This is a genomic window from Pseudoalteromonas sp. OFAV1 (assembly GCF_021532595.1).
Classification (GTDB): Bacteria; Pseudomonadota; Gammaproteobacteria; order Enterobacterales; family Alteromonadaceae; genus Pseudoalteromonas; species Pseudoalteromonas lipolytica_C.
Window position 1 is genome coordinate 1 of record NZ_JAKGBG010000017.1, and the last position, 88,113, is coordinate 88,113.

General features: G+C 41.5%; 83 protein-coding genes, 17 tRNA genes and 1 pseudogene. 56 read left to right on the forward strand and 45 right to left on the reverse strand.

Annotated elements, in window-relative coordinates:
* Nucleotides 1–146 precede the first annotated feature (146 nt).
* From L1267_RS11235 to lolB, 16 genes are all read right to left on the reverse strand, one after another.
* Nucleotides 147–221: transfer RNA gene (locus tag L1267_RS11235), tRNA-Gln, on the reverse strand.
* A 38-nt stretch (nt 222–259) separates the two neighbouring features.
* Nucleotides 260–344: transfer RNA gene (locus tag L1267_RS11240), tRNA-Leu, on the reverse strand.
* A 147-nt stretch (nt 345–491) separates the two neighbouring features.
* Nucleotides 492–566: transfer RNA gene (locus tag L1267_RS11245), tRNA-Gln, on the reverse strand.
* A gap of 40 nt (nt 567–606) precedes the next feature.
* Nucleotides 607–691 (reverse strand) — tRNA-Leu (locus tag L1267_RS11250).
* A gap of 71 nt (nt 692–762) precedes the next feature.
* Nucleotides 763–837, reverse strand: a tRNA-Gln gene (locus L1267_RS11255).
* 40 nt (nt 838–877) lie between these two features.
* Nucleotides 878–962, reverse strand: a tRNA-Leu gene (locus L1267_RS11260).
* A gap of 87 nt (nt 963–1,049) precedes the next feature.
* Nucleotides 1,050–1,126 (reverse strand) — tRNA-Met (locus L1267_RS11265).
* 4 nt (nt 1,127–1,130) lie between these two features.
* Nucleotides 1,131–1,205, reverse strand: a tRNA-Gln gene (locus tag L1267_RS11270).
* Nucleotides 1,206–1,241: 36 nt separating this feature from the next.
* A tRNA-Leu gene (locus L1267_RS11275) sits at nt 1,242–1,326 on the reverse strand.
* Nucleotides 1,327–1,469: 143 nt separating this feature from the next.
* Nucleotides 1,470–1,546: transfer RNA gene (locus L1267_RS11280), tRNA-Met, on the reverse strand.
* A 638-nt stretch (nt 1,547–2,184) separates the two neighbouring features.
* Complete coding sequence (ychF, locus tag L1267_RS11285; protein ID WP_135924135.1) at nt 2,185–3,276, reverse strand: redox-regulated ATPase YchF; 1,092 nt, start codon at nt 3,274–3,276, stop codon at nt 2,185–2,187.
* A gap of 34 nt (nt 3,277–3,310) precedes the next feature.
* On the reverse strand, nt 3,311–3,895 hold the full coding sequence (gene pth, locus L1267_RS11290) for an aminoacyl-tRNA hydrolase (RefSeq protein WP_135924136.1): 585 nt from the start codon (nt 3,893–3,895) through the stop codon (nt 3,311–3,313).
* 19 nt (nt 3,896–3,914) lie between these two features.
* Nucleotides 3,915–4,526: a 50S ribosomal protein L25/general stress protein Ctc gene (locus tag L1267_RS11295; protein ID WP_135924137.1), complete on the reverse strand. Its 612-nt coding sequence runs from the start codon at nt 4,524–4,526 to the stop codon at nt 3,915–3,917.
* Nucleotides 4,527–4,677: 151 nt separating this feature from the next.
* A complete protein-coding gene (locus tag L1267_RS11300; RefSeq protein WP_135924138.1) occupies nt 4,678–5,625 on the reverse strand; it encodes a ribose-phosphate pyrophosphokinase in 948 nt (315 codons plus the stop codon).
* A 79-nt stretch (nt 5,626–5,704) separates the two neighbouring features.
* Entirely contained in the window at nt 5,705–6,571 is an 867-nt protein-coding gene (gene ispE / locus L1267_RS11305) for a 4-(cytidine 5'-diphospho)-2-C-methyl-D-erythritol kinase (RefSeq protein ID WP_199525832.1), read from the reverse strand.
* Between the two features lie 2 nt (nt 6,572–6,573).
* Nucleotides 6,574–7,161, reverse strand: coding sequence for a lipoprotein insertase outer membrane protein LolB (gene lolB, locus L1267_RS11310; protein WP_199525830.1), 588 nt, complete (start codon nt 7,159–7,161; stop codon nt 6,574–6,576).
* Nucleotides 7,162–7,244: 83 nt separating this feature from the next.
* On the opposite strand from lolB, the gene hemA reads away from it, so the two are divergent.
* From hemA to rlmM, 12 genes are all read left to right on the forward strand, one after another.
* Complete coding sequence (hemA, locus tag L1267_RS11315; RefSeq protein ID WP_171040414.1) at nt 7,245–8,501, forward strand: glutamyl-tRNA reductase; 1,257 nt, start codon at nt 7,245–7,247, stop codon at nt 8,499–8,501.
* Nucleotides 8,502–8,508: 7 nt separating this feature from the next.
* Nucleotides 8,509–9,594, forward strand: a complete 1,086-nt coding sequence (gene prfA / locus L1267_RS11320; protein WP_135924142.1) for a peptide chain release factor 1 — start codon at nt 8,509–8,511, stop codon at nt 9,592–9,594.
* 2 nt (nt 9,595–9,596) lie between these two features.
* Complete coding sequence (prmC, locus tag L1267_RS11325) at nt 9,597–10,439, forward strand: peptide chain release factor N(5)-glutamine methyltransferase (RefSeq protein WP_235382894.1); 843 nt, start codon at nt 9,597–9,599, stop codon at nt 10,437–10,439.
* A 45-nt stretch (nt 10,440–10,484) separates the two neighbouring features.
* Nucleotides 10,485–12,023: a DUF3369 domain-containing protein gene (locus L1267_RS11330; protein ID WP_135924144.1), complete on the forward strand. Its 1,539-nt coding sequence runs from the start codon at nt 10,485–10,487 to the stop codon at nt 12,021–12,023.
* 21 nt (nt 12,024–12,044) lie between these two features.
* Nucleotides 12,045–12,419, forward strand: coding sequence for a SirB2 family protein (locus L1267_RS11335; RefSeq protein WP_135924145.1), 375 nt, complete (start codon nt 12,045–12,047; stop codon nt 12,417–12,419).
* A gap of 131 nt (nt 12,420–12,550) precedes the next feature.
* Nucleotides 12,551–13,378, forward strand: coding sequence for a tetratricopeptide repeat protein (locus L1267_RS11340; RefSeq protein ID WP_135924146.1), 828 nt, complete (start codon nt 12,551–12,553; stop codon nt 13,376–13,378).
* Nucleotides 13,379–13,393: 15 nt separating this feature from the next.
* On the forward strand, nt 13,394–14,647 hold the full coding sequence (locus tag L1267_RS11345) for a DUF819 family protein (RefSeq protein WP_135924147.1): 1,254 nt from the start codon (nt 13,394–13,396) through the stop codon (nt 14,645–14,647).
* A 9-nt stretch (nt 14,648–14,656) separates the two neighbouring features.
* Nucleotides 14,657–15,511, forward strand: a complete 855-nt coding sequence (gene kdsA / locus L1267_RS11350; RefSeq protein WP_235382895.1) for a 3-deoxy-8-phosphooctulonate synthase — start codon at nt 14,657–14,659, stop codon at nt 15,509–15,511.
* A gap of 103 nt (nt 15,512–15,614) precedes the next feature.
* The gene (locus L1267_RS11355; protein WP_063706073.1) at nt 15,615–16,511 is read left to right on the forward strand and encodes a transcriptional regulator GcvA; all 897 of its coding nucleotides are present in this window, start codon (nt 15,615–15,617) and stop codon (nt 16,509–16,511) included.
* Between the two features lies 1 nt (nt 16,512).
* Nucleotides 16,513–17,154: an alpha/beta family hydrolase gene (locus tag L1267_RS11360; RefSeq protein WP_235382896.1), complete on the forward strand. Its 642-nt coding sequence runs from the start codon at nt 16,513–16,515 to the stop codon at nt 17,152–17,154.
* Nucleotides 17,151–17,519 carry a DUF423 domain-containing protein gene (locus tag L1267_RS11365; RefSeq protein WP_168246725.1) on the forward strand — a complete coding sequence of 123 codons (369 nt, stop codon included), beginning with the start codon at nt 17,151–17,153 and terminating at the stop codon, nt 17,517–17,519. The genes L1267_RS11360 and L1267_RS11365 overlap by 4 nt, the downstream gene beginning before the upstream one ends.
* A 9-nt stretch (nt 17,520–17,528) precedes the next feature.
* Nucleotides 17,529–18,614, forward strand: a complete 1,086-nt coding sequence (gene rlmM / locus L1267_RS11370) for a 23S rRNA (cytidine(2498)-2'-O)-methyltransferase RlmM (RefSeq protein ID WP_135924149.1) — start codon at nt 17,529–17,531, stop codon at nt 18,612–18,614.
* Nucleotides 18,615–18,692: 78 nt separating this feature from the next.
* Here rlmM and cysZ read toward each other — a convergent pair whose 3' ends face one another.
* Nucleotides 18,693–19,403 carry a sulfate transporter CysZ gene (gene cysZ, locus L1267_RS11375; RefSeq protein ID WP_199525844.1) on the reverse strand — a complete coding sequence of 237 codons (711 nt, stop codon included), beginning with the start codon at nt 19,401–19,403 and terminating at the stop codon, nt 18,693–18,695.
* Between the two features lie 510 nt (nt 19,404–19,913).
* On the opposite strand from cysZ, the gene L1267_RS11380 reads away from it, so the two are divergent.
* The 4 genes from L1267_RS11380 (at nt 19,914) to speB (ending at nt 23,907) form a co-directional block, all read left to right on the forward strand.
* Nucleotides 19,914–20,375: a GNAT family N-acetyltransferase gene (locus tag L1267_RS11380; RefSeq protein WP_135924151.1), complete on the forward strand. Its 462-nt coding sequence runs from the start codon at nt 19,914–19,916 to the stop codon at nt 20,373–20,375.
* A 67-nt stretch (nt 20,376–20,442) separates the two neighbouring features.
* Nucleotides 20,443–20,883, forward strand: coding sequence for a hypothetical protein (locus tag L1267_RS11385; RefSeq protein WP_138557641.1), 441 nt, complete (start codon nt 20,443–20,445; stop codon nt 20,881–20,883).
* 183 nt (nt 20,884–21,066) lie between these two features.
* Nucleotides 21,067–22,980, forward strand: coding sequence for a biosynthetic arginine decarboxylase (speA, locus tag L1267_RS11390; RefSeq protein ID WP_130151368.1), 1,914 nt, complete (start codon nt 21,067–21,069; stop codon nt 22,978–22,980).
* A 3-nt stretch (nt 22,981–22,983) separates the two neighbouring features.
* Nucleotides 22,984–23,907, forward strand: a complete 924-nt coding sequence (gene speB / locus L1267_RS11395) for an agmatinase (RefSeq protein ID WP_063706052.1) — start codon at nt 22,984–22,986, stop codon at nt 23,905–23,907.
* 59 nt (nt 23,908–23,966) lie between these two features.
* Here the strand turns inward: speB and L1267_RS11400 are convergent, their stop codons facing one another.
* Both L1267_RS11400 and gloB read right to left on the reverse strand, forming a co-directional pair.
* The gene (locus L1267_RS11400) at nt 23,967–25,547 is read right to left on the reverse strand and encodes a LysM peptidoglycan-binding domain-containing protein (protein ID WP_135924154.1); all 1,581 of its coding nucleotides are present in this window, start codon (nt 25,545–25,547) and stop codon (nt 23,967–23,969) included.
* Between the two features lie 146 nt (nt 25,548–25,693).
* Nucleotides 25,694–26,467, reverse strand: a complete 774-nt coding sequence (gene gloB, locus L1267_RS11405; RefSeq protein ID WP_235382897.1) for a hydroxyacylglutathione hydrolase — start codon at nt 26,465–26,467, stop codon at nt 25,694–25,696.
* A gap of 53 nt (nt 26,468–26,520) precedes the next feature.
* On the opposite strand from gloB, the gene L1267_RS11410 reads away from it, so the two are divergent.
* Nucleotides 26,521–27,279, forward strand: coding sequence for a class I SAM-dependent methyltransferase (locus L1267_RS11410; RefSeq protein WP_235382898.1), 759 nt, complete (start codon nt 26,521–26,523; stop codon nt 27,277–27,279).
* Here the strand turns inward: L1267_RS11410 and L1267_RS11415 are convergent.
* On the reverse strand, nt 27,250–28,113 hold the full coding sequence (locus L1267_RS11415; protein WP_135924157.1) for an MBL fold metallo-hydrolase: 864 nt from the start codon (nt 28,111–28,113) through the stop codon (nt 27,250–27,252). The two genes, L1267_RS11410 and L1267_RS11415, sit on opposite strands and share 30 nt — an antisense overlap.
* Nucleotides 28,114–28,203: 90 nt before the next feature.
* Nucleotides 28,204–28,671, reverse strand: a complete 468-nt coding sequence (gene rnhA, locus L1267_RS11420) for a ribonuclease HI (RefSeq protein WP_054561796.1) — start codon at nt 28,669–28,671, stop codon at nt 28,204–28,206.
* A 68-nt stretch (nt 28,672–28,739) separates the two neighbouring features.
* Here rnhA and dnaQ point away from each other — a divergent pair, with 68 nt between their 5' ends.
* From dnaQ to L1267_RS11470, 10 genes are all read left to right on the forward strand, one after another.
* Nucleotides 28,740–29,450 (forward strand): DNA polymerase III subunit epsilon, encoded by a 711-nt coding sequence (gene dnaQ / locus L1267_RS11425; protein WP_135924158.1) that lies wholly within the window; start codon nt 28,740–28,742, stop codon nt 29,448–29,450.
* A gap of 45 nt (nt 29,451–29,495) precedes the next feature.
* Nucleotides 29,496–30,833, forward strand: a complete 1,338-nt coding sequence (locus tag L1267_RS11430) for a TIGR03503 family protein (RefSeq protein ID WP_235382929.1) — start codon at nt 29,496–29,498, stop codon at nt 30,831–30,833.
* A 98-nt stretch (nt 30,834–30,931) separates the two neighbouring features.
* Nucleotides 30,932–31,008: transfer RNA gene (locus L1267_RS11435), tRNA-Asp, on the forward strand.
* A gap of 27 nt (nt 31,009–31,035) precedes the next feature.
* Nucleotides 31,036–31,112 (forward strand) — tRNA-Asp (locus tag L1267_RS11440).
* Nucleotides 31,113–31,153: 41 nt separating this feature from the next.
* Nucleotides 31,154–31,230: transfer RNA gene (locus tag L1267_RS11445), tRNA-Asp, on the forward strand.
* A gap of 31 nt (nt 31,231–31,261) precedes the next feature.
* Nucleotides 31,262–31,338: transfer RNA gene (locus L1267_RS11450), tRNA-Asp, on the forward strand.
* Nucleotides 31,339–31,375: 37 nt separating this feature from the next.
* Nucleotides 31,376–31,452 (forward strand) — tRNA-Asp (locus L1267_RS11455).
* Between the two features lie 31 nt (nt 31,453–31,483).
* Nucleotides 31,484–31,560: transfer RNA gene (locus L1267_RS11460), tRNA-Asp, on the forward strand.
* A gap of 50 nt (nt 31,561–31,610) precedes the next feature.
* Nucleotides 31,611–31,687: transfer RNA gene (locus tag L1267_RS11465), tRNA-Asp, on the forward strand.
* Nucleotides 31,688–31,924: 237 nt separating this feature from the next.
* A complete protein-coding gene (locus tag L1267_RS11470; RefSeq protein ID WP_235382899.1) occupies nt 31,925–32,644 on the forward strand; it encodes a helix-turn-helix domain-containing protein in 720 nt (239 codons plus the stop codon).
* Nucleotides 32,645–32,667: 23 nt separating this feature from the next.
* On the opposite strand, the gene L1267_RS11475 is transcribed toward L1267_RS11470, so the two are convergent.
* Nucleotides 32,668–33,132, reverse strand: coding sequence for a sel1 repeat family protein (locus tag L1267_RS11475; protein WP_054551621.1), 465 nt, complete (start codon nt 33,130–33,132; stop codon nt 32,668–32,670).
* Nucleotides 33,133–33,253: 121 nt separating this feature from the next.
* On the opposite strand from L1267_RS11475, the gene L1267_RS11480 reads away from it, so the two are divergent.
* Nucleotides 33,254–34,546, forward strand: a complete 1,293-nt coding sequence (locus tag L1267_RS11480) for an NCS2 family permease (protein WP_168246726.1) — start codon at nt 33,254–33,256, stop codon at nt 34,544–34,546.
* Nucleotides 34,547–34,584: 38 nt separating this feature from the next.
* On the opposite strand, the gene L1267_RS11485 is transcribed toward L1267_RS11480, so the two are convergent.
* A complete protein-coding gene (locus L1267_RS11485) occupies nt 34,585–35,343 on the reverse strand; it encodes a hypothetical protein (RefSeq protein ID WP_135924162.1) in 759 nt (252 codons plus the stop codon).
* A gap of 298 nt (nt 35,344–35,641) precedes the next feature.
* On the opposite strand from L1267_RS11485, the gene cysB reads away from it, so the two are divergent.
* Entirely contained in the window at nt 35,642–36,619 is a 978-nt protein-coding gene (gene cysB, locus L1267_RS11490; RefSeq protein WP_135924163.1) for an HTH-type transcriptional regulator CysB, read from the forward strand.
* Between the two features lie 55 nt (nt 36,620–36,674).
* Here the strand turns inward: cysB and L1267_RS11495 are convergent, their stop codons facing one another.
* The 3 genes from L1267_RS11495 to pabB all read right to left on the reverse strand — a co-directional run bounded on the left by L1267_RS11495 (nt 36,675) and on the right by pabB (nt 40,144).
* Nucleotides 36,675–38,051 (reverse strand): L-serine ammonia-lyase, encoded by a 1,377-nt coding sequence (locus L1267_RS11495; RefSeq protein ID WP_135924164.1) that lies wholly within the window; start codon nt 38,049–38,051, stop codon nt 36,675–36,677.
* A gap of 153 nt (nt 38,052–38,204) precedes the next feature.
* Entirely contained in the window at nt 38,205–38,783 is a 579-nt protein-coding gene (locus L1267_RS11500; protein WP_138556782.1) for an NUDIX hydrolase, read from the reverse strand.
* Between the two features lie 17 nt (nt 38,784–38,800).
* A complete protein-coding gene (gene pabB, locus L1267_RS11505; protein ID WP_235382900.1) occupies nt 38,801–40,144 on the reverse strand; it encodes an aminodeoxychorismate synthase component I in 1,344 nt (447 codons plus the stop codon).
* 181 nt (nt 40,145–40,325) lie between these two features.
* Between pabB and L1267_RS11510 the strand changes: the two genes are divergently transcribed.
* The 6 genes from L1267_RS11510 to L1267_RS11535 all read left to right on the forward strand — a co-directional run bounded on the left by L1267_RS11510 (nt 40,326) and on the right by L1267_RS11535 (nt 51,350).
* A complete protein-coding gene (locus L1267_RS11510) occupies nt 40,326–41,852 on the forward strand; it encodes a fumarate hydratase (RefSeq protein WP_062570698.1) in 1,527 nt (508 codons plus the stop codon).
* Between the two features lie 404 nt (nt 41,853–42,256).
* Complete coding sequence (locus L1267_RS11515) at nt 42,257–43,297, forward strand: Leu/Phe/Val dehydrogenase (RefSeq protein WP_135924167.1); 1,041 nt, start codon at nt 42,257–42,259, stop codon at nt 43,295–43,297.
* Between the two features lie 127 nt (nt 43,298–43,424).
* Complete coding sequence (locus L1267_RS11520; protein ID WP_268842610.1) at nt 43,425–44,081, forward strand: CatA-like O-acetyltransferase; 657 nt, start codon at nt 43,425–43,427, stop codon at nt 44,079–44,081.
* 163 nt (nt 44,082–44,244) lie between these two features.
* Nucleotides 44,245–47,145, forward strand: coding sequence for a ligand-binding sensor domain-containing diguanylate cyclase (locus tag L1267_RS11525; protein ID WP_235382901.1), 2,901 nt, complete (start codon nt 44,245–44,247; stop codon nt 47,143–47,145).
* Between the two features lie 88 nt (nt 47,146–47,233).
* Nucleotides 47,234–48,058 (forward strand): M90 family metallopeptidase, encoded by an 825-nt coding sequence (locus L1267_RS11530; RefSeq protein ID WP_235382902.1) that lies wholly within the window; start codon nt 47,234–47,236, stop codon nt 48,056–48,058.
* Between the two features lie 106 nt (nt 48,059–48,164).
* A complete protein-coding gene (locus L1267_RS11535; protein ID WP_235382903.1) occupies nt 48,165–51,350 on the forward strand; it encodes an amidohydrolase family protein in 3,186 nt (1,061 codons plus the stop codon).
* 54 nt (nt 51,351–51,404) lie between these two features.
* Here L1267_RS11535 and L1267_RS11540 read toward each other — a convergent pair whose 3' ends face one another.
* A complete protein-coding gene (locus tag L1267_RS11540; RefSeq protein WP_235382904.1) occupies nt 51,405–51,947 on the reverse strand; it encodes a TetR/AcrR family transcriptional regulator in 543 nt (180 codons plus the stop codon).
* Nucleotides 51,948–52,046: 99 nt separating this feature from the next.
* On the opposite strand from L1267_RS11540, the gene L1267_RS11545 reads away from it, so the two are divergent.
* Nucleotides 52,047–52,523, forward strand: coding sequence for an HPP family protein (locus L1267_RS11545; RefSeq protein ID WP_235382905.1), 477 nt, complete (start codon nt 52,047–52,049; stop codon nt 52,521–52,523).
* A gap of 30 nt (nt 52,524–52,553) precedes the next feature.
* On the opposite strand, the gene L1267_RS11550 is transcribed toward L1267_RS11545, so the two are convergent.
* Nucleotides 52,554–52,931 carry a hypothetical protein gene (locus tag L1267_RS11550; protein WP_063706001.1) on the reverse strand — a complete coding sequence of 126 codons (378 nt, stop codon included), beginning with the start codon at nt 52,929–52,931 and terminating at the stop codon, nt 52,554–52,556.
* A 150-nt stretch (nt 52,932–53,081) separates the two neighbouring features.
* Here L1267_RS11550 and L1267_RS11555 point away from each other — a divergent pair, with 150 nt between their 5' ends.
* Nucleotides 53,082–53,834: a Nif3-like dinuclear metal center hexameric protein gene (locus L1267_RS11555; protein ID WP_138556787.1), complete on the forward strand. Its 753-nt coding sequence runs from the start codon at nt 53,082–53,084 to the stop codon at nt 53,832–53,834.
* Nucleotides 53,835–53,840: 6 nt separating this feature from the next.
* Here the strand turns inward: L1267_RS11555 and L1267_RS11560 are convergent, their stop codons facing one another.
* The gene (locus tag L1267_RS11560) at nt 53,841–54,605 is read right to left on the reverse strand and encodes a YdcF family protein (RefSeq protein WP_135924174.1); all 765 of its coding nucleotides are present in this window, start codon (nt 54,603–54,605) and stop codon (nt 53,841–53,843) included.
* A 55-nt stretch (nt 54,606–54,660) separates the two neighbouring features.
* Entirely contained in the window at nt 54,661–55,548 is an 888-nt protein-coding gene (locus L1267_RS11565; RefSeq protein WP_054551603.1) for a LysR substrate-binding domain-containing protein, read from the reverse strand.
* Between the two features lie 352 nt (nt 55,549–55,900).
* On the opposite strand from L1267_RS11565, the gene L1267_RS11570 reads away from it, so the two are divergent.
* Together L1267_RS11570 and L1267_RS11575 are read left to right on the forward strand one after the other, a co-directional pair.
* The gene (locus tag L1267_RS11570) at nt 55,901–56,545 is read left to right on the forward strand and encodes an alpha/beta hydrolase (RefSeq protein WP_235382906.1); all 645 of its coding nucleotides are present in this window, start codon (nt 55,901–55,903) and stop codon (nt 56,543–56,545) included.
* 2 nt (nt 56,546–56,547) lie between these two features.
* Nucleotides 56,548–57,384 carry an alpha/beta hydrolase gene (locus tag L1267_RS11575; RefSeq protein ID WP_235382907.1) on the forward strand — a complete coding sequence of 279 codons (837 nt, stop codon included), beginning with the start codon at nt 56,548–56,550 and terminating at the stop codon, nt 57,382–57,384.
* Between the two features lie 31 nt (nt 57,385–57,415).
* Here L1267_RS11575 and L1267_RS11580 read toward each other — a convergent pair whose 3' ends face one another.
* The 3 genes from L1267_RS11580 to L1267_RS11590 all read right to left on the reverse strand — a co-directional run bounded on the left by L1267_RS11580 (nt 57,416) and on the right by L1267_RS11590 (nt 60,602).
* Nucleotides 57,416–57,895 (reverse strand): YchJ family protein, encoded by a 480-nt coding sequence (locus L1267_RS11580; RefSeq protein ID WP_235382908.1) that lies wholly within the window; start codon nt 57,893–57,895, stop codon nt 57,416–57,418.
* Nucleotides 57,896–57,935: 40 nt separating this feature from the next.
* Nucleotides 57,936–58,373, reverse strand: coding sequence for a SulA-like leucine-rich domain-containing protein (locus L1267_RS11585; protein WP_235382909.1), 438 nt, complete (start codon nt 58,371–58,373; stop codon nt 57,936–57,938).
* A gap of 303 nt (nt 58,374–58,676) precedes the next feature.
* The gene (locus L1267_RS11590) at nt 58,677–60,602 is read right to left on the reverse strand and encodes a S9 family peptidase (protein WP_235382910.1); all 1,926 of its coding nucleotides are present in this window, start codon (nt 60,600–60,602) and stop codon (nt 58,677–58,679) included.
* 150 nt (nt 60,603–60,752) lie between these two features.
* On the opposite strand from L1267_RS11590, the gene L1267_RS11595 reads away from it, so the two are divergent.
* Entirely contained in the window at nt 60,753–61,343 is a 591-nt protein-coding gene (locus tag L1267_RS11595; RefSeq protein ID WP_235382911.1) for an ABC transporter ATP-binding protein, read from the forward strand.
* Nucleotides 61,340–62,434 (forward strand): DUF6136 family protein, encoded by a 1,095-nt coding sequence (locus tag L1267_RS11600; protein ID WP_268842611.1) that lies wholly within the window; start codon nt 61,340–61,342, stop codon nt 62,432–62,434. The genes L1267_RS11595 and L1267_RS11600 overlap by 4 nt, the downstream gene beginning before the upstream one ends.
* Here L1267_RS11600 and fadE read toward each other — a convergent pair.
* Nucleotides 62,431–64,887: an acyl-CoA dehydrogenase FadE gene (gene fadE / locus L1267_RS11605; RefSeq protein WP_235382912.1), complete on the reverse strand. Its 2,457-nt coding sequence runs from the start codon at nt 64,885–64,887 to the stop codon at nt 62,431–62,433. The genes L1267_RS11600 and fadE overlap by 4 nt on opposite strands.
* A gap of 337 nt (nt 64,888–65,224) precedes the next feature.
* On the opposite strand from fadE, the gene L1267_RS11610 reads away from it, so the two are divergent.
* On the forward strand, nt 65,225–65,989 hold the full coding sequence (locus L1267_RS11610; RefSeq protein ID WP_054551596.1) for a class II glutamine amidotransferase: 765 nt from the start codon (nt 65,225–65,227) through the stop codon (nt 65,987–65,989).
* An 18-nt stretch (nt 65,990–66,007) separates the two neighbouring features.
* Here the strand turns inward: L1267_RS11610 and L1267_RS11615 are convergent, their stop codons facing one another.
* The 5 genes from L1267_RS11615 to cmoA all read right to left on the reverse strand — a co-directional run bounded on the left by L1267_RS11615 (nt 66,008) and on the right by cmoA (nt 70,375).
* Complete coding sequence (locus L1267_RS11615) at nt 66,008–66,808, reverse strand: DUF3108 domain-containing protein (protein ID WP_235382913.1); 801 nt, start codon at nt 66,806–66,808, stop codon at nt 66,008–66,010.
* Nucleotides 66,753–67,400, reverse strand: a complete 648-nt coding sequence (gene purN / locus L1267_RS11620) for a phosphoribosylglycinamide formyltransferase (protein ID WP_235382914.1) — start codon at nt 67,398–67,400, stop codon at nt 66,753–66,755. The genes L1267_RS11615 and purN overlap by 56 nt, the downstream gene beginning before the upstream one ends.
* Nucleotides 67,400–68,452, reverse strand: a complete 1,053-nt coding sequence (purM, locus tag L1267_RS11625; RefSeq protein WP_235382915.1) for a phosphoribosylformylglycinamidine cyclo-ligase — start codon at nt 68,450–68,452, stop codon at nt 67,400–67,402. Before purM ends, purN begins: the two co-directional genes overlap by 1 nt.
* A 201-nt stretch (nt 68,453–68,653) precedes the next feature.
* On the reverse strand, nt 68,654–69,622 hold the full coding sequence (gene cmoB, locus L1267_RS11630) for a tRNA 5-methoxyuridine(34)/uridine 5-oxyacetic acid(34) synthase CmoB (RefSeq protein WP_054551592.1): 969 nt from the start codon (nt 69,620–69,622) through the stop codon (nt 68,654–68,656).
* A gap of 27 nt (nt 69,623–69,649) precedes the next feature.
* On the reverse strand, nt 69,650–70,375 hold the full coding sequence (gene cmoA, locus L1267_RS11635; RefSeq protein WP_235382916.1) for a carboxy-S-adenosyl-L-methionine synthase CmoA: 726 nt from the start codon (nt 70,373–70,375) through the stop codon (nt 69,650–69,652).
* A 118-nt stretch (nt 70,376–70,493) separates the two neighbouring features.
* Here cmoA and L1267_RS11640 point away from each other — a divergent pair, with 118 nt between their 5' ends.
* Nucleotides 70,494–71,174, forward strand: coding sequence for a DUF3334 family protein (locus tag L1267_RS11640; protein ID WP_054561772.1), 681 nt, complete (start codon nt 70,494–70,496; stop codon nt 71,172–71,174).
* Nucleotides 71,175–71,234: 60 nt separating this feature from the next.
* On the opposite strand, the gene L1267_RS11645 is transcribed toward L1267_RS11640, so the two are convergent.
* Entirely contained in the window at nt 71,235–71,729 is a 495-nt protein-coding gene (locus L1267_RS11645) for a hypothetical protein (protein ID WP_235382917.1), read from the reverse strand.
* Nucleotides 71,730–71,880: 151 nt separating this feature from the next.
* On the opposite strand from L1267_RS11645, the gene L1267_RS11650 reads away from it, so the two are divergent.
* Nucleotides 71,881–72,897 (forward strand): DUF5924 family protein, encoded by a 1,017-nt coding sequence (locus L1267_RS11650; RefSeq protein WP_235382918.1) that lies wholly within the window; start codon nt 71,881–71,883, stop codon nt 72,895–72,897.
* A 9-nt stretch (nt 72,898–72,906) separates the two neighbouring features.
* Here L1267_RS11650 and L1267_RS11655 read toward each other — a convergent pair whose 3' ends face one another.
* Both L1267_RS11655 and L1267_RS11660 read right to left on the reverse strand, forming a co-directional pair.
* Nucleotides 72,907–73,401 (reverse strand): M48 metallopeptidase family protein, encoded by a 495-nt coding sequence (locus L1267_RS11655; protein WP_130167071.1) that lies wholly within the window; start codon nt 73,399–73,401, stop codon nt 72,907–72,909.
* A gap of 22 nt (nt 73,402–73,423) precedes the next feature.
* Nucleotides 73,424–74,272 (reverse strand): DUF72 domain-containing protein, encoded by an 849-nt coding sequence (locus L1267_RS11660; RefSeq protein WP_235382919.1) that lies wholly within the window; start codon nt 74,270–74,272, stop codon nt 73,424–73,426.
* A gap of 228 nt (nt 74,273–74,500) precedes the next feature.
* On the opposite strand from L1267_RS11660, the gene aspS reads away from it, so the two are divergent.
* The 5 genes from aspS to L1267_RS11685 all read left to right on the forward strand — a co-directional run bounded on the left by aspS (nt 74,501) and on the right by L1267_RS11685 (nt 78,511).
* Nucleotides 74,501–76,270, forward strand: coding sequence for an aspartate--tRNA ligase (gene aspS / locus L1267_RS11665; protein WP_235382920.1), 1,770 nt, complete (start codon nt 74,501–74,503; stop codon nt 76,268–76,270).
* A gap of 95 nt (nt 76,271–76,365) precedes the next feature.
* Nucleotides 76,366–76,572 (forward strand): hypothetical protein, encoded by a 207-nt coding sequence (locus tag L1267_RS11670; RefSeq protein ID WP_135924189.1) that lies wholly within the window; start codon nt 76,366–76,368, stop codon nt 76,570–76,572.
* Nucleotides 76,569–77,159 (forward strand): pentapeptide repeat-containing protein, encoded by a 591-nt coding sequence (locus tag L1267_RS11675; protein WP_442960560.1) that lies wholly within the window; start codon nt 76,569–76,571, stop codon nt 77,157–77,159. The genes L1267_RS11670 and L1267_RS11675 overlap by 4 nt, the downstream gene beginning before the upstream one ends.
* A 31-nt stretch (nt 77,160–77,190) precedes the next feature.
* Nucleotides 77,191–77,778: a GNAT family N-acetyltransferase gene (locus L1267_RS11680; RefSeq protein WP_235382921.1), complete on the forward strand. Its 588-nt coding sequence runs from the start codon at nt 77,191–77,193 to the stop codon at nt 77,776–77,778.
* A gap of 1 nt (nt 77,779) precedes the next feature.
* Nucleotides 77,780–78,511 (forward strand): alpha/beta hydrolase, encoded by a 732-nt coding sequence (locus L1267_RS11685; RefSeq protein ID WP_235382922.1) that lies wholly within the window; start codon nt 77,780–77,782, stop codon nt 78,509–78,511.
* A gap of 7 nt (nt 78,512–78,518) precedes the next feature.
* Here the strand turns inward: L1267_RS11685 and L1267_RS11690 are convergent, their stop codons facing one another.
* Nucleotides 78,519–79,406, reverse strand: a complete 888-nt coding sequence (locus L1267_RS11690) for an MBL fold metallo-hydrolase (RefSeq protein ID WP_235382923.1) — start codon at nt 79,404–79,406, stop codon at nt 78,519–78,521.
* Nucleotides 79,407–79,644: 238 nt separating this feature from the next.
* Here L1267_RS11690 and L1267_RS11695 point away from each other — a divergent pair, with 238 nt between their 5' ends.
* Nucleotides 79,645–80,487 (forward strand): isopenicillin N synthase family dioxygenase, encoded by an 843-nt coding sequence (locus tag L1267_RS11695; protein WP_135924192.1) that lies wholly within the window; start codon nt 79,645–79,647, stop codon nt 80,485–80,487.
* Nucleotides 80,488–80,690: 203 nt separating this feature from the next.
* Nucleotides 80,691–82,139, forward strand: coding sequence for a DEAD/DEAH box helicase (locus L1267_RS11700; RefSeq protein ID WP_235382924.1), 1,449 nt, complete (start codon nt 80,691–80,693; stop codon nt 82,137–82,139).
* A 54-nt stretch (nt 82,140–82,193) separates the two neighbouring features.
* Here the strand turns inward: L1267_RS11700 and L1267_RS11705 are convergent, their stop codons facing one another.
* Both L1267_RS11705 and L1267_RS11710 read right to left on the reverse strand, forming a co-directional pair.
* Nucleotides 82,194–82,946 (reverse strand): DUF3307 domain-containing protein, encoded by a 753-nt coding sequence (locus L1267_RS11705; protein ID WP_235382925.1) that lies wholly within the window; start codon nt 82,944–82,946, stop codon nt 82,194–82,196.
* A complete protein-coding gene (locus L1267_RS11710) occupies nt 82,943–83,557 on the reverse strand; it encodes a hypothetical protein (protein ID WP_235382926.1) in 615 nt (204 codons plus the stop codon). Before L1267_RS11710 ends, L1267_RS11705 begins: the two co-directional genes overlap by 4 nt.
* A 155-nt stretch (nt 83,558–83,712) precedes the next feature.
* Between L1267_RS11710 and L1267_RS11715 the strand changes: the two genes are divergently transcribed.
* The 5 genes and pseudogenes from L1267_RS11715 to L1267_RS11735 form a co-directional block, all read left to right on the forward strand.
* Nucleotides 83,713–84,207, forward strand: coding sequence for a LabA-like NYN domain-containing protein (locus L1267_RS11715; RefSeq protein ID WP_135924196.1), 495 nt, complete (start codon nt 83,713–83,715; stop codon nt 84,205–84,207).
* A gap of 377 nt (nt 84,208–84,584) precedes the next feature.
* The gene (gene nagK / locus L1267_RS11720) at nt 84,585–85,499 is read left to right on the forward strand and encodes an N-acetylglucosamine kinase (RefSeq protein ID WP_135924197.1); all 915 of its coding nucleotides are present in this window, start codon (nt 84,585–84,587) and stop codon (nt 85,497–85,499) included.
* Nucleotides 85,499–86,611 (forward strand): N-acetylglucosamine-6-phosphate deacetylase, encoded by a 1,113-nt coding sequence (gene nagA / locus L1267_RS11725; RefSeq protein ID WP_235382927.1) that lies wholly within the window; start codon nt 85,499–85,501, stop codon nt 86,609–86,611. The genes nagK and nagA overlap by 1 nt, the downstream gene beginning before the upstream one ends.
* Nucleotides 86,612–86,672: 61 nt before the next feature.
* Nucleotides 86,673–87,803, forward strand: a complete 1,131-nt coding sequence (gene nagX / locus L1267_RS11730; protein WP_235382928.1) for a transmembrane glucosamine N-acetyltransferase NagX — start codon at nt 86,673–86,675, stop codon at nt 87,801–87,803.
* Between the two features lie 209 nt (nt 87,804–88,012).
* A pseudogene (locus tag L1267_RS11735) lies at nt 88,013–88,113 on the forward strand (glucosamine-6-phosphate deaminase); the annotation flags it as partial.

Below are 88,113 nucleotides of genomic sequence, written 5' to 3' on the forward strand. Positions count from 1 at the left end.
ATTAGAAATTAGAAATTAGAAATTAGAAATTAGAAATTAGAAATTAGAAATTAGAAATTAGAAATTAGAAATTAGAAATTAGAAATTAGAAATTAGAAATTAGAAATTAGAAATTAGAAATTAGAAATTAGAAAAGGGAAGTAAGTTGGCTGGGATACCAGGATTTGAACCTGGGAATGGCAGGATCAAAACCTGCTGCCTTACCGCTTGGCGATATCCCAACGCTAAACTTGAAGAGTTTTAGTTCTACTTAAGAACATGGTGCGGAAGGAGAGACTTGAACTCTCACAACCGAAGTTACTGGAACCTAAATCCAGCGCGTCTACCAATTCCGCCACTCCCGCACATAGTGTGATGCAAGTGTATAGTAATGGAACCTAAATCCAGCGTCTAATCAAGACACCAGCCAATTCCGCCGCTCCCGCATCAAAGGGTTTGCTAATTTAAACTCTTAGCTTGAGTTTTCTTATTCACTCTCTTGGTAGAGAAAGTGGCTGGGATACCAGGATTTGAACCTGGGAATGGCAGGATCAAAACCTGCTGCCTTACCGCTTGGCGATATCCCAACAAAGAATAATTTGATAGTTTGAGTTCTTATCAAGAACATGGTGCGGAAGGAGAGACTTGAACTCTCACAACCGAAGTTACTGGAACCTAAATCCAGCGCGTCTACCAATTCCGCCACTCCCGCATCATTTGTACTAAATGTACTGGTAGTTATTTTAAGCTCTTCATTGAGCATTCTTCGTCACTTTAAGAAAGTGGCTGGGATACCAGGATTTGAACCTGGGAATGGCAGGATCAAAACCTGCTGCCTTACCGCTTGGCGATATCCCAACAAAGAATAATTTGATAGTTTGAGTTCTTATCAAGAACATGGTGCGGAAGGAGAGACTTGAACTCTCACAACCGAAGTTACTGGAACCTAAATCCAGCGCGTCTACCAATTCCGCCACTCCCGCATCATTCGTACTAAAAGTACTGGTAGTTATTTTAAACTCTTCATTGAGTGCAGCTTAAACTCCTGCAGAGCCATTCTAAAGAAAGAATGGTGGCTAAGACGGGATTTGAACCTGTGACCCCATCATTATGAGTGATGTGCTCTAACCAACTGAGCTACTTAGCCATCGTGGCTGGGATACCAGGATTTGAACCTGGGAATGGCAGGATCAAAACCTGCTGCCTTACCGCTTGGCGATATCCCAACAAAAGCTTGATAGTTTTAGTTCTTATCAAGAACATGGTGCGGAAGGAGAGACTTGAACTCTCACAACCGAAGTTACTGGAACCTAAATCCAGCGCGTCTACCAATTCCGCCACTCCCGCACATAGTGTGATGCAAGTCTATAGTAATGGAACCTAAATCCAGCGTCTTAATCAAGACATCGGCCAATTCCGCCACTCCCGCATCATTCGTACTAAAAGTACTGGTAGTTATTTTAAACTCTTCATTGAGCAACAAGAAAGAATGGTGGCTAAGACGGGATTTGAACCTGTGACCCCATCATTATGAGTGATGTGCTCTAACCAACTGAGCTACTTAGCCATCTTTTTTGTTAGCACTTCATCGCTGAGTGCGGGGCGTATTATGCTGATATGACCTAAATCCGTCAACACCTTTTTTGCAAAAAAACGCTTATCAGTGTTTGTTTGCATTAAAATTAAGCTAAGTGGCTAAATTTCATTTGAATTGCTGTTTTTTTGACTGCTATTTACCAATTTAAAACTGCAATGTGTTTTGTAACTGTTTAAATACTGATTTTAAGTTGCTTGATTTTCAAACAAAAATCAAGCAACAAAAATAGATAATTTCTTTTTATAGGATGTTTGCTTGTTAAAAACAACAAAAGAACTTATTTCTTAAAGTGATTGCAGCTAAAAGAGCACTCGATTTCGATCTTTGTTTCTTTAAGTAAAGACGTGGTTTGGTAGTAAATCAACTAACAGCGGAACAATCCAGCACTAATATCCTTAATCCTTTGTCAAATTATGTTTGGCTGTATCGGTGCTAATACCAATTTGCCAAGTTCGTGATAAGCGTCCATTGCTTGGAATAGACGGTTAAATCTAGCAAATAGCTAGGACTGGCAAATGATATGGTGGTTAGTAGCAAGTTTAAAAGATGATAAGCAATAAAAAAGGCTCGTAGTAACGAGCCTTTTAAAATTTTATCAGCGAAGCAGCTTATACATTGAATAAGAAGTTCATTACATCGCCGTCTTTAACAATGTACTCTTTACCTTCTTGGCGCATTTTACCTGCTTCTTTTGCACCGCTTTCACCTTTGTACTCGATATAATCATCAAAAGCGATAGTTTGTGCTCGGATGAAGCCACGCTCAAAGTCAGTGTGAATTTTACCTGCAGCTTGAGGCGCAGTTGCACCTACTGGAATTGTCCATGCACGTACTTCTTTTACACCAGCGGTGAAGTAAGTTTGTAATTTAAGTAACTCGTAACCACCACGGATCACTAAGTTAAGACCAGGCTCTTCTAAACCTAGGTCAGCCATAAACTCTAACTTGTCTTCTTCTTCAAGCTCAGACAGCTCAGATTCGATAGCCGCACAAACTGGGATCACAACGGCATCTTCTGCAGCAGCGATTTCACGAACTTTGTCTAGGTATGGATTATTTTCAAAACCATCTTCAGCAACGTTTGCAATGTACATAGTCGGTTTAATCGTTAAGAAGTTAAGTGGCTTAATTGCTGCTTTTTCTTCTTTTGTTAACTCTAATGAACGAAGAGTTAAACCTTCATCAAGGTGTGCTTTTACTTTTTCAAGTACTGCATTTTGCTCTTTAGCGTCTTTATCGCCGCCTTTTGCCTTTTTAGCGTTACGAACAAGTGCTTTATCGGCACTATCCATATCGGCTAATACTAACTCAGTATTAATAACATCAATATCATCTGCAGGGTCAATAGTGCCTGCTACGTGTACGATGTTCTCATCTTCAAAGCAACGAACAACATGGCCAATCGCGTCAGTTTCACGAATGTTTGCAAGGAACTGATTACCTAAACCTTCACCTTTAGATGCGCCTTTTACTAGACCTGCAATATCAACGAATTCCATCGTTGTTGGTAAAATACGCTGAGGATTTACAATAGCAGCTAACGCATTTAAGCGTGCATCAGGAACCGGAACCACGCCAGTGTTTGGCTCAATGGTACAGAAAGGGAAGTTAGCGGCTTCAATACCCGCTTTAGTTAGTGCATTAAATAGTGTTGATTTACCAACATTTGGCAAACCAACGATGCCACATTTAAAACCCATAGTAAGATACCTTGTGTAATTTCAAATAAACGATTTAAGGTTTAAATGAATGTAGTCTGTTTTGTGCTTTTAACACACCATCTTTTGCAAGAATTTCCATACAACGAACTGCTTCGTCAACTGCGGCATCCATTTTTTCTTGGTCTTCTTTCGCGGCTTTACCCAGTACCCAGCCCGTAACCATTTCACGGTGACCAGGATGACCAATGCCAATACGAAGGCGCATGAAATCTTTTTGGTTTGCCATTTTCGCGATAATGTCTTTTAAACCATTGTGGCCGCCATGACCGCCACCTTTTTTTAGTTTAGCAATCCCGGGTTCGAGATCCATTTCGTCATGTGCGACGAGGATATTTTCGACAGGAATTTTAAAGAAATTAGCGAGACTACTCACCGCCTTACCGCTTAAATTCATATAAGTAGTAGGGATCAGTAATTTAAATTCTTGGCCTTGAATGATCACTTTGCCTGTTAGGCCATGATATTTAGGATCGTGTTTGAGTGTGCAGTTATAACGTGCAGCAAGTTCTTCGATGAACCAGGCACCTGCATTATGGCGTGTGTTTGCGTATTCGGGGCCTGGATTAGCCAGGCCCACAAGCATTTGAATAGAATTCAAGGTGTTGACACCTTAAAAATTATTCTGCAGCGTCTTCTGAAGCTTCGTCTTCAGCAGGAGCAGCTTTGTTAGCTTTAACAGTAACAATTGACTGATCGTGGTCTGCGCCTTTAGCTAGCTCAACAGATGTAACACCTGCTGGTAGTTTAAGGTCAGAAAGGTGGATTGAATCACCAGCTACTAAGCCTGCAACGTCAACTTCAACGAACTCAGGAAGTGACTTAGGAAGACACGTGATTTCGATTTCAGTTAATTGGTGAACAACAGTGTTACCTGCTTTAGTTACTTTCTCTTCACCGATGAAGTGTACTGGCACTTTAGTGTGAAGTTTGTGAGAAGCATCTACACGTTGGAAGTCTAAGTGAGTGATCTTAGGCTTGAATGGGTGACGTTGAATATCTTTAAGGATAGCTTCAACTGACTCGCCACCGATGTTTAAAGTAAGGATGTGCGTGTAGAAACCTTCGTCTTCTTGCGCTTTGATCATATCTTTGTGTGCAAGAACGATAGATGCAGCTTCTTTGTCAGCACCGTAAAGGATTGCAGGAACTTTATCTTCACGGCGTAGGCGGCGGCTCGCACCAGTACCTGTTTCTGTACGTAATTCTGCATTGTATGTATAAGTTGACATAATGTCTCCAATAATTAATAGTCTTAGGGCCTTTGCGACCAAGGTCCCCAGCCAAAAGGCGCGCTATCATACCACCCCTTTCGGGGAAAATAAATAACGACTACAAAAAAAGCACCTAGACGGTGCTTTTTGAATATCTTCGCGTTGTTGATTAGTGTTCAAACATCGCTGAGATAGATTCTTCATTGCTGATACGACGAATTGTTTCAGCAAGCATATCTGCAAGCGTAAGCACTTTGATTTTATCAATTGCTTTAAGCTCATCAGATAAGGTAATTGAGTCAGTTACAATCACTTCGTCAATTACTGAGTTACGGATGTTTTCAGCGGCATTACCTGAAAGCACAGGGTGAGTTGCATACGCAAATACACGTTTAGCACCATGCTCTTTAAGAGCAGCAGCGGCTTTACATAATGTACCACCGGTATCGATCATGTCATCAACGATGATACAGTCGCGGCCTTCAACGTCACCAATAATGTGCATTACTTGTGAAACGTTTGCTTGTGGGCGGCGCTTGTCGATAATAGCTAGGTCAGTGTCATTTAATAGCTTCGCAATAGCACGAGCACGAACAACACCACCGATATCTGGAGAAACAACAACAACGTCATCGAAGTCGCGTTCTTTCATATCTTCTAATAGCACTGGGCTACCGAATACGTTATCAACTGGTACGTCGAAGAAACCTTGAATTTGTTCAGCGTGTAAATCAACCGTCAATACGCGGTCAACACCAACACTAGAAAGGAAGTCTGCAACAACTTTAGCAGTAATTGGCACACGAGCAGAGCGCACACGGCGGTCTTGACGTGAATAACCAAAGTATGGAATAACTGCTGTGATACGACCAGCAGATGCACGACGAAGGGCATCAACCATAACGATAAGCTCCATTAAGTTATCGTTAGTAGGGTTACAGGTTGATTGAATGATGAAAACGTCAGAACCACGAACATTTTCATTAATTTGAACACTGATCTCACCGTCACTAAAACGGCCAACAACAGCATCGCCTAATTCAATATACAAACGTTTTGCAACTTTTTGAGCTAGCTCAGGTGTTGCGTTACCAGCGAAGAGCTTCATGTCAGGCACGGTAGGGTTCCTCAGGCACTGAATTTTGGGACTAACAGGCTATGGTAGACACCAAAGCAGGTTAACATTTACTTGTACGTTACTTCATAGCAAAGTGAGCATTTAATGCTTTATGAGCAGGTGAAAGTGTAGCACTACTTGCAACAAAACCTGTCCATTTATCTGGTAACTGAGCTAAAACTTGTTGTGCTTGTGCCTGGGTTGAAAACTCAGCAAAGCAACAAGCGCCCGTACCAGTCATCTTTGACGGGGCGTATTTTAGCAACCACTGCAGGACTTTTTCAACCTCGGGGCAGAGCTTTTTAACCAAAGGCTCACAATCATTGCCTAAATTTTCCGTTTGCCAGTCTACTTTTAACTTGGGTGTGTCACGTTTTAAATCAGGATGGGTAAAAATTTTCGCGGTGCTGACATGCTCCCCAGGATGTATTACACAAAACCAACTTTGCGGTAATTCTACATTTTCTAGCTGCTCGCCAATACCATGAGCAATTGCTGTGTGGCCATTTATAAACACTGGTACATCGGCTCCAAGCGTCACCCCAAGTTTAGCTAATTCTTCGAGCGATAAATCGCACTCCCACAACTTATTGAGAGCAAGTAGGGTCGTAGCCGCATCGGATGAACCGCCACCAACACCACCGCCCATCGGTAAACGTTTTAATAGCTCGATAGTCGCACCTTGTTGGCAACCACAATGCTGCTGTAATAAACGAGCTGCCTTATATATAAGGTTGTCTGTTAAAGTAATGCCGTTTGTATCGCCAATGACATTGATATCGGGTTCATGGGTCACTGTAAATGTTAAGTCATCACCAAATTCTAAAAAGGTAAATAAGGTTTCAAGCTCATGGTAGCCATCATCGCGACGACCATTAATATGCAAAAATAGGTTTAGTTTAGCGGGTGCGATTAATGTGAAAGGGGGCTTTAAAATGTGTGTCATGATTAATGTAACTGCCAATCATTAAGTTGAATTTTAATACGAATATGTTGATTTTTTAAAGTCAGTTTTTCTGGCAACCAATAACCATCTTGCTTGCGGTAATTTGCATAGGTAATCTGCCATTGTTGGCCATTCTCTGCTTGCCAAAGCAGTGTTTTTAAACGACCTTGTTCATCGAATGATGCTTGCTCATTCTGTGCAGTACCTTTTAGCCATTTTGCGGCATTATCTAATGGAATTGAAAAGCCTGTTAACCGGTAAAGTAGTCTAGATGCATCCTGATCTGTGTAGGTGTCGCCATCATACTCTAAAACAGCACCTTGAGGGTTTTGCTGTAACGACAGAATGCGTGTGCCAATAAAGCTAGTTAGAACCATGTCACTGTTGCGTTCATCATGTTGCCAATTTAAATTGGCTGATTGGCGTTGCTCGGTGCTGATAAACGCCATTTTACCTTGTACTTGCCACTGAGTCTGTTGGTCTAGGCGGGTTTTCCAATCAGGGTAAATGTAATCAACCGTTGAAATTTTTTGCGCACAACCGCTGATAAATAAAAAAAATATGAATAAAATCAAATATTGTTTAATCAAATGTCGTTCCTTACTTTCCATATTCCGCTGATTTTTGGTAAAATTAATGCCTTTACAGCTGGGCTTAGCAATATTTGGTACATATGACCATCGTAGCACTTGGTATAAATCACAAAACCGCATCCGTAGAATTACGCGAAAAAGTTGCGTTTTCGCCTGAGCAAATGTCTGAGGCGTTACAACAATTAAGTGGCCATGCGCATTTCAATGAAGCGGTCATTGTTTCGACCTGCAACCGAACTGAAATCTATTGTAGCCTTGCCGAGCGTAATTCCCAAACCTTGTTGCACTGGTTAGCCAGTTTCCACGGTTTGGATGAACAAGAACTGAGCAACAACATCTATTATCACGAAGGTACCGAAGCCATTAATCATTTAATGCGAGTATCTTGTGGTTTAGATTCGCTGGTGCTTGGTGAGCCACAAATTTTAGGGCAAATAAAACAAGCCTATCACAATGCAAAGACTCACGATGCAATCGGTGTGACATTCGATCGCTTGTTTCAAAAAACCTTTTCGGTAGCAAAGCAGGTTCGTACTGAAACCGATATCGGTGCCAGCGCTGTTTCGGTTGCCTACGCAGCGGTTAATTTAGCAAAGCACATATATGGCAAGTTAGATAAAACCAATGTACTGCTTATTGGTGCTGGTGAAACAATAGAGTTGGTTGCTAAACATTTGTACCAAAATAATCCGCAAAAAATTACTGTTGCCAACAGAACTATTGAACGTGCTAAGACCCTTGCCAGCGATGTCAACGCAGATGTGATTGCACTTGCCCAGCTACCTGAGCGCCTTCATGATGCGGACATCGTAATTAGTTCAACGGCTAGTACCTTACCTATTATTGGTAAAGGGGTGGTAGAGCAAGCGCTAAAAAAGCGTCGCCATAAACCAATGTTATTTATAGATATTGCAGTGCCACGCGATATCGAGAGTCAAGTAGGCGAATTAGATGCCGCCTATTTGTATTCAGTTGATGACTTACAAGCCATAGTAAGCGAGAATATCGCCGCCCGAGAGCAGGCCGCCGAACAAGCGCAAACCATTATTCGCTCTCGTACCGATGAATTTGCTATGTGGTTGCGTTCACTCGATTCGGTGGATTTGATTCGCCATTATCGCAACGATGTACAAGATATAAAGTCAGAACTTGTCGAAAAAGCCCTCAGTCAGCTGCAAGCAGGCAAAGAGGCAGAAAAAGTTATACTCGAGTTGGCAAATAAACTGACCAACCGCTTGATGCACGCACCTACCCGTGCCATTCAAGATGCTGCTAAAAAAGGTGAAGCAGCCGAGTTAAGCCAATTAAAGAAAATGTTAGGTATTGATCAGGAATAGTCGTTAAATGAAAGAGTCTGTTTATAGAAAATTAGAAACCTTAGTTGAGCGTTATGAGGAAGTGCAAGCGCTGCTAAGCGACCCCTCTGTGATCAGCGACCAAAATCGCTTTCGTGCCTTATCTAAAGAATATTCAGAATTAGAAGAAATCGTAAAAGCGTTTTTAGCCTATCAACAAGCGCAAGATGATGTTGCTACGGCTGAAGAGATGCTAAAAGACTCTGATCCTGACATGCGTGAAATGGCGCAAGAAGAATATAAAGAAGCAAAAGCACAAATTACCGAATTAGAAGACGAAATCCAAATTCTGATGTTACCAAAAGACCCGAAAGACAATAATAATGTCTATTTAGAGGTTCGTGCTGGTACCGGTGGTGATGAAGCTGCTATTTTCGCCGGTGATTTATTCCGTATGTACAGCCGCTACGCAGAAACTAAAAAGTGGAAAGTTGAAGTAGTAAGTACTAACGAAGGTGAACATGGCGGTTATAAAGAAGTCATCGCGCACATCTCTGGTGAAGGCGTGTATGGTCAGCTGAAGTTTGAATCGGGTGCTCACCGTGTTCAACGTGTACCAGAGACTGAATCGCAAGGTCGTGTTCATACATCTGCTTGTACCGTGGCAGTGATGGCTGAAATTCCTGAAGCAGAAGCAATTGAGATTAACCCTGCAGATATTAAAGTCGATACGTTCCGTGCATCGGGTGCTGGTGGTCAGCACGTAAATAAAACAGATTCAGCAATTCGTATTACTCACATTCCTACAGGTGTGGTTGTAGAGTGTCAGGATGAACGTTCACAGCATAAAAACCGTGCTAAAGCGATGTCTGTACTTGGTGCACGTTTACAACAAGCTGAAGATGAAAAGCGTCAAGCGGCTGAGGCGTCAGAACGTCGTAACTTAGTGGGCAGTGGTGACCGCTCTGAGCGTATCCGTACTTACAACTACCCACAAGGTCGTATTACAGATCACCGCATTAACTTAACACTTTATCGTTTAAATGAAGTGGTTGCAGGTGATTTAGGCTGTGTCATTGAGCCACTAATGCAAGAACACCAAGCTGACTTACTTGCTGCGATGGGCGATGAATAATCGTGCCGCAAAGCATAGAACAAGCACTTGTTACTGCGACGGCGTTATTAACGCCTAGCAGTGACAGCGCCAAGCTTGACGCGCAAGTATTGTTATTATCCATTCTTGATAAACCCCGCAGTTATTTATTCACTTGGCCAGAAAAACAACTTACCGAACAGCAACAACTTGCTTTTGAACAAGCATGCCAGCGCCGCTTAAACGGCGAGCCAGTTGCTCATATTGTTGGCTTTCGTGAATTCTGGAGCCTTCCTTTAAAGGTCAATCCAACAACCTTGATCCCAAGACCTGATACCGAAACCTTAGTTGAATATGCTTTAGGTTTAGAATTACCAGCAGGTGCTAAGGTGCTTGATTTAGGCACAGGGACAGGGGCTATTGCCCTTGCGCTAGCCAGCGAAATGCCAACTTGGCAGGTTACTGGAGTCGATAGGGTTGCTGATGCAGTCGCACTAGCTGAAGAAAATAAACAACGACTAAACATTCACAATGCTCATTTTGCATTGAGTAATTGGTTTAGTGCAGTTAAAAAAGAAAAGTTTGACCTAATTGTCAGCAATCCGCCGTATATTGAACATGATGATGACCATTTGAGCCGTGGAGATGTGCGTTTTGAACCTTTATCTGCATTAGTCGCAGATGATGACGGGATGGCTGACATCAAACAAATAATTACTATGGCGCGTGACTATTTAGCAACAAATGGCTATCTTTTAATTGAACATGGCTACCAGCAACGGGCAAAAGTTCAAGATTTTTTTGCACAAATGTCGTATAGCCATATACTTACAATTAAAGATCTTGGCGGTAATGACCGTGTAACACTTGCACAATGGCCTAAATAATAACAAAAAGGCTTGTGCGTACATAGCCTTTGAGGATCCCTTATAATGGATGATTTTTTGTTTTCGGATGAAGCACTTGATGAAGTAAATGAAGTGCTCCAAGGTAGTTGGAAAGTCATCGTGGTTGATGATGAGCCAGAAGTACACGCCGTAACAAAGCTTGCGTTGAGTGACTTCGAATTTCAAGACAAGCGTCTTGAATTTATAAGTGCTTATTCTGGGGAAGAGGCAAAGCAAGTTATACAAGAGCATCCTGATGCGGCAATTGTGTTACTTGATGTTGTTATGGAAACGGATGATGCCGGCTTAAAGGTTGCTAAATTTATCCGTGAAACTGCTAAAAACAATCATATCCGAATCATCCTAAGAACAGGTCAACCGGGCCAAGCCCCAGAGCGACAAGTAATAGTCAATTTTGATATCAACGATTATAAGTCGAAAACAGAATTAACAGCACAAAAGCTGTTTACGGTAGTGATGTCGAGTTTACGGTCGTATCGAGACATTTTATCGATTGAGCAGTCACGCTTGGGTCTTGAAAAAATCATTAAAGCATCACGCGATATTTTTTCTACTCACTCACTTGAGAGCTTCATCGAAGGTGTAATGCAGCAGCTTACTTCTTTGCTCGGTACGGTTGACCAAGCAATGTATTCAACAAGTTTAGTGGCTAGTAACCCGCAGGATAACCAAAAGAAGCTAGTGGTGTTTTCGGGCAGTGGTGAGTTTGAACGCAGTGAGGGTAAGGCGATTGAAGATGTGCTTAATGATGAGCAACTGCAAGCCTGCCAACAAGCTTTAAAAGAAAAAACCATTGTTTATCGAGAAAACTACTTGTTTGCCTATTGTTGCAGTGAGTTCAATCATAACTCAATGTTATTTATATCAGGTATTCCAAAACACCTTACCGACACACAGCGCCATCTAATCGAAATTTTTTCGCAAAATGTACAGTTAGCCTACGAAAATGTGCAACTACAATCAGAAATAGAAGCAACACAACAAGAGCTAGTGTTTAGGCTAAGCGAAGCACTCGAACAACGCTCAACAGAAACAGGCAACCACGTAAAACGTGTATCGCATATTTGTTATGAGCTGGCGATAGGCTATGGCTTAGACAAACGAGAAGCAGAGTTAATTCGCCTTGCTGCGCCACTTCATGATGTTGGTAAAGTAGGTATCCCAGATTCTATATTAAACAAACCTGGACCACTGACAGATGATGAATGGTCTGTGATGAAGCAGCATGCTGAAAAAGGCCATAGTATTTTGAAAGACTCTAAACGAGAAATTGTTAACGTTGGAGCTACTATTGCTTTATCGCATCACGAGCGCTGGGATGGTGCAGGGTATCCAAAAGGTTTAAAAGGGCAAGATATTCCTATAGCTGGCCGAATTGTTGCGCTTGCTGATGTGTATGATGCACTTCGTCATAAGCGCTGCTATAAAGAGCCTTGGTCGCTTGATGATGTTATAAAAGAAATAAACGCACAAAAGGGTAAACAATTTGATCCCAAGTTGATCGATGTGTTTAATGAACGCGTTCAAGAATTAGAAGACGTACTTGTACGTTATCCAGATTAATTAAAACAAGTTTAGGGTCGTATGGATTATTTAGCAGTAAAGCATACTCACATGTTATTTGCCGTGTTGAGTATAGTATTATTTTATGTTCGCTCTTTTTCACGTTTAAAGACGGGCGCTTTAGCAAAAAATAAAGTGGTGTTTATTGGTAGTCATAGTATCGACACTTTATTACTTGTATCAGCCGTTGCATTAATTGTTATGGCGGGCTTTAACCCTCTAGAGCAATCGTGGTTATTAGAAAAGATCATTCTAGTGATCCTTTACATTGTACTTGGCGTTGTGGCAGCAAAACAAAGCGCACAGGGTATGAAAGTCGCTTTACTTGCAATCACCACAGTCATCTTATTAGCAATTGGCTATTTAGCTTCTGCTAAAACAGCACTTCTTCTGTAAGAATCTCTAAGCGGTATTTTGATGGCGTCGCCATCGTACCGCTTTTTTGTATCTCATCGCTCAGTATTGGTAACTTAGGTCAAAAGTAGGTAAACTAGCTGCTCTTTTTTGAAATAGATGTTGCAGTATAAATGACCATTCCTTGGTTTGAAGATCAAAATGAATCCTATCAAGATGAAGCCTTCGATGCATATTCATCTAAAGTGCTTTATCGTTGTATTGATGCTGAATTAAAGTGGGATCCGCAAGTAGATTTATCGGCTTGCTACGAGACACTAAATCAACTTGAAGACACGGTAGCTACTTTTTGTTCTGAAATAAAAGAGCCGCACGAACGTCTTGATAAATTACTCGATACGTTTTATCAACACTGGTTATTTAGTGTTTCTAGTTTAAAAGTCCCTGAATATACATTAAATAGTTTTCGCTATACGATTACTATGCGTAGTGGCACACAAACAACGTTGGCTATTTTACTTTGCCACTTAATACAGCATGCTGAACTTGACGCGAGTGTTACCTTGAGTCAAGGAGAAGTGCATGTACATGTAGGTATAAGTGATGAAGAGGGCTACTTAATTGAGCCTAGTACAGGCCAACAAAGTTGGTATATTACCCCAGAAAACGCGTGCGAAGAAAATGGTGATGAACAAGAGCCGCTGGAGCTAGTATTTGATGAAGAGCTATATAAGCTTTACCTAGCTCAACAAAAATGGTCGTTTATCAGCGAAAGTAAATTTGGTCATGCACTTCATTGTGTAGAGATGCTCATGGAATTATTAGGGGATGACCCTTATGAGCGTCGTGATCGGGGTTATCTTCTTAATCAGTTAGATTGCCCAAAAATGGCAAGAGATGATCTTCAGTATTTTGTGAATGAATGCCCAGATGATCCTGCTATTGAAATAATTCAGCACCAAATTGCTGAAATAGAAGACAATAATAATACACACCACTAATTTAAAGGAACATTTATGACTGACGCCCACAGTGCGCTAATTACCAATGACGCAGTCGTACTTGGTTTGCTTGCCGTTATTTTGGGGTTTATTTTTAAAACCTCTCACAGTAATAATGCTGCCTGCCAAAAATTTTATAAGTATGTACCCGCATTACTACTTTGTTATTTTTTACCTTCGTTACTCAACACCTTTGGTATTGTTGATGGCCACTCTTCAAATGTTTATTTTGTGGCATCACGTTATTTACTGCCAGCTTGCTTGATATTGCTTACTATTAGTATTGATTTGAAGGCAATTCTTAATCTTGGTCCAAAAGCACTAATTATGTTCTTAACGGGTACTATGGGTATTGTTATTGGCGGACCGCTTGCTATTTTAGTGATGAGTGCAGTTTACCCAGAGGCCGTTGGCGGTCATGGCCCTGATGCGGTTTGGCGCGGTATGACAACCATTGCTGGTAGTTGGATTGGCGGTGGTGCAAACCAAGCTTCAATGAAAGAAATGTTTGAAGTAGGCGGCGACATCTTCTCTGCAATGGTTACCGTTGATGTGATTGTGGCAAACTTATGGATGGCCGTATTGCTATTAATGGCTGCAAATCATAAAGCGATTGATGCAAAAACGGGCGCAGATACCCGTGCGATTGAAGAGCTTAAAGAGCGTGTAGAGAAATATCACGCAGAGCATGCACGTATGCCAACCTTAAATGATTACATGACGATCATTGCTATTGCCTTTGGTATTACTGGCCTTGCGCACTTTTGTGCCGATTTTTTAGGTCCGTTTTTTGGCGCTAACTTCCCTTGGGCGCAAGAGTATAGTTTAAACAGTAAATTCTTTTGGTTAATCGTTATCTCAACCACAATTGGTATTAGTTTATCGTTTACTAAAGTTCGTCATATTGAAGCTTTTGGCGCTTCAAAAGTAGCATCAAGCTTTTTATATATCCTTGTTGCTTCAATTGGCTTACACATGAATATTACCGCGATTTTTGACTCACCAATGTATTTTGTACTGGGTGTGATTTGGATGATTACCCATGCAAGCTTAATGCTTATTGTCGCGAAACTAATTAAAGCACCACTGTTTTATATGGCAGTAGGCTCTCAAGCAAATGTAGGTGGCGCAGCATCAGCACCCGTTGTTGCATCAGCATTCCATCCGTCACTTGCGCCAGTAGGTGTATTACTTGCTGTTTTGGGCTATGGTGTAGGTACTTACATGGCTTATATTTGTGGATTAATGCTACAAGCTGTTGCACCCTAAGGAATAGAAATGAACAACCAGTTAATTAAAATTAACGAGATTGAATTAGCCAACGACAAACCATTTGTTTTGTTTGGTGGTATGAACGTACTTGAATCACGTGATTTAGCAATGCGTATTGCTGAACATTACGTAGAAGTAACGTCAAAGCTAAACATTCCATACGTGTTTAAAGCGTCTTTTGATAAAGCTAATCGCTCTTCAATTAACTCATACCGTGGTCCGGGTATGGAAGAAGGTTTAAAAATCTTTGAAGAAATTAAATCTACTTTTAACGTGCCGCTTATCACCGACGTACATGAGCCACATCAAGCAGCACCAGTTGCTGAAGTTGTTGATGTAATTCAGTTACCTGCATTCCTAGCTCGACAAACTGACTTAGTTGTAGCGATGGCAAAAACAGGTGCCATCATCAACGTGAAAAAACCACAGTTTTTAGCACCGCACGAAATGCGTCATATCATTAAAAAGTTTAATGAAGCGGGCAACAACAATGTTGCACTGTGTGAGCGTGGTACTAGCTTTGGTTATAACAACCTTGTGGTTGATATGCTTGGTATGGATGACATGAAGCCTATGGCGCCAGTAATTTTTGATGCAACGCACGCACTACAGCGCCCTGGAGGCCGAGCTGACTCTGCAGATGGTCGCCGTGCACAAGCTGCAGAACTTGCTCGCAGTGGCATGGCATTAGGTATTGCAGGTTTATTTATTGAAGCGCATCCTAATCCGAGTGAAGCAAAATGTGACGGCCCATGTGCTTTAGCACTAAGTAAGCTTGAAGGTTATTTATCGCAAATGAAAGCGGTTGATGACTTAGTTAAGAGCTTTGCACCACTCGATACCAGCGCAAGCGATTTATAATGATATAAGTATTTAAGTACGAAAAAGGCGACCAAGGTCGCCTTTTTTTATTTGTGTCGCTATAATCGATGCATAAGAAAAACTAATTCAAAGCTTGGTGTTTATGTCTCGTCGTTTACCTCCCTTAAATGCGCTTAAAGCCTTCGAAGCTGCTGCTCGTCATCTGAGCTTTACCAAAGCGGCTGAGGAGTTGTATGTCACGCAAGCTGCGGTGAGTCACCAGATTAAAACCTTAGAAGAGCATCTAGGCTTAAAACTGTTTTTACGTAAAAATCGCTCGTTGCTGTTAACCGAAGAAGGGCAAGGTTACTTTCTGGATATTAAAGAGATTTTTACCCAGTTGATTGATGCCACAGAGAAATTGCTAGCACGAGGTGCGAAAGGTTCTCTGACAGTAAGTTTAACGCCAAGTTTTGCGATTCAATGGTTAGTACCCAGACTTAGTTTATTTAATGAATTACACCCAGAAATCGACGTGCGAATTAAAGCGCAAGATCAGGACGAAAATTCACTTTCTGACGATGTCGATATTGCTATTTACTATGGTCGTGGCCACTGGAGTGGGGTGCAAACTTATAAACTGCACACTGAATACTTAGTGCCGTTATGTAGCCCATTATTGTTAACAGGCCCAAAACCGCTTAATCAACCGAGTGATTTGGCGAATCATACCTTATTGCATGATACGACCCGTAAAAACTGGAAAACCTGGATGAAAACAGCTGGCGTACGAAATGTGCAAGTTAACCAAGGGCCAATTTTTAGTCACTCGTCTATGGTGCTGCAAGCTGCGGTACATGGGCAGGGTGTCGCTATTGGTAATAGCGTATTAGCAAAGCCCGATATTGATGCGGGTCGACTCGTCATTCCATTTAATCACTCATTAGAAAGTAAAAATGCTTACTATTTAGTGATCCGCGAATCACAAACAGAGCTTGGTAAAATTGTTTCCTTCAAAGACTGGATGCTGAGCTTAGTAGAGCAAGAACAAGAGTATTAACATGTTACAGTGGTTTAAAAGTGCAGCGGGTAAGGCGCGTGCACAATTTATATTTGCCCACGGCGCAGGGGCAGGTAGCGACTCCGAATTTATGCAAACAATGGCTAAATTGATTAGTCAGCAAAATATTGATGTGGCGTTGTTTGATTTTCAGTATATGCAAATTGCTAAAGAGACAGGTAAGCGCAGACCTCCTGATCGCGCACCTAAGCTGCTTGCATATTTTGCCGAAGTTTTAGCTGAGCATCAGCCAGAGTTGCCGCTATTTATTGGCGGCAAATCGATGGGCGGGCGTATGGCTTCTATGCTTTGTACTGAGCAGGGTTTGGCTAATATTGCTGGTGTTGTGGCTTTTGGTTATCCTTTTCACCCACCGGGTAAACCTGAAAAACTTCGCATAGAACATTTTGTTGATATGCCATGCCCATTTTTAGTCCTACAAGGTGAACGCGATACGTTTGGTAATCAACAAGAGCTTGCTGAGCTTGAAATGGTTAACCCGCCAGAAATCAAATGGCTAAGAGATGGTGACCATTCACTAAAACCTCGTAAAAAAAGTGGTATTACAGAACAAGAAAACATACAGCAGGCTGCGGATTACGCTGTGCAGTTTATGGCTAATTTAATTGGAGAGAAAAAATGATAAAACTGTATTTAATGACAGGCAGTATATTTTGTATGTTCTCTGTAATACTAGGCGCATTTGCTGCTCATGGTTTAAAAAGTCGCGTATCAGAATACGCAATTGGTATTTTTAAAACCGCTGCTGAATATCAAATGGTGCATGGTCTTGCGCTTATAGCGATTGCTATCTTAATTAAGTGGGGAATGAACCTGACTTGGGCTGGTGGTTTTTTTATTGCAGGTACTGTGTTATTTAGCGGTAGTTTGTATTTACTCGCATTAACGGGCATGAAATGGCTTGGGCCTATCACCCCAATTGGCGGCGTTTGTTTTATTATTGGTTGGGCTATTTTGTTAGTTCAAGCCGCACGATATAAGTTTTAAGGGGTATCTATGTCGAGTGTAGTTATTTATTGCCGAAGTGGTTTTGAAAATGATGCCGCTGCTGAAATTACTTTTCAGGCTGCCGAGCAAGGTTTTGCGGGGTACGTAAAAACAAAACCAAATACAGGGATTGTTGTGTACGAATGTTTTGATGCAAGCCACGGCGATGAGATCATAAAAAAAGTAGATTTTAAAAATATGGTATTTGCCCGCCAGTGGTTTACGGGCACGTTAGTGGATAATATGCCACTTGAAGACCGCGTTAGTGCCATTGCTGATGCAACCGTTGACTTTCCTGAGTGTGGTGACTTACGTGTAGAAACACCCGACACCAACGAAGGTAAAGAGCTTTCTAAGTTCTGCAAAAAGATTTCTACACCACTTAAAAAGTCGCTTGAAAAACGTGCAAAGGTTACACGTGAACTTGCCCAGAAAAAACCAGTCATGCATGTGTTATTTTTAGCTAATAACAGCGCTTATGTGGGGTATTCGTATACATTTAATAATTCGCCATTTTTTATGGGTATTCCGCGATTACGCATGCCAAGTGATGCACCGAGCCGCTCTACACTTAAATTAGATGAAGCATTTAATGTATTCATTCCACCTCATGAAGCTGAAGAGCGCATGCAACCAGGCATGCGTGGTGTTGACCTAGGTGCGTGCCCAGGAGGTTGGACTTATCAGCTAGTACGCCGTGGAATGTTTGTTAGCGCTATCGATAATGGTCCAATGAATGATGATTTAATGGAAACAGGGCAGGTTAAACACTTTAGAGTCGATGGTTTTAAATATCGCCCTGAAAAGCGCAATATCGACTGGTTAGTGTGCGACATGGTAGAAAAGCCAGCTAAAGTAACGAATCTTATGATTGACTGGGCAGTAAATGCTTATGCCCGCGAGCTGATTTTCAACTTAAAGCTGCCGATGAAGAAGCGTTTTGACAGTGTCTATGAATGCTTAAAAATGATTAAAGAAGAGCTTGAAAAGTACGGTGTAAGTTACGAGTTACAAGCAAAACATTTATATCATGATCGTGAAGAAGTGACCGTTCATTTAAATGTAACTAAGGTGCCACAAAGCCTCTACAGTTAACATCAATTTGAAATTAAAAAAGGCCAATCGCAATTCGATTGGCCTTTTTTATTTGAAATCAGCTTAACGTGGTTAAAGTTATGAGCGGTATTTACTGCGGTAATTTTCAACCCATAACCGGGTTCCACCACATACAGCAACCGGCATAACAATAAGGTTTACAATGGGGATTGCTGTTAAGAGCATCACTGCTAAACCAAAGCCATATGATAAGGTTTGCTTTTGTTTTAAGTCATCTTTCATGGCATTAAAACTAATTTTATGGTTATCAAAGGCATAATCTTCGTATTGGATAGCATACATCCAACAGGTGAATAGCACCCATAAAACTTGCCCAATCACAGGTAAAATCCATAGTAGAATAAAAAAGCCTATAGCGCGCGGCAGGTAATAGCAAAGTTTTGTCCATTCTCGGCCTAGCATGCGTGGCACATCTTTCATTGTATCAAGCAGACCATCATCGTTGACTTTTTGACCTGTCAGGTAAAGTTCGACTTTTTCACTGAGCAAGCCGTTGAATGGGGCTGCAATAAAGTTCGTAATAACGGTAAAGAGCATGCTGTAACTAAATAAAATGACAAGCACAGCAATCGGCCACATTAACCATTCAAGCCAGCTCAGCCATTCTGGTAGCAATGAGTTCATGTAAGCAAAGCCATCAGTTAGCCAGCCGTACAAAAAGAACAGCGAACTACCAAAAAGCAGGATATTGATTAATAAAGGAATAAGTACAAAACGTTTTAACCCCTTTTGGCTAATTAGTTTAAAGCCAGAAAAGAAGTATTCCATACCTTGAGTAAACTGCACGAGATAACCTCATCTTATTTCTTCTTGTTTGCAGTATAGGGTTTTCAATATGTTTGAACAGTCTTTTTCCGTAACAAAGTGTTTATTGAGCAAAATTGTAGCAAGCAGGCATACTGATTAATTTAAGAGGTTAAGGTGAGTTAGTTTGTTAACAAATCATTGTGAAGTGAATTGTTTAGATATTAAGCAATACCGCCTCACTGGTATTAATGTCTTAAGTTAGCGAAAAATTCTAATGTAAACTTAATTTACGGAACATTGATTTTTAGTTACAACTAACCTGCTAGGCAACCCGCAAGGCTACTCACGTTAAACGTTGTTTTTTATCATTTGAACGTATTTTCAGTTACATCGGGATGAACTAAGCGATACCATGACTGTCTGATAGTACCTATAAAAACGAATAATGAAAACAACAGTAGAGGATCACACTAATATCCGATACTATTATTAACATCATTAACAAAAACGACATATAAAAATGGGAGTTTTATGCAGTTAGTCGATTTAAATCCAGATGATCCAGAAGTAGTAAACGTGTTTGCTGATATAGACCGACTCATTAACTCTTTATACCCCGTAGCTACAGCTCAATCATTAAGTGTTGAAGAGTTGGCTGAGCCTAATGTTTACGCCATAGGTTTGAAAAATGAAGATGGTATTGTTGCCTGCGGAGCGATTGTGATGCAAGAAGGCAACCCACCATACGGTGAAATCCGTCGCCTATATGTGAAACCTAGTTATCGAGGTAAAGGTTTGTCTCGCCGAATTATGCAAATCTTATTGCATCATGCTGGTGAACAACAAATCCCGCTAATTCGTCTTGAAACGGGTCCTAAGCAAACTGAATCAATTAGTTTGTACGAAAATTTAGGCTTTCATCGTTGTGGTCCATTTGGCAACTACACTGACAGCCCGCAAAGTTTATTTATGGAACTGGGACTTAATCAGTAATTGTAAGAGCTATTTAAAGCTTTGTTTTTGTGAGGTTAACGTTATTACTAAACAATCCTTGCAGGTCATGTGGCTTTTTATAGCTTTGCTGCTCATTGCGTGTGATAAAAAACACACAATACCTGAACAGCTACAAAACAAACAACCCGACCTTATTATTGATAACGCCGAGTTTTACTTAAACTCATGCCAGTCTCTTAGTGGTGTTTTTAATGATGCTGGCAAGATAACCTCCAGAGTCATTGTTACATTTCCTACTCGCCTTATGAGTTACTGTTCTGAAGAACGAACACAACTTAGCTATGATGGCACATACCTTACAGTAAAGCTTTGTCGAACAGCGTTTGCAGCAGGTGGTTGTGGGCTTGAAAGGTATCGCTCGAAAGATTTTCAACATTGGCAGGAATATATAGGGATTACCTGGGTAAATAATGAGCAGTATGAGGCATGGCGGCAGCTTGGCTCAAGCTCTACTAAAGCAGATGAAATAAACAAAGTTATCCCTTAAGCACCACTGTTTAACTGTCTGTTTAGACTTTAAAATTATTAGTCGATAAACGATTAATTTTTCACATCAAAAATCACTCGTTACGAGTAAAAATTCTTGTTGGACTTGAATCACTATTTTTCTTTTAATGCGCGCAATTACCGCTTGCCAATTTTGGCATTACTAAAATAAAGAGAAAGATAGATGAAAGAAACAACATCACTAGAACAAGCTCGCACGAGTTACAATGTTCGTCATTGGAGCCAAGGTTTCTTTGGTATTAATGATCAAGGTGATGTGTATGTTGCGCCAAAGGCCCATGCCCCAGAGCAAACCATTGCACTAATCGATATCGCACAGCAATTACAAGACAAAGGCTTAAGCTTGCCTGCGTTGGTTCGTTTTCCACAAATTTTACATCATCGAGTACATAGCTTGTGTCAGGCATTTAATACAGCAATTGAGAACTATGGTTACCCGAAAGATTATTTGCTTGTTTACCCAATTAAAGTAAATCAACAACGCGAAGTTGTTGAAGAAATTGTTGCAAGCCAAGCTGATATTGAAAAGAAACAATTGGGCTTAGAGGCGGGCAGTAAGCCTGAGCTATTAACCGTATTAGCAATGGCTGAAAAAACCAGTGCGGTGATTGTATGTAATGGCTACAAAGACCAAGAATACATTCGTTTAGCACTGATTGGCGAAAAGCTAGGCCATAAGGTTTACATTGTACTCGAGAAACTATCTGAACTTGATATGGTGCTTAGCCAAGCAAAAGAGTTAAATGTAAAACCACGTATTGGTATTCGCGTACGTTTAGCATCGCAAGGTAAAGGTAAATGGCAAGCAAGCGGTGGCGAAAAATCAAAATTTGGTTTATCAGCATCGCAAGTATTGAGCGTGGTTAATCGCTTAAAAGCATCTGATCAACTCGATTTGATCCAACTTGTACACTTTCACCTAGGTTCGCAAATGGCAAACATCCGTGATGTGCGTTTAGGTGTGAGCGAAGCTGCGCGTTTTTACTGCGAGTTACGCAAGTTAGGTGCACAAATTGATTGCTTAGATGTGGGCGGCGGTTTAGCGGTTGATTACGACGGCACTCGTAGCCAGTCTCATAACTCAATGAACTACAGCCTAAGTGAATATGCTAATAACATCGTATATACCATTGGTGACACCTGTAAGTTATATGAGCAGCCAATGCCGCGCATTATTTCTGAGTCAGGTCGTGCATTAACAGCGCACCATGCCGTATTGATTTCAAATGTTATTGGCACCGAAAGCTATGTACCAGAAGACATTCAAGCGCCAGCCGCTGATGCACCACTATTATTAAAAAATATGTGGACATCATGGCAGCAGTTAAGTGATGACAATGATGACCGTGCATTAATCGAAATCTATCATGATAGTCAAGGCGATTTAGCTGAGGCACATAATCAGTTTGCACTTGGTTTATTAGATTTAACTGAGCGAGCATGGGCGGAGCAAGTTAACTTACGTGTCTGTTATGAGCTTAACAAACACATGGATAACAAAAACCGTTTTCATCGCCCGATTATTGATGAATTAAATGCGCGTTTAGCAGATAAGTTTTTTGTGAACTTTTCATTGTTCCAGTCATTACCGGATGCATGGGGTATTGACCAAGTGTTTCCGGTTCTGCCTTTAAGTGGTTTAACAGAAGCACCACAAAAGCGTGCTGTGTTACTTGATATTACCTGTGACTCAGACGGTGCTATGGAGCACTATGTAGACGGTCAAGGTATTGAAAGCACATTGCCAGTACCTGCATTTAGCGAAGAAAAACCTTATTTAATGGGCTTTTTCTTAGTAGGTGCATATCAAGAAATTTTAGGTGATATGCACAACTTATTTGGCGACACGCACAGTGCAATCATAAAAATGGATGAACAAGGTCAGGCGCAAATCACCGAGATTAACGAAGGTGATACCGTTGCTGACATGATGCGTTACGTGCATTTAGATGTAGAAAGCTTCCAGCAGTCTTATGCCCAGCTGGTGGCAGCTAAATTGCCAGAAACTGAGCAGCAAAGCGTATTAGATGAGCTGCAAACTGGCTTAAACGGTTACACTTATTTAGAAGAGTTATAAGCAATGTCGACATTGTTTGACCACACAGATCATTCGTTGTACTCAAACGGCATGACGTTTTTACGTCAGCCGATGGTGCAAAACATCACTGCAATCGATGCCGATGTGGTGGTGCTAGGTTTACCATTTGACTTAGCGACCTCAGGTCGCCCAGGTGCACGTTTAGGCCCTGATGCAATTCGTCGTGCTTCAGTGCACCTTGCATGGGAAGAAACCAAGTATCCTTGGACGTTCCCATTATTTGAGCGCTTAAAATTAGCTGATGCCGGTGATTTTACTTACCCAGTAGGCGACCCAGAATATTTTACCGCGCAGTTAGAATTAGCGGCCGAGCAAATTCTTCGTCAAGGTAAAACATTATTGGGCCTAGGTGGCGATCACTTTGTGACTTTGCCACTACTACGTGCTCATGCTAAACAGCACGGTAAAATGGCATTAGTTCACTTTGATGCCCACACCGATACTTACAGCAATGGTTCACGTTATGATCACGGTACTATGTTTTATCATGCACCGATGGAAGGTCTCATAGATGTTGATCACAGCATTCAAATCGGTATTCGTACTGACTTTGATCAGAGCAAGCATGAGTTTGCAGTGATTGATGCAATGGCTGCTAATGATTTGCCAGCGCAAGATATTGCAGAGCAAATTAAAGCGCGCGTCGGTGACTTACCTGTGTATCTCACCTTTGATATTGACTGTCTTGATCCCGCATTCGCGCCGGGTACTGGCACACCAGTGTGTGGTGGCTTAACTAGCGATAAAGTACTTAAGGTACTTCGTGCATTGAAGGGCATTAATATGGTCGGTATGGATGTGGTTGAAGTATCACCATCTTATGACCAAAGTGAGTTAACGGCGATTGCCGCAGCGACCATTGCCAATGAGTTATTACACTTATGGGCTTTGAAGCATAAATACTAAATGAGAGAGACAAAGAGCGCCATTAGGCGCTCTTTTTTTTGATTAACAAGATGAAGCAATTATGCGCTTCTTACATCAACTTTTAACTTAAGTTTTTGCCCAGGTTGAATGTACTTTTGCCCAGCTAATGAGTTCCATTTAATAATATCTTCTACAGACACATTAAACTTGGCAGCAATGCGCGCTAATGAATCACCACGACGGACTTTATAAGTAATGGTGCGCTCTTTGATTTGAGTAGCAGCCAGTTGTGATTTTTCTTCTTTATATACAGTTAGCTTTTGACCAACACGTAATACAGCATCTTTTTTAAGTTTATTCCATGTTGCAAGCTCTGCAATGGTCACATCGTACTCACGGCTAATATCCCACAGCGTATCGCCAGTGGCGACTTTATGGCTTAGCTTTTTACGTGTTGCTTTATTAGCAGCCATACGCACTGATTTTGGTAAATGCTGACTATTTATCTCACCATCACTCAGTGGTACAAGTAATTGCTGACCAACACGAATGGTATTCGATGAGAGTTTATTCAGTGTTTTAATAGCATTCGTACTAGTAGAAAACTTCTTCGCAATCACAGATAAACTGTCACCGCGCGCAACCACGTATTGTTGCCAACGTAGACGATCTTTTTGCTCTGTTTTTGCTAGTTTTGCAGAGAACTCTTCAACCTTATCAGACGGTAATAATAAAAAGTGCGGTCCATTAGGGTCGGTCGCCCAGCGATTAAAACCTGGGTTTAAACGATAAAGTTCAGTTAAACTAATACCTGCCATATCAGCTGCAAGCGCTAAGTCAATTTGGCTACCTACATTCACCGCCTCAACTACTTGAGCATTAATAATTGGTTGCCACTTAACACCAAACTCGTCACTGCGTTTAACTAGATCAGACAGTGCTAACAGTTTAGGTACATACGATGTGGTTTCTTTTGGTAAATCCAAAGACCAAAAGTCTGTTGGTAAATGCTTTTTACGATTCTTTTTAATAGCTCGTAGCAAACGGCCTTCACCTGAGTTATAGGCTGCGATGGCATTTAACCAATCGCCTTCTAAGGTTTTGTGAAGATATGACAAATAATCAAGAGCTGCACGGGTCGACTGTACAATGTCACGACGACCGTCGTACCACCAGTTTTGTTTTAAATCAAAACGCTCACCAGTTTGTGGCATGAATTGCCAGATGCCCGAGGCACTGCGATGTGAATAACCAAATGGATCAAACGCACTTTCTACAATCGGTAAAAGCGCAATTTCAATTGGCATTTGACGCTTCTCGACTTCTTCTACAATAAAGTATAGGTAAGGCTCTGCACGCTTAGAGATTCGGTCTAAATATGCCTGATGACGCGCATAGTAGTTACGCTCAGCAACCACTGGGCGGTTTTGTGGCACATCAATCGAAAGTTGGTAACGAATACGCTCCCATACATCATCAAATACCGGTGGTGGCTCATCAAGATCTGCGACCTGTTGATACTGTGCGTTAATCATTAGTGCATCATTAACGTCACTTGGGCTTGCGCCATTGAGCTGTTGCTCAACATCATTATTAGCTGTGGTATCTGAGTTAGAAGCTGTTAACTGACAACCACTTAGTACCAGCGCAAGTGTTATAACTAAAGGAGACTTATACATATATACCTATATAATCAGGTAAAAAAACTCGGCGAATATTACCTGCTATAAGCACATATTGCCACTTTATGACCAGTATATGTCAGCTCATTATTGCAAGGTGTTGATCTAAATATAGAAAAAATGTAATCGGTAGAATTACACTTTTAAAAATTATCTTTCCAGGCTCTGAGACCCGCAAAGCGTTGCCAAGGTTCAGCTAGATCAAGATTTTCTTTCAGCTCGCTTGGAAGCTCATCAGTTATGTGTGGAAAATGACAACGGATAAAGGGGTTTATTTGCCTCTCAACGCTTAATTGAGTCGGTAAACTAATTTTGCCGCTTTCTCGCAGTGCATCTACTTTATCACTGTAGTTGAGAAGGTATTCGTTATTTGGTTCAACAGCTTTTGCAAAGGCCAAGTTGGCCTGCGTGTATTCATGAGTGCAGTAGATTTTACACTCATCAGGCAGAGCTCTTAATTTACATAAAGAGTGCCACATTTGTTCAGCACTGCCTTCAAATAATCGTCCGCAGCCTGCACTAAATAAGGTATCGCCAGTAAAACTTAACTCGTCATTAATGTAACAAACATGATCGAGAGTATGCCCTGGTGTCGCAAGCACAGTAAAAGTGTAATCGTACACCGTCACCTTATCCGCTTCACAAACGCCATGGCTAATCCCTTTGAAAGGGCTGTGTCTTGGTCCGTACACCGGGATATCACGAAATGCTTTTACCAAGGCTGCAACGCCATCGGTGTGATCATAGTGATGATGGGTAATTAAAATCCCTGCGAGTGATAAGTTATTTTCGCTTAGGTAATTTAGAACGGGCTCTGCCTGTCCTGGGTCGACCACCCACGCTGTTTGTTCAGCTTCATTGCTGATGCACCAAATGTAGTTATCAGAAAAGGCTTTAATTGCTTTAACTTGCACCATGTTTAATTGCTCTATAAAGTGACAGTTAACACACAGTATAACGAGCTCAGAAAATGAAACCAGCCCTTAGTTTTCAAGAAGGTCCTAAGCCATACTCTTGGCAGCAGTTCCCTCATGGTGACTATTTACGTGCTGAAATTGAACGTAAGCTAACACCATGGCTGCCGCGCATGTTTGGTTATCACATGCTCAAACTCGGTAATTTAAGTGGTGAGCTGGCAACCAGTGAAAGTCCTATTAAGCATCAAGTTTGCGTAGCAGAGCAGGGCTTATTTACCGGTGTTATTGCTGATGTAGACGAGTTACCGTTTTATGAGCACAGTGTTGATGCCTGCATATTATCGCACTGTTTAGAATATCATTCTGATCCGCACCATATCTTACGTGAAGCGCATCGTACTTTGATCCCCGGTGGTTACATCGTGATCACAGGCTTTAACCCGTTTAGTTTGTGTGGATTGGCGCAATTATTACCTTTTAGCCGCCAAAAGCTACCGTGGACAGGGCGGTTTTTTACGCCATCACGAGTAAAAGATTGGTTGAATTTATTAGGCTTTGAAATAATCTCTGATGAGCGTTATATCCATTCATCGCTTGCAAGAGGTAACCGCTTATCGCGCTTTGCTGCGTGGCGCAGCTTTGGCCAGCAATATTTAAAGCCAATGGGCAGTGTGTATATGCTGGTGGCTAGAAAGCGTGTGGCCCCGCTGACACCAATTAAACCTAAATGGCATGCAAGGCCGCAATTTTCGCCAGTGAAAGGAGCAGGGCTTAGACAAACATCAAAGCAGCACTGTGAGCGGGATAGCTAGATAATGCTGTTGCGTGTCTGTTTTACTTGGATACTGACCTGCACGAATATTTAATTGAATAGCAGGATGCAGTAGTTTTGGCACTGCCAAGGTTGCATCGCGGTTTTCACGTGTTGCAATAAAATCTTGTTTATCTCCTTTTAAGTGAATGTTTTGCTGACGCTGCTCTTTAACCGTGGTTTTGTTTGCTAAAGGTCGACCATCAGGTTGGTAGTCATGGCACATCCAAAGCACTGTATCGTCAGGAAACGCTAAAATTTGTTGTAGTGAATCATATAATTCGCCTGCGCTGCCGCCGGGAAAGTCACAGCGTGCTGTGCCACTGTCTGGCATAAAGAAAGTGTCACCGACAAATACATTGCCATCAATGTGATAGCACACACTGTCAGGAGTGTGGCCAGGCGTGGCAATCACATCAACCATGTAATTACCTAACTTAAATTGCGCTTTATTAGCAAATAAAGCATCAAAAGGCTCGCCATTACACGGCATATCCAGATTGTAAAGTTGGCTAAAGTGCTTTTGTACTTGTGTGATCCCTTCGCCAGTGCCGAGCTTGCAAGGATGTGTGGCTTGTAATTGCTGCTTTATATAACTTGCCGCAGTGATATGGTCAGCATGGGCGTGGGTTTCAAGTAGCCATTGTAATGTCAGCTGCTCAGTTTTTATGAAGCTGATGATCTCATTGGCTGTTGTAAAACTTAACTCTCCACTTGGCATATCAAAATCAGCTGGCGCATCAATCAGCAAGCAATTTTTAGTGCTTTCACAACTGACTAAATAACAGAGAGTGGCGCTTTGTTGATGAAAAAAAGAGTGAATGCGCAGAGCCATAATGAGTCCTTTATATTTCTTTATAGCCAAATCTTATAACATATAACAAAAATATAAAACGGCCTGCGCTAAGTTTCTTTCAAGGTAATTTTAATTACCGTCGTAACCTGTGTCTTCAAGTAATTGATCGCTGCCAGCGGCTTCGCGGGCTAAATCGTCAACAATTTCATTATATTTGTTGCCGCTATGGCCTTTTACCCAGCGCCATTCTACTTCGTGTTGCTGGCATGCTGCATCGAGTCGTTTCCATAAATCGACATTCTTAACTGGTTTTTTAGCTGCAGTTTTCCAGCCGCGTTTTTTCCAATTTTCGACCCATGACTCAATGCCTTGTTTCACATATTGACTATCGGTAGTAAGAATGACGTGACAAGAGCGGGTGAGGGTTTCTAGTGCAACGATAGCTGCGAGCATTTCCATCCGATTATTGGTTGTTAGGGTATAGCCTTGACTCAATTGCTTTTCGTGGCCGTTGTATCGCATCACGATGCCATACCCTCCAGGCCCTGGATTTCCTAAACATGATCCATCGGTGTAAATCTCTACGGTTTTCTGCACTGTTTTACCTTGATATTGTGTACAATAAAGTGAATATAGAAAGATACCAGAGTCAGGCTTAAGACGATATGGCACATAGACAAATAGTTTTAGATACAGAAACCACGGGTATTGACCCAAAGCAAGGCCACCGCATCATTGAAATCGGTTGTGTTGAACTTGTGAATCGCCGTCTTACTGGCAACAACTTTCATGTGTACATCAATCCACAACGTGAAATAGAAGAAGAAGCGATAGACGTACACGGTATCACCAATGAATTTTTGCGTGATAAACCTTTGTACCACCAAATTGCCCATGAGTTTTTAGAGTATATTCGTGGCGCAGAGCTTGTTATTCATAACGCTGCGTTCGATATCGGCCACATGGACAACGAGTTTGCATTGTTAAATCAAGGTTTTCCGAATACTGCCGATGTATGTAGTGTACTTGATACCTTGAAAATGGCGCGTGACTTGCATCCAGGTCAAAAGAATAACCTTGATGCGCTTTGTCGCCGCTATGATATTGATAACTCAAAGCGTACTTTACACGGCGCATTACTGGATTCCGAGATTCTAGCAGATGTTTACTTGGCAATGACCGGTGGACAAGTAAAGCTGAACCTCAATCAAAATAAAGATGAAGGCTCAACACATCAAACGGGTGGTATTCGTCGTCTTAGTGCCGACAGAGCACCCCTTGTGGTATTAAGAGCAACCGAACAAGAGCAAGCTGCCCATGAAGAACGTTTAGATTTAGTGGCAAAGGGTGGTCAATGTTTATGGCGTGCAGAATAAGGTAATGAAATGAGAAAACAGCTACTAGCAGGAATACTGTGCTTAATGCCTTGTATGGGATTTGCAACAGCACAAGATAAGATAACGCCATTAGCTCGGGATGGGGTTAAAAATGAAATTCCTCTGTTAGAAAACCGTTTTCGCATCGATCATAAAATCGATAAAGTAACCTTACTGTTCTTTCGTAACCGCGGTGCACCTGCCGTTGTATTGGTTCGTCCTGATGGGACTAAGTATTACGCCACAGACTCAGTGAAAAATCATGATCTTGATTGGTATGATGAGCTCAGTTATGACTTAGTCACTATTACTAATCCTATGCCGGGCCCATGGCAGGTTGTTGGCAAAATCTTGCCAGGAAGCCGTATTATGGTGATGGGAGAAATTGAATTAGATGTAGATCCTTTACCGCCGATGCTATTTCGCGGAGAGACAGTGAAACTGACTGGTCGCGTATTAAATGATGGAGAACCCATCGAAGTGGGGCAGTTTCGTGATGTGATTAGTTTGAATGTCGATTTTGTCAGTACTAATAATAGTGATTACTCAAACTTTGGTGCCGGTACGCAAAGTGTCACTGAGTTTAGAGATGATGGCCGTGGTTTTGATGAGCGCCCGCTTGATGGCGTATTTACTGGCGAATTTAAACTGACGTTTCCTGCAGGTGAGTGGCAACCAGAGCTATATATAGAAACGCCTATATTAAAGCGTACCGTGGTGCAAAAGCCAATTGTGGTGCATGAGCCGCCTTTTGATTATGAAGTAGCACTTGCTGAGCAAGATGAAGATGACCACATTTTAACGATCACCTTAAATCCTGAAATCGTCAAACCTGAAACCGTGCTCATTCAGGGGAAAATCTATTATCCGAATAATGAAGAGCAAATGTTCTCAATTGATGCGGATAAATCACAAATGCGCGAACTTGCAATTAAAAATTATGACTGGGGTAGATACAGTGTTGAGCTATCTGTATTTGGTAGCAATATAAATGACCGTGAATTTATGGCTACTTTACCAACTTATAAATTTGAAATTGAGCGACCCATTGAAGCTGTACCAGAAATTGTTCGCCCTGAAATCGATTTAGAAGCCCAAGCTGAGCAGCAACGAATTATTGAAGAGGAACAAAAAGCGTCCACTACACTAATGGTGATACTCATTGTTGTTGGAAATTTAATCGTTCTACTGTTAGGGTGGCTAGCGATTCGAATTTTTGTGCAGAAAAAACCACTTAAATTTAAAGTTTCTTTGCCATTTTTAAAGAAAAAAAATAAAACTGAAAATGATGAGCAAGCAGCGAAAGAAAATGAAGTCGGCAAAAATGGCTCAAAAAATGACAAATCAGGTGAAATTTTAAACCTTTCGATGTCAGATGACTAAAAAACCTGTAAAAATACAAAAAACCCCTTGACGAACCAGAGGGTGATTCGTATTATTCACGCCGCTGTCAGGGGAGACTCAGTCAGCAACGAAAATGTGGAGTGGTAGTTCAGTTGGTTAGAATACCGGCCTGTCACGCCGGGGGTCGCGGGTTCGAGTCCCGTCCACTCCGCCAATTTTCGACAATTTGTAAGTACGCGCTGGAGTGGTAGTTCAGTTGGTTAGAATACCGGCCTGTCACGCCGGGGGTCGCGGGTTCGAGTCCCGTCCACTCCGCCAATTACTTACACAACGTTTGGTTGTAAAACATTTTCCTTTGCGGAGTGGTAGTTCAGTTGGTTAGAATACCGGCCTGTCACGCCGGGGGTCGCGGGTTCGAGTCCCGTCCACTCCGCCAATAGGAAAAAATAAATAGCATTAAATACTGCGGAGTGGTAGTTCAGTTGGTTAGAATACCGGCCTGTCACGCCGGGGGTCGCGGGTTCGAGTCCCGTCCACTCCGCCACTATTTAAACGCTATTTTATTACAAAATTTGTATCGCGGAGTGGTAGTTCAGTTGGTTAGAATACCGGCCTGTCACGCCGGGGGTCGCGGGTTCGAGTCCCGTCCACTCCGCCAACAAATTAAGTAATAACAATGATATCTCTGCGGAGTGGTAGTTCAGTTGGTTAGAATACCGGCCTGTCACGCCGGGGGTCGCGGGTTCGAGTCCCGTCCACTCCGCCATTTGATATCATAAACAAATTAAGTGCATTACCCCATGCACATACCACTGCGGAGTGGTAGTTCAGTTGGTTAGAATACCGGCCTGTCACGCCGGGGGTCGCGGGTTCGAGTCCCGTCCACTCCGCCATTTGTTTTCCTCAAACAAATGATTAAATAAGTTTTTACATCACACCTTACTATTTACTTATACTGACAACGTATCTCGTATCTCGTATCTCGTATCTCGTATCTCGTATCTCGTATCTCGTATCTCGTATCTTTCATCCTATCTTGCTAATATTCTTCATTATTCCTATTTATTCAGCTTTTTATATCTGCATGAATAGCAAAGAATGGCGGCTCCACAACAAAAAGGAAATGCGTTATGAGTACATTCGGAACACAACTAAAACACTATCGCAGTGAGCTAAAACTGAGCCAACCAGAATTTGCAGAGCAAGTTGGAATAGAGCAAAGTTACCTTTCAAAACTTGAGAACGATAAATCAGTGCCTTCGAATGACACATTTCGTTCAATATTAACGGCGCTCAATCTAACAATTTGCGACTTTATGGAGCCATTAAAACATTCTGTAGATAAAGCTCGGTTGATTAATGTGCCTGACATTGAAGCTTGGTATAAGCAACAAAGTAATAAGCAATTCATTAAGCAGCGTTCACTCGTCTATATTGCCATACTGTTAAGTGCGCTAGGCTGTGCCATGTTTTATTTAGGGCATCAAGAAAAGCTATTCAATACAAAATTCTATGAGTACAAATCATATGGTGTGGTGAAAGATAATGAACCAGATGGCATTTTTCATGATTGGCGTATGCTCGTAGAACAAAGCAGCGAGAAAATAGATGCTAAACGTCGTGAAATGATTAGCAGGCATGATTTTAAATTTATTATCTCAGCGGACTATAAAGGTTTTTCGTTTGTAGAATCTGGCGAGCAAGGCAGGCGTTTATATAACCTTACTTCAAAAACACCTGTTATCAAGCCCCATAAAGGCCATGTGTGGCTTGAGTTTATAGGTATCTTATTGTTTGTAGTTGGTGCAGGTCTCATAACATTTGAGAGTAAACTGACAAGAGTGCATTAATGAGTTGTAGAACCTGACGCGTGTTAGCTTGCGTCAGGATCGCGAGGAATTAAATGTGCAAATTGCTGCTGGTGGATTTGTTCATATAGAGTAGCTGCATAGCTTTGCGCATCATGTAATCTGCGCGTACTGATGTGTTTTCGAAGATCATCAAGTGCAGCCGTTGCAGGTTCATAACCTTGGCTACTGGCCAGACTTAGCCACACTGCGCCATGAAAAACACTATGTGGAACACCTTGCCCTTTGATGAAAAACAGCCCCATATAAAATTGCGCCCTATGGTTGCCCGCCATAGCTGCTAAGCGCATCCATTTGGCAGCAAGGGGAGGCTGTTCATTTTTTAAATAATACAAAGCTTTGTTTAGTACGTTTTCAACAGATTGAGTACTTTTATTTGGCGCCGACCCTTTATCGGGTTGGGTTATAAAGGCAAGTACATTATCAAGCTGTTGCTCTAAATCTAAGCCTACTGGCGAATTATCAGACATAGTTTAGTTATTTTCTTGAAATAAAAGACCTTATTAGTTTAGAACATTGCAAGGTAAAATGTCCTCTTATTGAGATAAAATATGATAAAATTAGCCAATTAATCTCAACTTAAAGTTAAACATGTTCGAAAGACTTTTCAAAATCACTGAAAATAACACGTCTGTGCGCCGCGAGACTATTGCTGGCATCACAACATTCATTACCATGGTTTACATTGTATTTGTTAACCCTGCAATGCTTGCAGAAGCGGGAATGGATCAAGGTGCCGCATTCGTAGCAACTTGTATTGCTGCTGCAATTGGTTGTTTTATCATGGGCTTATGGGCAAACTATCCATTAGCACTGGCACCGGGTATGGGCTTAAACGCGTTCTTTACCTATGGTGTAGTGCTTGGTATGGGCTACACTTGGCAAGCCGCACTTGGTGCAGTATTTATGTCTGGCTGTATATTTTTGTGTTTAAGCCTATTTAAGGTGCGAGAGTGGATCATTGATGCGATCCCTCTGGTATTAAAGCGTGCGATTGCCACAGGTATTGGTGCTTTCTTAGCGCTTATTGCACTAAAAAATGCCGGTATTATTGTAGCAAGTCCTGCAACCTTAGTGCAGTTAGGCGATATCACAGCTCCTGGTCCTTTACTGGCTATCTTTAGCTTTTTTGTTATTGCGGCTCTTCTATACCGCGACATGAAAAGCGGCGTGCTAATTAGCATTTTATTGGTTACGGCTATCGCCCTTGGCTTAGACCTTGTGGAGTATCAAGGGATTATTTCAATGCCACCTTCAATTGCGCCAACCTTTATGCAACTGGATTTTGCTGCAGCATTAGAAATTTCAATGTTAACGGTAATCTTTGCCTTCTTATTTGTTGATTTGTTTGATACTTCAGGCACCTTGGTTGCTGTAACGCAAAAGGCAGGTCTTGCTGATGAGCAAGGTAAAATGCCACGCCTAGGTCGTGCGTTAAGTGCCGACAGCACAGCAACGATTGCAGGCTCAATGCTTGGTACTTCAACGACAACGTCATACATTGAATCTGTAGCGGGTGTGTCTGTAGGTGGTCGTACAGGTCTTACAGCTGTTGTTGTGGGTATTTGTTTCTTGTTAATGATGTTCTTTGCACCACTAGCCGGGATGATCCCTGCGTATGCAACGGCAGGTGCGATTTTGTATGTTGCTGTTTTAATGATGCAAAACTTAAAGCTGGTAAATTGGGATGATATGACAGATGCCATTCCAGTGAGCGTGGTATTATTAATGACGCCGTTAACTTTCTCGATTGCGCACGGTATCGCACTGGGTTTTATTTCGTATACTGCGGTGAAGTTGGTATGTGGTAAAAAAGATGAAATCAGTATTAGTGTGTGGGTGTTAACAGCATTGTTTATTGTTAAGTTCGCGTTTTTATCTTAAACACCAACTAAATAAAGAAAGCACAAAGAAAAAGTGGTTTACCACTTTTTCTTTGGTGCGAATAACACGTCTAAGTCGTCTTGCTCTTGCTCTGCTTTTTTCTTAAGTGACGTTGCATTAGATGCTTTCAGTTCAGAGCTTATCGCTTCTAAGTAATTCTCAACTTCTTGTTTTTTACTATTAACATATTCATCGCTATAACTAACAGATGATAGTGTTGCGAGTGCTTTTTCAAAGTATTGTCTCGCAGAGCCAACCATATTGGCAGAGCGAGCAGACATACCTCGCTTAATTTGGCTTTCGACATTAATACGTAATTGAAGTTTTTCCAGACGTTTATCTTCGGCAACAAAAACTTGGCTATCGACTTTGCCTTTACCATGTTCAGAGCGAAGTAAGGTACGCAGTTTCTTTATACCCTGGATAAGTGAAATAAGTTGTTTGTCGTTATCTGGTAATACTAACGCTTCTGTGTTGTTGACTTCGAGAGGAGCGGTTAAGCGTTCTTTTGATTCTTTTAAACGATTTTTTAATTCTCTTGAGTTTGGCGAAAGTTGCACCATGCTTGCTAGTGCATCATAAATACGTCGTTGAATAATGCGTAAGGTGTTTTCAGACATAGGGATGTTCGTACTGTTAAGAAGTACATCTTCTGCCTCTTCGATAATTTTTTTTTGTTTTGTTAGTTCTTTGCGGCGCTCAGCTTCTTGTTTTTCTTTGTGTTGCTGCACAGCACTTACCCACAGTGCGATTACGATTAATGCAACAATGAGCATGATGATGATAGAAACAATCATTACTAAATCTCAGTTTTAACTATCTAATTTTTTTATCTTACATTAAAAAGATTAGATCTGGATAGTTTTGCGGTTACTTATCTAGAATAAACTTCTGATGTTTACTACTTTTTAATGAGTATAGCGTTAAAGCAGCATCTTTATTGAATATTTTGCGAGTAAACACGGCTACCGAGCAGTAATTTATTGTGTTAGCCTTAGAAACAATCGATATAAAAGTATAGCGCGATGAAATATCACTTGGCATTGCGCTTTGCAGCCTTTATAAATAAACAATAACAACGTTTACAATGCAGCCATGAAATTACAACAACTCAGATATATAGTCGAAGTCCAAAATCATAAACTAAATGTTTCAGCGACAGCAGAAAGTTTATTTACTTCTCAACCGGGGATCTCAAAGCAGGTACGTATGCTTGAAGATGAGCTCGGCGTACAAATTTTTGGTCGTAGTGGTAAACACCTTACGCACGTAACCAGTGCGGGTAACGAAATTATTAATATTTCACGCGAGATACTATCAAAAGTTGAGGGTATTAAAGCGGTTGCCAATGAACATACTTTACCGGATCAAGGTAAGCTAAACATTGCTACAACACATACCCAAGCACGTTATGCATTACCCAATGTTATTCAGGGCTTTATGAAAAAATACCCTGCAGTATCGTTGCACATGCATCAAGGTACGCCGCAGCAAATTTCAGACGCCGCAGCACGCGGTGACGCAGACTTTGCCATTGCAACAGAGGCTTTGCATTTGTACTCTGATCTAGTGATGCTGCCATGTTATCACTGGAATCGCAGTATCGTTGTTGCAAAAACACATCCACTGGCGCAAAAGGCTGATAACTTAACAGTTGCAGATGTTGCTAAATATCCCCTTATAACTTATGTGTTTGGTTTTACAGGTCGATCTGAATTAGATAAAGCTTTTAATGCTCATGGGCTTGAGCCGCATATTGTATTTACTGCAACGGACGCGGATGTAATCAAAACCTATGTGCGTTTAGGACTTGGAGTGGGGGTTGTAGCATCAATGGCCATTGACCAAGTAACTGATAATGATTTGGTGTGTATTGATGCAAGCCACTTATTTGAAGCCAGTACCACTAAAATTGGTTTTAGAAAAGGCAGTTTCTTACGCAGCTACATGTATGACTTTATCGAGCGTTTTGCACCACACTTAACTAAAGAGTTAGTTGAGCGAGCAAGTTTATTACGTAACCAAGAAGATGTTGATAAGCTCTTCGAAAATATTGAGTTACCAGTAAAATAGAGATAAAAAAGCCGCTTTAAAGCGGCTTTTTTATGTGCTGAAGACGTGCTGTAAATTAACACTCGATGATATTAACCGCCAAGCCACCGCGAGCGGTTTCTTTGTATTTGGTTTTCATATCATTACCTGTGTCGAGCATGGTTTTAATTACCTTATCAAGGGTCACTTTTTGCTCGCCAGAGCCACGCATTGCAAGGCGTGACGCATTGATTGCTTTTATAGCACCCATCGCATTACGTTCAATACACGGTACTTGCACAAGACCACCAACAGGGTCACAGGTAAGACCTAGATTGTGCTCCATGCCGATTTCAGCAGCGTTCTCAACTTGCACAACATTACCACCCATTATTTCAGTTAGTGCGCCAGCCGCCATTGAGCAAGCAACACCCACTTCGCCTTGGCAACCTACTTCAGCACCCGAAATTGAGGCATTCTTTTTATACAAAATACCAATTGCCGCAGCTGTTAATAAATAACGGGTGGCAATATCTCGGTCTACTTCTTTAATGAAAGTGTGATAATACATCAATACCGCTGGTAAAATACCTGCAGCACCATTGGTTGGTGCGGTAACAACACGGCCGCCAGCTGCATTTTCTTCGTTCACAGCAAGGGCAAATAAATCAACCCAATCCATAGCGCGAAGCGGGTCGTTGTTAACCTCAATATTTAATTTAAGGTGTAAGCTAGGTGCACGACGTTTTACTTTTAAGCCGCCCGGTAAGATACCTTCTGTGCGCATACCACGTTCAATACAGGCTTTCATGACTTGCCAAATATTAAACAGCTCATCTTTGATGTCTTTTTCACTACGAAGAGTTTTTTCGTTATGCATCATAAGCGTTGATACACTAAACCCTGATTCGCGACACAGCTCTAATAACTCTTTAGCAGTATTGAATGGGTAAGGTGCTGGGTTTTCTTCGCGGATTTCGAGCGCTTTTTGTTTTTCGTTCTCGAACTCTTCATCACTTACGATAAAGCCACCACCGATTGAGTAATACACCTTACTAAAAAGTTTTTCGCCATTTTGGCTCGCAATGATTTCCATCGCATTTGAATGCTTTGGTAATGTTTTACGACGATGGAATACAATCGCACCTTGCTTTGGGAAATTAGCTTTATGGCTTTGGTTTAAGTAAATAACCTGTTCTTTTTCGATTTTCGCGAGAATATCATCGACTAAATCAGCATCAATGGTTTCTGGATCATAACCGGCAAGGCCTAAGATCACGGCTTTACCTGAGCCATGGCCAATGCCCGTTTGGCCTAATGAACCAAACAGCTCTACTTTAATATCGGTGACGTTTGTAAGTATGTTTTTTTCTTCTAATTCGTTTACAAATAAACGCGAAGCGCGCATTGGGCCAACTGTGTGAGATGACGATGGGCCAATACCAATACTAAACATATCGAATGCACTGATCATAATTTGCTACTCATTTTCCTATTAAACGCTATACCTAAAATGTAGTCCCCTTTACATACTTTGCTCAGTAACTTAGGGGAAGGTATATCTGTCTTTGAACGGTGCCACATGATAACGTTTCTATGTGGCTGTGTAACCCTAAAAGCAGGATAATTAAACTGGTAGGGCGAGCTGCTTGATAAAGTTGTTAATTATGCTCGCGGTTGCTCCCCAAAGTAGGCCATGCGGGGTCATCAAGCCCTGTAATATGATGGTTTTGCCATTGCGCTCAAAAGGGAGAGGTTGCCAATTTTGCTGGTTGCTCAAATGTGATATCGGTAGCAAAAAACTGGCGGCCACTTCATTAGGATCTGCTTGCCATGTAGTGCCTTTACTAAGTACACAAACAAATGGTTCAATAGTGAAACCAGTTAGAGTCGCATATTGGTGTAATTTACCGTGAACAGTCACTTGATGTGTCGCAATGTTGAGCTCTTCATTAAGCTCTCGAAGGGCAGTGTGCATTAAAGTGTCATCTTGCTCTTCATACTTACCACCCGGTAAGCAAATCTCCCCCGGGTGATGAAGTAAATAACTTGGTCGTTTGCACAGCAATAAATGCGCTTCGTCGTTAACATCAAGCAGAGGGAGCATTACGGCACTGGCACGCTTTTCGGCATTAAAGCGTATGGTGGTAGGGCGCTCTGTGGTTTGACTTAAACTAAAGCGGGCAATTATTTGCTGACTATTCAAGGCTTTTACTTCAACTTTTACTTTAATAAAGGCAGTATTTTATTTACTTTATCGTAAGTTTCTTGGTACTCCAAGTCGACCTTTGAATCAGCCACTATGCCACCGCCAGCCCAACAATAGATAGCACCTTGATGGCATACTAAAGTACGGATTGTGATACTGGTATCCATATTGCCACAGGCACTTAAATAGCCAATTGAACCACAATACACACTACGGCGATGCGGCTCGAGCTCTTCTATAATTTCCATAGCGCGAATTTTCGGTGCTCCGGTAATTGAGCCACCCGGGAAAGCGGCATGAATTTGGTCAACGGCATCTTTACCCTCGGCTAATTCTGCGCGCACTGTACTTACTAAATGGTGTACCGCAGGAAAGCTTTCAATGGCAAATAGCGATGGTACAGTCACGCTACCAGGACGGGCAACTTTGCCTAAATCGTTGCGCAGTAGATCAACAATCATGACATTTTCTGCGCGGTCTTTTTCTGATTGCTGTAAACGAGTTGCTTGCGCTTGGTCTTGCTCTGAGTCAGCTAAGCGTGGCAGGGTTCCTTTAATCGGCTTGGTTTCAATTTGCCCTTGATTTATCGAGATAAAGCGCTCAGGTGAGATAGATAAAATAGCGCCATCTGGGTGATTGATATAGCTTGAAAACGGTGCTTTATTCGCTTCTCGAAGTTGTTTATAGGCTTGCCATGTTGAACCTGAAAACTCAGCTTTGAATCGTTGTGCAAGGTTGATCTGGTAACAGTCACCGCTTTTTAAATAAGCTTGAATTTTCTCGAACTTTTCGCTGTAGCTGGCTTTGCTCATGTTTGACTGCCAGTCGCTCTGCAGCGCAAACTCTGCACTTGCTGGTGTTTCGTTAAGATGCTGCTGGTATAGCGCTAAGCGATTGTGATTTGGCTGACAAACGTAAAACCAGCTTTGTTGTTGCTTATCAAAAATAAGGGCATCAGGATAAAGGCCAACAGCCATTTGCGGCATGTTAATGTCGTTTTCGGCATTACTCGGCATGGTTTCAATCACGCGGCCTAAATCATAACCAAAATAGCCAAGCCAACCACCCGTAAAAGGTAGGTTATTCGTGCTTGGTGCGTTATTAAATTCCTGAAGGCCCGCTTTCATTAAATTAAAACAATCACTCGATTGTTGCTTACCGTCGATAAAGCAATGATTTTCGCGCACCTCTAATTGCTTTAGCGGCGCAATGGCAATGATATCAAAGCGACTATTTACATGTTCACTGTTAGCTGAATCAAGCAACACGGCATGGGGCAAATGAGCAAAATGACTAAATAGCGCGATGCAATCACCGCTTAAATCTAATTTAATGCACAAATTTTCATCGTTTATCATCTACATTGCCCTGAATAACTAGCCCGAAACGGGCGAGGAGGGTATCATAAGTTAAATTTGATTGGCAGCGTTATGATTTCCTTTATAGTGGTGCCATGACTAACCCGTAGAGTAAATCTTCGTCACCGGTTTACTCAGGATCACGTACAGCGCTACGCGATAAAAACTTAAGGAACCCGTAATGAGTACAATTCGTCAGCAAGACTTCATTGATAGCATTGAAGATGCATTGCAATACATTTCTTTTTATCACCCTCTCGATTTCGTACAAGCCTTAGAAAAAGCTTACAACAAAGAGCAAAGCAAAGCGGCAAAAGATGCCATTGCGCAAATTTTAATTAACTCTCGTATGTCTGCTGAAGGTAAACGTCCACTGTGCCAAGATACCGGTATCATTACCTGTTTTGTAAAAGTAGGTATGGATGTTAAGTGGGATAAAACAGACATGACTGTACAGCAAATGGTTGATGAAGGTACACGTCGCGCATACTTAAACCCAGATAACCCGTTACGTGCATCAATTGTTGCAGACCCTGCTGGTACGCGTAAAAACACCAAAGACAACACACCTTCAGTTGTTCATATCGACTTAGTGCCAGGCGCTGAAGTTGAAGTAATGGTGGCAGCTAAAGGTGGCGGCTCAGAAAATAAAACGAAAATGGTTATGCTTAACCCATCTGATGATGTGGCTGCATGGGTTGAAAAAACATTACCAACAATGGGTGCGGGCTGGTGTCCACCTGGCATGCTAGGTATAGGTATTGGTGGTACTGCAGAAAAAGCCGCGGTACTTGCTAAAGAATCATTAATGGATCCGGTTGATATTCATGAGCTGATTGAGCGTGGCGCAGAAACAACTGAAGAAAAAATGCGTATCGATATCTTCGAACGTGCAAACAAATTAGGTATTGGCGCACAAGGTCTGGGTGGTTTAACAACAGTTGTTGACGTGAAAATCAAAACTGCACCGACTCATGCAGCATCAAAACCAGTGGTAATGATCCCGAACTGTGCAGCAACTCGTCACGTTCACTTCACATTAGATGGTTCAGGCCCAGCTGATCTTAAAGCGCCGAAACTTGAAGATTGGCCAGAAGTTACGTTTGAAGTAGGTGAAGGTACACGTCGTGTTGATTTAAACACACTGACTAAAGAAGACACACAAGAATGGAAGATGGGTGAAACGGTTCTTCTGTCTGGTACTATTTTAACGGGTCGTGACGCAGCACATAAACGTTTACAAGATATGATCCAATCAGGTGAAGGTTTACCTGAAGGCGTTGATTTTGATAACAAGTTTATCTACTACGTTGGCCCTGTTGATGCAGTGGGTGATGAAGCGGTAGGTCCTGCTGGCCCTACAACTGCAACACGTATGGATAAATTCACTGATATGATGTTAGAAAACACTGGCATCATCGGTATGATTGGTAAAGCCGAGCGTGGTCCTGCAACAGTTGAATCAATCAAGAACAATAAGTCTATTTACTTAATGGCGGTTGGTGGTGCAGCTTACCTTGTATCTAAAGCAATCAAAAAAGCACGTGTAGTGGCTTTTGAAGATTTAGGTATGGAAGCAATCTACGAGTTTGAAGTAGAAGATATGCCAGTAACGGTTGCTGTTGATAGCGAAGGCGCCAATGCGCATACGCAAGGCCCTGCTATTTGGAAAGCAAAAATCGAAGAACTTGATGGTAAATTAAAATAATCATCCTGTAAGTCTTTTAATAAAAAACGGCGCATCTGCGCCGTTTTTTTTCAGCTCTGACCAGTCTCGGCTATTTTCTCTGCATGCCCTTAAAAAGCAGATACTACTTGGCTTTATCGGCACATTTTCCTTGTCACTTTTTCTTTACGCTATACTTTACCTTTACGTTCACGTAATAAAGTTGGTGATGTTAATATTTTGTTTTGAATTAACAATGCTTAATTCAAACTTTGGTTGGTATATTTTTTCTTTTATAAGTTGTTTTTTGAGTTGTTATTTCTGTCATTGAACTTTGCTTAGTTTTATCATCTCATATGGTGGTAAGCGAGCATATGAAGTGATAAAGTCTCGGCAATTTCAGCGCTCACACCCCTTAGGGTAAGAAAATTTCGGAGTATTTAACTGTGGCTGTATTTAATAAAGTCGACTTTGATAACCACGAGCAAGTGGTGTTTTGTTCAGATAAAGAATCAGGCCTAAAAGCTATTATCGCGGTTCACAATACCAAGTTAGGTCCAGCTGTTGGTGGTTGCAGAATGTGGGATTACACAACAGATGAAGATGCTGTAACAGATGCACTTCGTTTATCAAAAGGTATGACGTATAAAAATGCTGTAGCACGTTTACCATTTGGTGGCGGTAAGTCAGTGATCATCGGTAATGCTAAAGAAATTAAATCAGAGCAACTTTTCCGTGCATTTGGTCGCCAACTAGAGCGTTTAAGCGGTAGCTACTATTCAGCTGAAGATGTAAACATCACCTGTGATGATGTGGCTATCATGAATAAAGAAACTAACTATGTATTAGGCCTTGAAGGTAAAAGTGGCAACCCATCACCATTTACGGCATACGGTACATTCTTAGGTATTAAAGCTGCTTTACAGCATCAACGTGGTCATCAAGATCTAGCTGGCATCAAAGTAGCCGTGCAAGGTTTAGGTGCAGTGGCATATGGCCTTTGTAAGCACCTACATGAAGCGGGCGCAACATTATTTGTAACAGATATCAACGAGCAAGCTGTTGAGCGTGTTGTAAATGACTTCAATGCAACGGCTGTTGGTATTGATGAAATCTACGACTTAGATGTTGATGTTTATGCACCGTGTGCACTGGGCGCAACGGTAAACGATAATACCATCCCTCGCTTAAAAGCAACGATTATTGCTGGTTGTGCGAATAACCAATTAGCAGAGTCTCGTCACGGTGAGATCATCCGTGAAAAAGGTATCTTATACGCGCCAGATTACGTTATTAACGCTGGTGGTATTATCAACGTTTACTACGAAACTGCGCCAGAAGGTTATAGTGCAGAAGCTTCAACTAAGCACGTTGAAGGTATTTACGATACCTTAACTGAAATCTTTGCTCGCTCAGAGAAAGAACAAAAATCAACACATTTAATTGCCGATGAACTAGCATTAGAAATCATCGAAAACGGTTTATAATTAATTAAATTAGTTGTTCGAAAAGGTGCGCAGGTCGCACCTTTTTTTGTGCTCGTAATTTGTCGCAACTAAGTGACGAAGCCATTTTAACTCGTTAAACTCGATTTTTAATCTTCGAGGGTCTCTTATGGATACAGCACTTTGTGAAATCACACCGATTGATTTAGATTCTTGGCCTCGAAAGCAACATTTTGCTTTTTTCAGTGAGTTTTCTTTACCTTATTTTAATGTCTGTGTTTCACTTGATATGGCTGCGCTTTATGAAAAATGTAAAAAATCGCCGTACTCATTTTTTCATACATATGTATACCTGACTTTGGAAGCGTGTCATGACTACGCCCCAATGCGGCAACGTATTATAAATTCTCTACCGGTACAACTGTCATCGGTACGAGGGAGTGTGGTTGAGCTTGCTGATGATGATACGTTCCGATTTAGTTATTTTGAAAAACAGGCGTCGATTGAAGCGTTTTCTAAACATGCTATTGAAGTGGGAAAAAACAGTAAAGTACAAGCTTTTTTCTCTGATGCATTTGCTGCAACAGAAGGGCAGCCAGACCTAATTCATATCTCAGTGCTACCATGGTTAAACTTTACTGGTTTTTCGCATGCGGTAAGTGAAGGTCACGGACTTGGTATTCCTAAGTTTGTATTCGGCCAGTTTGATTCAAAAACTGGAAAAATGCCTCTGTCGATTGACGTTCATCATGCCTTGATGGATGGACTTCATGTAGCGCAGTTTTTAAAGGTACTACAAGAAAAAATTACAAATTTTTGTAATTGATTGTTGCTAAATGTGATTAAAGTAAGTAAAAATTGCAACTAATGTAGTATTTTAGCAATTCGCTTAATTAAGTAAGTTGGTTCCATTCGGGGTTTTGCTTAACCCTGAACCTATAAAACTACATCACTGAAAAGAATGATAATAAATATCAGGGTCTTAGTTTATGGTGCGGGTAGTTAGCTGTATTTTACTTTTCTTGTGTTTCAATGCTTTTGCAGATTCTGCACGCCTCTCTCTCAGTGATTATTTTACCGAGACTTGGAGTACACCGGCAGGCCTTCCACATAACAGCATAAATTCAGTTACACAAACAAATGACGGTTATATTTGGATAGCAACTTGGGAAGGGCTCGCTCGTTTCAATGGTCGTGAATTTAAACTTTTTACCCGTACAGAAATTCCCGGCTTACCTGACTCTGGATTGCGTAGCCTTATTCCGATGGATAATGGTGATTTATATATAGTTGGTGCACGAGGTGGTATTGCACAGCGAACTCAAGGGCAATGGCGCGCTTTAGCAACATCGTCAGCTATGATAAATCATGCACTTATAACTGAACAAGGTGAGATTTGGCTTGCCCTCGAAGGAGAGGGGATTGCTTATCGGGCCACAGAGCATGCACCTGAACAAAAACTACTTGATAAACTGAGTGTTTATCGCTTGTTGCAAGACCAAGAGGGCGTTATTTGGGCGGCAACCAGTGATGGCTTGTATCAAATTATAGATAGCAAGGTTAGTAAGGTTAGCCGAGATTCAGGGTTGCCCGACGCCTCCGTGTTTACTTTACTACTAACGAATTCGGGTACCTTAATTGTAGGCACCGAAAAAGGTGTATGGAAAAAGCAACAAGACAAGTTCACTTCTGTTGACCCCGTCCTTAATAAAGAATCTATCTCTAGCTTACTTGAAGATGCACATGGTGATTTATGGTTTGGTACCATTAATAAAGGGGTGTTTAGGTTAAGTGAATTGGGTTTAGAAAATTTAGCCGCTGACGATGGTTTACCAAATAATCGTATCTTATCGCTAATGCAAGATCGTGAAAAAAGCATTTGGGTCGGAACTAACGCGGGCTTATTTCGATTAAGAGAAGCCCCTTTTACAAATTGGAACAAGAGTAGAGGCCTGGCATCAAATTATGTTCGTACAGTGCTCTCTCACTCAGATGGCAGCTTGTGGGTGGGCAGTAGTAACGGCTTAAATCGTATTGAAAATGGTGAGTTAACAACGCTTGAGCAAGCTAACGACAAAGACCCTTTATCAGTTTTAAGCCTTACCGAAGATAAACAGGGAGGTGTTTGGCTTGGTACTTATACTGCGGGTTTAATGAAAGTTGCAGATAACAAAATTTATCCCGTTAAAAATCGAAGTAATGGTCTTATTAGTAACGAAGTTCGCGCGGTGCTATTTGATTCGTCTGATAACTTGTGGGTTGGGACTGCAGGTGGGTTAACTAAAATAGATACCTCAGGGCAAACATATTCATATACAACAGTCGATGGTTTAGCTGGCGACTTTATCATGGCCCTTGCTGAAGATGCTTATGGCAATATCTGGATTGGCACAGGCGTTGGCGTATCTATCTTAGATTCAGCTTCTGGACAAATCAGCTCATTAAAATTTCCTGATCAGTTTAGCACTGAGTATGCATTCGGTTTTTATTTGGATGGCGATAAAATGTGGCTCGCCACAGACCGAGGGCTAGTTCGCTACAACCTCAGCACAGATCAAATGAGTTTGTTTGGCCGAGAGCAAGGTTTACCAGTTGATAAACTGTTCCAAGTGATTGAACAAGGTGATTCACTTTGGCTTACCAGTAATCGCGGTGTCATTCAGGTTAACAAATCACAACTCAATACGTTATTAGATAACCCAGCTAAACCAATGGACGTTTCCATGCAGCTTTATGACGAAGGCGATGGCATGCTAAGTGCGCAAGCGAATGGTGGCTCAAACCCTGCTGCGGTAATACATTCTGATGGTCAAATATGGGTTGCGACCGCTAAGGGCGTTGCTATTGCAGCACCAGAGCGCTTAAAAGAGGCCAGTAAACGCCGTTTGTCGACTGTAATAGAAAGTTTTGAGGTAGATGGTAAATCAATCCCTTTAACTTCTGATACTGATTTTATTAGTTTGCCGGCAGGTGTCTCACGTGTGTCTTTTAATTACGCAGGGCTTAGTTTTATTATGCCTGCTCGGCTTAACTATCAAACTCAATTAAGTGGGTACAATCAACAATGGGTAGACCGGGGGCGTCTGACCATTACCGAGTACACAAATTTACCGCCAGGTGAATATACCTTTAAAGTGCGCGCAGGCTACCCAAATAGTGATTGGCAAAATAATGAGCAAGTATTGCATTTTAAAATTGCTCCTTATTTTTGGCAAAAAACCAGCTTTAAGTTATTTATCTTAATTGCCGTTCTTCTTACCGCGTATGTCATTTATAAATATCGACTATATCACTACAAGCGAATTGAAATCGAATTAACGGAAAAAGTTGAACAGCAAATGCATGAACTAAAAACACAAGCTGATGCATTTGCCCACTTAGCAAACCATGACCAATTAACGCAATTACCGAATAGACGCGCCTTTGATAGTTGGTTAGCAAATAACTTTAACCAGTTTCAAGATGAGGATAAAGCGCTCAGTATTGCGATTATGGATATTGATCACTTTAAACAGATTAATGATGATTTCTCTCATTTAATCGGTGATAAGGTGATTTGTGAAATCGCACGATTATTACAAATGAGTTTTCCAGATGAAGGCTATGCTGCACGATGGGGAGGTGAAGAGTTTACCTTACTATTCCCGCACAAAAATGCTGAACAAGCAGCACTGTTGTGTGAAAACATACGTTTACAGATAGCTGACTATGACTTTGCTGATATCGCAACAGGACTATGTGTTACGGTGAGCTTTGGTGTTGCAGATAATTCAAAAGTCACTGACTATGATCGATTACTATCTAATGCAGACAATGCCTTATACAGTGCTAAAAATAGCGGCCGCAACAGGGTTTTCATGCATAATAAGGGTTGCATGACACCAAGTTAAGGTTTTTGAAAATAAAAAGTGTGCAAACAATTGATCTTTTTTGGTTTGCACACATTAAAGTAACAAGACTGTTTTTTAGGCGTTAGTAATGCTAAACCTGTTGTTGTTAGTTTTTTTAATTATATTTATTGTCTGTTACTGGCGCTGGGATGACATCCGTAACCACTTTTGGCAGAAAAAATACCTTAATTACTCCCTCAATGCTCAGCAAAAAAAACTGCTATTAAACTATATGCCCATCTACCAAAAGATGACGGATGCAGACCGTGAAAAGCTGGAGCGTCACATTGTCTGGTTTTTAAATGAAAAGCGCTTTATTGGCTGTGATGGCCTTAAACTTAATGATGCAATGAAGCTGATTGTAGCGGCCGATGCCTGTGTTTTAGTGCTTAATAAACCTTGGCCCCTGTATCGCAATGTAAAAGAGATCCTTTTATATCCAAGTGCTTATTATGCGCCGCAAACTTCCCGCGATAATGCAGGACTCGTAAGCTATCACAATACCGTGCGCCAAGGAGAGTCTTGGCCGGGTGGAACCTTGGTACTGAGCTGGCATGATGTTCTTGAGGGCAATCGCTTACCAAGTGATGGACATAATTTGGTGTTTCATGAGTTTGCTCATCAACTCGACCAAGAAATAGGGCAAACCACAGGCACGCCATTGCTTCCGAGTAATGAGGATTACCAAAAATGGGCGAAAGTATTTAGCCGCGCATTTAATCAACTCAAAACCCACTTAGCCTATGGCATGCCTCATGTTATTCACAGTTACGGGGCAACTAATGAGGCCGAGTTTTTTGCTGTTATCACCGAAACCTTTTTAGAAAAACCTGCAGAACTCAGGCAGTTTGACCCAGAAATTTATCATTTATTGGTTGGCTTTTATCAGTTTGATCCGATTGCGTGGCATTAGTCGTCAATTTACGTCTGTTTAACACGTATTGCTGGAATCTTGCTATGCTATTTGGTGCAATCTTAAAAGTGTGCATATAAGCAAAACAATAAAAAGTGAGATTTCAATGAAGAAAATGCTTCATACAGCGCTTGCTGTATCGATTTCACTTGCTCTATCAGGGCAAGTGGCTGCAACTGAGCAATCAAATGATGACAAATGGCAAGTAGATACACCAAAAGGCCAATTCCTAGACGCTAAAATTAGTGTTGAGCAAGGCACGTGGATGAATGTTGATATTAGCCCTGATGGTAAAACAGTGGTGTTTGACCTACTCGGCGATATTTATACCATGCCAATGTCGGGTGGTACTGCAACGCAATTAACCAGTGATATTGCATGGCAAATGCAACCACGCTTTAGCCCTGATGGTAAGCACATTGCGTTTACTTCAGACCAAGGCGGTGGTGACAATATTTGGGTTATGGATGTAAACGGTGAAAACCAAAAGGCAGTAACCAACGAAACATTCCGCTTGTTAAATAGCCCAGCTTGGAGCCCAGATGGCGACTATTTAGTTGCGCGTAAGCACTTTACTGCAAGCCGCTCTTTAGGTGCTGGTGAAGTATGGCTTTACCACAAAGCGGGTGGCAAGGGTGTGCAACTAACTGCACGCGAGAACGACCAAAAAGACTTAGGCGAGCCAATGTTCTCACCTGATGGTCGTTATGTTTATTTCTCTCATGATGCAACGCCGGGTAAAACATTCCATTACTCAAAAGACTCTGTAGCGGGCATTTATAAAATTAAACGCTACGACCGTGAAACCGGCGAGATTGAAACAATTATTGATGGCATGGGTGGAGCTATACGACCGACACCTTCACCAGATGGTAAAAAACTTGCGTATATCAAGCGTGATGATTTCCAAACAAGCTTGTATTTATATGATCTCCATACCGGTGAGCATACAAAGCTTTATGGTGAGCTTGAACGCGATATGCAAGAAACATGGGCTATTCATGGTGTATACCCGACAATTGCTTGGACACCAGACAACGAACAACTAGTATTTTGGGCGGGGGGGTCAATCCATAAGTTAGATGTGGATGATAAGTCTGTCTCGACTATTCCATTTAAAGTTGAAACCAATAAGCAAATTCAAAAAGCAGTGCGCTTTACACAAAACATCGATAGCGATAATTTTGATGTGAAAATGCTGCGTAATGTACAAATTTCACCAGATGGTGAAACAGCTATTTTTGAGGCGCTAGGTCATATTTATAAGCGTGATTTAGAGTCAGGCAAAGTAAAGCGTCTGACTAAGCAAGACGATCACTTTGAATTATTCCCGCAGTTTTCTCGTGATGGTAAGAAGATTGTTTACACCACATGGGATGACAACGAGCAGGGCTCAGTACGTGTTGTGTCTGCACGTGGTGGTCGTGGCGATACTATTACCAAAGAACCAGGTAAATACGTAGAGCCAACATTTAGCCCAGATGGCAAAACGATTGTTTACCGTAAAGCGTCTGGCGGCAGTATCCTTAATCCAACATGGTCATTAGAGCCAGGTATTTACTCAGTAAGTGCTAAAGGCGGTAATTCAACACTTATCACTAAATCAGGGTATCAGCCGCAATTTGGTGCAGCGAATGACCGTATTTATGTGATGAGTCCTTGGCCAAAACCAACATTAAGTGTTGTTGAACTTGAATCAAAACAAGTTCGTAAACTTTACGAATCAGAACATGCAACAGAGTTTAGAGTATCACCAGATGGTCAATACCTAGCGTTTGCAGAGCGTTTTAAAGTATTTGTTACACCATTTGTTGAGCGTGGCAAAACCATTAATATTGGTCCGAAAGATAGCCAATTCCCAATTGAGCAGCTCTCTGTTCGCGCGGGTGAAAACATCAGTTGGAGTGGCACAAGCGATAAACTTTATTGGAGCCTAGGCCCTGAGTTATATCATGCAAGCCTAGCGGGTTTATTTGATATTAACCAAAATGCAGAGACTGACTTTAAAGTTAAAAGCGGCGATAACATCGGTTTTACAAAAACCATGGCCGAGCCTAAATCAGTATTTGCGTTAACTGGCGCACGTATTATCACCATGAACGGTGAGCAAGTCATTGAAAACGGCGTTATTGTTACTGATGGTAAGCATATTAAAGCGGTTGGCAGTAAAGACAGTGTTGCTATTCCTAAAGGCGCAGAAGTAATTGATGTAACTGGCAAGACGATTATGCCGGGTATTGTTGATGCGCATGCGCACGGCTCGCAAGGCAGCGATGAGATCATTCCACAGCAAAACTGGAAGAACTTAGCTGGCTTAGCGTTAGGTGTGACAACGATTCACGATCCATCAAACGACACCACAGAGATTTTTGCTGCAAGCGAAATGCAAAAAGCAGGCATGATTGTCGGCCCTCGTATTTTCTCAACGGGTACCATTTTATATGGTGCAAATATGCCAGGTTATACATCGCATATTGACTCGTTAGAAGATGCTAAATTCCATCTTGAGCGTTTAAAGAAAGTAGGTGCGTTTAGTGTTAAATCATATAACCAACCTCGTCGTGAACAGCGCCAACAAGTTATTGAAGCAGGTCGTGAACTTGAAATGATGGTTGTGCCAGAAGGCGGTTCATTACTACAGCACAACTTAACCATGGTAGTTGATGGTCATACGGGTATTGAACACTCAATTCCTGTTGCCAATATTTACGATGATATTCGCCAGCTTTGGTCTCAAAGCGATGTGGGTTATACGCCGACACTGGGTGTAGCTTACGGTGGTATTTGGGGTGAAAATTATTGGTACGACAAGACGGATGTGTGGAATCACCCACGCTTAAGTAAGTTTGTTCCAAAGAATCAGCTTTTACCTCGTTCAATGCGTCGTGTTAAGGCGCCCGATCATCACTATAACCACTTCAACAATGCCCGTGTTGCCAAAGAGCTGCAAGACTTAGGTGTGTTAGTAAACCTAGGTGCTCACGGTCAACGTGAAGGTTTAGCGGCACATTGGGAAATTTGGATGTTTGCGCAAGGTGGTATGACACCACTTGAAGCTATTCGTGCCGCAACGTTAGATCCTGCTAAATACATTGGTCTGGATAAAAACATCGGTTCTCTAGAGCCGGGTAAACTTGCCGATTTAATTGTTATTGACGGTAACCCGCTAACTAACATTCGTGATACAGATAAAATAGATTACACCATGATCAATGGTCGTTTATTTGATGCTGCTACCATGAACGAAGTGGGTGAGAAAAAACGCGAAAAGTTATATTTTGAAAAAATCTAACATAGCAAAAATCTAAACAGAAAGCGGCCATTGTGCCGCTTTTTTATTGTTTATTTATTGTTTTAAATAAGGGAATTGTTTAATTCCTACTAGTTTTGCTTGGCAGATCATGCCCTCAACAAGCGTCATCAAATAGTGGCTCTGTGAGTTTAGCTGCGAACTATCCATGTTGTTACAGTTTGATAAACGCTGTTTTATTAACTGCTGCACCGCTATTTTATGCTCTTTGCAGGCTTGATTAATTGGACTTGCAGGATCAGCAAATTCAGCAGCAGTGTTAATAAATAAACAGCCATTGAAATCACCTAACTCTGTTACTTCAGAGTTAAACCAAGCTTCATGGCAGCTGATCAACGTTGCTTTAAACTCTTCAACAGTGGTTTGCTTGCTGGTGGCATGCGTTAACCAATGTATAAACCTATTATGTCGCTCACTGAGGCACGCGAGTAACAATTCATCTTTACTTGCGAAATGGTGGTACATGGTTTTTTTGGCGACACCCGCCACATTAATGATTTCGTTTATTCCCACACTATGAATGCCTTTTTGATAAAAAAGTGACAAGGCGGTCAAAATAATATGTGTTCGTTTATCCATAACAAGGCCTCAATTGGAGATTAATGATAGCTTGACAGAAGTAGACCGGCTTGTCTACCATTCGCGAGGTAGACAATTCGGTCTACTTTGGGAGGTGTAATGGATAATAAAGTAACTAAAGCGGCAATCGCGGGTGTGTTTGCTTGTATGGCAATTTTTGTATTGGCCTATTTACAGCAATTAGGAAGTTATGGGGTGTGGTTGATGGCCCCCTTTGGGGCAACTGCGGTTCTGGTATTTGGTGTGCCACACAGCCCTTTAGCTAAAGCGAAGAATGTTATTGGTGGGCACTTTTTAACTGCACTAATCGGCGTTGTATTTGTAAATTATGTCGGTGTAGGGGCTGTTGAAATTGCTGTAGCTACAGGGTTGGCAATTAGCCTAATGATGTTGACAGATACCGTACATCCAGCGGCAGGCGCAAACCCTATTTTGATTATGCAATCTATGCAAAGCTGGGACTTTTTAGTGATGCCCGTATTAATCGGAGCCGTATTTATTGTATTGTTTGGCTATTTAAGTCAATGGATATTAAGCAACCAATTGAATAGCCATAAAAAAACCGCTAACGAGTAGCGGTTTTTAAAATTGCTAAGTGTAATTTGATTACACAACACCACGCGGTAAACGACAATCGTGGTCTTTTTCAGCTAGGTTAACAATCCAAAGCTCTTCAGCTTTGTAACCATCATCGTTTGCTGTAACAACAGTAAACGGTGCTTTCTTAGCTGTTTTAGCCGGTGCAGCGGTTTTAGTTTTGGTTTTTTTCGCTGGTGCTTTTGGTGCTTCTTCTGCTTTAGGCTCAGCTGTTTTACCAGAAGTGAGCTCTTCAGTCAGCGCTGCAACATCAGCAAGGCGCAAGTTTTTGCCACCATCGATGCTATACCAACCAGGTTTTGTAGTGATTTCAGGTTTCTTACCATTCGCTGCTTCGTATGCTGCTTCGAAGGCATTTAACACTTCTGTTTTGTCTAGTTTGCTCATCAGAGACCCTATACGTTGTAAACACAGATTAAGAATATATATTTATACCTATTTTCAGCTTACTTTTCAATTTTTTGCGATTTTCCTTCCATTTTTCACTCATAAACGCCAAAATTTGCACAAAATAGAGGGTTGAAGGACGATTTTCATATGCAACGCAAACAATTTACTCAATTATTAAACGACATTCTTAAACCTGATTCTATCGCTGACTTTTGCCCAAATGGCTTACAAGTTGAAGGGGCGAGTGAAGTAAAAAAGATAGTGACGGGCGTCACAGCTAGCCAAGCATTGATTGATGCCGCTATTGCAGAAAATGCAGATACGATTCTGGTACATCATGGCTATTTCTGGAAAGGAGAGTCGCAGCCAATCACGGGCATGAAAAAACGCCGCATAGCAGCGCTTTTAAATAATGATATTAATTTATATGGCTATCACTTACCGCTAGATATTCATCCTGACATTGGTAATAACGCACAATTGGCAAATTTACTTGGTATTGAGTTCACTGGTGGGCTTGAATCTGGTCCAAATAGTGTGCCGGTAAAAGGGCGTTTAAAAACACCACTAAGCGGTGAAGAATTTGCCGATAAAATTGCGAAAGTACTTAATAGAGCACCATTAACTAGTTTGGTCAGAAAAGAAAAAATCGAAACCATCGCTTGGTGCACCGGGGGTGGCCAAGGGTATATTGATTTAGCGGCTGCTCAAGGGATTGATGCTTATCTTACAGGTGAAGCCTCTGAGCAAACGATTCATAGTTCACGCGAGCAAGGCATCGACTTTTTTGCAGCAGGACACCATGCTACTGAGCGTTATGGCATTAAAGCCTTAGGCGAACTTTTAGCTGAGCAGCATGGTTTTGATGTAACGTTTATCGATATCGACAATCCAGTCTGATTAAATCTACAGCGCCTCTGGATCAATCCAGCGGCGCACACTTACCCAAGCACTGCCAATTTTTTCATGAGCGACTCTGGTAACGGCAACCAGTACATCATCATCTGGTATAAACTGCTTATACGTCGGATACTGACTAAAATCTTGGAAGTCAGTTGCAGCAGGGATCACATCAACACCTTGTGCATTAAATAAATCTTTCGCTCGTGGCATATGGCTTGCTGAGGTGACTAGGGCTGTTTTTTTATCGACTAAATAAATGGCAAGTCGCTTCGCTTCTTCAGCGGTATCCATAGCGAGGGGATTTTGCTTAATTCGGGAGCCTTTAATGCCGAGCGCTTTTGCTGTTTCAAACATGAGCTGGCTATTGGTGGTGTTAGCAAAACCGCCCCCTGATACATAGAGAGTGGCGTTTGGGTAGTGGTGGGCAAGCTTAACACCTTCAAGTAATCGAGCAAGCGCACAATCGCCTAACTGGTGATTAGCGGCAAGGCGAGAGTTGGGCATTATAGAGCAGCCAAGTACCACAATATTATCGAGTTTAGGGTGTTTTGCTTGGTTAAATTGCCATGCTGGGTTATTGCTTGCAGCTATCAGTGACTGACCAATAAATGGCGTGCTTATCAGCATTAAAGTTAAAATGCTAACAAAGCCCAAATAGAGTGCTTTGCGTTTATGGGCAATGGCTAAAAATACCATCACTAAAGTAAGCAGCCCGAGCAACGGCAGGGGCATTAATAATGAGCCAATGATCTTTTTAATTTCAAACATGTATCAGCATTATTGTTTGTAACAGATGCAGCTATGTTAATTATTTTGCCTTTCTTTAGCGACCGTTATTTTGCTTACACGTATTTAAAAAGTGGCGATAAACAGGGTTATCTTTCATATTCTTTTTCATCGCTAAATACATAGGGCGAGTAAGGCCAAGTGCACCTAACGGAATCGACTTAATGAGTCCTTGGCTTTCATAAGGGGTGACTAGCCAATCTGGTAAAGCTGCAACACCCATTCCAGCGCTCACTAATTGGAAAATCAATAAACCTTGGTCAACAGTTTTAAGCGTGCCATCAAAGCGTGCATTTTGAATAAAATGTTTAAAGATATCTTGGCGCTCTCGCGGGATAGGGTACGAAATAATAGTTTCGTTTTTTAAATCAAGGGCGGTGACATAGGCTTTTTTTGCCAACTCATGATCCGGTGCAACGATTAATTTTAATTTAAAATCAAACAGGTGAGCATACTCAAGCTGATCGGGTTCACGAATATCAGAAGTCAGCACAAGATCTAACTCATCATTAATTAAATCTGGAATGGCGTCGTAGCTAAAGCCGCGCTCATAATCAATTTTGATATCAGGCCAAAAGTTATTAAATTCTTTGATAGTTGGTAGCAACCAATGAAAGCATGCATGACACTCAACACTTAAACGTAAATTTGAAATTGGCTGATTCAGGCTTTCTTTTAAACGACACTTTGTCGCTTCAACCCTCGGTAAAACCTCATTAGCAAGCTCCAGCAGTAACATGCCTTGCGGTGTAAAACGCACAGGCTGCGTCTTACGTTCGAACAGTTGGCAATCTAGCTTATTCTCGAGATCTTTAATTTGATGTGATAAAGCCGATTGAGTTAAAAACAACTCGCGGGCGGTATTGACCAATGAGCCTGTCTCTTTAAGGGTCGCTATGGTTTTTAGGTGCTTTATATCAATCATCTTTAAAAAATCTCATGAAAAATGTGAGCCAAACTCAGATTACGAACATAGTACGCTTAAGAATTTGTTTTTTCAACGTCTAGACGTCTAAAATTAGTGATTGCTTTAACTTTTTTTTTACAATACGCTTTTTTACTGTCAATTGACATCGCTGTCATTGTTTTTTTACTTAACTTATATCAAAAAGCTATGAATATACCTCAAGTTGGTTTTTGGAGATCTCTTTAGGTTTTTGATTAGGGTTAACTCACTTCTCACTTAGGCAAAGCGACCTGACTTACAACTAAGATATTATTTTTAAAACTGTTATTATCGTGCAATCAGTACGATTTTATTTTTCAAAGGGATACCAGTGTTACGTACACTACTTTTAACCTGTGCTTGTTGGGTTATGCCTGCTCTCGCTGGCACTATTTACAGCCAGTTTCCAACAGAGATTGATCCGCATGAGCACTATGTTTTTTATTCCCATGGTTTTATCGTCGAAGGTAAAAACCCTAAGCCTGTTCACAAAACCTTTGGTGTTTATGACTTTATTTCGGTAAAAGAAGCACTTGCAGATGATAGTTATCATTTAATTGCCTATCACAGGCCAAAAGACACTGAACCATTTGCATTTGCGAAAAAACTTGCTGCAGATGTTGAAGCATTGATCAGCGCCGGTGTTGATGAGTCGAATATTAGTTTGGTTGGTTTTTCACGGGGTGGGGCATTGTCGATACTGGCAGCCAATGAGCTTAAACGCACACATATTAACTTAGTTATATTGGCAGGTTGTGCTGGCCTAATAAAAAAGAACTCATCAGTTAAAGCTTACGGCAAGGTTTACTCTATCTTTGAACGCTCAGATCAGGTTGGCTCTTGCCAGTTTTTAATTGATAGAAGTGCAGTAACTAAGTTCGAAGAACTAAGCATCAATACGGGGCTCTCCCATGGTGCATTTTATAAGCCAAAAGATGAGTGGCTGTTACCAATTAAGAAGTGGCTGAAGGATTAACTATGCCTTATTTATTGCTATTGCTCGTTTTTGTGATCAGTGTTTTCGGCGTGAGCTCAGTAAGCCATGCTGAGCCATTTACTTTGCCACGCACTAATACTGTTTTAGTTAAAGGTAAACATACCGAAAACGAATACCCCATTACAATTAAACTCCCACGCAGCTACCAAGCACAAAGCCAGAAGCGCTACCCAGTTGTTTACTTGTTAGATGCAAACTACAGTTTGCCAATTGCCTCTGGCGTCAGTCGCTTTATGATGAATTCGGGGGCGATGGAAGAGGTGATTATCGTCGCAGTAGGGTATCAAAAAGGTGTGCCGGGGCTTAATAGCCGTATTTATGACTATACGCCATTTGAAGATAAAAATTGGCAACGTAAAACTGGCGGAGCAAGCCAGTATCTAAACTTTCTAAAACAATCTGTATTGCCATATATTAAGGCTCACTACAGAACAAATCAAAAAAGTACATTAGTCGGTAACTCACTGGGTGGTTTATTTGCTTCCTTTACCTTATTTACCGAGCCTTCGCTTTTTTCAAGTTACATTATCGGCAGTCCTTCAGTGTGGTTTAAGCAGCATAGCCTTTTAGCTTTGCCTGTAGTACCAGCTGCCAACACAACAAAAGTTTACATCGCAGTGGGAGAACTTGAAGAAAGTGAAGGTGAAAAAATGGTGTCGGGTGCGAGGCAATTAGCAGCTAAAATTAATAAACAAAGCGGCGCGCTTGTTACAACAAATTTATTTGTTATTCCTCAGGCACGCCATGCAACCGCATTCCCAACAACGATTACCCAAGCCCTAGACTGGATTTACCAGACCAATACCAACCCGCAATAATACTTAATTAAGCGGATTGGTATAAGAGCAATTAAAGAGCGTGACACTTTTTATATTTTTTACCGCTACCACAAGGGCACTCGTCATTACGGCCAATTTTAATATCTGCAACTGGCGTTATATCACCATCTAGGTAACGCCATAGGCCATCTTCTTTAATAAAACGCGACTTTTCGTGTAACTCACAATACAAGTTTTGGTAAAAGTAATTTGCTTTAAATTCTACAAAACCTTCTTGATCATTATGTTCTGTATCTAAAACACTTAGCTTGGTAAAACGGCAGCTATTAGCAAAATCTTTAATTTCGCGAACCGGGTTTGCGGCTTGTTGGCTTTGTGCATAGGTGCTAAATACATATTTTGCATCTTTCAGCGCGTATGCACTAAAACGAGAACGCATAAGTTGCTCTGGCGTATCAGCTTGGCTTGCACCTGTATGAAAAGGTTGGCAGCAAAGCTCGTAAGTCGATTCGCTGCCACAAGGGCAAAGGGGGTGTGTGAGTGATGTCATAACAACTTACCTAAAACTATAAATTGTTATTTTAACAAGCCTATTGTGGCTGCGGTACTAAATTGTTTAATTGAGCGCTTTTTGTAAAACAATAAAACTTAGCAGATGCTTGCTCAAGATTTAGATTCATCGAATCAAGTTGATGATTGTTTACAATATCTGTCCATGTGATCACTGCGGCAAAATTACCATTATGTAATGCAGAGCTAAGTACGTACTCAAGGTTAACTAAATGCTTTTGTCTGATCACAAGTAGTTTGCTGGTATCAATCGAACACGAATCTAATAATGCTTTGCTAGGAACATGATCAGGGGCAATTAATAGTGTCCAGGCATTTTGGCTATTGTAATTATGCAATACTTTTAATAGCTCAAAGGTTGCTGATATTTCGTCTTCAATTTGAATTAAATTAACAGACGCTTTGTCGTTATCTTGTTGGTAGCTTTTAACTGTTCTTAAGGTAATTGGCTGTAACATAACTTTCACTCACTGGTTGTTTATACAGTATATGTATACAGTAGTTTATACAGTATTTTTGCGCAAGTACTTTTTTGCTATTTTTTAACCAATTATTCAGTTTTATGTTAATTAAATTTATTTAGTTCTTATTAAACAATGGGTTACTTTTTTGTTTTGGAAGGTCAAAAAGGTGAAAAATTTATCATTAAAATTACACAGTATTCTATACAGTACTGTATGAGCTACTATATTTTGCTTCTATACAGGTGTTTTGCATAAAAAAGCCGGTTTAAAAACCGGCTCATTACCTTTGCAATTTTGCTATTTATCTAAATAGGTATTTAAAAACTCAAGATATGCGTTTGAGGCTTTAATGCGGTTTTCCTTTTTAGTAAAACCATGGCCTTCATCATCGAATAATACATATTCGACAGGCACACCATTTGCCTTTACAGCGGCAACGAGCTCATCGCTTTCAACTTGTAAAACGCGTGGGTCATTAGCACCTTGGATCACCATTAATGGCTTAGTGATGTTTTTAGCATGAAATAGTGGCGAAATTGCACGGTGACGCTCACCGTCTGTCGCGGGGTCGCCCATTTCATCGTACAGTGCCTTTTTAAAGCTTTCCCACCATGGTGGAATCGAGTTTAAGGTTCTAACCCAGTTTGTTACACCAAAGATATTAATGCCTACTTTGAATTCTTCAGGTTCAAAGGCAAGTGCTGCGGCGGTCATAAAGCCACCATAGCTGCCCCCCATGATGCCAATTTTATCAGCATCAACCCAATCTAGGCTTTGTAGATGCTTTTTGCCGTATACGATATCTTGTAAATCATCAGTGCCATGTTTTTTATCATCTAAATGGAAGAAGGTTTTACCATAGCCTGAGCTGCCTCGGTTATTAACCGCAAAAATAGCATAACCATGATTGACTAGATGTTGCTGCATCGCACTATATCCAGTACGGCTTTGTCCACCAGGGCCGCCATGCACCCAAACTAAAGCAGGTACTTTATTGTTGCTGTTGGCTTGCTTAGGTTTATATAAAACCCCCGGGATTTCTAAACCATCAAAGCTCTTAAAGCGCACAATTGTGCTCTCAACTAAGTCACTTTGATTAATTGCATCACTTAATGTGTTAGTTAATTGTTTAGCTTGCGGCTCACCGACTTGCCACACAAATAAATTGCTTGGCGAGGTGTCTGAATTTAAATAAAACGCCATAGTTTTTTCATCAGCTGAAAAATTAACACCACGTAAGTTACCTGCAGGCAACGATGGCATAGTAATACCTTTACCTGTGGTGGTATCGATTATCGATACCTTAGTGCTGGCGTCGGCATTAACACCACTTACTTGATAACGGCCAGATTTAGAGAAGTATATAAAGCTGACATCCCACTCATCTTTGAGGGCAGGGCTGTGCTCGCCGGTAGTTAAGTCATAACGCCACACTTGTGCAAACTCACCTTTAGCATCGGTTGAGTAATACAATGATTTACTGTCTCTTGAGAAGGTTTCTGGGCCATACTTAGCGTCGTCGTCATGACGGGTGATAAGCTCTGGTTTAAGGGTTTTTTTACGCGTATCGAGAATGAACACATCGCTGTCTTTGTTCGAATTGTTTTTCGATAAAGCAATAAAGCGGCCGTCAGGGCTTATCGCACCGACATCTAGCCCCATGGTATTTTGATAAACCGGCGTTACTTCATAGCTGTTAGCATCAACACGATATAGGTCCATAAACTTAGCATCACGCTGATTGCTGGTTATAAAAAAGTGTTTACCGTCTTCTGTGAAGCCTGCAAATCCTGCACGGGTTTCTTCACCTGGGGTGAGGTCTTTAACTGTGCCATCTGTTTCGCGAACGTAGATGTGATAACGCTCGTTACCGCCTGAGTCTTTAGTAAATAGTACGCGCTCATCTTTAGGGAAATAAGCCACTGCATAAGTACTGTCTTCAAAGTCTGTTAAGCGGGTTTTTTTGGCGGTTTTTATATCTACTTCATACAGGCTATAAATGCCGCTTTCATCACTGCTAACGAGTATTTTGTCGCCTTTTGGTGAAAAGCTGCTGCCCATAATTGAGGTTGTATCAAAAAAGGTTTCAGCATCATACTGTTTAACAGTTTGGTTTTGTTGCACGCTTTCGGTGCTGCTTGTTGATTGGGTTGATTGTGAACATCCTGCAAGTGCAAGGCTGAGTGCACATACCACGGCTGCTAGTTGAAAACTCGGTTTCATTGTAATTATTCCTTGTTAATTTTTCGTTATAAAGTGTTGCCTGTTCATAATCTAAACGCAAGTTTTACCCGTTCGATATTTGTTACAAATCATGTAAATAAATAGGGACATGAGTGTGATATTATTTTTCCACTATTAAAGGAAGTAAACATGATTGCAATAAACAACCTCAATAAACGTTTTGCCTCAGCCCACGTTTTTGAAAACTACAATAAGCAATTACAAGGTAAAAGAGTTTGTTTACAGGCAGCCAATGGCAGAGGAAAAACAACGCTACTGATGATGCTCGCTGGCCTAGAAGAGCCACAGTCAGGGCAGATTTTATACAATAATGAGGCATTAAAATCACCGCAAAACGATGCTTCAATTGCTAGCGACCGTATTGTGCTGCCTGATTTTTTAACTGCGAGGCAAATTATTGAACTTAGTTGCAAGGCATTAAAGAAAGACATACCAAAGCAGCTCATTACAGGTTTTAACTTTACAGAGCATCTCAACACTCGCTTCAGTTCTTTATCGAGTGGAAACCAAAAGAAATGCCAGCTTATTACTGCTTTTTTAAAGCAAGCTCCATTTTTGCTATTAGATGAACCGAGTGCAGCACTTGATCAAACAAGTATTCAATTTTTGCTGACCTTACTTGATGGCTACTTAGATGATAAACCTAATGGGCAAGTCATCATTACAAGCCACGAACCTGAGGTGTTTATACAGCATGGTTTTGAGTGTACAGCATTATGATTGAATCTCTTGCTAGCTACGTGTCATTCCTTTCTTATAGATACCTAGCATATACAACCACTCTCAAAAGCATGCTATCTCAGTTAAAGAGTTTTAGCTTGCTGTTCGCTCTGGTACTAGGCCCAGCATTTCTTGGTATGGTTTTACTTTTGTTTTTAGGTCTTGGGAAAATAGTCGATAGCCATGCAGAACCCGCTTACGGTGCAAAAATAGCTGTGGTTTATCTTTTACTTGAATCGGTGATGTTATGGGCCATGGCGCCAGCCATTAAAAATGTGCAAAACAGGGCATTTCAGCGAAGCCTTTATAAACCCTCTTGGCGAGTATGTGTTGACTGCAAGTTATTATTTTTAAGTAATGTTTGGCTCATTGCGAGTTTAATAATAGCTGTAGATTTATCGTTGAAACAATGGCTACAAGTGCCTCATTTTATGATTTTTGTGTTTTTGCAGTGGCTATGTGGGGTATTTGTTCTTTATAGGCCAATTGCACTTTTTTATAGCTTGTTAATAAGCTCTGTATTGATATTACTGCCTGTTAGTTTATCTTCGCTGCAATACTATCTAGGATTTATTGCTATTTTCAGCTGTTCGACTTTAATCCCTTCTGTAAGAATTAGCCATAAGTTGAAAGTACACTCGTTTGCTTTATTTTGGCTTAGTTACTTTTTACAACACAGTTGGTGTTTAATATGGCGTGGCTCAGTTTTAGTTGCATGTTTGTTTTCTTTATTACAGCTAATAACAATTCGGAGTGACTTTAGTGATCTGATACAGGCTTTAGCTTTATCAGTATGTGTGTTGCTAACTAGCTCGTTACAGTTCGATTGCATGGCTGTTTTTAAAAAATATCGGTTATTCTTTCAAAGTAATAACCAAGACAAGCTGTTTTATGTAAGCCATTTTATACCGAGTCTTATATTTTTTGCTGTGGCTTTAATGGTAGTTATAAGCATGCTTGGCACTAACTTGCTTTACATACCCATTGGCGCAGGCTGGTGTTTATTACAGCAATATATAGCGCAAAAAAATCCAGCGCAATTTGCGCTGGTTTGGTTTTTCATAACAATTGGAATTGTTTTGCTAGCTTAAGCTGCGTCTGCTTTTTTATCGCTTTCGCCACGGGCTACTTTACCAGCAACTAAGTCTGCTGGGTCAAAGTCGTCAACGTTAATAACGTCAAGACGGGCTTTTTCAACAGCCGCTAGTTTGTCGGCTTCAGCTTGGCTTAAAATGCCTGCTTCTAGGCCCATTTGCGCTACTTTATCAAGCTGGAAGAAAGGCAGTTTTACGCCTTTTTCACGGCATACCTTGTCAAACAGCGGCTCAACTTCGAGAATGTCTTTAAGCGTTTGCTCTTGACGACCAACAAGGTTAAGTGGCTCGTTTTTAAGGTAAATGTAGTTAGCTAAACGGTTACGAGTTTCGCTTGGTACTTGTAATAAGTGCGCAAGTTTATGCTCAAGCTTATCAGTAGGTTTACGAACTGGACGACCGAATGGGAATAACATAATTTTTAGCATTGCACGAAGTGGTGCAGATGGCATGTTATTGATTAGGTCAGCAAGAGCTCGTTGACAGTGGTAAAGGTGATCTTGGCAGCTCCATTGAACTAGCGCAAAATCTTCTTTTTTACGGCCTTCGTCGTTGTAACGTTTAAGTGTTGCAGATACAAGGTATAAGTAGCTTAGTAAGTCACCTAAACGTGCAGAGATACGCTCTTTACGTTTTAATGAACCACCAAATACCGCCATGCTGATATCTGACATTAATGCTAATGATGCACTGAAACGTGACGCAACACGATAAAACTCAGCGGTTTCGTCTTTGTACGGCGTACTTGTGAAGCGAGCATTCGTTAGTGCTAACCACTTAGTACGAACAAGGTTCGAAATAGTAAAGCCAACGTGACCCATTAATGCTTTATCGAATACTGCAAGCGCTTCTTCGCGGTCTTCAATTGCACAAGCGCCTAGCTCAGTTAACACGAATGGATGACAACGAATTGCACCTTGACCATAAATGATCATGTTACGCGTTAAGATGTTTGCACCTTCAACAGTGATTGCAATTGGCGCACCTTGATAACCGCGACCTAGGTAGTTGTTTGGACCAAGCATAATGCCTTTACCACCATGAACATCCATGCCGTGAATCGTTGCTTCACGCATTTGTTCAGTTAAGTGGTATTTGATAATCGCAGATACAACCGATGGTTTTTCACCAAGGTCAACAGCACCGGTAGACATGCTAACGGCAGCATCAGAGCTATAAGCGTAGCCTGCAAGTTTTGCCATTGATTCTTCAACACCTTCCATTTGACCAATAGGTAAACGGAATTGACGACGAATACGGCTGTAAGAACCTGTTGCAAGCGCAATTGTTTTAATGCCGCCTGTAGAGTTAGACGGCAAGGTGATTGCACGACCAACAGATAAACATTCAACAAGCATACGCCAGCCTTGACCAGCCATTTTCGGGCCACCAATGATGTAATCAAGTGGTACGAAGATGTCTTTACCGCGAGTAGGACCATTTTGGAATGGTACGTTTAGCGGGAAGTGACGACGGCCAATTTCGACCCCTGGGGTGTCAGTTGGGATCAGCGCACAGGTAATACCAGGTTCTTTATTATCACCTAGTAAACCGTCTGGATCTTGTAGTTTAAATGCAAGACCAAGTACAGTCGCAACAGGAGCAAGAGTAATGTAACGTTTGTTCCACGTTAGGCTAATACCAACAACTTCTTCGCCGTTCCATTGACCTTTACAAACAACACCGTAGTCAGGAATTGCACTTGCGTCAGAACCAGCTTCTGGTGATGTTAAAGCAAAACATGGGATCTCTTGACCACTCGCTAAACGTGGTAAGTAATGATCTTTTTGCTCTTTAGTACCATAGTGCTGAAGTAATTCGCCCGGACCTAATGAGTTTGGTACACCTACGATAGATGAAAGTAACGTTGATTTACTTGTTAGCTTTTGCAGTACACATGATTGTGCATAAGCAGAAAACTCTAAACCGCCGTATTCTTTTTTGATGATCATGGCAAAGAATTTATTATCTTTTAGATATTGCCAAACATCTTGCGGTAAATCAGTTAATTCGTGCGTTGCGTGCCAGTCATCTAACATGCTACACACTTCTTCAACTGGGCCATCAATAAACGCTTGTTCTTCGATAGTCAGTTTTGGTGCTGGGTATTGGTGTAATTTGTTCCAGTCAGGACGACCACAAAATAGATCCGCTTCCCACCACGTAGTACCTGCATCGATTGCTGATTTTTCAGTATCCGACATTGTCGGGGTTACTTTTTTAAATGCAGCAAAAATAGGTTTGATGATGTATTGTTGACGAATGCTTGTCACAGAAAGTGGCACAGCAATAAGTAAGAATAGTAGCCAACTGATTGCACCAAACGCGCCAGCAAAAGTGCCAACAAGTAAGGTCGCAATGGCAATACCTAAACAGGTATTCCAGCTCGATCTGTGGTAACTCGCCACACTAAGTAGCACGAGTAAACCAAGTAAAAATATGAGAGTCATTGATTATTCCTTAATAGAGGTCAGACCACCTCTTTTAGAGTAGCGCTACAACCATGAATTATCAAGAGGGGAACAAAGATAAAACGATGCTTTGTAAAACCTTTTAATGAGTAAACTGTATGAACAGTGCAAAAAAATTTACAGTGGGCTTATGACTATTTAGTTTATGTAAATGGTACACATAAAAAGGTGTGTAAAATATGCACTATTTATCAGATAGTTCTGAAAATCTCAGCATAGCAGTTGCCATCTTTAGCGCTATGTACAACAATGAGCGCAGGCAGGGATCAGCCCATCATGCCTTTTACTTCGATTAGTTTTATAGGTTAAGAGTTCTATGTGTGAGTTGCTTGGCATGTCAGCCAATGTACCAACGGATATTTGTTTTAGTTTTTCGGGCTTATTAGAGCGTGGTGGAAACACAGGCCCGCATAAAGATGGTTGGGGCATCACCTTTTATGAGGGTAAGGGCTGTCGCACATTTAAAGATCCCGAGCCAAGTTGCCAATCAGAAATTGCCAAACTCGTTAAAGCGTATCCTATTAAAAGTATTTCGGTGATAAGTCATATTCGCCAAGGGAATCGTGGTCGTGTATGCCTTGAAAACACGCATCCGTTTACCCGCGAGTTATGGGGCCGTGAAATTACGTATGCACACAACGGGCAATTATCTAATTATCATGATTTAAAGCCAGACTATTATCGACCTGTCGGTAACACTGACAGTGAACTGGCGTTTTGTTGGCTGCTCGATAAGATCCGTGAAAAATACCCTAAGCGGCCATCAAATATGGCGTCTGTATTTCGTTATGCGGCAAAGCTTGCCCATACCCTGCGCGAAAAAGGCGTATTTAATATGTTACTGACCGATGGTGTTTATGTGTTAGCTTATTGCACCAATAACTTACATTGGATCACTCGCCGTGCACCGTTTGGCAAAGCGACATTAATTGATGCAGACATGGTGATTGATTTTCAAAAAGAAACCACACCGAACGATGTGGTTACTGTGATTGCAACACGGCCACTCACCAATGATGAACGCTGGCAGAAAATGGAACCCGGTGAGTTTGCCCTGTTTAAAATGGGTGAAAAAATCTAAATAAAAGATGAAGCGCTATTAAGGCGCTTCGTTACTCACTTCATTTGTTACGGCCACTGGCGTGGTCACAGTGAATGAATTAAGTTGCACTTCAAATTGCTCTACGCCTTTTTCACCTTTCCACATACGCACGAGCATGTAGTCCATTTCTGGGGCAAACCACGCCAATGCTTGGCGTTTATCGTTATCATATAAGCGCTTAACTTTAATCGCTTCTACATTACCAACAGGTAGCGAAATAACTTCGGTGCCAATAACTTCAAAGTCGTAATTGCGCAGGTTGCCTTTTTTATCAATCAATGGATACGATAATTGCGTTTTACCTTGTTTTAACTCTTCGCGCACTTGCACTTGGTAAGACAGTGAATCTTGAAAATCGTCAGACCAATCAAGCTTTAATGGGTATTTACTTTCGCTGCTTTGTACTTGTTTTTGCGCCGCATCAAATTTTAAGCTGTATTCTTTATCAGGCCCTGTGCCTGAGCGCTCCATAGTGTAACTTAGCGGAGAAATTTTTTGATCATGGTAAGTAAATTTAGATGTTTCTTTTCTTGAGTCAGAAAAAATCATCCATTCGATTTCGCTGTGATAAGTGATCACGTAGTTACCGTCGGCGGCTTTTTTAAGCTCGCGGATTGCTTTACCATGGGTTTCGCCTTTACGAAGTACATCGTATTTGGCTTCATATTGAGTGAGATCGCCAGCAAAAACACTGGTAGGAAGTAATAAAGTGCCCACACAAGCGAGTAGGGCACTTAAATTTTTATTCTGGATAGTGCGCGCCGTGTGCAGGAAGTTTCTTTTCGTCAAAAACTGCATAATCTGCTTCCATCTTGAGTCGTTGTTCACTGAACCACTTGACCACCAATGGATAGATTATATGTTCTTGCTGATGAACACGTTGTGCGAGTGTCTCTGCGGTATCGTTTTCGAGTACCGGCACTTTGGCTTGAAGAACAACGGGACCGCCGTCTAGCTCTTCTGTGACAAAGTGAACACTGACACCATGAACGTCATCTTTTGCATCTATCGCTCGTTGGTGGGTATTCAGCCCTTGGTACTTAGGCAACAAAGAAGGGTGAATGTTCAACATTTTTCCCTTAAATTTTTGCACTAAGCTAGGAGTAAGAATACGCATAAAACCAGCTAATACAACTAGATTTGGTTCAAAATTGTCAATAATGTCCATTAACTCAGCATCATAGGCCTCGCGCGAGTCAAAATCTTTATGGCTAAGTACACGTGTTTGTATACCTGTATTTTTTGCTCGTTCAAGGCCATAGGCGTCGGCTTTATTACTAATAACAGCGGCGATTTCGGCTTTTATCTCACCACGCGCACATGCGTCGATGATGGCTTGAAGGTTTGAACCGCTACCAGAAATTAATACAACAAGTCGACAAGGGGTCATTAGTCACGACCACCTAAAATTTCTACTTGCTCTTCGCCTGCTTTCGCATCTTGGATCTCACCGATATGCCATGCATTTTCGCCAAGATCTTTAAGAATTGTTAAGCTTTGCTCAAGTTTGTCTGCTGGAACAACTAAAATCATACCAACACCACAGTTGAATGTACGATACATTTCGTGTGTTGTGATGTTGCCGTTTTCTTGTAACCAGTTGAAAACAACAGGCCATTCCCAGCTGTCACCTTTGATAACTGCTTTTGCAGATTCAGGAAGTACGCGTGGGATGTTTTCCCAGAAACCACCACCCGTGATGTGAGATAACGCGTGTACGTCAACGTGCTTGAATAGCTCAAGTAGTTGTTTAACGTAGATACGAGTTGGTTCTAAAAGGTGATCGCCAAGTGTTTTGCCTTCAAGCTCAGCGCTCGTGTCTGCGCCAGATACTTCAAGAACTTTACGAATTAATGAGAAGCCGTTTGAGTGAGGGCCACTTGATGCAAGGGCGATTAATTGGTCGCCTGCAGCAACTTTAGTACCGTCGATAATTTTTGATTTTTCTACAACACCAGTACAGAAACCAGCCATGTCGTAGTCTTCGCCGTCGTACATACCTGGCATTTCAGCAGTTTCACCACCGATTAATGCACAGCCAGAAAGCTCACAGCCTTTACCAATACCTGTTACAACATCAGCCGCAGTGTCTACGTCTAATTTACCAGTTGCATAGTAATCAAGGAAAAATAGTGGCTCTGCACCTTGTACAATAAGGTCGTTTACACACATAGCAACAAGGTCGATACCCACTGTGTCGTGCTTTTTAAGATCGATTGCTAAACGTAGTTTTGTACCAACGCCGTCTGTGCCAGCAACCAGTACAGGCTCTTTATAGCCAGTTGGTAGTTCGCAAAGTGCGCCAAAACCACCGATACCGCCCATTACTTCAGGACGTCTGGTTTTTTTAACTACGCCTTTAATACGCTCAACAAGTGCATTACCGGCATCGATATCTACGCCCGCGTCTTTATAGCTAAGAGACTGTTTTTGTTCGCTCACAGGTTTTCCTCAAAAAAGTTGCATGTGGGTTGCTTAGAAACGCGCGTATTTTACAACAATTGCAATGGCGCGGCTAGTTGAAAAATCACTTTAACCGACTTGACAAGGACAGTTGTCCGGTTTTTTTGCTTTCAAGTTACAAGGCAAAAGTATCAAGTAAATGTCACTTTGGCCTTGTAACTAGAGACTTCTCACTATTTGTTAAGCTTTCGCTGTTAAAATAGCGCGTAGAGGGGCTGGGTAACCTTCAATGGTTTTGCTGGTGTCATTTGGGTCTAAAAAGTCGACCAATGATTCGTTTTCCATCCACTGGGTTTTACGTTGTTCTTCAAGCGTTGTGATTGCACAGTCTTTAACTTGTACATCTTTAAAGCCAACGCGCTCCATCCATAGTTTTAATGCCGCGGTGCTTGGGATAAACCACACATTACGCATTTTTGCATAACGGTCGGTTGGCACTAAAACTGTATGCTCATCACCTTCAACAACCAGTGTTTCAAGGACTAACTCACCGCCAGGACGAAGCTGCGCTTTTAATTGCGCTAAAAAGTCGATTGGTGAACGACGATGATATAAAACACCCATCGAAAATACCGTATCAAATGCTTTTAGCTCTGGCAGAGCTTCAACACCTAATGGCAATAAATGCACGTTTTCATCTTGGTGATAATGCTTTATCGCTTGAAATTGGCATAAGAATAAATCAGATGGATCGATACCTACCACAAAATTAGCGCCTTCACCTCGCATACGCCACAAGTGATAACCAGAACCACAACCAATATCAAGCACAGTGCGGCCTTTTAACGGTTCAATATGAGGCAGTAAACGATCCCATTTCCAATCACTGCGCCACTCAGTATCAATCTCGATACCGTGTAAGCTAAATGGCCCTTTACGCCATGGCATCATGCGCTTTAATAAATGCGTTAACTGTTTTTGCTGACCTTCAGATAGCTCATCACCGGTGCCGATTTGTACTTTATCCTGCAGGTTTACATGGTTTGTGCTTACCTCAGGTAAGTTTTTCAGCACTTTTTGCCATTTAGGTAAATCGCCGTGACTGGCTTCGAGTTCCCAGTGCTTTAATTGGCCAGGTAAAGTTTCGAGCCAGTGACTAAGCGGACTTTGTGCGATAGCAGCATAAAATTGGTTAAACCATTGAGACATGAAATACTCTTTATATCGTTGTGATGATTACTTGATTGCAATCATCGAGCAGAAGTTAAAACATTGATACCACACTTGCGTTTGGCTAAAACCAATTTCACTTAATCGGTTTAAGTGGGTAGATAAATGATCAGGGCGCATGACATTTTCGATAGCTGTGCGCTTTTGGCTGATCTCAAGCTCTGAATAGCCGTTATGACGTTTAAAATCATGATGTAAATCAATGAGCAAATTATCGCATTGCTCATTTTCACCTCTAATTTTTTCGCTCAGTAGCAAAACACCGCCTGGTTTTAAATTTGCGTAAATCTTTTCAAGCACCGCTTGGCGCTTTTCAGGTGGAATAAACTGTAGTGTAAAGTTCATCGCGACCACAGAGGCATTCTCGATAGCTAAATCATTGATATCACCCAGTGTAACCGTGACCGGCACTTCAGAGCGAAAACCTTGTAAATGTAATTTACAGCGCTCAACCATCGCTTCTGAATTATCAACAGCAATGATATTACAGTTATCAGTGCGAATATTGCGGCGCATACTTAACGTTACAGCACCAAGAGAACAGCCTAAGTCGTATAGGTTTGAATTGCTTTGCGCATACTCGCCAGCCAGTTTACCTATGGTGCTAACAATGGTTGCGTAACCCGGCACCGAGCGCTGGATCATATCTGGGAAAACTTCTACTACATGTTGGTCAAAGCTAAAGTCTTTAACCGCTTGCTCAGTGGCATAAATACTGTCTTTTTGCGTCACTTGAACAGTCTCTTTAAAAAATAATACCGCTATTTTAGCATTTTTAACTGGATAGTCAGTGATAAATTCAGTAGCTTGGCTAGAATTATCAATAACAAGTACAAAAAAGAGAAGTTTAATGACAAAAAGCAAAGTGATCAGTACAGAAGATATCTTATCAACTCTGTGTCATTCAGTGACTGGAGTTCTGTCTTCAGCAAGCGGTAACAGTATTAGTTATTCTGCTATGGTTCAAAAAATCACCCGCACCTGTATGCGCCCAGATATTGGCTGTTTTGTATTGTTCGATGGTGGCTTTACCGGTCTTGTGGTAACAAACTTCACAGCGCAAGCAGCCATGGAAATTTACCATGACTATATGCGTAACATGGGTATGCCTGAGGACGAAATTGCACAAAGCCATTTATCAGATGATGTGGCAAACGTACTTGGCGAGCTGATGAACCAAATCGTTGGTGACTTTACGTCAAAAGTACGCGACCAGCTGCATACTTCTATCACGCAAAACCAACCTAAGATGATGGCGATTAATAAACAGGTGCAAATCTCTGTTGATACTACCATGGATAGACCACAAGCGCGCCGTGTGACCTTCACTACAGCGAAGCAAAATATCTTCTATCTAGAACTGGCAATGGATAAAACTGAATTTATCAAACTACATGATTTTGATATTTCAGAAGCGGTTGACCCTGATGACATCATCGAAAACGAAGCCAAACAAAAAGCTGAAAAGCAAAAAGCATCATCACAAGCTGACGATGCAGATGATGATTTTATGGCAGAGCTTGGTTTGTAACCTAACGACTTGAGCTGTCAGCCATCAGCTATCAGCCGTCAGATAAAATAGAGGCGCGGGTCAGACCGCGCTTTTTTGTGCTTTAGAGCAATTGATAACATCTTTGTCAGGGATCCCAATTAACTTAATAGTCTCATCGTCTATTTTTTTGATTTTCGATTTAACTGTCACTGAAGGCCCTCGAGTGAAGCTTTTAACAGACTCTGGTGAAAATAAATTTAGATCGTCTTTGATTAAATTTGTTTTATGGGTTTTAGAATTAAAGCTGATCATGATATCACCCTCGAAATCCATTTTTTCTGAGGATTCAACAGAGATAACAGAGACCAAATCAGGGTTTTGTTTAAAATAAAATTTAAAAAAGCTTTTTGAATATGAGTTTAAATCTTTAATTGAAGTAGTTATGTGGCTATCAACTTCTAGTATTGCATCGTTTGGTAATACTGATTTCATTTTGCAAGACCATTCACCATTTAAAAAACTATAATCTTCAAATGCGTTTGCAGTTGTACACTTAGAAATTAAGAAAAGTATTATCAATACTCTATATAACATTCCATTTTTTCCTTTTAGAAAATACTCTATGATTGTTCACTTCATCTAAATACCTTACAGCTTAAAGCTTTGAACTTAAAGCTCGTTTTAAAGCCTACATTCATCCAATTTATGCTTTACTCATAAAGCCTTAAATGGATTTGATGATTGCATGAATTACTTAAAAAACTTTATAACTAAATTTGTTTTCATGATGCAGAAGCGGCCGGGGTTGATGGCGGTGTTGGCTTTTTGTAGTGGTGTAGCGAGCTATGTCTTTGTTGAGCGAAAAGAATCGTTTTCGCAACTTATCTCTATTTTGTTATTAGTCACTTGGTTGTGGTTGTTAATAGATAACTGGCTAAGAGATAAAGTAGAGGAACGTTTTGGTGTGGCGGTGTCGCCCAACGTGATGCGCTTTGCGCTGCAAGTTGTGCAGCAAGAAAGTTTGTTTTTTGCTTTACCATTCTTCTTGGCGGTGACTACTTGGGACCATGGTCAGGCCGCGTTTACCGCTTTAATTATTCTTTGTGCGTTTGTTTCTGTTGTTGACCCCCTCTATTATAAAAAGCTTGCAAGGCACAGTGTCTGGTTTAGTGTGTTTCATAGCTTTTCTTTGTTTGTCGTGCTGTCGGTTACCTTGCCAATTTTATTAAAGTTAACGACCAGCCAAAGTTTTGAAATTGCGCTGATCACGGCTGTTATTTTAACTGTCCCTAGTCTTGGTAATTTGATGCCGAATGCGAAATGGTGGCGTTTTCCGTTGTTGGTGTTATTGCTTTGTGCATTAGGTGTTGGGCTTTGGCAATTGCGTAGCTTTGTGCCACCTGCGGCACTGCGTTTAACCGATATGAGCATGTCGTATCAGCTTGATGAACAAGCCCGTAAACCGCTTTCGCCAATAACAGAACTCACCGAGCAGAGCTTGCATGAAAAAGGTCTATATAGTTTTAGTGCAGTAAAAGCACCGCGAGGGCTAAATGAAAAAATCTTTCATGTTTGGGTGCATAATCGTAAAGAAGTTGACCGCATAGCCTTGGATATTTCTGGTGGTCGTAAAGAGGGCTATCGAGCGTGGAGCCATAAAACGAATTTTCCTGCAAATGCCGCAGGAAAATGGGTCATTAAAGTAGTTACCGAGTCTGGGCAGCTGATAGGGCAAAGAAGGTTTGAGGTTACTGAAGTTTAGCAGATAGCTTCAGTACGGATTTTTCCCTTCACCTACCAGCACACTGAATATTCTTAAATCCAGTTCTAGTTGATGGTATTGCGGCTCCATGTGGCAGCAAAGTTGATAGAAGGCTTTGTTGTGGTCTTTTTCCTTAAAATGAGCCAGCTCGTGTACGACGAGTGCTTTGAGAAGTGGCTCAGGTGCGCGAAGTAGGTCGCTATTAATGGCAAGATCGTGTTTTCGGGTTTTACCTTGCATACGAAAAGTATGGGTCCCTAAGGCATTTGTGACCATATCGCCTTGTTTTTTGAATGCGGCACGGCCAAAAGGCAGGGCATTTTTAAGGTAGCGCTTTTTCAGCTCAGTGGCGTAATTGTATAAAGCTTTATCGCTGGTAATGCTATGCGCATCAGGGTATTTGCCTTTAAGGTATTTTGCGGCTCTGTCACCATTAAATAGCTGTAACACTTGCTCAATGATGTGGGGCGGGTAACCTTGAAAATAACGGCTGTAATCTTTCATATTTTCTCTGATAAATCGGGCGCTAAAATAAACTGCTTTGGCTTGCTTCGCGTTCACCTATAAAAGGTGCAAGCACGGGGTGATTGTAACCTAAATCTTGGCAAAACTGTCTTGCTAAAAGTGGTGACTGGCGATTATCTGCGGTATGAAAAAACAAATAGGGCGATTTACCTTCATCAAGCCATTGCTTTACTTTTTTCAGCCATGGCTGGTAATACGACTTGTATTCGTGTTCAAGACTGGCAATCACAAACCGTAGCATTGGCTTATTTCCTGTTGCAATAGCATGCACAGGTAAATAAGGCTTTTTCTTTTGCGCATCGATGAGTGCGTCGGTATCGGCGGGTACCGCAAATAAAGCGCGGGTATCCATGCTGATGCGATCTATATTATTTTCAATTAATAGCTGATTTAAACGAATTTCAGCATCATCTTTATTAAAGAAGCCGGGGTGACGTACTTCTACACCGTAACTAAGTTGTTTAGGTAGTTGTGCAATAAAATTAGCAAGAAGGGGTAGGGCATCAGGGCCAAAGGCACGGGGTAGCTGCAACATGATTTGCCCCGTTTTAGCAAAAATGGGCTCAAATAAGTTTAGCCACGCATTAAGCTCACTAGTTATATTCGTCAGTTGTAATTCGTGACTAAAACGCCGGTGAAACTTAAAAGTAAATTTAAAGTCTTCGGGGACCGCATCATGCCAGCGCACTAATGACTCATGACTTGGGTCTGCATAAAAACTGGTGTTGCCCTCGACTGAGTTAAAGCATTGCGCATACTCACTGAGCATGTCGGCGCTTTTACAGTGACTAGAGAGCAAATTTCCTTTCCATGCGGTGCTAGACCACTGCGGACAACCTAAGTACAGCATTAAATCAACCAATAAATTTAAATTATGTCTAGTGTAACAAAAGAAATGTTTGCTCAGAAGCCGGGGCATATATTTAGCCCCCCGACAGGCACTGCTGGCACTCGCATTTTGAGATGGTTTGGGTATAATGCTCTGCCTTAAATGATTACTTTGTATAGTGGCTTTTGCTCTCAAAATAGCGAACTCTTAAGAGCAGGCGGCTATAAGTCTTTAACTGACAGGAATACTATGCGCTCTATATATTGCGGACAGCTAAATAAATCTCACGTAGATCAAGAAGTTGAACTATGTGGTTGGATCAACAAACGCCGTGACCTTGGTGGCCTTATCTTCGTCGATTTACGTGACAGAGAAGGTTTAGTACAAGTTGTTTTTGATCCTGAAGTAGAAGGATTAATGGATACTGCGAATAAACTACGTCAAGAGTTTTGCGTGCAGTTAAAAGGTGTTGTTCGCGCACGCCCTGATAGCCAAGTAAACAAAGACATGGCAACAGGTGAAGTTGAAATTTTAGGCACAAGCTTAACTATCATCAACCGTTCAGAGCCATTACCACTTGATTTTAATCAGCAAAACTCTGAAGAGCGCCGCTTAAAATACCGTTACCTAGATTTACGTCGTCTTGAAATGAGCGACCGTATCAAACTTCGTGCAAAAGCGAGCAGCTTTGTGCGTCGTTTCTTAGATGACAACGGTTTCTTAGATATCGAAACACCGGTACTAACAAAAGCAACACCAGAAGGTGCGCGTGACTACTTAGTACCTAGCCGTGTTCACAAAGGTAGCTTCTACGCTTTACCTCAGTCACCACAGTTATTTAAACAATTATTAATGATGTCGGGTTTTGACCGTTACTATCAAATTGTTAAATGTTTCCGTGACGAAGACTTACGTGCTGACCGTCAGCCAGAATTCACACAAATCGATTTAGAGACATCATTCATGAGCTCTGATCAAGTGCGTGCAATGACTGAGAAAATGATCCGCGAAATGTGGCAATCATTACTAGACGTTGACTTAGGCGACTTCCCAGTTATGCCTTACAGCGAAGCAATGCGTTTATATGGTTCTGATAAACCAGACCTACGTAACCCAATGCAGCTTGTTGACGTTGCTGATTTAGTAAAAGACGTTGAGTTTAAAGTATTCTCTGGTCCTGCTAATGACGAAAAAGGCCGTGTTGCGGTATTAACTGTACCAGGCGGTGCTGAGCTTTCTCGTAAACAAATCGACGATTACACTAAATTCATCGGTATCTATGGCGCGAAAGGCCTAGCATGGATGAAAGTGAACGACCGTGCTGCGGGCGTTGAAGGTGTGCAATCACCAATCGCTAAGTTCTTAAACGAAGAAGTGATCAACCAATTACTTGAGCGTACTAACGCACAATCTGGCGATATCATTTTATTCGGTGCTGACAAGCGCAACATTGTAAACGAAGCGATGGGTGCGTTACGTCTTAAGATTGGTGTTGATTTAGGCATTACTAATCTTGATAGCTGGAAACCTTTATGGGTTGTTGACTTCCCAATGTTCGAAGAAGATGACGAAGGTACATTGCATGCGGTTCACCACCCATTCACTGCACCAAAAGGTATTTCTCCTGAAGAGCTTGAAGCAAACCCAGCTGGTGCATTATCAGATGCATACGACATGGTATTAAACGGCTACGAAGTTGGTGGTGGTTCGGTACGTATTCACAATGCAGAAATGCAAGAAACAGCATTCAGAATCTTAGGCATCAATGCGCAAGAGCAACAAGACAAGTTTGGTTTCTTACTTGATGCACTTAAATACGGTACGCCACCGCATGCAGGTCTTGCGTTTGGTCTTGACCGCTTAGTTATGTTGTTATGCGGTACTGATAACATTCGTGACGTTATTGCTTTCCCTAAAACAACTCAAGCATCATGTTTATTAACAGATGCACCAAGCAAAGCAAATGCAGATGCATTAACTGAGCTTGCAATTGATGTTGTAGCGAAAGACGCTGAATAATTGGTAAAAACCTGATTTACGAAAACCCTAAGGTGTATGCCTTAGGGTTTTTTTGTGTTTAGATAAATACTTAGTATGTTCTTCAAGGAAAGAGTGTGAATATCAGTGCAACTTTAATCGGGCAAATAATTTTTATTTTGATCCCTGTTTTTGCCGCGATCAGCTATTACTTAGGTAAGCGTAAAACCTCAACACCAATTGTGGTGGCAATTATTGGTGGCTTACTAGGGCTAATTCCATTGTTCGGTCTTATTTTTATTGCTGTACTTGCGCTTAAAAAAGATATTGAGACCACAGCGTGATCGTAAGCCATTCGCTTTATTTTGAACACACCTTTGAAGTAAACCTAGCAGGGCAAACATTTTCACATTGTGAATTTGAGCAATGTGAATTTATCGACTGTGACTTTAGCAATAGCCAGTTTGAAAACTGCCGGTTTATAGAATGTGAGTTTAAAAACTGTAATTTAGCTGCGCTTGGTCTTAGATACACCTCACTTGAAGAAGTGAGCTTTAAAGAGTGTAAATTAACCAGTGTACGCTTTACTGATGTTGATTGGCCGCTACTCGCCAGCCGTGCCCCAGTGAGTTTTGTTGGCTGTGAACTTAGCCACAGCAGCTTTTTTGAGCTTAGTTTAAAGGCTTTAAAAATGCGCAGCTGTTTTGCCAAAGATGTTGATTTTAGACATGCGGATTTATCATCTGCTGATTTTACTGATACGGATTTTCGTGACAGCTTGTTTCAACAAACCAACCTCAGTAAAGCTAATTTTATTGGTGCCAGCCACTTCGCCATTGATATAACAGCTAACAATATCAGTAAGGCCAAATTTGAGCGTTATGCAGCTCTGGATTTATTAGCAGGGCTCGATATAGAGCTGGTGGATTAAATATTTTTGCTAATTTGGGTTAAGAAAAGTTATGAATTTAAGTCCCATCACCTTGGAAGGTCAATTTGTAAAATTAGTGCCGTTAACGCTTGAGCATCGCGATGCTTTGGTAAGCGCAGCTTCGGATGGAAAGCTTTGGGAATTGTGGTTTACCTCGGTGCCCAATGAAGAACGTGTTGACGATTATTTAAGCATGGCGTTTGAACAACAGTCACTTGGTCGCGCATTACCATTTGCTGTTATCGATAAACACACCGATGAGGTGATAGGCTCAACTCGCTTTTGTAATATCGACAGTAAAAACCGCCGTTTAGAAATTGGCTATACCTGGTATGCCAAGCGTTTTCAGCGTACTGGGGTTAATACTGAATGTAAAAAACTGCTACTGAGTTATGCATTTGAAACACTTAATGTGATTGCTGTTGAGTTTCGTACCCATTGGCATAATCAGGCTTCGCGCAATGCCATTGCTCGCTTAGGGGCGAAGCAAGATGGGGTGCTTCGTAATCACCAAATAATGGCCGATGGATGCGTACGCGACACCGTGGTGTTTTCAATTATTGATGGTGAGTGGCCTATGGTTAAACGTAGCTTAGAATTCAAATTAGCGAAGTCATAGAATGTTAAATATTAAAAAGGCGGCGCTATTGCTCGCTTTAACTCTTAGCGGGCAAACAGCCTTTGCAAACCAAACAGAGACACTGTTTGATACTAAGCGAGCCCGCCATATTCCGGTGATCATTACAGCAGCCGATAGCGAATGCACGGTAAAGAAAAAGTGCCCCGTGGCATTTATTGGAGCAGGCTATGGTATGGCACATACAGACTATCAATTTGCCCAGCAGGTCTTTCATCAGCATGGTTATTTAACGGTTGAAGTTGCTCATGAGTTAAAAGGCGACCCGAGTTTAAACCCCGAGCCACCCTACATGACCACACGCATGGAAAACTGGCACCGTGGTGTACAAACCCTTGAGTTTTTAGCTACAGAGCTTGCAAAGCGTTATCCTGCGTATGACTTTAATAAGCTCACTTTATTTGGTCACTCAAATGGGGGTGATATTGCAGCATTATATGCCGCTATTTATCCCGCTAAGGTTTCTAAGTTGATCACCCTTGATCATCGTCGTATGCTGATCCCGCGAAACAAAAATATTGCTGTACTTACACTGCGTGGTAGCGATTACCCAGCAGATGACAACGTATTGCTAACGCCGCAAGAGCTCTCTGTATACCCTGTAACACAAGTTAAGCTTAAAGATTTGCGTCATAACGATATGTATGATGGTGGGCCGAAAGCGCTTGTAGCACGAATGAGTAAAGAACTTAGCGCGTTTTTATCTCGCTTTTGATGCTCAGCTAAAACTGAGCATCAATATCGCTGCGAAAATTAAAATAGCCCATCTCGACAAGGTTGTTATACACACCCTCAATATTCAGTGGTAGCCATTGCTGGTACATTTTTAAATGGCTGTATTTAGGTAAGTTTATTTCTTTTTGTAAGGTCGCAAGATTTTTACCTTTTAACATGCCATCGCGCACAGCTGTGTGTAAGTCTTGAATATAGTGTAAGTACGAGACAACATCATCGCGGTTGCCAGTATCTGCATGGCCACCTATAAATGCAGCAAATGCAGGCTCATTTAACACCGCGTTGGTTGAATGCAGCATGCCATTGATATCGTAGCCAATCAGGTTTTTATATGGCATGCGGCCAAGCACAATCCAATCAACAACATAAAGTACATTGGCAGGCATAAAACGCATACTGACATTACCTCGGCCATTATTGGGCCCATAGTAATTAAGCAGCACGTAGCTATCACCTAAATCGACTTTGAGTGTATCGGTAAAAGTAAGATTAGGCAGAGCCGTAGGCACTTTGTTTAATTTAAGGTCCTCAGCTGCAAATTGATGAGCAACGACCGTGGTGTTGGTATCGATTAGCTCATTACCGCCCATTGCATGGTCAACATGGCTGTGGCTGTACAGCATGTACTTGATATCGGCGTTAAAGGTTTTCTTGATATAGTTTTTTAGGTATTTTGCGGCGTCGCTATTGATAGGATCAGTCACTAAGGCAAGGTTATCAACAATCATAAAAGCGCTGTGGTAATGGCCAGCACTAAAGCGGTATACGTTGTCTTTAATATTTTCGACTTTATAGTTTGCTTGCTCTGCTGAGATAACCTGATTGGTAATGAGTATGAGCGCACTGAAAAGTAAAATTTGCAGCCTTTTGAACATTAGCGATCCTTTTGCGTTGAAACGTGTCTAGTTGGTCATACCTAAGTTTAGATGATAGTACATATTATACTACTTAAAGGCTTGGTTGATCTGTATCAAACTTAAGGAGTTAAGCAAGGTGGGGGCGGACATAAGTCCTTATGTTTTTGCCTGTGTTTCTCTATCCTCGCGAAGCGCTATAATGAAGAAATGCTATGCTTAGCACAGACTTCTAGAACCTTATTCACTGGAAAAGACAATGCAACATTTACCTACCGTTGATTATAAAGCGAGCGATGCGGCCGCTCAATTTGTTGAGTCACTAAGAAACACAGGTTTCGGTGTATTAAAAAATCACCCTATCCCTCAGTCATTAGTTGAGTCTATTTACAAAAATTGGCAAGAATTCTTTAATTCTGAGCAAAAGCACGAGTTTTTATTTTCAAAAGAGACACAAGATGGTTATTTCCCACCATCAGTGTCAGAAGTTGCAAAAGGCTTTACCGTTAAAGATATTAAAGAGTACTACCACGTTTATCCAAAAGGCCGTGTTCCAGCACAGCTAGAAGAAGAAATTCGTGAGTACTACCGTTTAGCTAATGAGTTTGCAGCTACATTATTAAGCTGGGTTCAAGCTGAAGCACCAGAAGAGGTGCGCGCTAAGTTCTCTATCGATCTTAAAGATATGATTGCTAACTCAGAGCAAACACTCCTGCGTATTCTTCATTACCCACCAATGACTGGTGATGAAGAGCCAGGTGCAATCCGTGCGGCAGCGCATGGTGACATCAACCTATTAACTGTATTACCTGCGGCGAATGAGCCTGGTTTACAAGTACAAACAACGGATGGCGGTTGGTTAGACGTACCATGTGATTTTGGTAACCTGATCATCAATATTGGCGACATGCTTCAAGAAGCGTCAGGTGGTTACTTCCCATCAACGATTCACCGCGTGATCAACCCAACGGGTAAAGCGTCAACGAAATCACGTATTTCGTTACCATTATTCTTACACCCGCGTCCTGATGTTGTGCTATCTGAGCGCTACACCGCAGACAGCTACCTACAAGAGCGTTTACGCGAGCTTGGTGTTAAGTAAAGATTAGCTATACCCAAACCACCCTGAGCTGGTTTGGGTATATGAGACAAAGCGGCATTTGAGCCGCTTTTTTTATGCCTTAAATTAATCGACCAAGCTCATTATAAAATATGAGTTTGTAAATAATTCCATGCATTATTGACTATCCTAGGTATAATGCGCGCACTTCGCCGTATCGGCTGAATTTTTTAAAGAGAGATAGTATGAGTTTTGATGGGTTAGGTTTATCACCAGCTTTAGTAAATGCAGTTTTAGAAAAGGGCTATGAAGCACCAACGCCTATTCAATCACAAGCTATCCCTGCGATCATTGAAGGCCGCGATGTTATGGCTGCCGCACAAACGGGTACAGGTAAAACAGCGGGTTTTACGCTGCCGTTAATTGAGCGCTTGTCAAAAGGCCCTAAAGCGGGTGGTAATAAAGTACGAGCATTGGTACTGGCACCAACCCGTGAGCTTGCTTTACAAGTAAGTGAAAATGTTGAGCAATATGCAAAACATTCAAATGTCAGCTCATTTGTTGTTTATGGTGGCGTTAAAATTAATCCACAAATGCTGCGCCTTCGCAAAGGTGTTGATATTTTAGTGGCAACACCAGGTCGCTTGTTAGACCTACATAATCAAAATGCTGTTAAGTTTGATGATTTAGAAGTGCTGATCCTTGATGAAGCCGACCGTATGCTCGATATGGGCTTTATTCATGACATCAAACGTATCATTGCTAAATTGCCTGCTAAACGTCAAAACCTGATGTTTTCAGCGACTTTCTCTGATGAAATTCGTGAACTTGCAAAAGGGCTAATTAACGACCCAGTTGAAATTTCAGTCGCAGCAAAAAACACCACAGCTAAAACGGTTTCGCAGTCTGTTTATGCGGTCGATAAAACACGCAAAACAGCACTACTTAGTCATTTGATCCGTAGCAATGATTGGCAGCAAGTATTAGTATTTTGCCGTACCAAACATGGTGCGAACCGCTTAGTTAAGCAGCTTGAACGCGATGATATTGTCGGCGCTGCCATTCACGGCAATAAATCGCAAGGCGCTCGCGTTAAAGCACTCGAAGGCTTTAAATCGGGTGAAGTGCGCGTACTAGTTGCAACCGATATCGTTGCCCGTGGCCTAGATATTGTTGAGCTGCCTCACGTTGTTAACTACGATTTACCGAATATTTATGAAGATTACGTACACCGTATTGGCCGTACAGGCCGAGCGGGTGCATCAGGTCATGCTATTTCGTTTGTTACAGCTGATGATGCCGACGATTTGTATGGTATTGAGCGCTTTATTGGTGAGCTTATTCCGCGTGCAACCGAAGCAGGTTTTGAGCCAAGCAAACCAGTTGCTGAAAAGCCACTAGATACGCGTCCAATCAAGCCGAAAAAACCAAAGAAACCGAAAAAGCCAAAAGCACCAGCTCAAGATGGTCAAGGTGCAGCAAAACCTGCACAAAAGCCAAAACCTAAATCGCAAAAGCGACCTTCACAAGGTAAGTGGCAGGGTAAGGGTAAAGAGCAGGGCCAAAACCAAAAAGGCGCTAACAACGGGAATAAATCGAATAACAATAAACCAGCAGGTAATAAACCTACGGGTAATCGTCAGCGTGTGTCTGGGCCATCTCGCCCAAGACGTAAACCCGCTGGGGATAGTTAATAACAGTAAAAATATAAAAAACGCGCAATTGCGCGTTTTTGTTTTTCTAAGCGATTAAAGGAGTTTAATGCAATACAAGGTGGCGACACCAATGAAGAGTGTCACGGTGACACTTAATAAAGTGCCCAGCATGACATATTCGGTGAGTTGTTTTTCGCTACTTTCTTTTAAATCACCAAATCTGAAGATAGACTTGGCCGCTAGCAGAAAGCCCACGCCGCCGTATTCACCTAGCAAGATAAAGCTCAACATCAACACTCGCTCGAGCAAGCCAATAAAATGCCCCGCAGCAGGAATACTGCCTTCATTGTTTATCTGAATATTGATTTTTTCTAGCATCATGCGAATAAACACAGAGCTTGGGTTAAGCACCAATAAATAAGCTGCAATAACAAACAAGGTATCGAGGGCAATCAGCTTTTGCCATGTTAAGCTATAAAATTCATTTTTATCGGTAAGCCAAACCGTTAGCATTACAATCACAGCAAGGTGGGCTAGTTGGTCGAGTATAAAGGGCACCACGCCTTTATTTGAGTACGATTTTGCCAAGTCAATGACATAGTGGCTCAGCATAATCGCCACAGTTGCTAACAATACCCGAGAGAACTCTTGCCAGCCGTAGGTGTATTCCCACAGTGTTAGCACAGCTAAAGAGGTCACGCCATGTGTTAATACGTGCAAGTAGAGTTTGCTGGCACGAAAGTGACGGTTGTTTCTATCATGCACCCAGCTCATTGGTTGCCAATAAAAGTCAGCAAGTAAGTGACCTAGTACTAACGCGGTGAGTAATAGAGCAAAACTGGTCATAACAATCCTTTGAGTGTGGTTTGGCTGTAATTTATAAAGCGCTCGATAAGTTGATAATGGGCTAGGTTGAGTAACTTAGTGACATTCTCTCGGCTGGTATTAAGCTCTTTGGCAAGCTCTGCATGGCTGTTGTTCTCGGCGGTTAAATAATAAAACAGCGCATTGGCCTGCTTTTGACTCATTTTTTCAAGCAGGACTTCGACAAAAGCAATATTGAGCGCAAAGGCTTCTTCAAGGGTGTTATTTTCAATATTTATCACCAAACGTTGCTGGCCGATGTTATCTAAGCCGCGACCTGATAAGGTATAAGCACTGCCTGTGGCTGTTTTTATATCGGCGCGGGGGTTGTCGAGTGAGCCAATAGCCAAACTTTGTCGTAGTTCGTAATTGGCTGCTTTCATCTGCAAATACAACAAGATGGCAGCATGACACACCAGCTCAGGCTCTGATAGCTGTACTTGCAATGCATCACCTCGGTAAATGGTGAAGCTTGCATTAAAACGCTTGGCAACAAAGCGTAAGCTTTGATCAAGCTGATACAGCATGGCATCGTATTCTTGTTGTGGAATTTTTTGTGATTTAATTAAATCACCACTGATCACCGCAATCATTATGATCCCTTAGATTAAGTAACTTAATTTAGTTACATCGCGATAAGTAACCAAATTTGGTTACTTTGTTTTATGTAACCAATTTAGGTTACTTTTTCGTAAATATCAACCTAGATATGCTACAGTGAACACAAATCACTAAAAACAGAATAATTATGTCAGCAGTTGATAAGCCAAGAGTCGGTATCTTTGTAGATGTACAAAACATTTATTACACCTGTAAAGAAAGCTACAAGAAAAACTTTGATTACAATGCCTTTTGGGCACAGATGAGCGAACGCTACCAAATTGATTGTGCTATTGCGTATGCAATATACCGAGGTGACGAAAAGCAATCGCAGTTTCAAAATATCCTGCGCGCAATTGGTTTTGAGGTAAAACTGAAACCTTTTATTCAGCGCAGAGATGGTAGTGCAAAAGGGGACTGGGATGTTGGCATTACCATTGATATGCTAGAGCATGCCAAGCAGCTTGATAGAATGGTATTACTTTCGGGTGATGGTGATTTTGCGTTATTGCTTGGTCACTTAGCGAATAATTATCAGCTACCGTGTGATGTCTATGGAGCAGAGCACCTCACTGCCGATATTTTAAAGCAAGCCGCTGCTGAGTTTCACTGTATTGATGATTCACTGTTGTTATCAAGATAGAAAAAAATATTCCATTTTAAATAAAATGTTTAACTAAAGTATTATTTGCGCTAAGCTAATATTAGATACAATACTGAGTATATAAAAGCACAGTAACATGGAGCTTTGTCGCTAATTTGCACTCAAAAAAATAGCGAGAATAAGTTGAGAAGTGATTACTGGACGATTTTTTATTTATTACTCACGAATAATGCTCTTTAGTTTCAAAGTGTTGTATGTAAATTTTAAACTAATGTGCATTTTTATAAAAAAAAGTAATGACAACGCTGTCATTTGTTGTGTAACATTAAATCAACAAAGGTTGAGATCATTTCGCATTCTTAGAATAAAAATAATGCGATTTAAATAAAAACTAAACGAAGGCTAGGGGTCGTTAAATGATGGCGAAGAGTGTGAGTGAGGACCAATTGTTTATTGGTATTGATGGTGGCGGAACAAAATGCCGAGCTACTATCTACTCTGTTAAGCAAGGTGTATTAGGAACCGGCCTTGGTGGCCCCGCGAACCCATTACATGGTTTAGAACGCACGCTTGAATCAATAATGGTCTCAACACAGTTAGCTCTTCGAGATGCTGGATTACCACTTGAGACAGTTCATCAACTGTATGCTGGTTTGGGTCTGGCTGGTGTAAACCTACCTAGCTTGTACGACAAGATTATGGAATGGGACCATCCATTTAAACAAATGTTTCTCACCACCGATTTACATACTGCTTGCATTGGTGCACACGAAGGCAGCGATGGTGCGGTAATTATAACCGGAACTGGCTCATGTGGATTCTCTTGTGTTGCGGGTCATACCACAAACTATGGTGGTCATGGTTTTGCTCTTGGTGATAAGGGCAGTGGTGCATGGATGGGGCTTGAAGCTATAAAAAACGCATTACTTGATTTAGATGGTTTGGGTGAAAAAACAGAGTTAACAGATGTGATTTGTCAGCATTTCTCGGTGGATAATGCCATGGGGATTGTCGAGCAAATGTCAGGGCAGCCTTCGAGTAGTTTTGCCAAATTAGCACGTTATGTATTTGAAGCAGCAAAAAATAACGACCAAGTAGCGATTGAAATTGTTAAGGAAGGAGCTAATTACGTCAGTAAATTAGCACACCGATTACTTGAAAATAACCCTCCACGTTTATCTATGATCGGTGGTTTAGCTGAACCATTAAACTGTTGGCTTGATGAAGATATAGCGAAACGAGTTGAAGCGCCGATTCAACCACCCGAAATGGGCGCTGTGTATTTTGCTCAGCAATCTGTGCTTGAACAAAACCAAGAGGTAAGTTTGTAATGACGATTTATCATGCAAGTAAATTGTTTACCGGTGACGAATTTTTATCTGACGTATATTTTAGCGTCGACAATGGCGTGTTTAAGCGTGTCGAAGCACATGCTGATGCCGTTGCATTAACGGGTTTAGTCGCGCCAGGTTTTATTGATGTACAAGTGAATGGCGGTGGTGGGGCGTTTTTTAACGCTGAACAAACACCAGATTGTTTAGATAAAATAGCCAAAGCACATGGTCAGTTTGGTTCAACAGCGATTATGCCAACGCTGATTACCGACAAAGTCGAAGTCATGGCAAAAGCCGCGGATGCCACTGCACAAGCGATTGCTGAAGGGACCCCGGGCGTTATGGGCGTACACTTCGAAGGACCGCACCTTTCACTAGGGAAAAAAGGCACCCATAGCGAGCAGTTTATTCGCCCAATCACAGAGCAAGAATTTGCGATTTATGCACGCCAAGATCTAGGCATTAAAATGGTTACCTTAGCGCCTGAGAATGTTAGTGCTGATGATATTGAGCGCCTAGTTGAGTGTGGCGTAAAGGTATCTATTGGCCACACTAATGCGGATTTTGCGACTACCAATGCTGCACTTGCAGCAGGAGCTGATGGATTCACCCATTTATTTAATGCGATGTCAGCGTTTACATCACGAGAGCCGGGTGTTGTTGGTGCTGCACTTTGGGATGATAACAGCTGGTGCGGCTTAATTGTTGATGGTCATCATGTGCACCCTTCATCAGCAAAATTAGCAATTCGCAGCAAACAACGCGGAAAAATTATGTTAGTCACAGATGCAATGCCACCTGTGGGTACTGACGATATGGAGTTTGATTTCTTTGATGGTCGTAAAGTTATTCGTACTGGCGATCGATTAAATTCAACTACTGGTGAATTAGCAGGTAGCGTACTTGATATGGCAAGTGCGGTGCGTAACACAGTGAACACATTGGATGTTAGCCTAGCTGAGAGCTTACGAATGGCATCACTTTATCCTGCACAATATTTAGGTTTACATAAAAAAGGTCGCTTGCTGAGCGGTTTTGATGCTGATTTTGTTGTGCTAGATGATAATCAATATGTAAAAGCGACATATATAGCTGGTAAAGCTTTGTAAGAACTTCCCTGGAAAAATCCCCGCCGAAGTATCGCGGGGCTTTTTGTATTAAAGGTAAACAATGACAACAACACAACCAACAAGAAAACGATTGGCATCGCTCGATGCATTGCGCGGCATGGATATGTTTTGGATATTAGGTGGACAGTCACTATTTGCAGCGCTATTCGTTTTAACTGGCTGGACTGGCTGGAAAGTTTTTGAAGCACACACCGTGCACAGCGTTTGGCATGGCTTCACATTTTACGATCTGATTTTCCCATTATTTATATTTTTATCGGGTGTGGCGATGGGGCTAGCCCCCAAACGCATTGACCATTTACCGTTTGATGAGCGCAAAGTGTATTACCGCAAGGCGGGTAAACGTCTTTTACTATTGTGTTTATTAGGCATTTTGTATAACCACGGCTGGGGCACAGGGATGCCAATGGCGTTGGATGAAATTCGTTATGCCAGTGTGCTTGGCCGCATCGCTATTGCGTGGTTTTTCTGTGCAATGTTGGTTTGGCATACCAGTTTACGAACACAAATTATTACTGCAGGCGCTATTTTAGTGGCTTATTGGCTACTACTTAGTTTTGTGCCAGTGCCGGGTGGCAGTGCTGGCGACCTTTCGGCTGCAGGTAGTTGGAATGCATGGTTTGATGCGCACTTACTGCCGGGGATTAGTTATCAAAACCGTGTGGTAGACCCAGAAGGTGTGTTGTCGAATATCCCAGCAATAGTTAATGCATTAATGGGCGTGTTTGCAGGGCAATTAGTTGCTCGTGCTCAGCAAATTGGCGAGTGGAAAATGACCGCATTACTGTTCGCCGCAGGGGCGGTAAGTGTATGTTTAGGTTGGTTATGGGATTTACAGTTCCCAGTCAATAAAGAACTTTGGACCAGCTCATTTGTGCTTGTAACCGTTGGCTGGAGTGCCATATTGCTCGCCGTATTTTATGCACTGGTGGATATTCTGCCAGGGCAACGCGCTGCGTATCCTTTTGTGATCATAGGTGCAAACTCAATTATTATTTATTTAGCGTCAAGTCTAGTGAATTGGGGTTATGTAAGCCAAAGCGTATTTGGTGGGGTGGTTCGAGCTGTGCCAGAGGCATGGCAACCTCTGATGGCGGTGATTGCGTTATTAGCAGTACAAATGCTGGTATTGCATTGGATGTATCGCCGTAAGATTTTTGTTAGTGTTTGATAATTATTAAACACTAACAAAAAGAGTAATTTTTTATTCACTTTTACTTTACAAAGATAAGACTAAAAGTGATAATGACAGCGTTGTCATAATGGTTTTAACTACTGTAATGTATCCTGGCAGTGGTTAGTCTAAAACCCAACTCGATTGCACGTGGGGTTGGGTTTTAGAGCCATTTTTTTCAATTTAAATAATTAGAGCTAATCGATATGCAAATAGTAATTCTTGATGATGCAGCCCAAGTTGCAGCGTATGGTGCTAACATCTTTGCTAAACAACTATTAAAAAAACCTGCATCAGTACTAGGCCT

Coding starts and splice junctions, on each gene's coding strand:
- L1267_RS11650 (WP_235382918.1), top strand. CDS start 71,881: ATGAATTACTTAAAAAACTTTATAACTAAATTTGTTTTCATGATGCAG.
- purN (WP_235382914.1), bottom strand. CDS start 67,400: ATGACCCCTTGTCGACTTGTTGTATTAATTTCTGGTAGCGGTTCAAAC.
- L1267_RS11645 (WP_235382917.1), bottom strand. CDS start 71,729: ATGTTATATAGAGTATTGATAATACTTTTCTTAATTTCTAAGTGTACA.
- kdsA (WP_235382895.1), top strand. CDS start 14,657: ATGAACAACCAGTTAATTAAAATTAACGAGATTGAATTAGCCAACGAC.
- hemA (WP_171040414.1), top strand. CDS start 7,245: ATGACCATCGTAGCACTTGGTATAAATCACAAAACCGCATCCGTAGAA.
- speB (WP_063706052.1), top strand. CDS start 22,984: ATGTCGACATTGTTTGACCACACAGATCATTCGTTGTACTCAAACGGC.
- L1267_RS11690 (WP_235382923.1), bottom strand. CDS start 79,406: ATGTTCAAAAGGCTGCAAATTTTACTTTTCAGTGCGCTCATACTCATT.
- gloB (WP_235382897.1), bottom strand. CDS start 26,467: ATGGTGCAAGTTAAAGCAATTAAAGCCTTTTCTGATAACTACATTTGG.
- L1267_RS11565 (WP_054551603.1), bottom strand. CDS start 55,548: ATGATTGATATAAAGCACCTAAAAACCATAGCGACCCTTAAAGAGACA.
- L1267_RS11355 (WP_063706073.1), top strand. CDS start 15,615: ATGTCTCGTCGTTTACCTCCCTTAAATGCGCTTAAAGCCTTCGAAGCT.
- L1267_RS11470 (WP_235382899.1), top strand. CDS start 31,925: ATGAGTACATTCGGAACACAACTAAAACACTATCGCAGTGAGCTAAAA.
- L1267_RS11430 (WP_235382929.1), top strand. CDS start 29,496: ATGCCTTGTATGGGATTTGCAACAGCACAAGATAAGATAACGCCATTA.
- L1267_RS11575 (WP_235382907.1), top strand. CDS start 56,548: ATGCCTTATTTATTGCTATTGCTCGTTTTTGTGATCAGTGTTTTCGGC.
- L1267_RS11360 (WP_235382896.1), top strand. CDS start 16,513: ATGTTACAGTGGTTTAAAAGTGCAGCGGGTAAGGCGCGTGCACAATTT.
- L1267_RS11530 (WP_235382902.1), top strand. CDS start 47,234: ATGCTAAACCTGTTGTTGTTAGTTTTTTTAATTATATTTATTGTCTGT.
- L1267_RS11335 (WP_135924145.1), top strand. CDS start 12,045: ATGGATTATTTAGCAGTAAAGCATACTCACATGTTATTTGCCGTGTTG.
- L1267_RS11610 (WP_054551596.1), top strand. CDS start 65,225: ATGTGTGAGTTGCTTGGCATGTCAGCCAATGTACCAACGGATATTTGT.
- prfA (WP_135924142.1), top strand. CDS start 8,509: ATGAAAGAGTCTGTTTATAGAAAATTAGAAACCTTAGTTGAGCGTTAT.
- L1267_RS11520 (WP_268842610.1), top strand. CDS start 43,425: ATGGATACAGCACTTTGTGAAATCACACCGATTGATTTAGATTCTTGG.
- nagK (WP_135924197.1), top strand. CDS start 84,585: ATGATGGCGAAGAGTGTGAGTGAGGACCAATTGTTTATTGGTATTGAT.
- ispE (WP_199525832.1), bottom strand. CDS start 6,571: ATGACACACATTTTAAAGCCCCCTTTCACATTAATCGCACCCGCTAAA.
- L1267_RS11715 (WP_135924196.1), top strand. CDS start 83,713: ATGTCAGCAGTTGATAAGCCAAGAGTCGGTATCTTTGTAGATGTACAA.
- L1267_RS11640 (WP_054561772.1), top strand. CDS start 70,494: ATGACAAAAAGCAAAGTGATCAGTACAGAAGATATCTTATCAACTCTG.
- L1267_RS11590 (WP_235382910.1), bottom strand. CDS start 60,602: ATGAAACCGAGTTTTCAACTAGCAGCCGTGGTATGTGCACTCAGCCTT.
- L1267_RS11510 (WP_062570698.1), top strand. CDS start 40,326: ATGAGTACAATTCGTCAGCAAGACTTCATTGATAGCATTGAAGATGCA.
- L1267_RS11600 (WP_268842611.1), top strand. CDS start 61,340: ATGATTGAATCTCTTGCTAGCTACGTGTCATTCCTTTCTTATAGATAC.
- L1267_RS11595 (WP_235382911.1), top strand. CDS start 60,753: ATGATTGCAATAAACAACCTCAATAAACGTTTTGCCTCAGCCCACGTT.
- L1267_RS11345 (WP_135924147.1), top strand. CDS start 13,394: ATGACTGACGCCCACAGTGCGCTAATTACCAATGACGCAGTCGTACTT.
- cmoB (WP_054551592.1), bottom strand. CDS start 69,622: ATGTCTCAATGGTTTAACCAATTTTATGCTGCTATCGCACAAAGTCCG.
- L1267_RS11705 (WP_235382925.1), bottom strand. CDS start 82,946: ATGACCAGTTTTGCTCTATTACTCACCGCGTTAGTACTAGGTCACTTA.
- L1267_RS11560 (WP_135924174.1), bottom strand. CDS start 54,605: ATGTTTGAAATTAAAAAGATCATTGGCTCATTATTAATGCCCCTGCCG.
- fadE (WP_235382912.1), bottom strand. CDS start 64,887: ATGACTCTCATATTTTTACTTGGTTTACTCGTGCTACTTAGTGTGGCG.
- L1267_RS11540 (WP_235382904.1), bottom strand. CDS start 51,947: ATGGATAAACGAACACATATTATTTTGACCGCCTTGTCACTTTTTTAT.
- L1267_RS11555 (WP_138556787.1), top strand. CDS start 53,082: ATGCAACGCAAACAATTTACTCAATTATTAAACGACATTCTTAAACCT.
- L1267_RS11495 (WP_135924164.1), bottom strand. CDS start 38,051: ATGATCAGTGCATTCGATATGTTTAGTATTGGTATTGGCCCATCGTCA.
- L1267_RS11545 (WP_235382905.1), top strand. CDS start 52,047: ATGGATAATAAAGTAACTAAAGCGGCAATCGCGGGTGTGTTTGCTTGT.
- cysB (WP_135924163.1), top strand. CDS start 35,642: ATGAAATTACAACAACTCAGATATATAGTCGAAGTCCAAAATCATAAA.
- nagA (WP_235382927.1), top strand. CDS start 85,499: ATGACGATTTATCATGCAAGTAAATTGTTTACCGGTGACGAATTTTTA.
- L1267_RS11400 (WP_135924154.1), bottom strand. CDS start 25,547: ATGTATAAGTCTCCTTTAGTTATAACACTTGCGCTGGTACTAAGTGGT.
- L1267_RS11695 (WP_135924192.1), top strand. CDS start 79,645: ATGCAACATTTACCTACCGTTGATTATAAAGCGAGCGATGCGGCCGCT.
- rlmM (WP_135924149.1), top strand. CDS start 17,529: ATGTCGAGTGTAGTTATTTATTGCCGAAGTGGTTTTGAAAATGATGCC.
- nagX (WP_235382928.1), top strand. CDS start 86,673: ATGACAACAACACAACCAACAAGAAAACGATTGGCATCGCTCGATGCA.
- pabB (WP_235382900.1), bottom strand. CDS start 40,144: ATGATAAACGATGAAAATTTGTGCATTAAATTAGATTTAAGCGGTGAT.
- L1267_RS11550 (WP_063706001.1), bottom strand. CDS start 52,931: ATGAGCAAACTAGACAAAACAGAAGTGTTAAATGCCTTCGAAGCAGCA.
- L1267_RS11710 (WP_235382926.1), bottom strand. CDS start 83,557: ATGATTGCGGTGATCAGTGGTGATTTAATTAAATCACAAAAAATTCCA.
- L1267_RS11410 (WP_235382898.1), top strand. CDS start 26,521: ATGAAACCAGCCCTTAGTTTTCAAGAAGGTCCTAAGCCATACTCTTGG.
- ychF (WP_135924135.1), bottom strand. CDS start 3,276: ATGGGTTTTAAATGTGGCATCGTTGGTTTGCCAAATGTTGGTAAATCA.
- aspS (WP_235382920.1), top strand. CDS start 74,501: ATGCGCTCTATATATTGCGGACAGCTAAATAAATCTCACGTAGATCAA.
- L1267_RS11615 (WP_235382913.1), bottom strand. CDS start 66,808: ATGCAGTTTTTGACGAAAAGAAACTTCCTGCACACGGCGCGCACTATC.
- L1267_RS11385 (WP_138557641.1), top strand. CDS start 20,443: ATGTGGCTTTTTATAGCTTTGCTGCTCATTGCGTGTGATAAAAAACAC.
- cysZ (WP_199525844.1), bottom strand. CDS start 19,403: ATGGAATACTTCTTTTCTGGCTTTAAACTAATTAGCCAAAAGGGGTTA.
- L1267_RS11580 (WP_235382908.1), bottom strand. CDS start 57,895: ATGACATCACTCACACACCCCCTTTGCCCTTGTGGCAGCGAATCGACT.
- L1267_RS11330 (WP_135924144.1), top strand. CDS start 10,485: ATGGATGATTTTTTGTTTTCGGATGAAGCACTTGATGAAGTAAATGAA.
- L1267_RS11685 (WP_235382922.1), top strand. CDS start 77,780: ATGTTAAATATTAAAAAGGCGGCGCTATTGCTCGCTTTAACTCTTAGC.
- L1267_RS11340 (WP_135924146.1), top strand. CDS start 12,551: ATGACCATTCCTTGGTTTGAAGATCAAAATGAATCCTATCAAGATGAA.
- L1267_RS11365 (WP_168246725.1), top strand. CDS start 17,151: ATGATAAAACTGTATTTAATGACAGGCAGTATATTTTGTATGTTCTCT.
- L1267_RS11680 (WP_235382921.1), top strand. CDS start 77,191: ATGAATTTAAGTCCCATCACCTTGGAAGGTCAATTTGTAAAATTAGTG.
- L1267_RS11380 (WP_135924151.1), top strand. CDS start 19,914: ATGCAGTTAGTCGATTTAAATCCAGATGATCCAGAAGTAGTAAACGTG.
- L1267_RS11660 (WP_235382919.1), bottom strand. CDS start 74,272: ATGCTGTACTTAGGTTGTCCGCAGTGGTCTAGCACCGCATGGAAAGGA.
- L1267_RS11655 (WP_130167071.1), bottom strand. CDS start 73,401: ATGAAAGATTACAGCCGTTATTTTCAAGGTTACCCGCCCCACATCATT.
- speA (WP_130151368.1), top strand. CDS start 21,067: ATGAAAGAAACAACATCACTAGAACAAGCTCGCACGAGTTACAATGTT.
- L1267_RS11475 (WP_054551621.1), bottom strand. CDS start 33,132: ATGTCTGATAATTCGCCAGTAGGCTTAGATTTAGAGCAACAGCTTGAT.
- L1267_RS11535 (WP_235382903.1), top strand. CDS start 48,165: ATGAAGAAAATGCTTCATACAGCGCTTGCTGTATCGATTTCACTTGCT.
- L1267_RS11485 (WP_135924162.1), bottom strand. CDS start 35,343: ATGATTGTTTCTATCATCATCATGCTCATTGTTGCATTAATCGTAATC.
- L1267_RS11415 (WP_135924157.1), bottom strand. CDS start 28,113: ATGGCTCTGCGCATTCACTCTTTTTTTCATCAACAAAGCGCCACTCTC.
- L1267_RS11480 (WP_168246726.1), top strand. CDS start 33,254: ATGTTCGAAAGACTTTTCAAAATCACTGAAAATAACACGTCTGTGCGC.
- L1267_RS11295 (WP_135924137.1), bottom strand. CDS start 4,526: ATGTCAACTTATACATACAATGCAGAATTACGTACAGAAACAGGTACT.
- L1267_RS11525 (WP_235382901.1), top strand. CDS start 44,245: ATGGTGCGGGTAGTTAGCTGTATTTTACTTTTCTTGTGTTTCAATGCT.
- dnaQ (WP_135924158.1), top strand. CDS start 28,740: ATGGCACATAGACAAATAGTTTTAGATACAGAAACCACGGGTATTGAC.
- L1267_RS11585 (WP_235382909.1), bottom strand. CDS start 58,373: ATGTTACAGCCAATTACCTTAAGAACAGTTAAAAGCTACCAACAAGAT.
- L1267_RS11700 (WP_235382924.1), top strand. CDS start 80,691: ATGAGTTTTGATGGGTTAGGTTTATCACCAGCTTTAGTAAATGCAGTT.